The following is a 115343-nucleotide window of genomic DNA, read 5'->3' as shown; positions in this document are numbered from 1 at the left end:
GCTCTCCACCGTGCGCGAGGTAGGTCACTACTCCTGCCGCTCCATGACCGGCAACTGCTCGGCGCTGCAGACCCTGGCCGATGAGCCGGGCTATGTGCAGATCCACCCGAGCGATGCCAAAAAGCTCGGGGTGAAGGATCAGGCGCTGGTCTGGATCTCGTCGCGCCGTGGCAAGGTGATCACCCGGGCCAACTACAACGACCGGGTCAACGCCGGGGTGGTCTACATGACCTACCAGTGGTGGATCGGAGCCTGCAACGAGCTCACCATCGAGCACGTCGATCCCGTCTCCCACACGCCGGAGTACAAGTACTGCGCGGTTAAGATCGAGCGCATCGACAATCAGCCTGAGGCGGAAGTGTACGTCCAGACTGAATACAGCGCGCTCAAGGCGAAATTGCGCAGCGCAGCCAAAGGCTGACCCGCCCTAAAAAAGGACGTTCTGCACAAATAAGGGAACCCGACTCGGATTTATCGAGTCGGGCACCCTTTTATTACCCAAAAACAGGGGATAAATGATGCAACATGAAATTGGTCGCTTATTCGGACTTTTCTATATTGGCACCTATCTGGCGGCGATATTGCTGGGAATAGGTTGCTATATTTGGCGCGACGAGATGATATTTCTGCTGGGCTTTGGCTTTTTCGGCTGTTTTATGGCGGCACGGCTCGCCATGAGCAGCGTATTTTCTGCCTTGAGTATTTCCAGTGCCTGGCTGATCGGGTTTATCTCCACCACCTTGATCAACGGCCTGCTGCTGGGGGCGATCACCCTGCTGATCTATCTCACGCACCAGAGCGTCACCGCCGAGCTTGCCGACAACGCCAGCTGGCTGCTGATGGCCTTCCAGAGCCTGTCAGCCCTCTTTATCTTCGGTGGCCTGAAGTGCTGCCACAGCCGGATCATCACTTCGTAAATTGCCGATGGATGGGCAGCAAACGCCATCTCGAAACCCGCAGCCAGTGAAGCAGGCAGCGAAGAGGAGAGGCAGATCTGACAGTTGACGGCGGCCCACTTTTCGGGCGCCTTAATTGAGATCAAGAACTGATGAAATAACCGGTTAAATATGGCCATCAGATATATTAAATCGGATTGTAATGAAATTTGAGCTCATCTATGATGAGTCGCCATTCCAATATATCCCCCGATAACGATGTTACTTTTTGTTGTCGTTCGTTAATAACAACTCTGGAATTGCAACATGCGACAATTTTCGTCACCGCTTTTCTTATTGGCAGCCGCTTTTACGGGCTGCGGCTATTTATTTTGGTGACGAGTGCTTGTCGTGATGCGATGGCATGGACAGCCTGACTGGTGACTAAATCGATATAACGTGAGGCCGCAATGCTAAATGTGAGTGCCATCCCCCTGGACGAGATCTCTCCCATCTGGGACGACGGTTTCCTCCTGCTCTCCAAATCCCTCCTGTCGGCCGTGACGCTCGATGATTTTATCCACAAACTCAACAAGATAGATGCCAGCTTCGGCGGCGTAACCCGGGTCAACCTGATCCTCAACATGGGTGCGGACGAGGAGGCCATCTTCTACTTCATGGGACATTCCGGCCCAAAGCATCTGGTCTGCCCCAAGGCAGAGCTGCACCTCTCCCCCCGTCCTACCAAAGAGACCCCGGAACAGGCCATCATTCTCGCTGCCGCCCGCTTTGAGAATCGCTGCCCGGCTCTGGATCGCGAAGGGGTCTACGGGGGGCTGCGCTCCTACTGCCAGCTCCCCATCACAACCGCCCGCAGCCACCTGGGTGGGGTCGAGTTTATCAACACCCAGCTCGACAGCTTCACCATGGAGACACTCGCCAAGCTGACCCAGCTGGCGGCCATTATCGCCATTGCGCTGGAGAACGTGCTCGACAAGGAGCGCACTCTGGAGCAGGCCAACTCCCTGCGCCTTGAGCGCGACAGCTGCAAAATTCTGGTGGATGTGACCAACGCGGTGATCAAACTGGTGCGCATCGCCGAACTGCCCAAGAGCCTGTTTGCCATCCTGCACCACCACTTCGGCATCAGCAGCTTGTGTCTGGCCGAATACAACGCCACCTCCGACAGCTTCAAGAGCTATCTGGTCAATCAGCACCAGAGCGAGCAGCCGGGCATCATCGATCACTCCTGTTTTGAAAAGAAGTGCCTGCAGGGGGCCCTTGGCCATAGCGAGCCGTTTTTTGTCTATCGCGAGCACGGTCACGGCTGCAGCAATCGCTGCCGCTTTACCTCCCAGATCCTGCCCCCCGAGGCTGACAGCTCCTGCATTTTGCCGCTGCGCTATCGGGGCAACCTGCTGGGGGTGTTGATCCTCTCGCACCCCAACGCCGACTTTTTTGCCGATATCGATATCTCCTTGCTGGAGCAGGTGGCGGCGCGTACGGCCATTGCCATGAACAACGTGCAGGCCCAGCAGGAGATCTCCAACACCAACGGCGCCAAAGAGAAGACCATTCGCATCAACGAGCCGCAGATGCAGGGGGAGTTCCCCCACATCATCTACCAGAGCGCGGTGATGGAGAGCGTGCTGGAGAAGGTGCGGCTGGTGGCCGAGAGCGACAGTACCGTGCTGATCCTCGGCGAGACCGGCACCGGCAAGGAGCTGATCGCCCAGGCCATTCACGCCCTGAGTGCCCGCCACGACCACGAGATGGTAAAGGTGAACTGCGCCGCCATTCCAACCGGCCTTATCGAGAGCGATCTCTTTGGCCACGAGAAGGGGGCCTTTACCGGCGCCCTGACCCAGCGGATCGGCCGCTTCGAGCGGGCCCACAAGGGCACCCTGTTCCTCGATGAAGTGGGGGATATGCCGCTGGACTTGCAGCCCAAACTCTTGCGGGTATTGCAGGAGCACGAGCTGGAGCGGGTGGGCAACAGCAACCCCATCGCAGTGGATGTGCGGCTGGTGGCCGCCACCAACTGCGATCTGCTCTCCATGGTCAAGAACAAGCGCTTTCGAAGCGATCTCTACTACCGCCTGAACGTCTTTCCCATCGAGCTGCCGCCGCTGCGGGAGCGGCGCGAGGATATTCCGCTCTTGGTCAATTTCTTTATCAAGAAGATTGCGAAGCGGATGCGCCGCACCATCACCTCGATCCCCGCCGATGCCATGAAAATGCTGGTGTCACTCCCCTGGTACGGCAATATCCGCGAGCTGGAGAACGTTATCGAGCGCGCCGTGGTAATGACCCGCGGCCATGTGCTCAACCTCTCGCCCGATGAGCTGATGCCCCTCAAGGGCTACCACAAGATTGAGACCCTGGTCTATGACGAGCCCGCCACGCCGCTCTTTGCCGAGGAGGGGCCGATTGATGAGCGTGAGGCGATCATCGCTGCCCTGCGTGACTGCAACGGCATCGTCGCAGGTGAACGGGGGGCGGCCAACCGCCTTGGCATGAAGCGCACCACCTTGCTATCCAAAATGAAGCGGCTCGGCATTTCGGCCAGAGATCCCGAGATCATTGACGGGGTCGCACCATGAGAGAGCTACTTGAGCTTGAGGCGCGTGACGAGCTTAGCGAGCAGAGAGAACAGAACGAACTGGCCCGCTGCGCTATCCATCGCGAGGTGGTGCACTACCGCGCCGATGCACTGACCTGCGACAGCGAAATGGCGCTCCCCTCCGAGACGCCGGTGGCGCTGGTCTACAACGGCATCGCCCACAGCGTGATGATGTGTTCGGCCTCCGATCTGGAGGATTTTGCCATCGGCTTTTCGCTATCCGAGGGGATCATCGACAGCCTGCTCGATATCCACGACATCGAGCAGATTGACGGCTGTCAGGGGATTGAGCTGCATATCACCCTGGCCAATCGCTGCGTCCATCGCCTCAAAGAGAAGCGGCGCACGCTGGCGGGCCGTACCGGTTGCGGCATCTGCGGCAGCGAGAGTCTGGAGCAGGTGATCCGCACCCAGCCAAGCTTGCCCGATAGTCAGCGCCTGGCGGTGGGCCATATCGACAAGGTATTGACCGCGCTGCGCCCGCTCCAGCTGCTGGGCCAGCGCACCGGCGCCACCCATGCGGCTGTGCATCTGGATGGTGAGGGCAATATTCTCGCCATCCGCGAGGATGTGGGGCGCCATATTGCGCTGGACAAGCTGGTGGGCCATCTGTGCCGCACGGGTCGGCGGGATGGCGCCATTCTGGTGACCAGCCGCGCCAGCTTCGAGATGGTGCAAAAGTGCGCCAGCGCCGGGGTGGAGATCCTGCTCGCCATCTCCGCCGCCACCGAGCTTGCGGTCGAGCGGGCCGAGCAGACCGGGCTCACCCTGGTGGGCTTTTGCCGCCCCGGGCGAGCCGAGATCTACAGCGGCTGTCAGCGTATCCTGCTCAAGTAATGGCAAGGCCGCAAACCCGCTAAACGGCTCATAAAAACAGGCAATAAAAAAGGGCGGGGAGTGTGACTCCCCGCCCTTGTTGTATCTGCTGCTGTGGCGGATTAGCGCGCCAGCAGAATGCGCAGCATGCGACGCAGCGGTTCGGCGGCGCCCCACAGCAGCTGGTCACCCACGGTAAAGGCGGCCAGATACTCCGGGCCCATATTGAGTTTACGCAGACGCCCGACCGGAATGCTGAGGGTGCCGGTGACGGCCGCCGGAGTCAACTCGCGGGCGGTGATATCGCGATCGTTGGGGATCACTTTCACCCAGTCGTTGTGGGCAGCCAGCAGCGCTTCGATCTCCGCCAGCGGCACATCTTTCTTCAGCTTGATGGTGAACGCCTGGCTGTGGCAGCGCAGGGCGCCGATCCGCACGCACAAACCATCCACCGGAATCACAGCGTTTTCGATACCCAAAATCTTGTTGGTCTCGGCCTGACCCTTCCACTCTTCGCGGCTCTGGCCGTTGTCGAGCTTGGTGTCGATCCAGGGGATAAGGCCACCGGCCAGCGGCACGCCGAAGTTGTCCACCGGCAGGGTGCCGGAGCGGGTTTTTTCGGTGATCTTGCGCTCGATGTCAAGGATGGCGGAGGCAGGATCGGCGAGCTCATCGGCCACTTCATCACGCAGCATCCCCATCTGGGTGACCAGTTCGCGCATATGGCGGGCACCGCCACCGGAGGCGGCCTGATAGGTGGCGACACTGACCCACTCCACCAGATCGGCCTTGAACAGGCCGCCGAGGGCCAGCAGCATCAGGCTGACGGTGCAGTTGCCGCCGACGAAGGTCTTGATGCCATCGTTCAGCGCCTGTTCAATCACGTCGCCGTTGACCGGATCCAGAATGATGACGGCGTCTTTCTCCATCCGCAGGGAGGAGGCGGCGTCAATCCAGTAACCCTGCCAGCCGGCGGCTTTCAGGCGTGGATAGACATCCTTGGTGTAGTCGCCGCCTTGCGCGGTGATGATGATATCCTGCTTGGCCAGCGCCTCGATATCAAAAGCGTCCTGCAGGGTGCCGGCACCGACGCCGAAGTGGGGAGCGGCCTCACCGGCCTGGGAGGTGGTGAAGAATGTGGGTTGAATATGGGCGAAATCCTGCTCTTCCTGCATCCGGCTCATCAGAACCGATCCCACCATGCCACGCCAACCGACCAAACCTACTTTTTTCATATTGTCCTACCCTGGATTGCTGCTAAAGAAACTCGCGGTGACACCCGTAACCCCTTGTCTGGCGACGCCTGTTTACAAGCGGTTTACAGGCCATTTAAAAAATATGCGCTGCGAAAAATGCGTCTATCCACATTACGGATTGTGACGGCTTGCGCAAGTCGAATTGCGCAATATTCTGTACCGTTTGCTGCATTAACCGGCAGCCAGAGCACCGCTCAGGCAGACGGGGAGGGAGAAGGTCAACATCAGACGAAAAGGCCACCGTTTATGGCGGTGGCCTGTCAATAATACGGATGAGGGCGTCCTCTGCTGCTGTCTGGGGGCGCAGTTGTCGAGTGAAACAGCCTGACCTGTTATGCGCTTAGCCGTAACGGGCGAGGGTCAACCCCTCATCGCTGATGGCGGGCTCGCTGCCGCTGATGAGATCGCACAACAGCTGACCCGAACCGGCCGCCATGGTCCAGCCCAGGGTGCCGTGGCCGGTATTGAGCCAGAGACCGGGAATGGGGCTCGGCCCCACCAGTGGGGTGCCGTCCGGCGTCATGGGGCGTAGGCCGGTCCAGAATTCAGCCTTGCTGATATCGCCCCCTTCGGGAAAGAGATCGCCCACCACCATCGCCAGAGTGTCGTGGCGTCTGGGGTTGAGAGCGAGGTTGTAGCCCGACAGCTCCGCCATGCCGCCGACCCGGATCCGCTCGTCAAAACGGGTGATGGCCACCTTGTAGGTTTCGTCGAGCACGGTGCTGCGCGGGGCGGCCTCGGCGTTGATCATCGGCAGGGTGAGGGAGTAGCCCTTGACCGGATAGACCGGCAGCTCCAGCCCGAGCGGGCGCAGCAGCGGCCGCAAAAAGCCGGTGGCATAGCTGCCAAGCGCACAGACGATGGCATCGGCGCGATAGCGCTGCTCGCCCGCCCGCACCGCCACGGCGCGGCCGCGGGCTTGCTCAATCTCGTCGATGTCGCAGTTGAAGACGAACTTGACCCCGAGCTTCTCGGCTTCAAGGGCAAGGGCCTTGGTGAAGCGGAAGCAGTCGCCGGTCTCGTCGCCGGGCAGACGCAAGCCGCCAACGATTTTGCCGCGTACCCGCGCCAGCGCAGGCTCTGCCGCTTCGCAGCCGCTGGCATCCAGCGACTGGTAGGGGACGCCATACTCCTCCAGCACCTCGATATCGCGCTGACTGGCATCGAGCTGGGATTGGCTGCGAAACAGCTGCAGGGTGCCGAGCTGGCGCCCTTCGTAATCGATGTTCAGCTCGTCGCGCAGCAGCTTCATGCAGTCGCGGCTGTATTCGGCCAGACGCACCATGCGCCCCTTGTTGGTGGCATAGGCGGTCGGGGTGCAGTTGGCGAGCATTCTGAGCATCCAGCGAAGCTGGAAGGGGTCGGCGGTGGGGCGCACGGTGAAGGGGGCATGCTTTTGCAGCATCCACTTGGCGGCCTTGAGGGGAATGCCGGGGGCCGCCCAGGGGGCTGCATAGCCCGGGGATATCTGCCCGGCGTTGGCATGGCTGGTTTCAAGGGCGACGCCCCCTTGTCGCTCGAGCAAGGTCACCTTGTGGCCCGCTTTGGCCAGATACCAGGCGCTGGTTACCCCTATCACGCCGCCACCGAGAACCACTATCTCCATATCGTCTTTCCTTGACTGATCTCCTGATGTGGCCACCACCATAATCAGCCGCCACAGGATATTCAACCGCTCTGCGCAGGATTGGGATCTCCGTCTGCTTGCCTGTCACAGGCTGGTGTTTGGTGCGATGACGCGCCTGATTGCCAGCGTAAATTGCTGCGCTGTTGTCAGGGGCAGTGTCAGGGGGGATGGCCCGCTTACAACTGCTCCAGCTTGATCAGGTAGAGCTCCGCCGTTGCCAGAATGGCCTGCTGCTGCGCTGCCGGTTGGCCATCCCAGTTGGCATAGGGGAGGGCGAGGCGGGGATTGCCGCCCAGTTTGTCCCGGTTGCGCCAGAGAAAGTGCCAGTAGAGGTTGTTGAAGGGGCAGCTCCCGTCGCCGTGGCGGGCTTTCACCTGATAGTGGCACCCCTTGCAGTAGTGGCCCATCCGCTCGAGATAGGCGCCGCTGCTGGCGTAGGGCTTGCTGCCCATCAGGCCGCCATCGGCAAACTGGCTCATGCCGCGGGTGTTGGGCAGCTCCACCCACTCGATGGCATCCACATAGATACCGAGATACCAGTCATCCACCTCGTCAGGATCGATCCCCGCCAGCAGGGCAAAGTTGCCGGTCACCATCAGCCGCTGGATATGGTGGGCGTAACCGTGCTCAAGAGACTGGCGAATGGCGTGGCGCACGCAGGCCATGTCTGTTTCTCCATTCCAGAAGAAACCCGGCAGCGGCCGGTTGGCCTCGAGAAAATTGGCCTGCTGGTAGTCGGGCATCTTCTCCCAGTAAAGGGCACGGACAAACTCGCGCCAGCCGAGGATCTGGCGGATAAAACCCTCCACCTGCGCCAACGTGATGGTTGCCTGATTGGCCTGCCAGTGGGTCTCGGCGGCGCGGATCACCTCAAGCGGATGAAGCATCTTGCTGTTGAGGGAAAAGGACAGACGGCTGTGAAACAGACTCCAGCCCCGCTCGCTCAGGGCATCCTGATAGCGGCCAAAGTGGGGCAGGCAGTGGGTGAGAAAATGGGCGAGCAGCTCACGACTCTGGCGCCTTGTGATGGGCCACGGCAGTTGGCTGGCATCTGCCTCGCCGATGGTGCTGACCCCGTGGCGGGTCAGCATGGCATCAATCTCGCTCACCTCATTGGCAAAGGTGAGGGGTTCCGGGATCGGCTGACGCTCCGGCAGCTTGGCGCGATTCTCGTCATCAAAGTTCCAGCGCCCGCCAAGGGGTTGGCCGCGCTCATCGAGCAGCACTTGGTATTGCTTTCGCAGGGCGCGGTAGAAGAACTCCATCCGGCTGTGGGGGTAGCGCTGCCAGCCATCGCGGGGGGTGAGAAAATGCTCGCTCTCCACCTCGGTGCCAGGGATGACAAGACCCGCCGCCCAGCTTTTCAACTGGCTGGCGAGGCGCCACTCGTCCGGGCTCTGCCAGGCAAACCTGCTGGCCTGATGTGCTTCGAGCTGAGCCTCCAGCAAGCTGGGCAAATCGGGCCAGCGGGCGCTCTCATCCAGGGGCAGGTAACAGACGCGGTGGCCCGCTTGGGTGAGGGCTGCTGCGAAGGCGCGCATGGCGGCAAAGAAGGCCAGCACCTTCTGGCGATGGTGGCGGCAGTAGTCGGTCTCCTGGCGCAGCTCCGCCATCAGATAACAGACAGCTGGATCCGGCGTGCGAAACCAGCTGTGACCGGCATTCAGCTGATCGCCGAGCACGAGGCGCAGCTCCATCAGACTGGCTCCCCGTTATGTGGATGGCTGCTATGACGAGCGTAGCGACAGCGCTCACTGCAGTAGCGCACTGCTTCCCAAATTTTTGCCCACTTGCGCCGCCAACTGAAGGGGCGCTGGCAGACGGGGCAGATCTTCTCGGGGAGATGGGGTTTGCGATGCATGATGGCTTCCGGCCCTGGCTGATGGGGGATGTGGCGTGTAGGTAGGGAGAATAACGAACCGGGGGCGCGGGCGGATCAACCTCACTGCCGGTTTGCCGCGCAGACGCCCACTTTGTGAGCGGGCGCACAGCCCGTCGGTGCACCCCTTGTTTGCAAATTAACCAGCCGTTAACGTGGCGAGGTTGCCTGTTGGCAGCATCCATCAATGGATCTTGTTGGCCACCGACTGTCTACAACCGATATGGAGGGGAGTGATGCCAATCATGACAGCTACGCCCCAGGCAGCTTGCCTGCTCGCCCACTGGTATACCCGGGATCCCATTCTCACCTTCGACTTTCCTCACCGCTGATTGGCGGCACCCGCCGTTTGAATTTGTCAGCCGGACGACCCTGATCGCCCCGGCCTCTTTACCAATCCCGATTTCAAACACACTGGCCCCGCGCCGGTGAGGAGTCTTTTATGCGTCGTATACCCGAGCCGTTTCGTATCAAGATGGTCGAGCCCATCAAACAGACCACTGGCGCCGAGCGCCGCACCGCCCTCGAGGCCGCTGGCTGGAACCCCTTCCTGCTGCTGGCCGAAGATGTCTATATCGATCTGCTGACCGACAGCGGCACCGGTGCCATGTCCGACCGCCAGTGGGCCGGCATCATGATGGGGGATGAGGCCTATGCGGGCAGCCGCAACTTCGTCGAGCTGGAGCGCGCGGTGCGCGACATTTTTGGCTACCAGCATGTGATGCCCACTCACCAGGGGCGCGGGGCGGAGCAGATCCTCTTCCCCGAGCTGGTCAAGCGCTGCAAGGGCAAGGCACCGGTCTTTATCTCCAACTACCACTTCGACACCACCAAGGCCCATGTGGAGTTGGCTGGCGCGCGGGCCATCAACCTGCTCATCCCGAAGGCCCTCGACACCACGGCCCCTTATGCCTGGAAGGGGGATTTTGATCTTCCTCGCCTGACCGATACCATCGAGACCCTGGGGTCCGACAACGTGGCCGGTATCATCATCACGGTCACCTGCAACAGCGCCGGTGGTCAGCCGGTATCCATGGCCAATATGGAGGCGGTTTCCGAACTGGCCCGTCGCCACCATATTCCGCTGGTGATCGACGCCGCCCGCTTTGCCGAGAACGCCTGGTTTATCAAGGAACGGGATCCGGCCTATGCCAAGCACAGTATCAAGGAGATAGTGCGCCAGATGTTCGCACTGGGGGACATCTTCACCATGTCGGCCAAGAAGGATGGGCTGGTCAATATCGGCGGACTCTGCTGCTTCAAGGAAGATCTCGACCTGTTTCGCGCGGTGCAGGTGCGCTGCGTGGCGATGGAGGGATTCGTCACCTATGGCGGCCTCGCCGGGCGGGATATGGCGGCGCTCGCCATCGGCCTGCGCGAGGGGATGGATGAGGAGTATCTCACCTATCGCATCAGTCAGGTGGCCTATCTCGGCGAGCGGCTGGCCGAGGCGGGGATCCCGATCCAGACCCCCACCGGCGGTCATGCGATCTTTGTGGATGCCAAGAAGCTGCTGCCCCATATTCCGGCCGAGCAGTTTCCGGCCCATGCGCTCGCCTGCGAGCTCTATCTGGAGGGGGGCGTGCGCGGGGTGGAGATTGGCTCCCTGCTGCTGGGGCGCGATCCCGCCACCGGCAAGCAGGAGGCGGCGGATTTTGAGCTGTTGCGTCTCACCATTCCGCGCCGGGTCTACACCCGGGATCACATGGACTATGTGGCCGACTGCCTGATCGCGGTGAAAGCGCGGGCCAGCGACATTCGCGGGCTCACCTTCGACTACGAGCCGCCGCTGCTGCGCCACTTCACTGCGCGGCTGAAACCGGTCTGATCAGCAACCGGTCAGACGGGGTGATCAACCGCGCCAAACCGTGCAGATCACTAGCCGCCCCCGGTTAAACGGCCAAGTAAAAAAGCCCCCGCACCAAGGTGCGGGGGCTTTCGTTTATCGACGCAAGCCGGGTCAGACCGCCTGATACTCCAGCTCGACGGAGCCCAGTGCCTTGAGGGTGGACTGGGCGGAGTCACGCTGGCTGATCTGGCCGTTTTTGTTCTCCAGCAGCACGGCGCGGCGGATGGTGGCGAGATCTTCGCCATTAAGCACTGCATGGGCGCAGGCCATCTGCATCGGCGGCAGGCTGGGGTTGAAGGCGGCGTTCTCGGCGTAGCGGCCAGAGAAGATGCGGCCATCGGCAAACTGCAGCGCCACCGCGGCATAGCCCTGGCTGTAGGGGGCGTAGCTTTGACGGGCGGCGGCCAGCGCGGCCTGCCACAGCGGGTCTTCGCTTTGAAGCTGAAGCTCGGCGTGATCCTGCGGGCTCATCAGCGCATCCGTGATGTCGAGGTCCGCCGGGCCAAACGAGTGGGGCAGGAAGGATTGCAGGGCGCTCAGGTCATCGGGCAGAGAGACTTTCAGGATCTTGGCGGTGCTCAGCTCGTTCATGAACTGACGGCAGTGACCGCAAGGGGTGTAGTTGACGGTGATTTCGCTGATCCCGGTCTCGCCACCCAGCCAGGCGTTGGAGATAGCGGACTGCTCGGCGTGAACCGAGTGGAACAGACCTTGCCCAGCAAACTCCATGTTGGCACCGAAGTACCAGGTGCCGCTAAGGCCACAGGCGATGGCACCGACGTAAAACTTGGAGATGGGTGCCACCGAGCAGGCAGCGGCCAGCGGCAACAGGGCGAGGCGCAGGGCGCGATCATCGAGACCTGTGGCGGCTTTCAGGGTGGCGACTTGCTCCGGCGTGAAGCGGGCGTTGAAGTCGGCACTATCCAGCATGGGCTGCACGGCTGCTTTGAGCGGTGCAGAGAGAGTATCGAATGGCTTGGCAAAACGGGGATGCATAGTGTGTCCTCAAAGGCCAATTGGGCGGCCATTGTAGGGAGCAAGCTCGGGTAAATGTGTGAGCAGGCTCACGCCCTGATGGGCAAACGGAGGGGGATGGTAATGGAAACGTTTGTCTTGTGCAAATTGTGCGGCAGGTCGCACCCCGAGAGGCCAGCAGGCCCCTCGGAATGGTCAACAGGTGGTCAATGGGGTGATCAGATCAGCCAGTGATAGATGGCAAACAGCAGCGGCGCGACGGCAGCGGTGAGGATCCCGCACACCACCATGGCGAGCGAGGCAAAGGCGCCCTGGGTGATCCCCTTCTCGGCGGAGGTGGCGGTGCCGATGGCGTGGGCACAGGCCCCCATCGCGAGCCCTTGCGCTTCCGGATCGGTCACTTTGAGCAATCTGAGCAGCGGGTAGCCGATCAGGGCACCGATAATCCCCACCACCACCACCACGGCGGCCGCGATGGCGGGAATGCCGCCGATGGACTGGCTGACGCTCATGGCGAGCGGGGTGGTGATGGATTTGGTGGCCAATGAGGCGAGCAGCGCCGGATCTGTGCCCATAAAATGACCGATCAGCAGGGTTGTGCACACCGAGATCAAGACGGAGGCGAGGGTACAGATTAGGATGGGCTTGAGTTTGGCCTGGATCTGGCGCGCCTGTTGATAGAGCGGCAGCGCCAGCGCCACTACGGCGGGTTCCAGCAGCATGGTAATGGGGCTGCTGCCGCGCTCGTACTGCTCAAGGGGCAGATCAAACCAGAGCAGCAGGCCGATGATCACCGCGGTCGGCACCAGCACAGGGTTGATGATGGGCCAGGGCAGGCGGCGATAGAGGGCGCGGGTGGCGAAATAGAGCGCCAGGGTCAGAGGGATCGCTAGCCAGAAGATCATTTGTTCATCCTCTGGTAGAGCCGACCGACGGTGGCGAGGATCAGCACGATCCCGAGCACGATGCAGAGCATGATGACGCCGAAGGATTGGCGCAGGGGCTCTAGCCAGGCCACCAGTCCGACTGCAACCGGCACGAACAAAACGCCCATGTGGCGCAGCAGCAAGCCTGCCCCCAGCTCGACCCAATGCAGCTTGATCAGTTGCAGGGAGAGCAGCACAAACAGCAACAGCATGCCGATGATGCTGCCGGGAAAGGCGAAAGGCAGGATGGCTGCCACGGATTTGCCTGCCAGCAGGCAGGCGACGATGACCATAAAGTCACGAAAGTACAGCAAGGCGCGTTGCGCGATCACGTGAACCTCATCGACTGGGAAGAAAAATCGCAGTTTACCAGAGAGGCCGGGTCGCGGCATTAAAACAATAACAACTGAAATCAGTTCGTTTGAAGCTGATTTGTATGCAGATTATCTGTTGAACATCGTCTGATAGAACCCTTTTCGAACTACAAGGAGTAGTGATGACATCCCTCTTGTCCCGAGTTCGCCAGCTGGCGAACGATAATGCGTTGCCACCCCATCTGCTGCAAACCCGTCAGTGGGAAGGGCCTTTGTGCCGGGTGCGACTCGACAACACCGGTTCTGATGCCACCCCTGTTGAGCGCTGGGTGCTGTTTGACGGCAAGCTTGGCCTGCCGGTGGAGAGCGCCATCTATGGCGAAGGATTCCAGATGCTGGCCCAGACCATGGGTAGCTGGCAATCACCGCAACATGTCGGCCGTTGTCCCGATGCCAGCGTTTATCGCATCACTGATGACAATGACTATCACACCATTCACAACCTGTTGCTGGTGGAGCATGGCAAGGGGTGGCTGCTGCTCGCCTTTGCCAGCTGCCACCGTTTTGGCGGGGAGTTTCGTCTCTATCCCGATGGCCGCTTGCAGATCCTGATGAACTGCGAAGGGCGAACACTCGCGGTCGGTGAGTACTGGCAGAGCGAGGCGCTGATCTGCCTCGAAGGGGCGGAGCGCGAGGATCTGCTGGCTGAGCTGGCACGGCTGATCGAGGTCGAGCATGGCTCGCTGATCGGCAAGGTGAGTGAGCGCCCGAGCGGCTGGTGCTCCTGGTATCACTACTACGCCGAGGTGAGCGCTGCCGATATTCGCGAGAACCTGCAGGTGCGTGCCGAGCGTTTCCCGGCCCTGCGTTATGTGCAGATCGACGACGGCTATCAGGCCAAAATGGGCGACTGGCTCACCCCGTCGGCCAAGTTCGAGCAAGGTGTTGCTTCATTGGCTGCGGAGATCAAACAGGCTGGCTGCGAGCCCGCTCTCTGGCTCGCCCCTTTTATTGCCGAACCCGGTTCACAGGTGTTTCAGGATCACCCCGACTGGTTTGTGAAGGGGGATGACGGTCTGCCGTTGCCCTCCGAGCGGGTCACCTATGGCGGCTGGCGCTGCACCCCCTGGTATGTGCTGGACGGCACCCACCCCGAGGTGCAAGCGCACCTTGAGCAGGTGTTTCGTACCCTGCGCGAGCAGTGGGGCATCCACTACTTCAAGCTCGATGCCAACTTCTGGGGCGCCATCCACGGTGGCCGTTTCCACGATCCGGCCGCCACCCGGGTTGAGGCCTATCGGCGCGGCATGGCGGCCATTCTGCGTGGTGCTGGTGAAGGCGCTTTCCTGCTCGGTTGCAATGCCCCCATCTGGCCAAGCCTTGGGCTGGTGCACGGCATGCGGGTGAGTGACGATGTGGAGCGCAATGGCCACCGCTATCGCCAGATCGCCCGTGAAGCCTTCTGCCGCGCCTGGCAGAACGACAAACTCTGGGCCCTCGACCCCGACTGCATCTGTCTGCGGGATCTGCCGACCCAGCAGGCCAGCAAGGCTGAATACAGCTTCCATCTGGCAGCGCTGGTGGCGAGCGGCGGCATGATGCTGGCCGGTGATCGACTGCAGGATCTCGATGAGGAGCAGGCGGTGCAACTGCGCAAGCTGCTGGGTCTTTGTGCTGCTCGTGCACCCTCTGCCCGTTTCGAGTCGATGGACTTTGCCTGCGGCGAAGTAAGCCTGCCCGAGGGTGGTACTCTGCTCTGCCTGTTCAACTGGGAGGGGCAACCACAGGAGTTTCTGCTGCCGGAAGGGGGAACCGATTTTTGGCAGGGGCAGGCAGTCGGCACAACCGTGACCCTGCAAGGGGGCGAGGGGCGGGTGATCCACTACACCTGATCACAGCCTCACCATAAACAATTCAGGCTCCATCATGGAGCCTGAATTGTTTCAATTAGCGGTTATCAGTCACGTTTTTCAGTAACGCCACTCAAAACCAACGGCGTATTTGGCAGAGCCATAGCCCGGGATATCACTGCCGGAGGCGATCGCCTTGAGGGTTAGCAACGGGGTGATGGGCACCCCCAGACCAAAACCGATGGCCAGCTGATCATTGGGGTTCCCCATCAGATCGACCCGCATCACCCGATAAAGGGACATATCCTCGCTCAGGTGCATATAGGCTTGCGAAGCGCGGTTATAGACCTGACCAAACACCTCCAGCTGGAAACCTGACTGGGCGCTGATGGCCAGCGGTACCCCGACAAACTTGTAGAGATGCGAGCCGTTGAAGTAGCTGTTGGTGATCAGGGGCGTGAAATCAGTCTGCTGATAAAGGGAATTGAAGTTCTGTTCTACGATGCGATAGGTCTGCTCTGGCAGGCGAGCAAGATAGTCCGGCACATCGAACCGGTATGCGGCGTTGGCTGCCAGCGGCAGCAGGGCCAGTAATCCGAGCAGTGCGTGGTGACGAGGCATCAGCAAATGGCTTCCGTTCGGCCAAAAAGATCTCTTGCTTGGGAGACATCCGCTCAGGATGTTGCAAGATATTGGTTTTTGGGGAAATCCCCTTCGTCATTATGACCTGAAGAAGGGGACGGGCGGGAAGGATTTATTGTGAAACTACTCACAACTCATAAATCTTCCAGATAGTGGTAGAGACTCTTAAGAATCGCAAAGTTCCGTTCGTTACTCTGGTTCTGCTCGGCCAGCGCCTCGAGACGGGGCACGTAGTCCGGCAGACGGCGGCTGAAGTAGTCGCTGCAGTGCAGGCGCCAGCGTTTCTGCTCCGCTTCGCTCAAGGTGTGCGGCCAGTTGCGGGCGCGGTAGCGAAACAGCATCTCCGGCAGCCGGGCGTCGGTAAAGGCGAACTCCCGCTCACCCAGCAGATCCGCGGGGGTGGCACGCACCAGATCCATGGTGGACTTGTCGCCATGGCCAAAGAATCCGGCGTAGAGCTGGGTATCGGGGTCGCTCTCATTGTTGCCGGCGAACTCCTGATTGAACACCTCCACCAGTTTTTCCCGTACCTCGGGGTGGGCGCGCAGCAGATCCAGGCTCTTGCGGCACTGCTCCCGATCGATGCCGAGCTCGTCGGCGCGCTCCGCGGTCAGGGTGGCGGCCGGCGCCAGTACCGGGCACTTGTTGATGTGTACCAGTTTGACCGGAATGCCCGCCAGATCCCCCAGCTCCTCTTTCTTGGTGTAGAGGCGCTCGCGGATCTCCTCGCTCGTGAGCTCGATAAGCGGGGTGGGGTCGCGGGTCAGGTCCACCATGATCACCGCGTTCTGGTTGGTGGGGTGCCAGGCAAGTGGCGAGACCCAGCTTGCACAACCCTGCCAGGGGGAGAACATGCCGGAGACGTGCACCAGCGGCTTCATGGTCACCACGTCAATCAGCGCCTTCACCTTGTTTTTGTTACGCAGATCAAAGAGATAACCAAACAGCTTGGGTTGGGCTTTTTTCACCAGCTTGGCCATCTCGATGGTGGCCAGCACGTCCGAGAGTGCATCGTGAGCATTGGCGTGGGCGACGCCGTTGGCGACCGTCAGCTTCTCCAGCCGGAAACTCGGCTTGCCTTCATCGTCAAAGGCCCACTCTATCCCCTCCGGACGCAGGGCATAGCAGGCCCGCAGCATGTCGAGAATATCCCAGCGGGAGTTGCCATTCTGCCAACTGTAGGCATAGGGATCATAGAAGTTGCGATAGAGGGTGTAGCGGGTCACTTCATCATCGAAGCGGATGCTGTTGTAGCCCAGCACACAGGTATTCGGCGTGGCGAATTGCTCGTGGATCTGGCGAATGAAATCCGCCTCGCACAGCCCATCCTTCATCGCCTTTTGTGGCGTGATACCGGTAATGAGGCACGCCTCCGGATCTGGCAGGTAATCTGCCGGAGGCTTGCAATAGATGACCAGCGGCTCGCCAATGAGGTTGAAATCCGCATCGGTACGAATACCGGCAAACTGCGACGGCCTGTCCTTGGCGGGGCTGATGCCGAAGGTTTCGTAGTCGTGGAAATAGAATGTTGGCTCGTTGCCCGCGTGTGCTGTTTTGCTCATGTTGCTCGAGATGAGGTATCCGATGACGGCGGCTAGCGCCTGGGTGGGCGGTGCCAGGCACCACAATTGTGTGCATGGTAAACCATAGCGCAGGCAGAACGAAGGGCGAGCCGTGCAGGTGGCGGTTTATTGGGCGGTTGCTCCCGATATCTTATGCACTTCTGTCTGGCTCACCGGGACTATACGACCAATTTATCTCGTAGGATGCGATGATTTTTTATGACATCAAAATGTTAGCCTGGTCCCATATCCGCTGGTTATAAGGGGTATAACCAGCGTGTGACAGCGGGAGCCTTTAGACTGCAAGCCTCAAAACAGCAATTTTGCAGGTGGTGCAGTTATGGTGATTACTCAGGGTCCACAGTTCAACGGCAAGGCATCCAAGCGGATGCATGTGATGGCCAAACCTATCGGGGCCGTGTGTAACATCGACTGTACCTACTGCTACTACCTCAGCAAGCAGGATCTGCTGGAATACAAGAAGGGGTGTTCGCGCCAGATGGACGAGCAGACCCTTGAGACCTATATCCGTCAATATATCGAGGGGCAGAATACCCCCGAGATCATCTTCTCCTGGCAGGGGGGCGAGCCGACGTTGCTCGGGCTCGACTATTTTCGCAAAGTGGTCGAGTTGCAGCGCAAATACCAGCCGCAAGGGGTGGTGATTGCCAACGACCTGCAGACCAACGGAATCCTGCTCAACGATGAGTGGTGTGAATTTCTGGCCGCCAACAACTTTCTCATCGGTCTGAGCATCGATGGCCCCGAGCTGCTGCACAACGCCTATCGGGTCAACCGAGCCGGGCGCGGTACCTTCAATCAGGTGATGACGGCGGTGGCGCTGTTGCACAAATACAAGGTGAAGTTTGCCACCCTGACTTGCGTGAACAACCTCACCAGCAAGAATGCGCTGGAGGTTTATCGCTTCCTGCGTGATGAGGTGAAGTCGCCCCAGATGCAGTTTATCCCCATCGTCGAGCAGAAGAGTTTTCGCACCACCGCGCCCCAGACCTGGCAACCGCAGGAGCAACTCAAGCAGGGGGACAAGCGCCTCAATCCCTGGCACAAGAATTCGGTGGTTGAGCCCTGGTGCGTCTCGGCCGAGGGGTGGGGGGATTTTCTCATCACTATTTTCGATGAGTGGGTGCAGCGGGATCTGGGGCGGGTCTTCGTGCAATATTTCGAGGCGAGTGTCGAGACCTGGATGGGACGCAAGAACCCCCTCTGTACCTTGGGGGAGATCTGCGGCAAGGGGCTGGCGATGGAGCCCAACGGCGATGTGTTTGCCTGTGACCACTATGTCTATCCCAAGTACAAGATCGGCAATATCCACCATCAGCCACTCAGTGAGCTGGCGTATTCGCCCGACCAGCAAGCGTTCGGCTTTGCCAAATCGCGCAGCCTGACCCGCCAATGCCAACAGTGTGACTACCAGTTTGCCTGCTATGGGGAGTGCCCGAAGAACCGCTTTATTCGCACCCACGAAGGGGAGGCAGGTCTGAATTACCTCTGTGCCGGTTGGTACAAGTTTTTCAGCCATATCGATCAGTCGATGGCCTATATCCTGCGCCGTGCCGGTTATCCGGTGGCCCATGGCAAGTATCGTGATGCGGTGATGAATAACGGCGTCATGACACATGGTCAGAGGAAATAAGCGATGCAGAGCATGTTGAGCCGCTGCGAGTTCCGTCACACCCGCTCCGGCACCATGGGCGCCTTGTGGCTAGCCCTTGGCATGACCCTGTCTGCCCCAGCACTGGCGGTAGCCACCACCGATGCGCCGGTCATCGCCTCAGCAAATGGGGCACCCACCGCATCCGTGGCGGCCAGTGCCCCCTCAGCCGCCCAGATCCAGCAGTGGGCCTACAGTGCGCAGGATATCTCCCTGCCAGCGGTGGAGCGGGCCGATGCCCTGCGCCAGCTGGCGGCTTATCCGAACCAGAACAGTCTGGTGGCGGTGGCCAGAAGCCTGCGTGATGAGCACGCATTGGTGCGCGAAGCGGCGGTGATTGCCGCCGATCCCTATCAGTTTGCGCACCGCTGGCGACTGCTCTCACCGCTGCTGGCTGACAGCAGTGCCGAGGTTCGCCGCGCCGCTACCCTCAATCTGGCTCGCGATTATGGCGCCATGAATGAGGGGCAACTGAGCGCCATTGGCCAGCCGCTGGCGGAGGTGAGCGAGTATCTTGCTCGGCAGCAGGACCCTGCGCAGCAGCTGTTGCAGGCAGATCTCTATCGCTGGACCCGGCAGTGGGACAAGGCGCAGGCAAGCTACGAACAACTGCTGGCCAATCAGCCCGATAATCCCCTGATCTGGCTTGGTCTCTCTGACAACTTGCGGGCCCAGCAACGTGATGCCGAGGCGCAGGCCTTGCTCAACAAGGGGATTATTGTGCTGCCGCAGAATGCCAACCTCCATTACGCCAAGGCGCTGACCCAGGTGCGCCTCGATCAGAAGAGCGAAGCGGCAGTCACCATGGCACGGGCGGCGGAGCTCGCTGGCAATAACAGCTACTTCTGGTATCTCAACGGGGTGCTGCAAGAGCCGCTGGATCTCGAGAAAGCCATCGGCTCGTTCGAGCTTGCCTACCGGATCTCCGGCGCGCCGGAGCAGCTCTATGCGGTGTGCGATATCTACCTTCGCCACGATCACCCCAAGAGCGACGCCTGCATGAGTGAACTTGGCAAGATAGCGCCCCCCGAGGTGCTGGCCGAGCTCAATAGCAAGCGCGCGAGCAAGACGAGCACGCCGCCGGTTTCCGCTGGCCAGTGATGGCTGCCACTTCTCTTACTGCACAGGTCAGGTTATGACGATCATACCGTTCAAATGCGCAATTCCGTTGCTGGCGACCACCCTGCTGGTGGCCGGCTGCACCCTCTCGGTCAAACAGGGCAACCAGCCGCTCCATCCGCTGCGACAGAAGATTGAAGCGGACATGGTGCTGGTGGAAGGGGGCCGTTTTGAGATGGGCTCCAACGACCCTGCCGCCAAAGCGAGCGAAGGGCCGCAGCATGCGGTCTCGCTCAACAGCTTCTACATGGCAAAATTCGAGGTGACCCAGGCTCTGTTCGAGGCGGTGATGGGCCCCTCCATCAGCTATTTCCAGGCACCGGATGTACCGGTCAACAACCTCAGCTGGCAACAAGCCAATCTGTTTGTGACAAGGCTCAATGAGTTGACCGGCGCTCACTACCGCCTGCCCACCGAAGCTGAATGGGAGTATGCAGCCAAGGGGGGCAAGCTGAGTAAAGGCTATCGTTACAGCGGCTCCGATCAGATTGACGAAGTGGCCTGGTACAGCGGCAACGCCAAGAATCGCGCCTATCCGGTGGGGCTGAAAAAGCCCAACGAGCTGGGGCTATACGACATGACCGGCAATGTGGGGGAGTTTGTGACTGATGCCTATGAAGAGACCTTCTATCGCCACAGTCCTCAAGAGAACCCGAACAATGCTCAGGAGAGCAAGAGCCACCTCGCCCATAAGTCGGTGCGAGGCGGCAGCTACGCCTATGAGGCTGAATTGTCTGAAAATTTCCGGCGTGATTTTGCCAGCCAGTCGGTGATGATGGCTGACATGGGATTGCGACTGGTGCGTGATGCCCGTTAGGGCTGATCGATGGAGGTGGTTAGCCCCAGCTCGCTGACCACTTCGAACAACTGCTGGCGCAGCCAGCGGTGGCCCGCCTCGGTGGTCCGGCTGGGGTGCCAGATGGCCGACAGGCTGAATACTGATTCCTCGAAGGGGAAGGGGAGTACCCGTACATCATACATGCCGGCAAAAGTATTTATGATGGAGGTGGGCAAAACCCCGATGATCTCGCTGCACGCAATGATGGGCAGCATCTCCATGGCGGTCGGCACCCGTACCACGATATTGCGGTTGGCCATTTGCGGCAGGTGCTCGGCGGTGATCATGCTGCCTCTGACCTGCCACTGGGCCAATGCCACATGCTCCTCGGTAAAATAGGCCTCCACCGTCAAGTTGCTGCCCAGTCGCGGGTGGTTGCTGGCACATACCACCTTCACCTGCTCCCCATAGAGCACCTCGCTCTTGAGCATGCTGCGCCCGCTCTGGGTCATGTCGATGATGAGATCATAACGCTGCATCCGCAGGTCACTCTCCATATCCTCGGTAAAGAGGGGATGCACCTCGAGCGAAATACCCGGAGCGTGTGCCCGGATCTTGCACAGCAGCGCCGGAACCAGTTGGGCGCTGACCAGTCTGACACAGGCGATGGAGAAGACTCGCTGGGAAGTGCGTGGATTGAAGGTGCGCGAGGTCGAGAGGGTCGAGCTGAAGTTTTTCAGCGCGGCCGCCATCGCCGGATAGATGTCGATGGCAAACGAGGTGGGCTCCATCCCCACGACCTTGCGATTAAACAGAGGATCGCCGTAGATCTCCCGCAGTCGCTTGAGGGCCTTGCTGACGGCGGGTTGGCTGATTTCCATGCGTGTCGCCGCCCGGGAGAGGCTGCGCTCTTCATAGATGGCGACAAAGATCGGGATCAGGTTCAGCTCGGTACTTCGGATGTCTAACAAGAGGAGCCTCGTTACATGTTCGTGGAAAAATCACACTGCCTTGGCACTGCCGGGTAGCCGGAGGGGAGAACCTGCCACGCCAGTCAGGTGGCGTGGCAGCCAGCGGGTATCCCACTTTGGCAGTGTAATGAAGTGGGCAAAGTGGGACAACCAGTGCAGGGCTGGTTGCTGCGTGGCGCACTTTATTTATCTGTTTGCGTTGCTGGATGACTGATCCGCTGAGGTCGGTTTGCCAGTCAGAGGGGGCAATTCCGGCAGGGCCGCTTGCCAGCCGATAATGTGGCCCAACCGTGAACGGATGTTGCCTAGACTGGCGCCCTGTTGCCTTTGCAGGCGCACCAGCAGGCGCCAGCCCATCCTGAGCGCATCAGCCCGATCAAGGGGATCTTGCTGGAATACAACCTGTTGTTGCTGCCAAGCCGGATCGGAACTGACACGGCTAAGTTCCAGCCAACCCCTCTTGGCCCGCAGATAGCGATAGGCCAGTACCCGCACCGCCCCCCACTGCCTGCTCCAGATGGCGGCCCCATATTGCCAGCCGAGCGGGCGAGGGTGGTGACGGTAGTAACGGGCTATAGCCAGGAGCGCCAGCACCAGCAGGGCTACACCACCGGCTACTCCAAGCAACCGATGCCAGTAGGCCGCCAGCCAGGAGGCGGGAGTGTGGCGCACTTGCAGGGTCTGCCCAGGGAGTGTCAGGGTCTGCAGCTGGCCAGTCTGGCTGTTCCACCAGGCAAGCTCCAGCGCGGGCAGGGTCAACTCACCCCCGCGCTGCACGATATAGGTAGTCTGATCTTCCCGTGTCGAGAGGTACTCCCCCCGATCCTGGGTATCGTTCAGTTGGGCTTGCGCCGGATAGGCCTGTACCCGCCCATCGCTTGCAAGCGGAGTGATCAGCGGCGGGATCAGCACCGAGAGGGTATCCTGCCCGCTGGCGGTTACGGTGCGGGTGATAGCATCCCCCACCCGCAGCTCGCCATCAGCATGGTCATCCGCAGAGCGCTGCCAACGCTGGCTCAGGGTGAGATTGCTGGCGCTCAGCCAACGCCCGCCGACCGTCAGGGCAGGGTCGGGCAGAGCGGCGGCAAAACGCTGAGGGTGGGTGGTGAGGGTGATCTGCCGGGAGCCCCCTTCAGGGCGCGCCGCGGTGGCCCGTACCGCGATGGCGGGGATCTCGAACTGGCCGGATTGCTGGGGATAGAGCGTCAGCTCCCAGCGCTGATGCGACCAGGTCTCGCCATCGCGGCGCTGGGTGAAGTTGGTCGCCAGCTCGCTGCGCTGCTTGACCATGACCCCCGGCAGCTCGAACTGTCCGATGCGGGTACCCGCGGTAAACCAGCGGTTGGTGGCCAGCTCCAGATAGAGGGTGATCTGTTGGTTGACGGCATAGGGGCGCTTCTCCTCCCCCTGATCTTTCAGCCAGCTCTTGAGGGTCACCTGAGTGGCGTCAGTCGCATCAGCAGCCTCTGCCTCGACCGTGAGCAGCACGGCCCCGAGCAGGGTAGCAGTCACCATATATCTGCACAGCCAGTGGCAGAGTTTATTGTGCCGGTTGCACATGGGTAGGCTCCTTGTGGGTGGCAGAACGAGTACGGGCGGTTGTGCCCGTTTGCTGTGCGTGTAGCTGGAGGCGGAATTTGGCTTGCAGGAAGTCACCGGGATCAGACTCCACCCGGCGCAGCCACTTTTCGGCCTGCGCCGGATTGGCCAGGATCTGATCTGCGGTCAGGGTTTCGCGCGCCATCAGGGATGAAACCACGGTCTCTTCCGCCCCGTCGGCACTACGTGGCTCTTCATCGGGCAGTTCGCTGGAGTGATCAGGTCCATCCGGCGTGCCGGTCTGGCTCTGACTGGCGCGGTTGATCTCGTCAACAATCCCGCTCATCACCTGATAGTTGTGGGCGGCTGATTGACGCACGCTCGGGTCGCTGGCCTCGTCAGCCAGTTTCCGGAACAGCTGGCGGGCGGCCAGATACTCACGTTGTCTGGCGAGGGCATTGCCGGCATAGAGCAGAGCCTGTTCTGAGTCGGCTTGCAGGAATGCTGACTGGGCCAGCGCAAACTCGGCGCCATAGTAGTAGGCCACCCCCTTGTAGAAGGGATCTTCATAGTGTTTAGCCGCCTCCAGATAGTCACCTTGCTGGAAGTACCACTGCCCCTGCTGATCCGGAGTGAGCCAGAGGTTTAACCACTGCTGTTTCAGCTCCTTTGCCCAGTGATTGATCGCAGGCTCTGTCGGCTCTGCGGGCGCCAGCGAGAAGGTGGTGGCCTGCGCAGGCGTCGTCTGTAACAGGGAGAGACCGATGGCTGCCACCAGACCCCACTGCACCAACCAGCCTTTGCGAAACCAGAGCAGCAGCAGGGCGACGACCGGAAAGAGCAGGTAGTAACCCATGTCCCGCCAGGGCATCAGGGAGTCGTTGTGGATCAAAAAGTTGCGTTCAATCCCCCGGTTGATGCGCTCTACGTCGCCATTATCCACCGTCATGGTGAGCAGGGTGCCATCGCTGTCACTGGCCAGTCGCCGTAGTGAGGCAAGCTCCAGCGGGCGTTTGCCACTCAGGGCCGGGTCGCCAGCGGCCAGGATCAGCAGCTGACGGGATTGACCACGGAAATAGTCAGCCAAGGGGGCGATGGCGGAGGGGCTGATGCCATCACTCACCAGCAAAACGGTGTTGCCTGTCTCATCGGCCAGAAGCTCGGTGAGCAGCGGGATCACCTGTTCGGTGCGCTTGCCCGCTTTAGGCATGATCTCGGGACGGATGGCGGCGAGGATAGGGTCATAGACGGCATTGTCACGGGTCAGCGGCATGGCGGTGTGGGCCGAGCCGGCAAAGACCACCAGCCCGTTGCGCCCGCCATCGCGGGTCGCCAGCAGATCGCTGATCTTCTGCTTGGCCCGCGTCAACCGGTTGGGGGCGATATCCGTTTCCAGCATGGAGTCGCTGTTATCGAGCAGGATCAGCAGGGCGCCCTGATCTTCGCCAAAGGGGGAGGGTTCACGGCTCCAGGTCGGCCCTGCGCAGATCAGGATGGCGAGTCCCATCAGCAGCCCCAGCACCTTGAGGGGCAGGTTCTTTTTCCAGCCGGTGTCCCCCAGCGTCAACGCCTCGCGCAGATGGGGCGGCAGCCGCTGTTGCCAGCTGTTTGCTTCATCCATGCGCCAGCGCAGCAGCAGGATGGCGACAAGGGGGAGCAAGGCCAGCAGCCACCAGGGGCGCAGAAAGTGGGCATTCAGCCAGAGCTGTTGCCAGTAGAGAGGATCCATCATGGCGTGTCTCCTGAGAGAGCAGTGCGCAGGCGGTAGCGCCTGAGGGTCAACAGGGAAAAGAGGGTGAGATAGAGGACGACGCTGACGGCGATGAGGTAATGGTGCAGGCTTTCGCGAGTCTGAAAGCGGGTGCTTTCGTAGCGTTGTGGCTCCAGTTCACCGATCACCTGATAGGCGCGCGTCAGCTGCGCCTCATCAAGAGCCTGAAACAACTGGCCGCCGGTCAGGGTCGCCAACTGTTGCAGGGTATCGAGATCGAGAGCCTGTTCGCCGACGGTGGCCGGATCCCCCATGGCGATAGTATGCAGCCGCACGCCGTTGACCGCGGCTACCCGGGCAGCATCCCGCGGGCTGACAAAACTGCCGGTGTCGTTGCCATCGGTAAGGATGATGGCGACTTTCTCCCGCTTGGCGCTGTTCTGGTCTAGTTGCCCGTGGCGATCACTGTTGTTGAATACTTTGATTGCCAGACCGATGGCATCCCCCAGATGGGTGCTCTGGCCTGCCATGGCGACATCGGTCTCCTGCAGCAGGGTTTGCCAGGTGTCGAGATCGGCGGTAAACGGCGCCTGGAGAAAGGCGGCATCCCCAAACAGGATGAGTCCGAGTCGATCTCCTTCGCGCGTTGCAGCAAATTGTTTAAGCACCTCTTTGGCGGCGTCGAGCCGACTGAGGGACTTGCCGGGGTCGGGGGAGAAGTCGGTCTCGGCCATGGAGCCGGAGAGATCCAGCACTATCATCACATCCCGCCCGAACCGCTCGCGCACCTGAGGCGGGCCATAGATGGTGGGCTTGGCCAGCGCCAGCACCGCTAACAGCCAAACGGTGATCAGGGCGATCCGCTGCCACCAGCTGGCAGTCAGCTGGGTTGCCCCCTCACGCGGCGGTTCATCCAGCAGATCGATCAGCAGATCGAAGAAGGGCACCTTGATGGCACTCTGCCGGGTGCGATAGGCCGGAATAAGGCGAAACACCAGCAACGGCAGGGGCAGCAACCAGAAACAGTGGGGGTGGGCAAACTCGAGACCTGCATCAAGCATGATGGGCCTCCGTCGCCAACGAGGCTGTTTGTATTGGAGTCTGGTGGTGGGCAAGCCAGTCGTTGCAGAGGGAAACGAGGCAGAGCTGATCACTGACGCTTAACACCACCTGATCACAGACCAGCGATACCAGCCAGCGCTCCCCCAGTTCGGTCGCGAAACGGGGCTGCCTATCAGCCATGGCATTGTCGAGGGTCTGCAGCAACGCCATGCCAAACAGCTTGCCGTGCCGGGGATCTAGGTGGGTCAACACCTGCTTGATCAGGTGAAACAGTGCCAGATTGGCCCCGGCATCAGACCAGTTGATCGTGCGCAGGGCCGCCTGCGCTTCACGGCGGTAACGCTGTTGCCACCAGCGCTGTGCCCGGTGATAGAGCCAGAGCAGCGCCAGCGCCCCCAGGCTCAGCGCCAGCAGCAGCCAGCCTGCGGTTTGCGGTTGCCAGCTGATGGTGGGTGGTACGGTCACGTCCTGCAATTCGCGCAGCATATAGGTGCCGGGCAGCTTGTGGTTCATCAGTGATCTCCTCTCAATGCGGTAATGAGGCGGGCGAGGTGGTGGCCACCGGTGTCGAGGGTAATAAGCGGCAATCCCTTGAGGGCCATCAGTCGCAGCAGTTGATCTTTTTTCAATTGCTGCTGGCGGGCTAGCCCCTGATCCAGCACAGGGAGCTGGTGGGGAGCAATATTGAGCTGGTAATGGCCATCGCCGACCACCCAGCTGGCGTCAGCGGCTGTGGTCGACAGAGTCGACTCGAGGGGATCGGCGATGTGCAGTGCCAGTACATCGTTGTGCTGCTGCAAGTAACTGAGGCGGGTCAGGTCGGCCTCGGTGACGCCAGCCCAGTCGCTAAGAAAGATCAGGGTGGTATTTTTCAACTTGAGGCGGCCCAGCATCGCCAGCAGGGGGGCCAGACCGGTCGCCTCGCTGTCGCGGCTGGTGGCCGAGAGAGCATGATTGGCGGCACAGAGCTGGCGCAGCCCTGCCAACCAGTGGCCACGGGAGCGCTGGCCGCGCAGCCACGCCACGCCATCGCAGTGCAAAATGGCGAGCCCGACCCGATCGCTCTCTTTGAGTACTTGCCAGCCGAGCAGGGCGGCGACTTCGGCGGCCACCACCGACTTCATCACCTCCACCGAGGAGAAGAACATGCAACTGCGCTGATCAACGCAGAGGATCACGTGACGATCTTTCTCTTCGCTGTAGCTACGGACATGGGGGCGGCCGGTGCGCAGGGTCACTTTCCAGTCCAGGGTGCGAATATCATCCCCTTGCTGATAGTGGCGCAGCTCTTCAAAGTTGAGCCCACGGCCGCGAAAGCGTGACGGGTGGCGGCCGCACAGCAGGTTGCCGCTGTTTAGTCGGGGCAGTAGTGAAAACTGGCCGACCAGCCCCTGAAGCCGGACCAGTGTCAGGTAGTCGCAGTGGATGCGGTTGTCGCCACTGGGCGATTGCCCGCACTGTGTCAGCCTGTCATGGGATAAGGAGCGAGGTGTCATGGTATCGCTTACCCGATGACGACGTGATCGAGCAGAGTCATCACCACCTGCTGGTGATCCACCCCATCTGCCAGCGCGTCATAGCTGAGGGTAAAGCGGTGGCCAAGCACGCTGGGCACCATGGCGCGCACATCGTCGGGTAGCACGTGGTTGCGCCCTTGCAGCCAGGCATAGGCGCGGGCGCACTTGTCCAGGGCAATGGATGCGCGGGGGCTGGCGCCGACCGCAATCCACTGTGGCAGCCCGGTGGCCGGGTAGCGATCGGGGTGTCGGGTCGCCATGACCAGCGCAATGATGTAGTGCTCCACCAGCGGTGAGACCGTCATGGCCGAGAGCTCTGATCTGGCCTGCAAGATGAGCTCAGGGGAGAGGGGGGAGAACCCCTCGTTCTGCTGGCGGGTACCGCGCTCTTCGGCCCGCACCAGCCGAATGATGGCAAGCTCTGCCTCATCATCGGGGTAGGCGACCGAGACCTTGAGGGCAAAACGATCCATCTGGGCTTCTGGCAGCGGGTAGGTACCCTCCTGCTCGATGGGGTTCTGGGTGGCCAGCACCATAAAGAGCTCGGGCAAGCGATGGCTCTTGTCACCGACGGTAACGGTGCCTTCTGCCATCGCCTCCAGCAGCGCCGCTTGTACCTTGGCGGGGGCGCGGTTCACTTCATCGGCCAGTACGATGCTGTTGAAGATGGGGCCTGGCTGGAAACGCAACTGGTGGGCTCCGTCACGCTCCTGATACATCTCGGTGCCGGTCACATCCGAGGGGAGCAGATCGGGGGTGAACTGAATGCGGCCGAAGCTGGTATTGAGGGCTTCTGCCAGTGCCTTGACCGAGCGGGTCTTGGCGGTGCCGGGCAAACCTTCAAGGAGCACGTGGCTATTGGTCAGCAGGCCGATGACCAGGGCGCGGATCACATGGGACTGGCCGACCACACTGTGACCAACCTGTTCGATGAGTTGCGAGATCTGTTGTTGCAAGGGGTTCATAGGGTTTTCCACAGGGTACATTTAACGAGACAGAGATAGGGCTAGGAGGGGGCCAACGGGTTTTCAATTTCCAGCCGGCACGGGGCGAGCCGGCTGGAAATTGAAAACGCCCACCAGAGAGTGATGGGCGTTGGAGTCACCGCCTTACTTGATGGTGGCGACTTTTTGTTTGAGTGCGTCCAGCTCTGCCAGTTTGCCCTTGAGCATCAGGCTCTGGGAGCTAATGCTGGCAGGGTTCATCTGGAAGCTCTGCTGCATCGGGTAGTTGGGAAGAGTGTCGAAGAACTCTTTCAGGATCCCCTGTGCAGGTACGAACAGCCACATGTTGTCTGCCATCCAGCGCAGATACATGCCTGACTCATGCGGTGCCTTCTCGAACGGATCTGCGCGCAGGTTGATGATCTGCGGCCAGTTTGGAGTCACACGCGCCGCGTCGGTGATGTTGCCCTCCATGGTGGCAAAGTTCAGTTTGAAGTCATTCCAGCGCACGGCGTTAAGTTCGCCGTTTGAGGAGAAGTAGAGCATGGAGTTGCGTGGGGAGGTGCCGGCTTTTCCGGCGAGGTACGGCATGAAGTTGTAACCGTCCAGTTTCACCCGCCACTGTTTGCCGTTGGCCTTGTAGCCCTTGGCCAGCTTCTCTTTCACATCCGGTACACCGGCAGCGGCCAACAGCGTCGGCATCCAGTCCTGATGGGCCATCATGGCGTTGACCTTGGTGCCTGGCTTGATCACGCCCGGCCAGCGAACCAGTTGCGGAACCCGCATCCCGCCTTCCCATGTGGTGCCTTTTTCACCGTAGAAGGGGGTGGTGCCGCCATCCGGCCAGCTGACGGTCTCGGCACCGTTGTCAGTGGTGTAGATCACGATGGTGTTGTCGGCGACCCCCAGCTCGTCCAGTTTGTCGAGCAGGATCCCCACCTGATCATCGTGTTCCAGCATGCCATCGGCATAGATGCTGACGCCGGATTTACCCTGATACTTCTCTTGCAGACGGGTCCAGACATGCATGCGGGTGGCGTTGTGCCAGATGAAGAAGGGCTTCTTGGCCTTGACTGCTTTCTCCATGAACGCCAGCGAGGACTCGAGGAACTCTTCGTCAGCATGCTCCATGCGCTTGCGGGTCATGGGGCCGGTATCTTCAATCTTGCCGTCGGCAGAAGATTTGATGACGCCGCGTGGGCCGAACTTCTTCTTGAACTCCGGATCTTTCGGGTAGTAGTAGGTTTCCGGTTCCTCTTCCGCGTTCAGGTGATAGAGGTTGCCGAAGAACTCGTCGAAACCGTGCTTGGTCGGCAGGTGCTGGTTCTGATCGCCCAAATGGTTTTTGCCGAACTGAGCCGTCATGTAACCTTGCTCTTTGAGCAGATCACCGATGGTGGGGGCCCAATCCGGAATGCCGTGAGTGGATCCAGGCATGCCGATGGTCAGCAGACCGGTACGGAATGGCTCTTCACCGGTAATGAAGGCGGCGCGGCCGGCGGTGCAGGATTGCTGACCGTAGTGATCGGTAAAGAGGGCCCCTTCATTGGCGATCCTGTCCAGGTTCGGGGTCTGGTAGCCCATCATCCCCTGGTTGTAGGCACTGATGTTCCAGTAGCCGATGTCATCGCCCATGATGGCAAGAATATTGGGCTTGGCGGCTGCTGTGGCACTACCAGCGGTGGCCATTAAGGCAAGGCTCATGGCTATTTTGTTTATTTGAATGGCCATTATTGGCTCCACTCCTAATCTGATGTGAATTGGTACACAAAATGGGCGATGAAAGCAGCGTGTGTTTAACGCGGTGGAAATATCATCCCGTGCAGGCTGTTGGAGAGGATGGAATACCCGGATGGGCATATTCCCCTTTATCGCTGTCGTTATGACCTGCAAAGAGTGATATGACCTGAATAGCCCGTGTTAACCGCAGCTTGGAAATCAGCTTTCAACAGTTTCACTCTATAAATCCCGTTTATCCTTGTCGCCTTATAGCGAATATAACCGCTGGTTATCCGATATTTTTTCACCAACCCTTTGGTCGCAAGCTATCGGGTGGGCTTGCGCGAGCATGGGAAGCTGTATCCAGAAGGCGGAGGTGTCTACCGCTATCGATGGCGATAAGGCGAATAAATGGGTGATGGAGTTCACAATTCGGCTAATCAATTTAGGGGATGAGAGCTGTTATGAGCGTTGTGGTGTGCCTTTATTCAAAATTCTTACTGGCAAACCGAGCACTCTTTAATTCTGATTAAGTCATAATTAAGTAAAGCTGGGGTGTTGATTGTTTCGCTCAGATAGGAGTTTTTAAAACTGCTCACAATCTCATCGCGAGATTTAAAAAGTCTGCTCTCATATTTTTGAACGTATACATATGACTTGAATGGGTGTGGCCAAATAAATCCAGCTGTGATCTTTGTCTTTTCAAGGTGCGCAGGTTCATAAATGCCTATAAAAACAAGGTAAAAGGCTCAGCTATTGACTAAGTTGATAGAAGGCGAAGCATAAAACAGCGCCATTTTGATACGACAACATCGCATGGGACCCGGATCATGGACAGAGCGCAGGGCGCAGCCCCCTTTTCGTTGCAAGTGGATCTAAGGCAGGTGGTGTATGCCTTGTCAGCCTCGCTGGATCTGGTGGGCATTGGCGATGTGGCCCACGGTAAACGGGTCGGGATTATGGCTGCCGAGTGTAGCCGGGAGCTGGGGATGAGTGAGGCCGAGCGCTGTCTGCTGTTCGAGCTGGGGGTGCTGCATGATATCGGTGTCTCCTCGACCATCACCCATCACCATCTGGTCAGCGAGTTCGATTGGGAGTCCTCCCAGCGCCACTGCGAGGTGGGATATCAGCTGCTCAAGGATTTCCGTTTGCTGGCCCCGCTGGCCCTGCCTATCCGTTATCACCATACCCACTGGCACCTGTTGCGCGAGATGGCCGATGTGGACCCCAATGTAGCCCGTCAGGCCAACCTTATCTTTCTGGTGGATCGCTGCGATGCGTTGGCGGCGCCCTACTATGGTGATGGTTCATTGTTGATGCATACCAACGAGATCCGCGCACGCCTGCAGGATTTCCGTGACGAGTTCTTTGCCCCCGAGCTGGTGGATGCTTTCCTCAAGGCGTCTCGCTCTGAGGCATTCTGGCTGCAGCTGGAAGCGCGCTCCATCAATGATTACATGCTGGAGATGCTGCAGGTGCGGGAGCCTTGCCTGACCTTCAACGGGGAGCTAAAAGCGCTGGCGCAGATCTTCTCCGGCATTGTCGACGCCAAAAGCCCATTCACGATGACGCATTCACTCGGTGTGAGCAGGTTGTCTCGGGCATTGGCCGAGCAGATGGGAGTCAGTGCCATCCATTGCGACATGCTGGAGATCGCCGGTTTGCTGCATGATCTGGGCAAGCTCAGGGTGCCGGACGAGATCCTCGACAAGCCTGCCAGCCTGACGAAAGAGGAGCGGGCAATCATCAATACCCACAGCTTCGAGACTTACCAGATCCTGCGTCATATCGAAGGGTTTGAGGAGATTGCCTGTTGGGCGGCCTATCACCATGAGGAGCCTGACGGGGAGGGCTATCCGTTCCACCTGCCGGCATCCGCCATGGCGCTCGAAGCGCGGATCCTGCGGGTCGCTGATATTTTTCAGGCAATGGTGCAGGACAGACCTTATCGCCGCGGTCTGCCGGCTCGTGACGCATTGACCTTTATGCAGCAACTGGCGGATCAGGGGCGGGTCGATCCCGCTGTGGTGGCGGTGCTGGCCGATCACCTGCCGCAGATGATGATGGCAGCCATTCCGGATCGCGAGCCGGATCATGCCACCAATTGAGGGAGAGGCTGGCCGCTGACTCATACTGCCGCGAGCCAGCTATGCTTGGAACAAGCCGAGCATGGTGCCGGTACCGGCGCACAAGACGCCAGCTTGATGGACTACCGTAGGGGAGCAGATATGGAATCGCTAAAAGCCAAGGATTATATGCAGAGCAGACCCATCACCTTCACTGCCGACATGATGGTGCAAGCTGTGGTCGAGAAATTTCTGAACAGTCATCAGCTCGGTGGCCCGGTGGTGGATGGGCAGGGCCATCTGATTGGCTGGATCTCCGAGCAGGATTGCATCGCAGTGCTGCTTAAGGAGGCCTATCACTGCGAACAGGTGGCGCAGGTCAAGGATGTGATGCGCAAGGAGGTGTTGTCGGTGGGACCCGATACCAGCATTTTGAGCCTGGCGGAGATGATGATGGGGCAAAAACCGAAGATCTATCCGGTAGTGGAGGAGGGACGTCTGCTCGGTGTCATCAATCGTCACAACGTCATGCAGGCCATTCACGCCCAGCTCACTACCTGTTTTGTCCATCACACCCACGGTTAACCCTGTTTTCCTCTCTCCCAAGGCAAGCTTCGGCTTGCCTTGGCTATTTCATATGCTGCGATTTATTCATGTTATGCCATCTTACAATGATTGTTTTGTCATGTTTGAGGAGCGGCCAATCTCTCTGTCTTCCCCTAGATAACGCTACGTTAAGGCTTGCACCGTTCCCGCTCGCTCTTTAGGATCGCTCCCAGCTTATCGATATGGCCCCTCTGGGCACCTAATTTAAGGAATTCGCACCTTGTCTCTCTCTATCGAGGCGCTGCGCCGCCGTCTCTCTGCCTGCATGAACCTCGACGCCCGCCGCCTTTCCAGCCGTCTGCACGGGGTCAAGAAGCTGCCTGAAGGCAAACAGGCCGCCGTGCTGGAGACCATCGCCTCTGATTTGGCCGCCGCCGAAGTGCGCTATCAAACCCGTCTGGCCGGAGTGCCCAAGGTCACCTATCCGGACAACCTGCCGGTCAGCCAGAAGCAGGCTGAGATCGCCAAGGCCATTCAAGAGCATCAAGTGGTGATCATCGCCGGGGAAACCGGCTCGGGTAAAACCACCCAGATCCCCAAGATCTGTCTGGCGCTCGGGCGTGGGGTCAAGGGCTTCATCGGCCACACCCAGCCGCGCCGTCTGGCGGCCCGTACCGTGGCGGCCCGTATTGCCGAGGAGATAGAGTCCGAACTCGGCCACTACGTGGGTTACAAGGTGCGCTTTACCGATCAGGTGAGCGAGCAGACCCACATCAAGCTGATGACCGACGGTATCCTGCTGGCCGAGATCCAGAACGACCGGATGCTCACCCAGTACGACACCATCATCATCGATGAGGCCCACGAGCGCAGCCTCAATATCGACTTCATTCTGGGTTACCTCAAGCAACTGCTGCCACGGCGCCCGGACCTCAAGGTGATCATCACCTCGGCCACCATCGACCCGCAACGTTTCTCCCGCCATTTCAACAAGGCGCCGGTGATTGAGGTCTCCGGCCGCACTTATCCGGTGGAGGTGCGCTACCGTCCGCTATTTATTGATAAAAAAAGCAGTGACAAGAGCGAAGGTCTTGAAGAGCGCGACGAGCTGCAGGGGATCTTCGATGCGGTGGAAGAGCTGGCCCGCGAGGGGCTCGGGGACATCCTTATCTTCATGAACGGCGAGCGGGAGATCCGCGATACCGCCGATGCCCTGCGCAAACTCAACCTGCGCGATACCGAGGTGCTGCCGCTCTATGCTCGCCTCTCCAACGCCGAGCAGAACAAGGTGTTCCAGCAACACGCCGGACGGCGCATCGTGCTCGCTACCAACGTGGCGGAGACCTCGCTGACGGTGCCAGGCATTCGCTACGTCATCGACCCGGGTACGGCCCGCATCAGCCGCTACTCCTGGCGTACCAAGGTGCAGCGCCTACCCATCGAGCCGGTCTCCCAGGCCAGCGCCAACCAGCGCAAAGGGCGTTGCGGTCGGGTGGCGGACGGCATTTGTATCCGCCTCTACTCGGAGGAGGATTTCAATAGCCGTCCCGCCTTTACCGACCCCGAGATCCTGCGTACCAACCTGGCCTCCGTCATCCTGCAGATGCTGGCGCTCGGCCTTGGCAATATGGAGGCTTTCCCCTTCGTCGAGCCACCAGAGTCGCGCCATATCAAGGATGGCCTGACCCTGCTCAAAGAGCTGGAGGCGGTGCGCGAGCTGCCCGCCACCGGCGAGCGCGAAGCCAAGTTGCAGCTGACCGAGACCGGTCGCCAGCTCTCGCGCATCCCCCTTGATCCGCGTTTGGCGAAGATGGTGATCAGCGCGGCGCAGACTGGCTGTCTGAGCGAGGTGATGGTGATCACCGCGGCCCTCAGCATTCAGGATCCCCGCGAGCGGCCCATGGAGAAGAAGCAGGCCGCCGACGAGCAGCACAGGCGCTTTGAGGACAAGGATTCCGATTTCCTTGCCTTCGTCAATCTGTGGAACTACCTGAAAGAGCAGCAGGATGCCCTTGGCAGCAATCCATTCCGCCGCATGTGCCAGAAGGAGTTTCTCTCCTACCTGCGGGTGCGTGAATGGCAGGACATTCACTTCCAGCTGCGCCAGACGGTCAAGGAGCTTGGTTTTAAAGCCAACCATGAACCTGCAGATTTCAAGACGGTGCACTGCGCGCTGCTGGCAGGCCTCTTGAGCCATATCGGCAACAAGGATCTGGAAAAACCGGAGTTTCTCGGCGCCCGCAACGGCCGTTTCCACCTGTTCCCGGCCTCGGGTCTGTTCAAGAAGCCGCCCAAGTGGGTGATGGCCGCAGAATTGGTGGAGACCTCGCGTCTCTACGCCCGCATCAACGCCAAGATTGAACCCGAGTGGGTAGAGCCGCTGGCGGGTCATCTCATCAAGCTGCACCACAGCGACCCACATTGGTCGAAGAAAAACGGCGCTGTAATGGCCAAGGAGAAGGTGACCCTTTATGGCCTGACGCTGGTCAACGAGCGCACCATCAACTTCAGCCGTATCGATCCGACGCTGTGCCGCGAGCTCTTTATCCGCCGCGCCTTGGTGGAGGGGGATTTCGAGACCCGTCACCGCTTCTTCAGCGATAACCGCAAGCTCCTGGCCGAGGTGGAGGCGCTGGAGCACAAATCCCGTCGGCGCGACATCCTGGTGGATGACGAGGACCTGTTCCGCTTCTACGATGCTCGTTTGCCGGAGGAGGTGATCTCCGCCCGTCACTTCGACAAGTGGTGGAAAGAGGCGCAAAAGCGGGATCCCGAGCTGCTCAACTTCGAAAAAGAGATGCTGATGAAGGGAGATGCGGCCCACATCAGCGATCTCGACTACCCCAACTTCTGGCAGCAGGGGCGCCTTAAGCTCAAGTTGACTTATCAGTTCGAGCCGGGGGAGGCCGCCGATGGCGTGACCCTGCATATCCCGCTGCCGCTCCTGAATCAGGTGGAGGTGAAGGGGTTCGAGTGGCTGATCCCCGGGCTGCGCCATGAGCTGTTGGTGGCCCTTATCAAGTCGATGCCCAAGCCGATGCGCAAGAACTTTGTGCCGGCGCCGAACTATGCCGATGCGCTGCTTGCCAGCATCAACCCCGAGCAGGGGCCGCTGTTGGACGAAATGGAGCGTCAGCTGCGCCGGATGACCGGCGTCACCGTGCCCCGAGAATCCTGGGATTGGAATGCGGTACCCGATCACCTGAAACTCACCTTCCGGGTGGTGGACGACAAGCACAAGAAGGTAGCGGAAGGGAAAGATCTGGAGGCATTGAAAGAGTCCCTGCGTGGCAAGGTGCAGGAGACCCTGTCACAAGTGGCGGACGATGACATCGAGCAGTCTGGCCTCACCCTGTGGAGCTTTGGCGAGTTGCCGCAGGAGTACAGCCAGAAGCGTGGCGGCTTCGAGGTGAAGGCCTATCCGGCGTTGGTAGACGAGAAAGATTCGGTCGCCATTCAGCTGGTGGAGAGCCCGGTGGTGCAGCAGCAGCTGATGTGGGCGGGCCAGCGTCGACTGGTGCTGCTCAACGTGCCATCTCCCATCAAGTATCTGCAGGAGAAGCTGCCCAACAAGGCCAAGCTCGGGCTCTATTTCAACCCGTTTGGCAAGGTGGCGGAGCTGATTGATGACTGTATCGCCTGTGGCTGCGACAAGCTGATCGAACAGCATGGCGGACTGGCTTGGGACGAGGCCGGTTTCGAGGCGCTCAAGGAGTTTGTCCGCGCCGAGCTCAACGATGCGGTGGTGGAGGTGGCCAAGCAGGTGGAGGCCGTACTGACGCTGTCCCATGAGATCAAGAAGCGGCTCAAGGGGAAGATGCAGCTCGACACCGCTTTTGCCATGTCGGATATCCAGCAGCAGCTCGGCAACCTTATTCACAAAGGTTTTGTCACCGAGACCGGCTGGCAGCGGTTGCCTGATTTGCTGCGCTATCTGCGCGCCATCGAGCGGCGCCTGGAGAAGCTCGCCATCGATCCCAACCGGGATCGGGTCTACATGCTCAAGGTGCACAGCGTGGAGTCGGAGTACAAGGCGCTGCTGGCCAAGATCCCCAAATCCCAGCTTATTCCCACCGAGGTGGCCAATATCCGCTGGATGATTGAGGAGCTGCGGGTGTCGTTCTTTGCCCAGAATCTGGGGACCCCTTATCCGGTCTCAGATAAACGGGTGCTTAACGCCATCGCTCAGTGCTAAGCTGCTATCTAACTGTTTTAACAGCATGATAGCGGGTGCAGAGAAGGGGTTGCCGGTCAGGTAGCCCTTTCAAACCGCAAATCAGGGAGGCAAGGATGCTGGGGATCTGGTTGAGTGTGGCGCAGGTGGTGATCAGCGGTTATCAACCCATCGCGGAACAAACCTGGGTGCAGTTGAACCCGGAATATTACCCGCTGGCGCGCACGCCGCCTGCGATGTTTGTGGCCTGGCGTGGCAATCAGTTTCCGCCGCTGGCCCAAAAGCAAAAGCAGGGTCGCTGGCAGATCCTCTTTCCAGCCAGGTTGGTGCCCCCCTTCGATCTGTTCGAGGGGGAGGCGCAGCTCTCCAAAACCTATCTGGCAAGGCTGCGGCGCATCGACGAGATGGCTTACGGGGTTGTCCCCGGGCAGGCTGTTGCGGCTGGTGCAATCGTGCAGCAGGGGAGTGGGTCCCCTGCTTATCACGCGCAACCTGTCGCGCCCTTTATTGCCGAGTTCCGCACACCCCAAGACGCGTTCGGTGGTGTTGATATGCCCAGCGACCCCGACGAGAGCGAACCTCTGCTCGCTCAGCTGGGGGTGACCTTTCGCACAGCGGGGATGAGTGGTGCCCAAGGATATGAGGGAGTAGCGAGCGCCGATATGGCGCTCGCCAGCCACACGGCTAGCTTATCCGCAGGCAGTGACGCCATGCTTACCCTCTCGGCTCCTGCGGCCGGCGGTCCACAAACCGTGTGTCATCAGGTCGCCGCAGGGGAGACCCTGTGGCGTATAGCGAATCAGTTATCCAGCGCCCGGGGAGCAGATACCTACAGCTATTTGCTGGCGCTGGTGGCAGAGAACCAGCAGCGGCTTGGCAAGAGCATTCGAGTCAGAACGGGGGAGGGTCTCTACTGCCCGCGCGACGAGACCCTGGCGCGGTTTGATGCCCTGAGCCCGGCCCAGCGTCAGCAGCAATTCGCCCGGTTGGAGCAGGGGCGCTAAATGCAGAGTCGGTACCTTGTATCCGAATTTGGCCCGTGGTAGTATTCGCGCTCGTTTTGCGAGGTGCTGACCGGTCGCAGTTAGCACCATAAATTCATCCAAAAGAGATACATACTATGTCTTTCGTATTCCAAGCTGAAGTCCGTTCTGACCTGGGGAAAGGTGCGAGCCGCCGCCTGCGTCAAGCTGACCAAGTTCCTGCCATCGTTTACGGTGCAGGCAAAGAAGCCCTGTCCATCACTGTTGACCACAAGAAAATGATCCTGGCTCAAGAGAAGCCGGAATTCTATGAGTCTGTACTGACTCTGGTTATCAACGGTGAAGAAGTTAACGTAAAAGTGAAAGCTATCCAGCGTCACCCGGTACGTTACAAGCTGATCCACCTGGACTTCGTTCGCGTTTAATAGCGAACAGTCAGGTTGAAGAAAAGCCACTCTCAGGAGTGGCTTTTTGCTATCTGGCATCTTGTGAGCAGGCTGAAGGGACTTACCTGATAAGCCAGCAAGGCGGTTATCCCAGCTGGCTAAGGGCTTGTTGGCAACGCTGCTCGGCGGCATCCAGCTCCAGCAGCACCATCCTGATATCTTCCATCTGCTGTTGCAGTGTCGCCCGTTTCTCCTCAACCAGTCCCAGCATGGTCTGTAACTGGGTGCGGCTGCTCTTGTCGGCATCATAGAGATCAAACAGCTCGCGGATCTCAGCGAGGCTGAACCCGAGCCGCTTGCCGCGCAGGGTGAGCTTGAGGCGAACCCGATCCTGCTTGCTGTAAATGCGGGTTTGTCCCTCTCGGGCGGGATTGAGCAACCCCTGATCCTCGTAGAAACGGATACTGCGCGTCGTAATATCAAATTCCCGGGCCAGCTCACTGATGCTGAAGCGCCGTCCTTCATCCTTGTTGTTCATACAGACTTCTTGGCGAACTAAATCCTGTCTGCACCTTACCTAAACGTAAACTGCGCTGCAACTCTTGTTCCATCGCGTCAGAACCCCTATGTTATGGCCATGTAACAAACAGAGGCAGGCAAATGGATATTGCAATTGTGGCGGCAAAACGGACTCCGATGGGGGCGTTTCAGGGGGCATTGGCAGAGGTGACTGCGCCTGAGTTGGGCGCCTGTGCCATCGAGGCGGCACTGCAGCAAAGCGGGCTTGTTCCCGAGCAGGTCGATGAAGTGTTTATGGGCAATGTGCTGGCGGCGGGCGTGGGGCAAGCGCCAGCCCGGCAGGCGTTGTTGAAAGCAGGGTTGCCAGATAGTGTGCCTGCTACCACGGTCAACAAGGTGTGCGGATCCGGCATGAAAGCAGTGATGCTGGCGGCGGATACCATCCGCCTTGGTGACAACAGGGTGGTGGCCGCGGGGGGGATGGAGAGCATGAGCCGTGCCCCCTATCTGCTGGATAATGCCCGCAGCGGCTTTCGGATGGGGCATCAAAAGGTGTTGGACCACCTATTCCTCGATGGTTTGCAAGATGCCTATGATGGCCAGCTGATGGGGGTACATGCCCAGCGCAGCGCCGATCAGGCCGGTTTGACCCGCAGTGCCATGGATGAGTTTGCTCTTGCGTCGTTGCAGCGTGCGCGCGATGCGCAGCAAGCCGGCGCGTTTGCATCCGAGCTGACAAGCGTCTATCGCGGTGAGCGCTTGTTGCTGGCTGAAGACGAACAACCCGGCAAGGGCAGACCGGAGAAGATCCCTACCCTGAAGCCTGCCTTTGGCAAGGAGGGCACCATTACGGCAGCAAATTCGAGCTCTATCTCGGACGGTGCGGCGGCGCTGATATTGATGGATGGCGCCACGGCGCAAGCCTGGCAGGTACCAGTGCTGGCACGGATCGTCGGTTATCAGAGCCATGCAGCATTGCCTGCCGAGTTTACCTCTGCGCCCATTGGCGCCATTTCACGCTTGCTGGTGCGTCTTGCATGGTCGGTGGAAGAGGTGGATCTCTTTGAGATCAACGAGGCCTTCGCCATGGTCACCATGCTGGCCATGAGCGGGGTCGGCATCCCTCATCACAAGGTCAATGTGCATGGTGGGGCCTGTGCACTCGGTCATCCGTTGGGGGCGAGTGGCGCGCGTATTCTGGTGACGCTGATCGCCGCGCTGCGGCAACGGGGCCTGCGGCGAGGCGTAGCCGCGCTCTGTATCGGGGGCGGGGAGGCGACCGCTATCGCGGTCGAGGTGAATGACGAGACGAATTAATTGGTGGCTTCCATCGCCAGCAGTTGTTCCGTGACCCAGGTGGTGGCGGCCAGATAGAGGTGACTCACCTTATCCTCGCTCAGCCCCAGGCGGGCTGTTCTGGCCGTTACCCGTGACCAGTTGGCGCTCTCGTAATCTTCACAAAACGCGAGGTAGAAACCGAGATTGCCTTTTCGCTCCAGCAGCGCCAGCCGAATATCGTCGATAAGAGGGATAGTGCCGAGCAGCTTGTCCATCGGCTGCTCCATCAGTACATCCAGCAGGGAGAAGAGACCAGTGATAAAGGCCTGTTGTGCCTGCTGGCTCGGGGCGTGGGCGTGGGCCAGCAGTTCACAGAATCGGGCTCGGATCATCGACATCTGGTAGAGCTCGGCGCTCTTGCCCTTGCCGGCGCTGGTCGCGGCTACCAGCGAGACAAAGCGCTTTAGCTGGGTGTTGCCCAGATAGATGGCAGCCTGGCGAAATGACGAAATAGGGTTGGTGTGACCTTTGAGATGGTTGACATAGCGCAACAGCTTGAGGGAGAGGGAGATATCCTGACCGAGCAGCTGCTCAATCTTGTTGATATCAGGCTCTGCCTCGTTGACCACGTTGAGCAACTGCATCACCACGACTTGCGCCGGCTCCATGGTGGCTTGCTTGACCATCTCGGGTCGACTGAAGAAAAAACCCTGGAACAGCTGGATCCCCAGCTGTTTGACCCGCTCGAACTCCGCCTTGTCCTCTACTTTTTCTGCCAGATAGGTGAGCCCTAGCGTCTGATGCCGCTGGATAAACACTTTGATCTGCATCAGGGGGGTGGCACGAAGATCAAACTTGATGATGTGGATAAAGGGGAGGAAGCGCTCCCAATCCGGTGACATGGTGAAGTCATCGAGTGCCAGTTGATATCCCAGCTTGTGCAGCTGTTTCACCTTTTCCAGCAGGGCATCATCCGGTGGGGAATCTTCCAGGATCTCAATCACCACTTTTTCGGGCGGTAGGCACTCTGCCAATCCCTCCAGCAGCAGTGAGTGGGGAAAATTGATAAAGCAGGGGCGGCCTCCCAACAGCTGATCGATATTTTGTTGGAGGAACTGTTCGACCACCAGGCGTGACGTCGCCTGCTGGGAGGAGATACTCGGGAAGACATTATTCAGACTATCGCGAAAGAGCAGCTCATAGGCATGAGTTTTGAGGTCTCTGTCGAGGATCGGCTGTCTTGCTACGTAGGAATACATGCCTTGCTCCAGTAAAGGTACTGGGTTGATTTTATGGTGTTGCAGAACACTATGCCAGTGTTCACCTTATTGAGTAAGGCAATAATTGGCATAGCGTTTTTTGCAGGGAAGGAATTTAGAAGAGATAGCTCAATTGTGCACCAGCCAGCCAGGCATCCCCTTCAGAAGTGCCGTCAAAATTGGACTGGTAGTGGGCCGGAACGCCGTTGGGCAGGCGAACAGATTGCGTGAAGGATTCATGTACCCCCACTTTTTTGCCATCGATCAGGGTGACGCCCACATCGACCGAGAGCGCCTTGCTGTACTGATATCCCACTCCCAGGCTGTACCAGATGCGATCCGAGTCGGGGATGGAAATGGTGCGATTAGCCGCAGGGACCGGGCTCTCATCGTAGGCAATGCCGGAGCGCAGTTGCCACTTGGGCGCCACTTGATAGGTCATGCCGAGCGCATAGCGCCAGCTGTCTTGCCAGTTTTCATCCTTGATGTGCATCGGCCCCTGATGATCCAGACTGGCATCCAGACCGACAAACTTGCTCCAGTTAGTCCAGTTGACGCTGCCATGGAGCGCGAGCTTGTCTGTGAGCTGCTGGAGGAGGGCAAGTTCGGCGGTGGCAGGCAGTGGCAGCACCAGATTGCCGGTATCTTTGAACGTCTGTCCCTGGTCATCTACCCCGACGGCATCCCCCTTGAGCTTGAGATCGACCCCGTTGCGATAGGTGAGACCCACGCGGGTCCGCTCACTTGGAGTGAGCAGCACACCGATATTCCAGCCAAGCTCGTTACCAGTGCCTTCGAGATGCTTGGCGATCTTGTCTTGGTGGGGGAAAGTGCCACCTACTTCCCCCTCGCCACGAATAAGGGAAAGTCCCATGCCTGCGGAGAAGAAGGGGGTGAACTGATAGGCCAGGGCCGTGCCGAGTTCGACCGTCTTGATATCGGACACATTGCCAAAGTGGCCGGCGCTGTACCCTTTTGGCATCTCGATCCCGAGCCCGTATTGGGAGGAGAGGGAGAGCCCCAGGCTGAGCAGTTCATTCAGAGGGGTGACGAGATAAAGGTTGGGCACCCAGGCATCGCCCGCTACGTCGCTGGCGTCGGCGGACTTGTTGCCGATGGGCAGGCTACCCACTGGGGTCACGAACTTATCGCTCACACGCCCTTCGATATCGACCTGGGGGCGAATATAGATGAAGCCGCCGGAGAAGGCGGTCTCTTTGAAGCGGGTAATGGCACCCGGGTTGCGGCCCAATACGGAGGCGTTGTCGGCAATGGCGGCTTCACCGGCAAATGCGCGGCCGAGGCCGGTGGCAGATTGCTCGGCTAGCTGGAATCCGGCGGCATGGGTTTGACCCGCGAGCACCAACAGGGCGATGGCGGACGGTTTGATGATGGGATGCATGGCAAAATCCTTGCTGTTACCCGAAGGTTCAATCGGTCATATGAATGGAGACAGGATTTTATATGGTATGACCAGTAAGGCAACGGTAATGGCCAGTATCTGGATAAAACAAGATTAAATGCTGGGATGATGCACTCTAATAGCTTGATTAAAAAAGAAAAATAAACACATGTGTGCTACATGTGTGCGCTGAAATGGCTATTTCGGACAAAAAAAGAGCGCCTGACGGCGCTCTTTCAATTTTATCAATAATCAGAACTTCATGTTGAACTGGGCAGAAGCCAGGAAGGCGTTGCCGTGGGAAGTACCTTGCCAGCGGTTCAAACTGTCATGGTTTGGCAGGCCTTCATTGACATCGACTTCTTTGCCGTCCAGATAGGCCATACCAAAGTCAACGCTCATATCGGTATTGATATGGTAGGTAGCACCGGCGCTGTACCAAATACGGTCTGAGTCCGGAATACTCAAACTACGGTATTCAGCTTCAATCGGGGTGTTGTCATAGGCAAAGCCCAGACGAGCTTCCCAAGCTGGATTGATATACCAGGTACCGCCGATGGAGTAGCGAGTGGAGTCTTTAAATTTCTCGGGTTTATTGAGACATACGCCTGGTTGGCCTGGGGTATTACAGCCTGAGCTGGTCGCCTTTAATTCTTGGAACGCACTCCAGTCAGTCCAGTTGACGGAGTAGTGAACGGCGAATTGCTGATTCAAACGGTGATAACCGGCAAACTCGGCCTGAGCAGGGAGATCCAGTTTCAGATTGCCATCAACAGTGCGGTTCCCTGAAGTGAGCCCTTTGAAATCACCATCAAAGCTCATATCGACCTGTGAACGGTAGGTCAGAGCAAAGCGATGGTTCTCATTGACTTCGTACAGAGTGCCAACGTTCCAGCCAAAGCCCCAAGTGTCCCCCTTAAGATGAGCGACATTGGTATCTTTGGGCAAAGCTGTGCCAGTGTAACCCGCAAAACGGTTAAGTTCTGCGGCACCGTAAACGGCGTTGATACCAGCACCGACACTGAAGTGTTCGTTGACACGATAGGCAATGTTCGGGTTGATATTGAAGGTCATCAACTCGGTATTACCTGCGCCAGCACCGGCAGGGAAGGTTTCTGAGTATTCGGTGGAGAGGCCGTAGTTGGAGAAGAGGCCAATACCCCAAGCCCACTGGTCATTCAGCGGCTGAATAAAGTAAGCAGCAGGAACAAAGGCTGCCGGAGCAATGCCTGACTCGCTTGCATCGGTTAATTTGGCAAGTTTGTTCCCGTTTGCATCAACCCGATTTATTGCACCATCCACATCCACATCCGGTTTGATGTAGGTGCCGGAGACAGAAACTGCCATCTTGTCGAAGGTGGTCATGGCAGCCGGGTTACGGGCCAGAACGGAGGCGTTGTCGGCGATAGCCGCTTCACCGGCATAGGCGCGACCCAGACCGGAGGCCGAGTGCTCGTTCAACTGGAATGCCGCGGCATAGACTTGACCGGTGGCCAGCGCGATGGTGGCGGCAATCAGGCTCTTTTTGAAAATTGTTGTCGTCATGGTGTTCTCTCTTGTAGGCAGATTTTTTTGCCGATATTGGCTGCACGTTCAATGCAAACCTCGACAAAATCCGTTTTTATTTCAGCTTCTTCCCAATCAATTCTGGCGTGATTCTATGGATCTGGTAGGAGGTAAGAAATCAGACCAGTGACAGCAGAATACATAAAAGTGATCGATGTGTTAATCATTTGTTTTAACTTGCTGTTTAATTCATCATTTTGAGGGTGTAAAGGTGGATTATTGACCTGGATTGCCGATCTCCGTCACAAAAATAATTTTGTCAATTTTTCGAAATCTTGAGGCAAATGAGTGACAAAGGGGAGTAATCAGGGGGGGAACAGGCAGCGGCTCGTGACCGCCGCCTGCTATTGAGGATGGATCTGAGGTTGTTAACCGGCGATGTTAAATGTCCCACTGCAGACGTGACTGCAGGGCGTTGGCAACGGGGGCAAGTGGCTCTTTCATCTCGCCAATCAGTACCATATTGGCGCCTTTGAGCTGGACTATCTCCCCTTTGAGGGTGCCATCTTCAAAGGTGGCCTGTTGCAGGGTTAATGGAACATGTTTGGGCACTAAAAAGAGGGTGACAGGCCCCATCTTTCCCTGGATCACCATGTGCAAGGCAGGTCCCTGATAAAACGAGCAGTGATTGACATAGGTCACCTTGAGCCCATCCATCCCGCTTAAGGTGGCGCCATACTTCTCCATCTTGGCATTGATGTTATGCAGATTGACCTGCTCATCGACACCTTCAATAAAGGGTTCTTCGCCATAGACATGAGCCATCGCCACCTGTGCGAGGGAGAGGGCCGCAGGAGCCGTTTCTGGCAGCGTGATCCAGCGGGTGCTCATTCCCAGCAGGAAGGCGACCGATGCAGCCAGGGCGATCTGGCGCCAGGATGTTGATGTCCGGATCTTGACCTGCGCCGTGCCAAGGGGGCGGGATGGTGGCATCTCATCTTGCGCGTCACTGTCTTGCAGCATGGCTTGCCTGAGCAGGATCCGCTCGGCCAGTCCGGCGGGGACCTCAACTTGCATGGCGTGCTTGAGAGTTCTGTCGAACTGCTTCATCTCGTCGAGGTAGTGCCGATTGGCCTGGCTTGCGTCAGCGGCTTTGAGAAAATCCGGCAGTTTATCGTTGGGCTGGATCATGGCGTTGCGGCGAAATTCGAGTTCATCCATGTCCGTGTCCTCTTGCTTGGTTCTTCTGCTCCATCGCCTCCTTGATCTGGTTGCGGGCGCGAAACAGTCGTGTCATGACGGTGTTCTTGTTGAGGCCGAGCATCTCGGCAATCTCCTCACCACTGAATCCTCCCACGACTTGCAGCAGCAGTGGCTCCTGGTACTCCTCGGGCAACCGGGCGATGTGACGGTGCAACCACTCGTTCTCCATCTCCTGTTCACTGTGCAGCGCATCGTGCTGGGGTTGAGGGTGATCGTCGAGATCCACCAGCTCCAGCTGTTTGCGTTCAAAGCGGCGGGCGTTCTCCCGTCTGAGGATGGTGATCAGCCACCCTTTGGCCGCCTTGTCATCCTGCAGGGTGTCGATCGCCTTCCAGGCACGAAGGAAGGTCTCTTGCACCAGATCTTCCGCCACGTTGGGATCCCGGGTCAGCCAGTAGGCATACCGGTAGAGATCGCCATGCAGCGCATGAACCAGTGCTTCAAATTTGGTTTGTTTGTCAGCCATGGGATCATAGACCGGCGAAGTGGCCGGATCATTTCCACCAATATGCTGCTGAGCACGTTTTTTTCTAAAAAACAGCAGTGCCATAGGGCAATCCTTGTCAGGGGGCGTGGCGGCGGGAGCGGGAACTTCCGTGCGCCAGCAGGTAAATCATATGCGCAATACCGGCCATTTCATCAGCCCTGAGGGTACGCGCCAGAGCGCGCCACTCGATGGGCAGGCAAGAAGAGGGCCGTGCAAAACAGGCTCGCTCGAGTGCGGCGAGCGTGTTGCCGAGCCGATTATGCCCAGCGTCGGGCAACTGGCCTAATTGATAATAGGAGACCTGCCAGCGCAAGGTCGCCCATCGGATCAGTGCCTTGCGACTGGCATCCGGCTGGTGTTGGGCAAGGGCACGTTGCAGTTGATAGAAGGCGCGCCAGCGGGGCCAGTGGCGCCATAGCGCACGCAGCGTTATGGCCAGCACGACCCACCAAAGGCTCTCTCGCAGTGCCATCTGCGATGTCAGCTGATCAGGTTGCCGATTTGTCGTTGCCTGAAACGTCAGCGTGATGGCAGGCAGGCTGGCCTGCTCAATCCGGCCACTTTGGGTATTAAACCAGGGCAGATCAATGGGGGGCAGCTGATAGTCGCCGCTCTGCTCCGCAACCAGAGTCTGGCGCCACTGTCGCTCAAACAGCAGCTTGCCATCACGGTAACGCTCCTGCTGTTGCTCGCCATCGGGATGTGCCTGTATGCCGCCAGGCAGTTGATGGGCCATCAGGGGGGCAAGCTGTATCTGGCCGCTGTCACCATTTTCCATGGTCAGGGTGAGGATCCGGATCAGCGGTTCACCCACTTCCCCCTTGGAGGCCGGTTCAAGCCGCTGCCTCAGGGTCAGCCGGGTGGCCACCGGCGTGGCGGGGGCTTTGTCGATCCTCACCTCGAGCGGTGCCGCACGGGCCGAGAGTTTTTGCGGCTTGCTCCCTTGCTGCGTGAGCTGCCCTTGCAAGCGGGGTGAGTCGAGGAGCCATAGCCCAGGCGCTTTTGCCTGAACGAGCCAGCTGCGGGTGAGCCGGCCGGGCAGACCTGCCTGAGCGGGTGCGATCCACTCGTCGCTACCGAGGCGACGGATAGTGAAGTGGGCAGAGCTGAGCTCGCTCAGCGCCGGGTTTTGCATACTGGTGGGCAGCCACAGTGTCAGCCGGTAGATCACCGGCTGGCCGGGATAGAGCGGGCCCTGATGATCAAGGCTGGCCTGCATCTCGAGGGGCGAGGTGGCTGCGGGTTGCGGTAGTGCCGCTGTTTTCACCTCTCTCAATGGCAGGGTGAGCGAGGGGGTGAACTCATTTCCCAGCTTGAGCGGGGCAATCACCACCTCGGTATTTGCGGTTGAATTGCTCTGGTGCAGCGGGATCTGCCAGCGAGTCAGTTGTTGTACCGGGGTCGTGACCCGGCTCATGGTCACTCTGCCCACCGCAAACTGGCGCAGTAGGGGGGTGATCTCCAGTTCGCTGCTCTGGCGCTCGCCATCCGCTTCGATGATCAGCAGCCAATCGCTGGGATCGGCCCCCGGCAGCAGCTCTGCCCGGGGGGGCAAGGCCCAGCAAAGTGGACTCGCGAGTGCGACCAACAGCCCCCATCCTGCCCGCGTCACCAGGGCTCCTCCACCTTGATCAGGTCCTGGCGTAGTGCCTCTTTGCGCAGTCGCTGCTCCAGCAGCAACACCGGGGGAGAGGGGGGCAGGGGCATTGCCGTCGCCTGCTGAGCTGCCGATGGTTCGGGCTGCTTGCTGCTGTTGCTATCGGGTGCAGCGGCCGCACCGCCTTGCAACAGAGAGAGGTTATAGAGCGCATCTTCATGGCCGGGTTCAAGCGCCAGAGCGGCCAGATAGGCCTCTTTGGCGGCCGCAAACTCCCCCAGTTGCAGCAGGGCATTGCCGCGGTTGTAGTGGGCGGTGGCGCTCGTCGCTTCCTGATAGGCTGCGATGGCTTGCCGGTAGGCACCAGCCCGATACCAGGCGTTGCCGCGCCAGACTGGATCGTTGAAGGTGCGGGCAGCCCGCTGAAAATCCCCCTCTTGATAAGCCTGCATCGCTTGTAGATCTCCCTTCTCTGCTGCTTGCAGATCTTGCGGCGCAAGCAGCTGAATTCCCACCATCAGCGCCATCATCAACCGGGCGCCGACTCTGGCCAGCAAGGCCAGTGGTAACAAGGGGATCAGCAGCCAGGGGCCAAGATCCAGTGGTGCCGGGGTGAGGGCCGAGGTGGTGGTGGGCAGCGGTGCAAAGTGAGGGACATCGCTATCAAGCCATTGCAGCTCACCGCCGAGGCGATTGGCCAGTGCGGCAATGGCCTGACTATCGGGGGCGGGCAACTGCGCGGGCATGCGGGTGGCAAACCCCAACTCATTGGCCGGAATGGCGGGCATGGGGGCCGGTTGACCGCTGCTGGCAAGCAGAATATCGAGGCGTGCCGACTGGGTGTCGCGGCAAAGAAGGCGTTGCTGACAGGGCCACAGGGCGGCGATTTGGGTCATCTGATTCTGGGTGAGGTCGTCGGTGATCAGCAGCAGACGGGCTTGTTCTCCAGGGGCCAGCTGCTTCATGGCAAGTTCCACCGCCCGTGCCGGGTTACTGCCCTGCAACGGCATGATATCGGGGCGCAAGTCGGGCAGTAGCAGCGAAAGGGCCTGATGATCCCGGGTTGGCGGCATGGCGAGGTAGGCGTCGCCTGCGTAGAGGATCAGCGCAATGCGCTCGCCCTTTGCGCGGCTCAGCAGCTGCTGTAATTGCCATCTGACCCGGGTCGCCCGATCCGGTTTGAGATCGGTGGCGGTCATCGAGCGTGACAAGTCCAGTAGCCAGATATCGAGCGGTGCTGCAGGCTGCTGTTGCAGCTCACCGCGCAGTGCCGGTCCACTCAGGGCCAAAATCACGGGCAGGGTTGCCAGCCAGAGCCAGGGGCGCTGAGGACGGGATGCTGGCAGCAGATAAGCCTGCATCGCTGGTGCGAGCAGCGGGGGCCGGCGACGACGTTGCCACCCTTGCCAGAGCCAGGGGATGAGTGCGATCAGCCACAGGGGGCGGAGCAAGATCAGCTCCATCTGCGTGCACCTCGTGTCAGCCAGCTACGCACCATGCGAAACTCCAGCCTGCCGTGTCCTGACGGCAGAAGCAACAAGCCACAAAGCAGTGCCAACGGCCAGGGGTAGAGCTCGATCACCGGCTGGTACTGGGCAATCGGCATGGGGGCAGGTTCAAGGGCATTGAGAGTCGCGTTGATGGCATCGAGATCGCTTTGGGTTCGCGCCCTGAAATAGCGCCCCTGTCCTGTTTTTGCCAGCTCTTTCAGGAGCGGCTCGTCCAGTTCGCTGCTGGGATCGGCCTGACCGCTGCCTGCCTCATCATAGGGTTGGATAAAGGTATCGGGATCGGCCCCGACCCCCAGCGTGTAGATCCGTATTCCCTGCGCTGCGGCGAGTTTGGCCTCCTGCAGCGGGTCGGCATTGCCTGCGGTATTGCGGCCATCAGTGACCAGCAGCAGGGCGGTGGGGCGACCAGGATCCCCATGCTGACGTGCCAGCTGGATCGCCTCGCCAAGGGCGGTGGTTCGGCCGACCAGATCAAAATCGAGCTCGTCGCTCAAGGTCAACAGCGCCGGGATCTCCTGAGTGAGGGGAGAGAGCAGATAGGCGTGATCGGCAAAGACGATGAGGCCCACCCTGTCTCCGGCACGTTTGGCGATCAGCGCCTTGATCTGCTGGCGAACCGCCGTCAGCCGTGCTTGCTGCTCGCCGTTATCGAGCATATCAGGGGTGCGCATACTGTCTGACAAATCCACTGCCAGCAGCAGATCCCGACTCCCTTCATATTGGATCACCGGTTCCCCCCACCACTGGGGGCGGCAGAGGGCGAGGATAAGGGCGCACCACAGCAGCATGGCGCGCCAGAGCGGCAATCCGGCGTGGGGGCGCAGCAGCGCAAACCCGGGGTGAGCCAGATAGCCGCGGCGCAGGGGCGGCAAGCCGAAGCGCACCAGCAAGGGGAGCACCAGCGCCAGCGCAAACCAGGGCCAGGCCAGGATCATGGATGCCTCCGTGCGTCTTTACGCCCCGAGCGGGGAGAGCGTTGCAAGAAGAGGGTCTGACCCCAGCGGCGATAATGTTGCCGAAGTTGTTCGCACTGCTCGCTGCTCGGATTCTGGCTGCCATAGAGCCAACTGCTCCAGTGAGACGAGAACTGGCTAAAATCGCTGCCACAGTGACGATCAACGAAGGCGAGCCACGCCTCTCCCTGAAGCTGGCGCGCCTCGGGCCAGCATTGCAATGCTTCATGACGCAGGGCCTCCTGTATGCGTGCCACCAGCAGTGCCGGATCTCCCTCCAGCTGACGACACCAGCGGCGGTAACGTATCACCCTGCGGGCAATCAGGACGATCAGCAACAGCAATAACGCTGTGATCAATAGCCACAATAGCGCCAGCACTCTGGGATCAAGACTCTGTTCAATCAGATCCGGCCCCGGGTGAATGTCGCGCATCAGGGCGGCCAGCGGCAGAGTGATGGCGTCGGAGGTTGGACTGGCGCTGTCGAGTTCGGCGGGGGAGATCATCCCTGATGACATAACCCCTCCTGCCACTGTTGTTGCAGCGTCTGGCCGTTATCGAGCAGGTAGAGGCGCTGCACCAGCGGCAGCAACTGCTGCTTGCCATGGGCCAGCTGCTGTTCGGCAGCTTGCTGGTAGCGGCGGGAGAAACCGGCATGGCATCCATCCAGCCAGCCCTGATAGTGTTGCCCTGGCCGATCAATAGCCACCGGCAGTTGGCCATCAGGGGCAATGGCTGCCTCGAGGGGGTCGCGGATCTGCCAATAGTGAATATCATGGCGCCGGGAGAGCAGCTGCAATTGCTGACAGAGCACAGACTCGCAGGGTCTGTGATCGGTGATGATCGTCAGCTTGGCACCGTGAGGCAGCTTCAGGCCGGACAAAGTGTCGGCCAGAGAGTGAGACAGCGCCCGGCGGGCCAGCCCTTGCTGATAGTGATGGCAGAGGGATTCGAGCAGGGGGAGCACGCTGCCGCGCTGGCTCTGGTGATGGGGTATAAGCCCGTGGCAGATCAGGGTGTTGTGCTGCTTCTCCCCTTGCCAGATCAGGGCTGCTGCCAGCTCGCACCCCAGACGCGCCTTGAGCTGCAGCGTGGAGCCGAAATACATGGCAGGAGAGAGATCGAGCAGCAGCCAGTGCGCCTGATCCAGCTCCTCGCTATAGAGGCGGGTATAGGGTCGACCGAGGCGTGCGGTCACGCGCCAGTCGATATGGCGTACCTCGTCACCAGCCTGATAGGCGCGCAGCTCGCGAAACGTGAGTCCGGGAGCTCGGCCAGGTTTGCCGCGTTCGCTGCTGCTTCTGCTTGCGTGAGGTGGCTTCTTGGCCTTGGCCCAGAGCCGGATATTGAGCAACCGTGGCAGCGACAGGGCGATATCGGGATGGAGGTCCGGCGTTAGGGACATGGCACCTGATCCAGCAGTTGGGCGATCAGGATATCGTTATCCAGATTGTCGGCCAGTGCCTGATAGCTGGGAATAAGGCGGTGGCGCAACACCGGATAGGCTTGCAGCTGGATATCTTCCGGCAGCACATAATCTCGTCCGGCAAGCCAGGCTCGGGCGCGGGCGGAGCGAGCCAGCCCCAGCGTAGCCCGAGGGCTGGCCCCCACGGCAATCAATGGCTCAAGGGCAGGGCAAAGACCGCTGCCAGGGCGGGTGGCGCAGACCAGCTCCACCAGATAGTGCTCCAGTCTGCTTTGCATGTTCACCGCCAGCACTTCGTTGCGGGCACGTTGCAAGGTGGTCTGGCTCAGGGTCACCGGCGCCGCGCCGAGCTGTTCGCCGCTGGCGTTGAGCTGCAAGATGGCGAGCTCCATGGTGGGGCTCGGGTAGTCCACCATCAACTTGAGCAGAAAGCGGTCTAGCTGGGCCTCCGGCAGGGGATAGGTTCCTTCCTGCTCGATAGGATTCTGGGTGGCGGCGACCATAAAGAGAGGCGGTAGTCGCCAGCTCTTTTTGCCCACAGTGATCTGGTGTTCAGCCATGGCTTCCAGCAGTGCAGATTGTACCTTGGCCGGCGCCCGGTTGATCTCGTCTGCCAGCACCAGATGATTGAACAGGGGGCCGGGTTGGAATACAAAACTGGCATCCTGCGGGTGAAACACCTCGCTGCCGGTGAGATCGGCGGGAAGCAGGTCGGGGGTGAACTGGATACGGGCAAAGCGTCCCTCGACGGCGCCAGCGAGCGCCTTGACGGCGCGGGTTTTGGCAAGACCGGGTGCCCCTTCGATTAACACATGTCCTTCACATAAGAGGGCAATCAGGAGCCCTTCTATTAGCTCCTCCTGCCCCAGGATCTGACTGCCAAGATAGTCCCTAAGTGCTCTGAACTCGGCCGCTGCCATGCGATAAACCCGTTGTTTTTATGGAAGTTGATCTTTTTATACTCCAGTTGCTTCCCAAGGGCGAGCAAAGGGGGCTTACCGTGCTTAATTTAGTTTCAATCAGCTGTATGAAACTTGTGATTGGATTGTTAAGATGTGGCGCAATGAGGTCAGACCTCTGCCTTTTAAACCAAGGAGCCAGGATGAAACAGCCATTGAAACTGACGACTCGCCAGGGCGAACGGATTGCCGTCGTGGCGGGGCTGCGTACCCCCTTTGCCAAGCAGGCCACCGCCTTTCATGGCGTGCCTGCAGTCGATCTCGGCAAACTGGTGGTGAGCGAGATGCTCGCCCGTACCGATCTCGATCCCAAGCTTATCGACCAGCTGGTGTTTGGCCAGGTGGTTCAGATGCCGGAAGCCCCCAACATTGCTCGCGAGATCGTGCTCGGTACCGGCATGAGCGTCAATACCGATGCCTATAGCGTCTCTCGCGCCTGCGCCACCAGTTTTCAGGCGGTGGCCAACGTCACCGAATCCATCATGGCCGGTACCGTAGACATCGCCATCGCCGGCGGTGCTGATTCCTCCTCCGTGCTGCCTATCGGGGTGAGCAAGAAGCTGGCCCGCGCCCTGGTGGATCTCAACAAGGCGCGCAATCTGCAGCAGCGCTTCAATATTCTGCGGACATTGAGGATCAAGGATCTGCTGCCGGTGCCGCCCGCTGTGGCGGAATACTCTACTGGCCTCTCCATGGGGCAGACCGCTGAGCAGATGGCCAAGAGCCACCAGATCAGCCGCGAGGCGCAAGATGCGCTGGCTCACCGCTCCCACACTCTGGCCGCGCAGGCTTGGGCCGATGGCAAGCTCAGCGGCGAGGTGTTTACCGCCCATGTACCGCCCTACAAGTCACCGCTGGAGCGGGACAACAATATCCGTGAAAGCTCGGATTTGGCGAGCTACGCCAAGCTCAAGCCGGTGTTTGACCGGGTTCATGGCACAGTGACGGCGGCCAACGCAACTCCGCTGACCGATGGCGCCGCCGCCGTGCTGCTGATGCGGGAAGGTCGGGCGAAAGAGCTGGGACTCGAGCCGCTTGGCTATATCCGCAGCTTCGCCTTTTCGGCCATCGATGTGTGGCAGGACATGCTGATGGGCCCCTCCTATGCCACGCCGCTGGCGCTGGACAGAGCTGGTATCACGCTCAGCGATCTGACCCTGATCGACATGCACGAAGCCTTTGCCGCCCAGACTCTGGCCAACCTCAATATGTTTGCCAGCCACGAGTTTGCCCGTGACAAGCTGGGCCGCGATCAGGCCATCGGCGAGGTGGACATGGAGAAGTTCAACGTCCTCGGCGGTTCGCTGGCCTATGGCCACCCCTTTGCCGCGACCGGTGCGCGGATGATCACCCAGACTCTGCACGAGCTGCGTCGTCGCGGCGGGGGATTGGGACTCAACACCGCCTGTGCGGCGGGTGGATTGGGCGTGGCTATGGTGTTGGAGGTTGAATAATGAGCGCTAAGACTTTTTCCCTGGATGTTCGCCATGATGGCATTGGCATTCTCACCATGGATGTGCCGGGCGAGAGCATGAATACCCTGAAAGCCGCCTTTGTGGAGGAGATCCGCACCGTGCTGGCCGAGGTGAAACGCAACAAGGATTTGATCGGTCTGGTGATCACCTCCGGCAAGAAGGATTCCTTCATCGCCGGAGCCGACATCACCATGCTGGCCGCCTGCGCCAGTGCCAAGGATGCCGAGACCCTGTCGCGAGAAGGGCAGGTTATCTTTGCCGAGATCGAGTCAATGACCATCCCGGTGATCGCCGCTATTCACGGCCCTTGCCTCGGCGGCGGGTTGGAGCTGGCGCTGGCCTGTCATGGTCGGGTGGTGACCGATCACGGTAAAACCGTGCTGGGTCTACCCGAGGTGCAACTTGGCTTGCTGCCGGGCTCCGGTGGTACCCAGCGCCTGCCGCGCCTCATCGGGGTGGCTAAGGCGCTCGACCTGATGCTGACCGGCAAGCAGGTGCGCGCCAGACAGGCCAAAAAATTGGGGCTGGTGGACGATGTGGTACCGCCTTCGATACTGCTGGATGCCGCCATCAAGTTGGCCAAGAAGGGCAAGCCTCGCCACGAGTTGAAGCGGGATCTGCAGGGCAAGCTGCTGGAGACCAACAAGCTTGGCCGCAAGGTGCTGTTCGATCAGGCACGTAAAGGGGTGATGAGCAAGACGCGTGGTAACTACCCTGCGCCGGAGCGGATCCTGGACGTGGTGCGCATCGGTGTGGAGGAGGGGATGCAGGCTGGCCTCGCCGCCGAGTCCCGCCACTTCGGCGAGCTGGTGATGACAGCCGAGTCTGCTGCCCTGCGTTCTATCTTCTTTGCCACCACGGAAATGAAGAAAGAGGTCACCTATCAGGGAGCCGAGCCGCGCAAGGTGGGCCACGCGGCCGTGCTGGGTGGTGGTCTGATGGGGGGCGGCATCGCATTCGTCACCGCCACCAAGGCGGGCGTACCGGTGCGGATCAAGGATGTGGCAAGCGCCGGGATCGGCAATGCCATGCGCTACAGCTACGACATTCTGGCCAAGAAGCTCAAACGCCGTCATATCTTGCGCAGTGAACTTGAGAAGCAGATGAGCTTGCTGACCGGTACTCTGGACTACTCCGGTTTCCACCGGGTCGATATGGTGGTGGAGGCGGTGTTTGAAGATCTCGCGCTCAAACACCAGATGGTGAAGGACGTGGAGCGTGAGTGCGGTGAACACACAGTGTTTGCCTCCAACACCTCTTCCTTGCCCATTAACCAGATTGCGGCAGAGGCGGCGCATCCGGAGCGAGTCGTGGGGCTGCACTACTTCAGCCCGGTGGACAAGATGCCGCTGGCGGAGATTATCCCCCACGCTGGCACCAGTGCCGAGACGGTCGCCACCACCCTGGCTTTTGCCCGCGCCCAGGGCAAAACGCCCATCGTGGTGAAGGACGAGGCCGGTTTCTACGTCAACCGCATCCTGGCGCCCTACATGAACGAAGCGGCGCGACTGGTGCTGGAAGGGGAGCCGGTGGAGGTGCTGGATAGCGCACTGCTGGACTTTGGTTTCCCGGTTGGCCCCATCACCTTGCTCGATGAGGTGGGGATCGATGTGGGCGCCAAGATCTCCCCCATTCTCGAGAAAGAGCTGGGCGGCGAGCAGTTCCAGGCGCCCAAGGCGTTCGACAAGCTGCTGCAAAACGATCGCAAGGGGCGCAAGAACGGCAAGGGCTTCTACCTCTATGGCAAGGCAGCCAAAGGTAAGAAGAAGGTGGATGAGAGCGTCTACGATGTGCTGGGAATCAAGCCGGTGGCCAAGCTTGCTAGGCAGGATATTGCCGAGCGTTGTGTGCTGCTGATGCTCAATGAAGCGGCCATGACCCTTGACAGTGGTGTGGTTGCATCGGCCCGTGACGGCGATATCGGTGCCATTTTCGGTATCGGTTTCCCGCCCTTCCTCGGTGGCCCGTTCCGCTATATGGACAAGCTCGGTATCGACCATCTGGTTGGCCGTCTGGAGTATTACCAGAAGCGCCATGGTGATCGGTTCGCCCCTTGCGCCCGCCTCAAGGCGATGGCCGCGGAGCAGCAAACCTTCTACTGATAACCGCTGCAGATTGATCGCAAGCCAGAGAGGCCCGCACACCATGTGGGCCTCTTTCTATGTTGTGGTTTGTTCGGGTTGTACGGCTTGGGCAGAGCTCATGCTGGCAGAAGCAACCGATTAAAAAACGGCCCACCGAAGTGGGCCGTCGAGATATCACGTCACGGGTCAGATCCCCGGTTTGCGCTCCGGGCAACGACCTATGATATCGGGTGGCAGCTCGCCGTTATCCTGCTCCAGCACCACGTCGAATCCCCACAGTTGATGGAGGTGTTTGAGCACCTCATGGCGAGAGTCGCCAAGGGGGATGCGGTTGTGGGGCACATAGCGCAGGGTGAGGGAGCGATCCCCCTTCACGGCGACGTTGTATACCTGAATATTGGGCTCCAGATTGCTGAGGTTGTACTGGGCCGACAGGGTATTGCGCACCTGACGGTACCCCTCGTCATTGTGGATAGCGGAGACCTTCAGATAGTTCTTCAGATCATCGTCATCAATGGCGAACAACTTCATATCCCGCATCACTTTGGGACTGAGGAACTGGCTGATAAAGCTCTCGTCCTTGAAGTTCTGCATGGCAAAGTGGAGGGTTTCGACCCAGTTGCTGCCGGCATAGTCGGGGAACCAGTATCTATCTTCCTCGGTCGGGTTCTCGCAGATGCGGCGCAGGTCGGTAAACATGGCAAACCCCAGCGCATAGGGGTTGATCCCCGAGTAGTAGCGGCTGTTGTAAGCCGGTTGATAGACCACGTTAGTGTGGCTGTGCAGCACCTCCATCATGAAGCGATCGCTCAGCTTGCCCTCGTCATAGAGGTGATTGAGGATGGTGTAGTGCCAGAAGGTGGCCCACCCCTCGTTCATCACCTGAGTCTGCTTTTGCGGATAGAAATACTGGCTTATCTTGCGCACTATGCGCACCACTTCCCGCTGCCAGGGCTCCAGCAAGGGGGCATTCTTCTCGATAAAGTAGAGAATGTTCTCCTGGGGTTCGGCGGGGTAGCGCCTGTCCTCCACACCCGCGGCTTTATGCTGCTTGGGCAGGGTACGCCACAGCTCGTTGACCTGAGTCTGAAGATAATCTTCCCGCGCCTTCTGACGCCGCTTCTCCTCTGCCATCGAGATCTTCTGGGGACGCTTGTAGCGATCGACCCCGAAGTTCATCAGGGCATGGCAGGAGTCGAGCAGCTGCTCCACCGCCTCGATGCCATGTTTCTCTTCACACTGGGTGATGTAGTTCTTGGCGAACAGCAGGTAGTCGATGATGGAGGAGGCATCGGTCCAGGCCTTGAACAGGTAGTTGTTCTTGAAGAAGGAGTTGTGGCCGTAGCAGGCGTGTGCCATCACCAGCGCCTGCATCGGCATAGTGTTCTCCTCCATCAGGTAGGCGATGCAGGGATCGGAGTTGATGACGATCTCGTAGGCCAGCCCCATCTGGCCGCGCTTGTAGTTGCGCTCGGTATGGATAAAGCGCTTGCCGAACGACCAGTGTTGATAGCCGATGGGCATGCCGACGCTGGAGTAGGCATCCATCATCTGTTCGGCGGTGATCACCTCGATCTGGTTGGGGTAGGTGTCCAGCTTGTAGAAACGGGCGACCCGGGCGATCTCCTGGTGATAGGTCTCCAGCAGATCGAAGTTCCAGTCTGGTCCGTCATCCAGTGGCGCTACACGTTTTTCTGTTTCGATCATGTGACCTCCTCACGCCGCTTGTTTCTTGAACAGCTCGCGGAACACCGGATAGATATCCTCGACCTTGCGAATGTGCTCCATCGCAAAGTGGGGGAACTGGCTGGCTACCGACTCATATTCGTGCCACAGGGTCTGGTGAGCACGGGTGGTGATCTCGATGTAGGAGTAGTACCGCACCCTTGGCATGATGTCCCGCGCCAGAATTTCACGGCACTGCGGTGAGTCATCAGCCCAGTTGTCACCATCCGATGCCTGCGCCGCATAGATGTTCCACTGGTTGGCGGGGTAACGCTCATTGATGATGTCATTCATCATCTTGAGGGCGCTGGATACGATGGTGCCGCCTGTCTCCTGGGAGTAGAAGAACTCGTGCTCGTCCACCTCCTTGGCCTGGGTATGGTGGCGGATATAGACCACCTCGACGTTCTTGTAGGTCCGGCTCAGGAACAGATAGAGCAGGATATAGAAACGCTTGGCCATCTCCTTGGTGGCCTGATCCATGGAGCCCGAGACGTCCATCAGACAGAACATCACCGCCTGGCTGGAGGGGACGGGCCGTTTGACGAAGTTGTTGAACTTGAGATCGAAGGTGTCAATAAACGGCACCGCATCGATCCGTCGTTTCAGCTCCCTGATCTCCTTCTCGAGCAGGGCTATTTCGGCAAAGTGCTCGTTGGGATCGGTGGCTAGCAGAGCCAGCCGATCTTCCAGTTCATGCAATTGGCGTTTCTTGCCCGCTTGCAGCGCCATGCGCCGCGCCAGCGAATTTTGCAGGGAACGCACCACGTTGATGTTGGCGGGCACCCCGTTGGAGGTGTAGCCCGCCCGATAGGTTTTCACCTCCATCAGCTGATTGAGCTGGGTTTTCTGCAGCCTGGGCAGCTCCAGGTCTTCAAACAACAGATCGAGATACTCATCCTTGGAGATCTGGAACACGAAATCATCGGCCCCTTCACCCTGATTGGATGCCTGTCCCTCGCCGGAACCCTGTCCGCCGCCCCCTCCTTTGGGGCGGTCAATCTTGTCGCCGGAGACGAACTGATCATTGCCGGGATGCACCATCTCCCGTTTACCGCCGTGCCCCTGATGAAAATGGGGCTCGCCGATATCCTTGGTCGGGATGCTGATGCTCTCACCCTTGTCTACGTCCTGAATGCTGCGCTTGGAGACAGCATCCGAGACCGCTTGTTTTATCTGCTTCTTGTAGCGGCGGATGAAGCGCTGCCGATTGACAGCGCTTTTGTTTTTGCCGTTGAGCCTGCGGTCGATAAAATGCGCCATAACTCCCCCTTGAACAGTCAGGGTCAGGATGACTTGCGTACCCTGAGATACCATTCGGAGAGCAGTCGCACCTGTTTACGGGTGTAGCCTTTCTCCATCATCCGTTCGACAAAGTTATCGTGCTTCTTCTGCTCCTCGGCCGAGGTTTTGCTGTTGAAGGAGATAACCGGCAGCAGCTCTTCCGTGTTGGAGAACATCTTCTTCTCGATCACGGTGCGCAGCTTCTCGTAACTGGTCCAGTTGGGGTTACGGCCTGCATTGTTGGCCCGGGCACGCAGCACGAAGTTGACGATTTCGTTACGGAAATCTTTCGGGTTGCTGATCCCGGCGGGTTTTTCAATTTTCTCCAGCTCGCTGTTGAGAGACGCTCTGTCAAACAGCTGGCCGGTTTCGGGGTCACGGTACTCCTGATCCTGGATCCAGAAGTCGGCGTAGGTGACGTAGCGATCGAAGATGTTCTGACCGTACTCGGAGTAGGACTCGAGATAGGCGGTCTGGATCTCCTTGCCGATGAACTCCACATAGCGCGGGGTCAGATAGCCCTTGATGAACTCAAGGTAGCGATCGTGCAGCTCTTGCGGGAACTGTTCGCGCTCGATCTGCTGCTCCAGCACATAGAAGAGGTGCACCGGGTTGGCGGCCACTTCCGCGTGGTCGAAGTTGAAGACGCGGGAGAGGATCTTGAACGCAAAGCGGGTAGAGAGACCATTCATCCCTTCGTCCACACCGGCGTAGTCGCGATACTCCTGATAGCTCTTCGCCTTCGGATCGGTGTCCTTCAGACTTTCGCCATCATAGACCCGCATCTTGGAGTAGATGCTGGAGTTTTCCGGCTCTTTCAGCCGTGACAACACAGAGAACTGGCCCAGCAGCTCGAGGGTGCCCGGGGCGCATTTGGCCTCGGTCAATTCGCTGTTGATCAGCAGTTTCTCGTAGATCTTCACCTCTTCGGAGACGCGCAGGCAGTAAGGCACCTTGACGATGTAGACCCGGTCGAGGAAGGCCTCGTTGTTCTTGTTGTTGCGGAACTGCTGCCACTCGGATTCGTTGGAGTGAGCGAGCAAGATGCCGTCAAAGGGGAGGGCGGAGAGCCCTTCGGTACCGTTGTAGTTACCCTCCTGGGTTGCTGTCAGCAGCGGGTGCAGCACCTTGATGGGGGCCTTGAACATCTCGACAAACTCCATCACCCCCTGGTTCGCTTTACACAGCGCACCTGAGTAGGAGTAGGCATCGGCGTCATCCTGGGCGAAGTGCTCCAGCATGCGGATGTCGACCTTGCCGACCAGTGAGGAGATATCCTGGTTGTTGTCATCGCCCGGTTCCGTTTTGGCGATGGCAATCTGATCGAGGATGGAGGGGTTGACCTTCTCCACCTTGAACTTGGTGATGTCGCCGCCAAACTCGTGAAGGCGTTTTGCCACCCAGGGGGACATGATGGGGCGCAGGTAGCGGCGCGGGATGCCGTACTCTTTTTCCAGGATCTCCCCATCCTCTTCGATGTCGAACAGGCAGAAGGGGTGATCGTTGACCGGTGAGCCCTTGATGCGATAGATGGGTACCTTCTGCATCAGGGATTTGAGTTTCTCTGCCAGCGAGGATTTACCGCCGCCAACGGGGCCCAGCAGATAGAGGATTTGTTTCTTCTCTTCCAACCCTTGGGCGGAGTGTTTGAGGTAGGAGACGATCTGTTCGATGGCCTCTTCCATCCCGTAGAAATCCTTGAAGGCGGGATAGCGTGCCACGACGCGGTTGGAGAAGAGTCGGCTCAGTCTGGGGTTGGCTGAGGTGTCTACCATCTCCGGCTCACCGATGGCGGTCAGCAGACGTTCGGCTGCGGAGGCGTAGCAGGCTTTGTCCTGCTTACACATATCCAGGAACTCCTGGATGGTATATTCCTCTTCTCTCGCTTTTTCATATCGCTGTTGGTAATGCTCGAATATGCCCATAACTTTGCCCTCGTTATAGTCGCTTACCCTGAAAAAAGTGGATGACTGCTTTTGTGTTGTGCGCTTTTAAAGCCTAGTCAACAGACTCCAGTAATCCATCACGGTTGATAGGTTAAATTCAGAAGAAACCTGCCCGATCCTTTTGCGGGGAGGGTCAGTCAACAACACCGCTATGTTACTGACTGTTAAATTATTTTTGCCACGATAGTGAGGTAAATGTCAAAGACATAAAAAATAAATGTTTATGGGAAAGAGGGAACTTATTGCGAAAAGATTAAGGGGTTTGACGAAAGGCAATGGGGCTGCGGGTTGGCGGGGTTATGGATGAGAATGTCATTACGTGAACGTCAACGTAAATCACTTCGTTTGGAGTTTTGGCTCTAATTTTTACATTGACGCTACATTTTGAGTGCCCTAGATTGGCGATGTGTGAGCAGCAAGACGCTTTAGCAAGAGAGTTGACTGTTGCCTCACCAAGCTCTGTTTAAGCACGTTTCCGTTGGCTTGACCCTCGCAACCGCGAGGGTCTTCTTTTTCTGTGTCTGTAAACGCTTGTTTCTGCTGGTGGCTATTGACGCCGCCAGCACTCATCTAGCAAGGGTAGGCTTGTTGCACTGCCGCCAGGACGCGGGCAAACGGGTGCGCGGCCAACTGGCCTGCACCCGCCAGCGATTTGGCCTTGACCCGGCTGGTCAGCGGTGTGGTGATGCCGCACAGGAAACGGGTCAGAACACGAGCATCCCCCGAACCTGTCTTGGCAATCAGCGGATCGCACCAGGCGCGGATCCCCGCCTCGTTTGGCATGGTCAGTGAGGGTAGGGGAGGAAGATGTGCCACCTCGCCGCGACAAACCGAACAGTGGCCACAATGAACCGGCGCCACCTCATCGGCAAAATAGCGGGCGAGGCGGTGGCTCAGGCACTCACTTGAGGTGAAAAAGTCGAGCATGGCTTGCAGTCTGGCCAGCTCGCTCTGCTCTTTTTGCAGGAACAGGGCATGCAGGGCATTTGCTTCCTGCTCGTTGTCCCATTCCTGACGGGTGATCCGGTAGACCTCGGTCATCTGTTTGCTTTCAAGCTCGATCCAGCCTTGCTGCTGCAGGTAGTCGAGCGCCGCAATGGCCCGCTGCCGCTCCCCCTGATAGCCTTGCCAGAGGGCGTCAAAGTCCATGGTGCACCAACTGCGGGCTTGCGGGGCGCAGGCGAACAGTTGCTCCAGAAACTGGCGACGATCCGGATTGAAGCGACTCACTATCTCGCCTTTATCCAGCACAAACTTGAAGCGGTAGTCAGCGTAGTAGCTGTAGGCCGGGGTGATGATGCCTGCCATCTCCAGATAGACCAGCAGGGTTTTAAGGGGCAACTGGCGGATATTGGTGTCGTTGGAGAGGCGCAGCAGGGTGAATTCCCACTCGCTCCCGCTCTGTTTGATGAGGGCAAGGAGCTGGAGGATGGCACTCAAATCTGGCGTATCGCCGTAGACGAAGTTCTCCAGCACCGGCAGCTGGCTCTGGTTGGCCAGCACGATACAGTGCGATGGCTGGCCATCCCGTCCGGCGCGGCCAATTTCCTGGCTGTAGTTCTCGATGGATTTGGGCAGATCGTAGTGAATGACTCGCCGGATATCCGCTTTGTCGATACCCATACCAAAGGCGATGGTAGCGACGATGCAAGCCACCTTGCCCGCCATGAAGTCGTGCTGGATCTGGCTGCGCAGCGCCGAGTCGAGTCCGGCATGATAGGCGCGGGCGTTGATCCCTTCTCTAACGAGTTGTTCGGCGCAGGCTTCGGCGGTGTGTTGCAAGGTGACGTAGACGATGGTGGGGGCCGCCGGATCGTTGGCCAACTCCTGCGCGAGCCAGCCATCCCGCGCGTCGGGCGCCAGGGGAATGACCGCCAGATCAAGATTGGGGCGGTAGAAACCGGTGACCACGACCCCCTCCGGCGCGATGCCGAATTTGGTCTGCATATCCTGAATAACCGCCGGTGTGGCGGTGGCGGTGAGCAGCAACACCTGCGGGATCTTCAGGTCATGGCGATAGCTCGGCAGCTTGAGGTAGTCGGGGCGAAAGTTGTGGCCCCACTCCGAGATACAGTGCGCCTCATCGACGACCAGCAGCGAGAGCGGCACTTGCTGGATAAAACGGCGAAAACGCTCGTTCTTGAGTCGCTCTACCGAAATCATCAGGATCTTGAGCTGTCCATCCAGCGCCTGCTGCATCACTCGTCGGCTCTCCTCCGGGCTCTGGCTAGAGTCGAGGGTAGCGGCGCTTATTCCCTTGCTTTTAAGGAAGGCGAGTTGATCGTGCATCAGCGCCAGCAGCGGCGAGATCACCAGGGTCAGGTGAGGCAGGGCGAGGGCCGGCAGTTGATAACAGAAGGACTTGCCGGAGCCGGTGGGAAAGATGGCTGCGGCACTCTGACCTGCCAGCACCCGGCTGATCACCGCCTCCTGACCTGGCCTGAGTGCGGAGAAACCAAAATATTGGTTGAGCAGGGATGTGATCATGGCAAGGCTCCGCGGCAAATGGGGGATGATAGCACAGCGACACCGGTCACGGGTGACACAGGAATGGTCGTGAGGGTAAGGGCAGAGAGTGTCGATAAAACGTACAAAAATGGGTGGTTGCGCTGTAGTTAAGGTTTTGTTGCGGTTTTTTGTGATGGAAACGGGATATTTTTTGGTGAGTCTCTGGAAAAAAAAGATGGTGAATGGGATATTCCGTCATGCAATCCGGTGACTGGCGGATCGGCCCGACAGAAGGCTGGCCACAGACACCACATCCGGGCGACAGGGGTCTCCCGATGAGTGGTTGCAGACAGGACTCATGATTCATGCACTACGGTGCTTAGGGACTTTTTTGATGACACAACAACACCCCCTCCTTCGGCTGGTCAATAGCACCAGTCTGGTCAGCCAGATCCTGGTTGGTCTGGTATTCGGTATCTTGCTGGCACTGTTTGCCCCCGAGTGGGCGAAAACGGCAGGTCTGCTCGGCAGTCTGTTCGTTGGTGCACTGAAAGCGGTAGCTCCGCTGCTGGTATTCGTACTGGTGATGGCGGCCATCATTGGTCACAAGCAGGGTCAGAAGACCAATATTCGCCCGCTGCTGGCGCTCTACCTGTTTGGTACCTTCTCTGCGGCCGTGGTCGCGGTGATTGCCAGCTTCCTGTTCCCCTCCAACCTCCATCTGGTGGCCAATACTGCCGAGATCACCCCGCCAGGCGGGATCACCGAGGTGCTGCAGACCCTGCTGTTCAACGTGGTGACAAACCCGGTCAAGGCGCTGATGGATGCCAACTATATCGGGATCCTGGCGTGGGCCATCGGTCTGGGTATCGCCATGCGCCATGCCAACGAGAGCACCAAGGCGCTCATTACTGACCTGTCTCACGGTGTCTCCGCCATCGTGAAAGCGGTGATCCGCTGTGCCCCGCTCGGGATCCTGGGTCTGGTTGCCTCCACGCTGGCAGAGACCGGCTTTGACGCCCTGTTTGGCTATGCCCAACTGCTGGTGGTGCTGATCGGCTGCATGCTGTTTATCGCCTTTGTGGTCAACCCGTTGATCGTCTTCTGGAAGATCAAGCGCAACCCCTATCCGCTGGTGCTGACTTGCCTCAAAGAGAGCGGCGTGACCGCCTTCTTTACCCGCAGCTCTGCCGCCAACATTCCGGTCAACATGGCGCTGTGTGAAAAACTGCGCCTGCCCAAAGATACCTACGCGGTCTCCATCCCGCTGGGTGCCACCATCAACATGGCTGGTGCGGCCATCACCATCACTGTGCTCGCCATGGCGGCGGTACATACCCTGGGGATGGAAGTGGACATGGCAACGGCCGTGCTGCTCTCTGTGGTAGCCACCATCAGTGCCTGTGGCGCGTCCGGTGTCGCCGGTGGCTCTTTGCTGCTGATCCCGCTGGCGTGCAGCCTGTTTGGTATCAGCAACGACATCGCCATGCAGGTAGTAGCCGTTGGCTTTATCATCGGCGTGCTGCAGGATTCTGCCGAGACAGCGCTGAACAGCTCCACCGACGTGCTGTTCACCGCCGCAGCGTGCATGGCCGAAGATGAAACCTTGCTGGATGTGGCTCCGGTACCGAGCCGCGAAGCCTGATCTCGCAACGGTCAGTTTCGCAACACACTTGCGCCCTCTTCGGAGGGCGCTTTTTATTGCCGGATTTGCTCTCTTTTCCTCTGAGCAATCTCATTGGCTGATGTGCCAGACATTCTGTCGCCCTTGTCCAGGGCGCAGCCTTATCTTTATCCCTTCGAGTTGTGCTTCCTCCTTCTGTTGTGCGCTACACATTTTTGTCTGTTCTGCTAACAGCCGATTGCTATGGCTTACCCCAGATCTTCAGTACAATCACAGCATCACAGAAAAACGAAGATGGCTGGCTGCGGCAGATGAACCCAACCCGTCCTATCAGACACGCCATCATGGTTTGGTGAGGAGGAGTAAACGTGTTGGCAGATATTGATCTGCGGGCCTGCCATGGCGCTGGTGAGCATGCAGATATCCAACAAAGGGAGTAATAAGGAGAGAGCAGGGGAATCGCGGAGGCACAGATTGCAGAGATAAAAAAGCCAGCCGAGTGTTCGGCTGGCTTTTTGCTATCAGTGGCAGGTGGGGGATTAACCGACCAGCTGATAGAGGATGGCAGAGATGGCGATCATGCCCATGGTTGCAACGAATACGTTGCTGATATGACCCTGATATTTCGCCATGGCCGGTACGCGCTTGATAGCGTACATCGGCATGATGAACAGGATGGTAGCGATGATCGGGCCGCCCAAGGATTCAATCATGCCCAGAATGGAGGGGTTGGCAATGGCAGTGCCCCACAGGGTCAGGATGAAGAAGGCGATGATGAACATCTCGACTTTTTTGGCGTTCGGCTCTTTGCCGGACTTGCGCATGTTCTGCACGATCATCCCTTTCAGACCTTCACGGGCACCCAGATAGTGGCCGAAGAAGGAGGAGACGATGGCCACGAACGCAACCAGCGGACCGAAGTAGGAGATGATGGGGCTGGCATGCTGGTTGGCCAGATAGGAGAGCACGGCGATGTTCTGGGCCTTGGCTTCTGCCAGCTGGGCCGGTGTCAGGCTCATGACGCAGGAGAAGACGAAGAACATCACGAAGCCCAGCAGCACCATGGCGGTACGCTTGAGGATGGCATCGGCTTTCTCGACAGCCTGATCACCGTGGTCGCGGCGCTGAGCCAGGGAGAAGCTGGAGATGGCCGGGCTGTGGTTGAAGGAGAAAACCAGTACCGGGATGGTCAGCCACAGGGTAGTGGCGAAATCCTTGGCAGAGGGCACTTGCTCCAGCGCGGCCCCGGTCCAGTCCGGAATGAGGTACAAAGAGATACCGGCCAGAATGGCGATCAGCGGATAAACCAGCAGCTCGGTCACTTTCAGCATCAGCTTCTCACCGGCCAGCATCACTGACATCATGCCCATGATCAGCACGATGGAGAGGATCCAGCGCGGCGGGGCACTCATCTGCAGCTGGTTGACCATGAAGCTTTCCACGGTGTTGGTGATGCCCACGCCGTAGATCAGCACGATGGGGTAGATGGCGAAGAAGTAGAGCAGGGTGATTAATTTACCGGCACCCACGCCAAAGTGCTCTTCCACCACTTCGGTGATGTCTGCATTTGGCTTTTTGGAGGAAAGGACGAAGCGGGCCAGACCACGGTGGGCCAGATAGGTCATGGGACCTACCAGCAGCGCCATGACGACCAGCGGCCAGAAACCGCCCATACCCGCGTTGATCGGCAGGAACAGGATCCCCGCGCCAACCGCGGTCCCGAACAGACTGATGACCCAGGTAGAGTCGCGTTTTTCCCAACGAGTGGTTTGAGTAGAGCGGATCCCTTGCTCTGTTGACGCCGCAACTCCCTGCGTGCCAGTGACTGTGTTTGACATCTATCTCACCCCGAATGTGTGGTTCTTATTAAGTCGGCGCAAGGATACGGTTTTTCTAATCAAAAATGTTGATCAAATTCATCTTTACGGCACGAAAAACCGCACTTTCTTATGGAAATGTGATCAAAACAAGAAAAATTCAATTATTGTTTATCAATTGGCACGTTATTTTAGTGTTAATGATTAAATCTCGCTCAGCCAAATGTAGGTAAATTGTTATTTTGCGAGATGCAGGGCTAGCTGGTTGATCATGCTGGCGGTAGCCCCCCAGATAAAGTGCTGTTGCCAGGGGATCCAGTAGATGGTGTGTGCTTTCCCCCCTCTGGAAAGGGTCAGGGGGATGTGGTTGCGCCGATCCAGCAGATGGGCCAGCGGCACTTCGAAGGCGTGATCCACCTCATCCGGACTCAGGATGAGGGGATAGTCGCCATCGAGCAGCCCCAGCACCGGCAGTACTTCGAATCGTGACACCGTATTGAGCGGGTTGAGGGTGCCGATCACTTCAATCAGCCGTGCCGGAATGCCGAGCTCCTCTTCAGTCTCCCGCAGCGCCGTGGCAATCAGGTTCTCGTCACCGGGATCCTGTCGCCCGCCGGGGAAGCTGATCTGCCCCCCATGATGACGCAGCCGGGGGCTGCGCTGGGTCAATAACACGCTGAGCCCCTCATCGCGCATCACCACCGGGATCAACACCGCCGCCGGACTGAGCCCGCCAATGGCGAGGCGATGGGCCGGGGCGGGTCGCTGCAACTGGAAGCGGGTCAGCAGTTCGTGGCGATCCATGGCGGGGAGCTCTCCTGTGCGTTGGCCTGACTGTGGGGAGGGTTACAGCGCCGACAGCGGCGGCAGGATGCGGGCAACCTTGTCATAGGTCTCCTGATATTCGCTGTCGGCATCGGAGTCGGCGATGATGCCCCCACCGGCCCAGCAGTGCAGGCGACCCGCTTCGGCGATCAGGGTACGAATGCAGATGCTGGTATCCATCCGACCATGCTGGCTGAGATAGCCGATGCTGCCGCAATAGGCGTTGCGGCGCTGGGGCTCCAGCTCTTCGATGATCTCCATGGCGCGGATCTTGGGGGCGCCGGTGATGGAGCCACCCGGGAAGCAGGCCCGCAGCAGATCGACTCCTTGCCAGCGTGCATCCAGCTCACCGTGGATGGTGGAGACCAGATGATGTACCGCCGGAAACGACTCCACCGCAAAGAGATGAGGCACGCTGACCGAGCCCGGCCGGCTGACCCGACCGATGTCGTTGCGCAGCAGATCAACGATCATCAGATTCTCTGATCTGTCCTTGTCGGCCTGCGCCAGCTCCCGCGCGACTTGCCGATCGGTGGCCGGATCAGGGTGGCGAGGGCGAGTGCCTTTGATGGGTTTGGTTTCGATATGACGGCCATCGAGCAGCAGGAACCGCTCGGGAGAGAGGCTCAGCAGCGCGCTCTCCGGCAGGCGGATAAAGGCAGAGAAGGGGGCCTTGTTGGCTGTTGCCAGCAGGCAATAGGCCTGCCACTCATCCCCCTGATAGGGGGCGCTGAAACGCTGGGTCAGGTTGATCTGGTAGCAATCCCCTGCGGCGAGATATTCCTGAATACGGGCAAACTTCTCGCCATACTCGGCGCGGCTCATATTGCTCTGCCACGACCCCTGCAAGGCAAAAGCAGGGGCAGGTTTGGCCTGCTGCTGTTCAAGCCAGGCCAGCCGGTTGGCAAGGCCCGATTTATCCCCCCAGTGCACCAGTTGCCAGTCGCCGGTCGCCACATTGCGCAGCAGTGCCCAGTCGTAGATGCCCACCGCCATGTCTGGCACCGCGATATCGGCGGCGGCCTGCACCGGCAGTCGCTCGAAGCGACGGCCGAGATCATAGCCAAACAGGCCTAGGGCGCCGCCAATAAAGGGCAGGTGAGTGGCGCACAGTTCCAGCTCCCCCAGCAACTGTTGCTGGGTATGGGCCAGCAGGGCGAGGGGATCTTCGCTGTGTTCGCTGATATTCACCCCGACACGCAGAGTGGTCACCTCGCCGCGGGTTTCGAGGGTCGCCAGCGGATCGGCAGTGATGATATCAAAGCCGTTATCGGCACCGAGTGGTCCCGCCGACTCCAGCAACATGGCCCACGGCTGATGTTGCAGGCGGGCAAAAAGCTGATGGAGTTCAGCACTATGGTCTAGATGATGGATATGAAGTGTTGGCGTCATTTTATGTTACACAGGCAACAGTTTGGTTCCCGAACCCTAGTCGGTGCTGGTGGGCAAGCGTATCATAGGTGTCGGTGACTTAAGAAAAAACTGCCGTGTCGTTCGTTTTTTGCTGGTTGATAGTTTTTAGCCAGCACGTCAGCACGGCCCATCATATGGAAGCCCTTGCCCTGCTCCGTGGCAGAGACAAGGACCAGTGAGGATGATATGAGCATTATAAAAAAACAGGATTTCATCGATTCTATCGCAGATGCCCTCCAGTACATCTCCTATTACCACCCGTTGGATTTTGTTCAGGCTGCCAAAGCGGCGTATGACCGTGAGGCCAACCCGGCCGCCAAAGATGCGCTGGCCCAGATCCTGATCAACTCCCGCATGTCCGCCGAAGGTCATCGTCCGCTCTGCCAGGACACCGGCATCGTGACCTGTTTCGTCAAGATTGGCATGCAAGTCCAGTGGGACAGCGACATGACAGTGCAGGAGATGGTGGACGAAGGGACCCGTCGTGCCTACACCAATCCTGACAACCCGCTGCGCGCCTCCGTGCTGGCCGATCCGGCCGGCAGTCGCAAGAATACCAAAGATAACGCCCCTGCCGTGGTCCATATCGACATGATCCCCGGCAACAAGGTGGAAGTGAGCATCGCGGCCAAAGGCGGCGGCTCCGAGAACAAATCCAAGATGGTGATGCTCAACCCCTCTGACGATATCGTCGAGTGGGTGCTGAAAACCGTGCCGACCATGGGCGCAGGCTGGTGCCCGCCCGGCATGCTGGGCATCGGCATCGGCGGTACCGCCGAGAAAGCGGCGGTGCTGGCCAAAGAGGCCCTGATGGAGCACATCGACATTCAGGAGCTGATCGCCCGTGGCCCGCAAACCACCGAAGAGAAGCTGCGGGTCGAGCTCTACGACAAGGTCAACAAGCTGGGGATCGGTGCCCAAGGTCTGGGTGGTCTGACTACCGTGCTGGATGTGAAGGTGAAATCTGCGCCGACTCATGCCGCCTCCAAGCCGGTGGTGATGATCCCCAACTGCGCCGCGACCCGCCACGTTCACTTCGAGCTGGATGGTTCAGGGCCCGCCGAGCTGACCCCGCCGAAACTGAGCGACTGGCCGGAGATCACCCGTGAAGCGGGTGGCAATGTGCGCCGCGTCAACGTAGATGGCATCACCAAGGCCGAACTGGCCAGCTGGAAGAGCGGTGATACCGTGCTGCTCTCCGGCAAGATCCTCACCGGTCGTGACGCAGCCCACAAGCGTATCGCCGACATGCTGAAAAATGGCGAAGGGCTGCCAGAAGGGGTCGATTTCACCAACCGCTTCATCTATTACGTTGGCCCGGTCGATGCGGTGCGTGACGAAGTAGTTGGCCCGGCTGGCCCCACCACCTCCACCCGGATGGACAAGTTCACCGACATGATGCTGGGTGAAACCGGCCTGATCGGCATGATCGGCAAGTCCGAACGTGGCCCGAAAACCGTCGAGAGCATCAAGCAGCACAAGGCTGTCTATCTGATGGCGGTGGGCGGCGCAGCCTATCTGGTGGCCAAGGCTATCAAGAAGGCGCGCGTGGTGGCCTTTGCCGATCTCGGCATGGAAGCGATCTACGAGTTTGAAGTGGAAGATATGCCGGTGACCGTAGCGGTCGACTCCGAAGGCAACAATATCCACGAAACCGGTCCGGCCTACTGGTCTGCCAAGATTGCCGAGCTGGATGGCAAGCTCTCCTCCTGAGTGACCGTTTCCGCTGCCGGTTAACGGTATCGGCCCTGTAAAGAAGGCGCGTCCATCCGGATGCGCCTTTTTGCTTTGGCTGGCCTGTTATGGGCTCAGGTTGGCCGTTTGCGGCAAGCAGGTATAAAAAAAGGATGGCGTGACGCCATCCTTTTTCGTTGTGCTTGTGCTCTGGTAGTAGACAGCAGAGCAATCGCCCTTGGCTTTAGGCCTTTTTCAGGTAGGCCGCAACCAGTACGATCTGCACGCCGTTGACCTTGCCTTCGATATGGAGCGGGTTGTTGGTCAGACGGATGCCCTTGACCAGGGTGCCGCGCTTGGCGGTGAAACCGGCGCCTTTCACGTCCAGATCCTTGATCAGGGTAACGGAGTCGCCCTCTTGCAGCACGGCGCCGTTGGAGTCAACGGTCGGTACGCTGTCGTCATCTTCGTCAGCAATACCAGCTTCAGCCCAAGCCTTGGCTTCGTCTTCCATGTACATCATGTCCAGCAGATCCTGAGCCCATACTTCACCCTTGCCGGAGAGTGCTTTGAGCTGGCGCCATGCCATCACCTGCACCGCAGGCACCTGGCTCCACATGCTGTCACTCAGGCAACGCCAGTGGTTCACCACCAGGGTATCCGGTTGTTCCAACTGACCACGGCAGGTGTCACAGATAGCAACGCTGTGATCATCGTCGCTGGCGGGGGAGTGAGGCACCACGAAGGCGGTCAGCGCCTGCTCGGCGCTGCACAGTTCACACTTGGCGCCCGCGCGCGCTTGAAGAATGGCGTTGATGGTCATGTTGTTGGTCCCATAGCTAGTGGTAAAGCGACCCGCGTTGGGCGGGGCGCGTGAAAGAGGGGGCGGAATATAGCATAAAACCCCGCACTTTGTCAGGTCTGCCCAGGCTCACAAGGTTGGCTGTGCTGTTGCGCGGCGCTGATCGTTTGGTATTGAGAGTGCAATTTGAAGCGGGATCGCTAGAATGAGCCTCCTTTTTGACTGCAAGGCAGGGGCATTCGTGCTGGCTCAACGTTTTCAACAACTGGATCGACTGCTCACCCGCTACCAACGCTGGTGGCAATATCAGCCATATCATCATCTGACCATGGCCTTTGCTGATGAGGCGCCCGGGCTGGCGGCGTTGCTCAATGGGCTGACCCTTGCCCAGTTGGCGGAGCTCGATGCGGATATGGATGCACTCAGCAGTCTGCTTGTCCCCTGGATTGCCGAGGGAGCCGAGCTGCAGCAACTCAGCCAGCTTGCCCCGTTTACCCCGGAGCCCATCACCTGCAGCAAGGAGATGGCGCTGCATATGCCGGGGCGCAAGCAGGCCCAGATCGAGTCGTTCACCGCATGTTTGCCGGCCCATCAGGGCCCCTATCTGGAGTGGTGTGCCGGCAAAGGGCATCTTGGGCGACTTGTATCGCTCCATCGACAGGCTCCGATCCTCAGTCTGGAGCTGCAAGGGCAGCTTTGTGACGAAGGTCGGCTGCTGGCCGAGCGGGATGGCGCCAATATGACCTTTACCTGCGCCGATGCCTTTGCCCCCGAATCGGCGGCGCTGATCGCCCCCGAACATCACGCTATGGCACTCCATGCCTGCGGCGAGCTGCACACCCATCTGCTGGAGCGGGTGGCCGAGCGCAGTGCCAGCGGCGTGACCATCTCTCCCTGTTGTTACCACCTGATCCGTACCAGCCACTATCGCCCGCTGTCAGCCGCGGCCAGCGCCAGCGAGCTGGTGTTGAGCAAGGCGGATCTCAAGTTGCCGCTACAGGAGACGGTCACTGGCGGTGCGCGGATCGCCCGCCTACGCGAGCAGGAAGTGGTGTGGCGGCTCGGTTTTGACTGCCTGCAGCGTCAGGTGCGCGGTGTGGATGAGTATCTGCCGGTGCCCAATATGCAAAAGAGCCTGCTGACCGGCACCTTCGAGGCATTCTGCGTTTGGGCTGCTGAACGCAAAGGAATTGTGCTGCCCGCCGGGCTGGACTACCCCGCCTGGTTGGAACACGGGGAGCGCCGCTTTGGTGATGTCGTCCGCATGGAGCTGGTACGTCATTTATTTCGCCGTCCCCTCGAGATCTGGCTGGCGCTGGATCGCGCGCTCTTTTTGCAAGAGCAGGGCTATCGGGTCGAGGTGGGGGAGTTCTGTGCCAAACCCATGACCCCGCGCAATATCCTGATCCGTGCCGTGCGTGCCTGACATCCGGCGATTTCGAGCATTTCTCTTGAACATTGATGATGGCTGACAGGTTGAGCCTGTCAGCCATTTTTTTTCATCACGAACAATGACCGTATGGCAGGTCACCTGGCCGTCTCAATTGTTCTAAAAATGGGCGACAGATCACACTCTGGCGTTTTCATTTGGGTTCAATTTCTTTGTTTCAGCTGCACTGAATATCACAAGGTGAAATGGCTCACAAATTCTGCTTATTTCTTAATTCTCATCGTGAATTTAGTTGTTGAAACACCTACTCTTGGAACGCATTAATTCAAACAAGGACGATAAACATGTTCAAACCCAAGCGTTGTGCCTGGCTGATCGCTGCCGCCTGCGCATTGCCAAGCTATGCCGCAATGAGTGCAGCCATGAATATTCAACCCGATCCGCAAAATGCGGGAGGATATGTGATTGCGGCCCCGGATCTGGCCGCCATGGAAAAAGCCAAGACGGCTAATCCAATGTATGCAATATGGGCCAAGGCATTGGCGACCCGGTCCAATAAAATCGTTGATGCCATTGAACCGGGTTTGGCAAGCAATCCTGACAACGTAAAACGGGTTGAACGGGTATTTCCCCAATCTGAATGGGAATATTTAACCCAGATGGCAGCGCCGGAATATACTTATGTCCGCTTCTTGCGAGCCATCGGTAAATTCCCTGCGTTCTGTGGTGAGTATACTGACGGGCGTGATTCTGATGCGATCTGTAAAAAATCCATCGTGACCGCCTTTGCCCACTTCTCTCAGGAGACCGGTGGCCATATTGCCAAGGAGAACGTCTCCGATAACCCGCTGGGGCTGGAGGAGTGGCAACAGGCGCTGGTGCATGTGCGGGAGATGGGCTGGTCAGAGGGACAGACCGGCTATACCACAGGCTGCGGCCAGAACGACTGGCAGAACAAGAAGTGGCCCTGCAGCACGGGTCAGGGGTACTTCGGCCGCGGCGCCAAGCAGCTTTCTTACCACTTCAACTACGGTGCCTTCTCCGAGGCGATGTTTGATGGCGATGCCTCCGTGCTGCTCAACAACCCGGGTCTGGTGGCGGACTCCTGGCTTAACCTCGCTTCTGCCATCTGGTTTTTCCTCACCCCGCAGGCCCCGAAACCGGCCATGCTGCACGTGATTGATCGTACCTGGGTACCCTCCAAACGGGAAGCTGACGCCGGTATCGGCTATGGCTTCGGTACCACCATCAACGTCATCAACGGCGGCATCGAGTGTGGCGAGCAGAACAAGGACAAGGGGCAGCCGGTCAATCGCATCCGCTACTGGGAAGGGCTGGCCAACCACTACCAGATCCCGATAAAGGCGGATGAGAAGAACACCTGCTGGCAGCAGACTCCCTATGGCAGCCTCAATCTTAACGGCGCTACCGACGTGCTCTACACCAACTGGGATGGCAACTGGAAATACTATCCGGATCGCCCGGGCGGTTACTCCTTCGAGTGCGAGCTGGTGGGCTTTCAGACCGCCTATTCTGCGCTGGTGCCGGGTGATTACGAGAAGTGCGTGACCAACTTCTACGGCTCCCACGCCAACTGGCCGAAAGTGCGGGTTGTGGACAAACTGACTCCACCACCGGTCGATCCGAGCGAACCTCCCATCGGTGGCAACCCGGCCTGGGAAGCGACCAAGGTCTACACCGCGGGCAGCAAGGTGAGCTACAAGGGAGCCGTCTATCAGGCCAAATGGTGGACGCAAGGGGATGATCCCGCCAAAGGTGGCCCCTGGGCGTTGGTGACGACCCAATAAAGAGACAGTCCATCCATTGATTGATAAGGAGAGGGGGCTTGGCCCCCTTTTTATATATTTTTATGGTATGAGATAATATGTGGCAGCGATTGAAAAAAGATCCATCAATCTGGAGGGGGAACTATATTTCCCAGCCAACTTTTCTTTCCAGATTAAAGTGACGTAAACGGTCCATATCAAACTTTATTGATGGCTGGGCTTAGTAATATTCAAAAAACGTTGTGTGATGTTTTGCTAAACGATGGGTTAGAAGAGTGCACCCATGACGCCATCTTTGTCTTATTTATGATGAGGGTGTTTATTCTTCCCATCTATCAATTGATAGTATCACCTTGGCGACATTTATTTCACAGAGAGAAAAATGAACATATTGGATGTAAAAGTCATGTGTATCTATTTGTTTACGGATGAGTGTGCGTAGTTCAGCAGATTATTTTCACTGGGAGCGAGGTAATCTTGCTCGATTTAAAATAATTGTTGAGGTGCGCAGATGAATGGGGATTGTCGTCTCGTTATCCGAATGGGAAGTCGCATGCGGTTTAATCACTAAGCAGATAGCAGGAAAGAGGAGTGCACCATGGAACTGGTGGTGATCCGCCATGGCGAGACGCAGGCCAATGCGGAAGGGCGTTATCAGGGCGCGCTGGATATCGGGCTCAATGACGATGGTATGCGTCAGATATCCCGGCTGGCTGAGAAGGTGGCTGTGGCACAGCCGCCGTTCGATCGGCTGCTGGCGTCCCCGCTGCTGCGAACAAGGGAGAGCGCTGCCATCTTGTCTCGTCAGCTGGGATTGGCTGTGGAGCTTGTGCCTGCCTTTCGTGAGCGGGATGTCGGCCTGTTTGAAGGGCTGACGCAGGTAGAGGCAAGAACACGCTATCCCGAACTGTGGGCGCGCAATATCACCCGGCGCTGGGCTGAAGCTCCTCCCGGTGGTGAAACCATTGATGAGGTGATTGCCCGGGTCTCACAGGGACTCACGGAACTTGCTTCGAGCATGCAAGGGGAGCGGATACTACTGGTGGCGCACGGCGTGGTCGCCAAGGTGATCCGCGCCGTAATGATTGCCGGATTTGATGACTTCTTTGAGTGGCAATTGCCCAACGGCGGCATGCTGTCAGTGAGGCTCTCTCTGGCTGATGGTGGCCCACTGCGCTTTAGCCGTCCCCTTGATGGTGGTGATTGAAACGTGCACCAAAAGCAGAACGAAAAAATCAGCGCTACCGAAAAGAGTAGCGCTGTCTTTTGTATTCGTTGCGGTTGGTTATCTCTGCAGGCAAAGGTTAGCAGTGTCACCAGAGGGCAGGGGCGTGCGCCATCAGGTCGGCTCCGGTTCCTCTTTGCGGCAGCAGTTGCGCCCCTGTTTCTTGGCCAAATAGAGGGCGGTGTCGGCTCGTCTAACCATCCTCTCTACAGTGTCATGGCTGCCCTTGCTGGCGCTGATCCCGATACTGATGGTGAGGGAGATTTCAAGAGCCCCGTCCAGTGCATGGTGCTGGGATTCGATGGCTAGCCTGATCCGCTCGGCGCTGGCCCAGGCGAGCTCGAGGGAGGTTTCCGGCAGCAGCACGATAAACTCTTCGCCACCCCAGCGACCCAGCATGTCCACCTCCCGCAGCTGTTTGCTGATCCGTTTCACCAGACTCAGGATCGCCAAATCCCCCTGCTGATGGCCAAAGGTATCGTTGACTTCCTTGAAGTGGTCGATATCGATCAGCAGCAGGCTCATGGTATGGCCAAAACGCTGGCAGCGTTGCATCTCGGCGTTGACCAGCTCGTTGAAGCGGCGCCGGTTGGCAATGCCTGTCAGGGGATCCGTGGTGGCGGCGACCTTCAACTCCTCCACCAGTCGGGCTCGCTCCGAGATATCCCGCAAGATGGCGGTCATCTCGGTGGTCGGGCCCAGATTGATCTTGGCGATGGTCACCTCCAGCGGAAATTCGCTGCCGTCGCGGCGCAGACCCATCACCGAGGCGCGGGCATGCATCGGGCGCGAATTGATGGGGGAGCTGCTGAAGGCTTTGAAATAGGTTTCGTGATTGGCGCGAAAACGCTGGGGAAGCAGGGTTTCCAGCCGCTTGCCGAGATAGCTTTCGTCGATCCCGAACATCTCGCAGGCGGCGGTATTGATAAGCTCGATGCGTGATTCGCTGCTGACACTGATGATGCCGTCATAGGCGGAGTTGACCACTGCTTCGAAGCGACGGCGACTGGTGGTGAGCGCCTCTTCCAGCTGCTTTTTGGCAGTGATATCGATGGCGGTCACGATGATCCGGTTGATCCGTGCCTGCTCGGGGATGATTGGGGAGAGAATAAAGCGCCACCAACTGGTACGCGAGAGGCTGTCGATAGGCAGCTCGCTCTCGAGCCCTGTCTGCATGCGCACACATTCGTGCATTGGCGGCTCGATGGTATTGGTGATGTAGCGGGGAAACATCTCGCTCAACTGTTTGCCAATGCTGCCAAGGACATCCAGCTCGAACGCCTTGGCAAAGGTATCGTTGGCAGAGACCAGCACAAAGTGATCATCCTTGTCGAGGCTGAACACCGCCACGGCAGCGCCGATGGCGTCGAGAGATGACTTTATGTCGGCATGGGAACCCTGTGTAAACATGCGACCTCCACGGCGAATAACATATTGATATTCAGTATAGTGTGGTCGTTTGGCTAACTACTCTTCGATATCCAGCAACACCAGAATGGCGCTGTCGCCGCCCCATTCGCGGGGGGCCTGATGGAAGGCGCGCACATTGGGGTGCTGGGCCAGCCAGCTGGGAATGCGCTGCTTGAGAATATGTTTGCCGATGCCGTGCATCACCGAGGCGACGTGAATGTTTTCTTTTTGGCAGAGGGTGAGCAGGGCCGCCAGCTCCTGTTTTGCCTGCTGCTGGTTCATGCCGTGCAGATCGAGATAGATCTCCGGCGGATAAATGCCCCGCTTGAGCTTTTTCAGCTCAAATTTTGACACATCTTCCCGCACGTAACGGGTCGGCCCATCATCGTCGAGATGGGGCTGATACTCATCGCTGAAATAGTGGTCAACCCCAAGCTTTTCGCGGGTTTCGCGCAATTCGCGTTTCTGCTTGACCGGGCGTAACTCGGCCCTTATGGTATCTTGCTTGATTTTCCGGGTACCTTTTATCGCATCGCGGAACAGCAGGGTTTCCTCGTCTGTCGGTGAGGGCGTTTTTTTCATCAGATGCTCATGTATTAGGTATGCGTCTTGCCCGCAACGTAAACGGGGCTCGGGCCGGATATTACTCGACTTGGAGGTGGATTTGGACAAGATATTTATCGATGAGGTGGTTGCCGAGATGCACACCATCCAGGACATGTTGCGTTGGGCCATGAGTCGTTTCAACGACGCCGGGATTTTTTACGGTCATGGAACCGACAACGCCTGGGATGAAGCTGTGCAGCTGGTACTGCCCGCGTTACATCTGCCACCGGATGTAGACCCGGCCATGCGCCACTCCCGTCTCACCAGCAGCGAGCGTCACCGTATCGCCGAGCTGATTATCCGCCGGGTACAGGAGCGGGTACCGGCCGCCTATCTGACCAACAAGGCCTGGTATGCCGGTTGGGAGTTCTACGTGGACGAGCGGGTGCTCATTCCCCGTTCCCCCATTGCGGAGATGGTGGCCAACCGTTTCGCGCCCTTCCTCAAACATGAACCGACCCGGATCATGGACTTGTGCACCGGCTCAGGTTGCATCGCCATCATCATGGCCCACGAGTTCCCTGAAGCGGAAGTGGATGCCATCGACATCAGCATCGATGCGCTGAACGTGGCCGAGCGCAATATCAACGATCACGGGCTGGAGCAGCAGGTCATTCCGATCCGCTCCGATCTGTTCCGCGATCTGCCGGCGGGCGACAAGTACGATCTCATCGTCTCCAACCCGCCCTATGTGGACTCCGAAGATATGTCGGATCTGCCAGACGAGTTCCGTCACGAGCCCGAGCTGGCGCTGGCGTCCGGCTCCGATGGTCTCAAGCTGACCAAGCGTCTGCTGGCTCATGCGGCAGATTTCCTCAAGGATAACGGCGTGCTGGTGGTGGAGGTGGGCAACAGCATGATCCATCTGGAAGCCCAGTTCCCCGAGATCCCCTTTACCTGGGTCGAATTCGAAAACGGCGGTCACGGCGTCTTTGTGATGACCCGTGACGAGCTGGTGCAGTATCAGGATCATTTCGCCATCTACAAGAACTAAGCAGGAGCGCGCATGGCAGGGAACAGTTTTGGTCAACTCTTTCGGGTCACCACCTTTGGCGAGAGCCACGGCCTGGCGCTGGGCGCCGTGGTCGATGGTTGCCCGCCGGGGCTGGAGATCTGCGAGGCGGATCTGCAGGGAGACTTGGATCGGCGCAAGCCGGGCACTTCCCGCTACACCACGCCGCGCCGTGAGCCGGACGAGGTGAAGATCCTCTCCGGGGTGTTCGAGGGCAAGACCACCGGCACCTCCATCGGGCTGCTCATCGAGAATACCGATCAGCGCTCCAAGGATTACTCCGACATCAAGGATCTGTTCCGGCCGGGTCACGCTGACTACACCTACCACCAGAAGTATGGTCAGCGGGACTATCGCGGCGGTGGTCGCTCCTCGGCACGCGAGACCGCGATGCGGGTAGCGGCGGGGGCGATCGCCAAGAAGTACCTGAAACAGGTGCATGGCATCGAGATCACCGGTTTTCTCTCCCAGCTCGGCCCCATCAAGGCTGAGGCGTTTGACGCGGCGCAGATTGAGCAGAATCCCTTCTTCTTCCCCGATGCGGGCAAGCTGGAAGAGCTCGATCAATATATGCGTGACCTGAAAAAAGAGGGCAACAGTATTGGTGCCAAGGTGCAGGTCATTGCCAGCAATGTGCCGGTGGGCTTAGGTGAGCCGGTGTTTGATCGTCTCGACGCCGACATTGCCCACGCCATGATGGGCATCAATGCGGTGAAAGGGGTGGAGATCGGTGACGGCTTTGCGGTAGTGGAGCAAAAAGGTTCCGAGCATCGCGACGAGATGACCCCGGCGGGCTTTGCCAGCAACCATGCGGGCGGCATTCTGGGTGGGATCTCGTCAGGTCAGGATATCGTGGTAAGCATGGCGCTCAAACCGACTTCCAGTATCACTGTGCCGGGCAAGACCATCAATACCGAAGGCGAGGCAATCGAGATGATCACCAAGGGTCGTCACGATCCTTGTGTCGGCATTCGCGCCGTGCCCATCGCCGAAGCCATGCTGGCGCTGGTGTTGATGGATCATCTGCTGCGCCATCGCGCCCAGAACCAGGGGGTGTTGACCCATACCCCACAGCTACGCTGATCGCAGTTGCTGCGCATCGACTGATCGCTCCCTGTTTGGGGATCAAGTTCGACAATACCAAAAAGGCGACCTTCGGGGCGCCTTTGCAATTTCAGGTGGTGGCTTATCCCGTCAATGCTTGCGGAGAGTGCGGGTCAGCAGATCCGCGGCGCCCGGATCGGCATTGAGGCGACACCTGGGGGGCGAGAACTTGTTGTGGGGTTTGGGCAAGGCATGAATGGCCTCGTTGACTTTGAGGATCTGTTCTTCGCTCACGCTGTTTTTGGCAAACATCAGGCTGACCGGCTGGTGGTGTAGCAACAGCTGGCAGCTGATAAACTCTTCGGCCCCCAGCTGGGCCAGCCGGTAGCGGGCATATTGCCACTCCATGATGATGCCATCGAGGCGGCGAGCCAGCAGCAGATCGATCATCCGCTCATCGGCGTTGTATTCGGTCGCCATTTTAAGCGCCGGGCAGCTATCCATCTGATGCATGGGGCGGGTGCCGCGCAACTTGCCTATCTTGAGCCCTTTCTCGTTGCACAACGCGGGCAGATTATCGAGCTGTGCCCAGCGATCCTGATGGCCGGGGATAGGGTCATTGCTCAGCAGCACATAGGCACTCTGGCGGTAGGGGGTCGAGAAGCGGGCATAGCTCTGGCGCTCCGGCAGAGGGAGGGCGGCCATCGCCACATCCAGCTGATCGTGTTCTACCAGATGCAGTGCCCGCGCCCAGGGAAGCTCGCGAAACTTGGGGGCAAAGCCCGCCTGGGTGAGGATCTGGCGGGTCAGGCTGACATCCAGCCCATCCAGCTCACCCCGGTTGTTGATTTGGCTGAAGGGGGGCCAGTGACTCCAGGCCACGGTCAGGGTCTGACTGGCATGCAGGGCAGGGCTTAGCAGCAGAAGCAGCAGGCCAATCCTTGCCTTCCAGCTGCCGCGGGGACGATATGGCGTGGTCATAGCTAAACCTCGTTATTGTGTTCTTCTATCCCGTGCTTTTGCCCCGCGAGTCAGGCCTGCGAGGGCAGATATTGTGTTGCCAGTTAATAGTGTGGTGCGTGCTACATCAATCAACGGGATTATTCGGGGGGCAGGAGGGGGATTTTCTGTTCGTGCTGGGAGGAGCATCACATTTTTCTCGTTTATCCCGGGCAACTCCGTTAGACTGCGCCTCTATTCTTTCCCCTTTGCTCTGCTCCCCGGGGAAATCGTTGTTTTCTCAATAGGCCCAGATCTTGTGAGATGGCATCGGCTCAGCAGAGGAGCCCCACCACAAATCCCCGGCGCCCCTATCTCTAGCAGGTAATTATGAGTTTTACTTCCCTCGGTCTGGCCGAACCCTTGTTGCGTGCCGTTGCCGAACAAGGCTACGACACCCCGTCTCCCATTCAGCAGCAAGCGATCCCCGCCGTTCTGGCTGGTCGCGATCTGATGGCGGCGGCCCAAACAGGGACCGGCAAGACCGCAGGCTTTACCCTGCCGATGCTGCAACGTCTGATGGAGAGCAAGCGCAAGGTTTCTCCGAACCGCATTCGTGCGCTGGTGCTGACCCCGACTCGCGAGCTGGCCGCCCAGGTGGGCGAGAGCGTACGTAACTACGGCAAACACCTGCCGATGCGCAGCCATGTTGTCTTCGGCGGCGTCAGCATCAATCCGCAGATGATGGCGACTCGCCGTGGTCTGGACGTGCTGGTGGCCTGTCCCGGCCGCCTGATGGATCTCTATAACCAGAACGCCGTCAAGTTCGACGAGGTGGAGATCCTGGTACTGGACGAAGCGGATCGCATGCTCGACATGGGTTTTATCCGCGACATCCGCCGCATCCTGGCCCTGATGCCGAAGAAGCGCCAGAACCTGCTCTTCTCCGCCACCTTCGCCGACGAGATCCGCGAACTGGCCACCGGTCTGCTGGATAACCCGGCGGTGATCGAAGTGGCCCCGCGCAACAGCACCGCCGAGCGTATCGAGCAGCTGGTGCACCCGTGCGACAAGGCCAACAAGATCGCGCTGCTGAGTCATCTGGTCACCAGCAACAACTGGCAGCAGGTACTGGTGTTCACCCGTACCAAGCACATGGCCAACCGTGTTGCCGAGACCCTCGACAAGAACGGCGTCAGCGCAGCCGCCATCCACGGCAACAAGAGCCAGGGTGCCCGTACTCGCGCACTGGCCGGTTTCAAGGATGGTAGCGTCAAGGTGCTGGTGGCGACCGACATCGCCGCCCGTGGTCTGGACATCGACAAGCTGCCGCAAGTGGTCAACTTCGAGTTGCCCAACGTGGCGGAAGATTACGTGCACCGTATCGGTCGTACCGGCCGTGCCGGTGCTGCCGGTCACGCCATCTCGCTGGTGGCTGCCGATGAAGGCAAGCTTATCAAGGCTATCGAGCGTCTGACCAAGCAGAACATTCCGTGCGAGCAGGTGGCCGGTTTCGAAGCCTCCCGCGAGACCCTGGACAATATCGCCCGTGGTATCGGCGCGCCGCTGCGCAAAGAGCCCCGCGATCCGAGCGAGCAGCGCCGTGCGCCGCGTCCGCAAGGTCAGGGCCAGCGTCAAGGTGCCGGTCGTTCCGCCTCCAATGGCAATGCGGGTGGTGCACGTACCGGTAACGGTGGCAAGCCCAAGCCGCAAGGTGGTCAGCGTCCGGCTGATGGCGCTGGCAAACCGGCTCAGGCCCGTCGTCCACGTCGCTCTACCCACAACCAGTAAGCGGCTCGGGAGCTTGACTCCCCAGCTATGCGGTTGACTGAAAAGCCCTGCCAATCTGGCAGGGCTTTTTGTTTTTTCAGCCATGCAATCGGCACTGTGTGGTGCTGCGAGAGCAGCGCTAGATGGCGGAGAGGTACTGCTTTTGCATCGCCAGCCAGCGGCCGTTATTGATAAACGCCAGCTGTACCTTGAGCAGGGCTGCAATTTCCGCCCGGTGCTTTTTATCGAGATAGAGAAAGACCTGCTCTTTGGTGATCTTCTGCCAGGGGGACGCCAGTGCGGGTTGAGAGGCGGGGCGCATTTTGATGAGCCAGTCCACTTTGCCTCGATGCAGTTGGGCAAGCCCTTGCTTCTCATCGTTCAACCAGATGACCTGATAGTTGCCGAGGAAGCGCTCGCACCACTGGATGCCACGCAGGCAGCCAATCACGGTACCCTTGGCAGGGGGCCAGCTCGGGTTATCCCTTGGCTGACCATAAATCGCCGCCTCCGAGATGGGGGCACCGATCTGCAGCAAGTGGGGATAGGTCTGATCAAAGCCCTTGATCCGGGCCATATCGCCATCGACGCATGGTCTGCCTCAATCAACTTTTCGCAGCGGGCATAAGTGCAGGGGATCAACTGAAAGTCGATGCCGGCTCGGCCAAACCAGTCATGAATAAAAGGGCGCAATATCGCAGTGTGTTCGACTGCTGCCGCCAGCTTCAGCGGGGTTGCGTGGGCAACGGGAGTCAGCCCGACAAGCAGTAACCAGCCAATCCACTTCATATCGCACTCCTGAATCGGGCTTATTTAAGCAGCACTGTTGCGACTATCTGTGCAGTGAAGAATAGCCGATTGGGATGGCTGCCAGACCGCTTCGCCAGTTATTCGTGACGGCCGGGTCAGGGGAGCAGCGCCATGATCAGGATATGGGTCGCGCTCACCAGGATCACTGTGAAGGTCAGCCCCATTCCCGCCACCCGATAACGGAAGTTCTCCGGCGTGCGGCTCATGCCAAATGCATGGCAGAGGCGGCCAAGCAGCAAGGCGCTCCCCAGCAGATGGATAAGCCAGGGGGTATGGCTGCCGGTTTCGACGAAATAGATCAGCAGCAGGGCGAGGGGGACATACTCGGCAAAGTTGGCGTGTACCCGCATGGCCCGCAGCATGGCGGGGTCATCCCCATGCCCCAGCGCCACCTTGCGGCTATGGCGGGTGCGAATGGTTCGAATGCTCAGCAACACAAACAGCAGGGCGAGCAGGGCCGCGTAAACAGGCAGTATGGTCATGGTATCTGGCTCCTTGTGTGATGATATCGAGTAGCTGGTGTTGAGACGCGATATTGCTCGGCATCTCAATGGCTTGCCTTGAGGGTAGCAGCAAACTGCTTTAGCACGACCGTCATCTATTCACTTGCCATCTGCCAAGCGCAGGCGCAAAACAAACAGCCCTGCCGAGGTGGCAGGGCTGTATTTTGACCGTGTTGATGGTGGGCTGCGCCCCGTCATTACCCCTCGTAAGGGAGGGAGGAGTGGTGTAGCACGATGCGCACCTTGCCATCATCCCCCTTCTTGAAACCCCAGGTCTTGTCGACTGTAGTTTCCTTGTTGTCGCGATCCACCAGATGCACCTTGCCCATGGTCAGCGCCATGTCGCCGTTGATATAGACGGCGGCATTGTCATAGCGATAGCTCTGCCAGTTTTTCAGGGCAAAGCCGCTATCGGCCGGATAGGCGCTGTTGTTGCCGACAAAGTAGGCCAGCGCCCCCTCGCGGTTGGTGCGAAAGGTCTGCTCGCCACCGGCAAGGGTCGGCTTGAACAGCACCGGCCCCTGCTGGTAGCCATAAGCGCTGTCGAGCACCGACTCGGCAGTCGCCTTGGCGCGCTCAATCCCACCGACGCGATAGTCATCGCTGATCTTGATAAGCGCCGCGCCCCAACCATCCTGCGCGGCCTTGATCTCCGCCTCGGTAATATTGTTGTTGGCGATTTCGGCGGCACTAAGTGCGCCGCTGGCGGCAAGCAGGACGAGGGCAAGGGTGCTCTTCTTGAGGTGCAACATCATTGTTTTAAGACTCCTGATAGCGATAAACGAGCGGGCAGTGTTGCGAAGGGGCATGAACGGTTTTTGAACTGATTATTCAGGGTTGGGTAGTAAAAAGGTCGGTATATAGCTGAAGGTTTGGGTGTTTGTTTGGTAAGGGTCGCACTCTTAATTAATGGCGGATGCCTGTATCCAACTTGATTTCTTTTCCAACAAAAAGCCCCGTCAAGTTAATTGGCGGGGCTTGGCTATTTGGGGCATTCAGTATCTGGGATTACAGCGCTGGCAGCATTCCAAGGCTGACGCTGATCTGGACGCCAACAATCAGTATGCCCATGGCGGCGGCTACTCCCAGCGCCACTACGCCACCCGGGGCACGGTAGTGGTGGGCAGGCGCCTGTTTGCGGCTCTTCCATACCAGCGCCACCGGCAGCAGTACCGCGAGGATCGCCAGCGCGATGGCGGCGTAGCCGAGGGCCATGATAAAGCCCTGCGGGAAGTAGAGGGCAAACAGCAATGGCGGCACAAAGGTGATAAGGCCAGTCTGGGTGCGGCCCTGCCAGTTGTCCTTGCGGCGGGTCACCTTGGCCATAAAGTCGAACAGCCCCAGCGTTACCCCGAGGAAGGAGGTGGCGAGCGCCAGATCGGCAAACAGGTGCATCTCCTGATTAAACGCAGGCCAGCTCACCAGCTTGCCGACGTTGGCCAGCAGGCTATCGAGCGCCCCGCCGGTTTGCAGCAGGGCTTGCTGGCCGAGCAGACCTAGGATCGCCACCTGCCACAGCACGTAGAGGATCAGCGGCAGGGCTGAGCCCCAGACAAAGACTCGGCGCAACTGCTTGGGGCAGTCACCAAGGTAGAGCATCACGCTTGGAATGGAGCCGTGAAAGCCGAATGAGGTGAAGATCACCGGCAGGCCCGCCAGTAACAGGCCCTGACCCAGCGGCATCGAGAGCAGATGCTGTCCTTCGGTGCGGGGCAGCAGCAACGCCAGCACCACCACCATGATCACCAGTTTGACAGTGAACATCAGCCGGTTGAGGTAATCCACCGAGCGGGTGCCGACACAGACCATGCCGCCAAACAGCAGGGTAAAGGCCCAGGCGGCCTGCTCCTGGCTGAGGGTCATGCCCGCATCGGCCAGCGCCTGTGCCAGCAGGCTGCTGCCGCCGCTGATGTAGGCGGAGGCCAGCGAGTAGAACAGCATCAGGATACAGAAGGAGGCGATGCGCTTGCCCCAGGGGCCGAGCAGATGATCCGCCAGCTGGTGCAGGTACCACTTGCCGGTGTTGAGGCTTGCCTCTACTTGCAGCATGGCGGTGAAGGCCATCAGGGCCCAGAGGCCGACCATCAACATCAGGGTGGCGGGGCCGCCGAGGGACGAGGAGGCCAGCGGCAGGGCCAGCATGCCGGCACCTATGGTGGTGCCGGCAATCAACAGGGTACAACCCAGGGTTTTGGTATTCATGTTATCCATCCGAACGTAGCGGTGTCAGTGCAAACAGGCGACGCCAGCAGTGACGTCAACAAGAGGGGGCTAATTGGCGTTATCAGAAGGTGCCTCCGGTGATAGGGCCGGAGGCTAGCAATATCGGAACGGGAACATCTGTACCTAAAACCTGTCAGTTGTAAAAGATGGTTGCCAAGTTAGCGGATCAAAATAGCGGAAACAACCCCTTTTATACGGATCTTGTGCTGGCTTGTGGCAATAAGTGGAAATAAATGATGACAGCGGTAGCTAATTGAAGAAAAAAGCACCAAAAAATGACTGGCAGGGGCTCATTGATACAGGTCAGCCAAGTGGTTGCTGCACGGATGGGGGAGTGCCTTGTCGTGGCGTTGGCGTTTAGTTGTGGGGTGAAGGAGTGTGGAGGCCAGTTGTTTAGTCGGCCAGACGGTAGAGAAAGCAAAGCGGGCGGGTAGGGTTGTGGGGGAAAACAATAAGGCTGCCGATGCTGGCAGCCTTATTGTCATCTGTTCGCTTTACCCACCCATTGACAGCAAATCGGGTCTGCAGCGGTCAGGTTAGCGACGGCGCTTGAGGGTGCGGCTCACATAGTGCAGCCCGCTCTGGTAGTCGCCGTTCACCGCCTTGAGCGCTAGCTCCAGCGCCTGACTCGCCAGCGCGTCGTGCTGCTGGGGCAGGGAGTTGATGCCAAAGGGGAGGAAGTCGAGCAGCCGATCGTCCCCGAAGGTAGCCATGGCGAGCTGGCTCATATCGATCTCTTGCTCCAACAGGTAGTCGAGTACCCCCTCCATCAGGATATAGGAGGTAGTGATTAGCGCTTCGGGCAGTTGACCCAGCTGCTGGTGCAGATCTTTGATCAGGCGATACCCCTCAAGGCGAGAGAAGTGATCCCCCTCGCACAGGTGGCGAGCCGCGCTGTGACTGGCGACCGCCTGCTCGAAACCGGCTTTGCGCTCCTGACTGATCGTGAGTGCCGGCAGCGCGGTGATCAAGGCGATATGGCGCAGAGTCGGGGTGAGCAGGGAGCTGGTGAGATCAAAGCTCGCCTTCTCGTTTTCACTGGCGACGGTGACAAACTTGTCGGCGGCCATCGCCCGGTCGATGGCGAGGATCTGGCTGCCTTGCGCCTGCAATTTACCGTAGAAGGGGTCGTCCGGCGGCAGGCAACTGGCCACCAGCAGGGCGTCCACATGGCGGCTCACCAGCATCTGGGCCAGCTCTTTTTCTGTGGCGGGCTCATCTTCCGAGCAGACGATGAGCAGCTGATATCCCTGTGCCCGGGCCCCCTGTTCCAGCCGTTTGGCCAGTTTGGCGTAACTGGCGTTCTCAAGGTCGGGCAGGATAAAGCCGAGGGTCTTGGTTTGGCCGCCGCGCAGGGAGGCGGCGCGGCTGTCCGGCTGATAGTTATGGGCGGTGACAACGGCCATCACCTTGTCGCGGGTGGCCTGACTGATGCGGTATTGATCGGCCTTGCCATTGATCACATAGCTTGCCGTGGTGCGCGAGACACCGGCGAGGGCGGCGATTTCATCCAGTTTCATCATATTGGCTCTGTTTGAGTTGCAAGGCCCACGGTCACTGCCGGGTGAGGGCACCGAAAAGTGTGCGCGGGATCATATCATTGAAAAGCACTCTTTGTGGGTACTTGATCAATTCGCTGAAACGATTCAGTCTGAGTGTAAGTGAAACGATTCAGCCTGTCAGCAACGAAGAGACCCAGTGGCCTGAAAATCAGGCTCCGATCACAGTCAACCGTGTTCGGGTCTATTGTCAGCTGGCGAGTTACCCTAATGTTCAATTGTGACGTACCGGCGCGGCCGGAACCTGATGGAGAGTCTCTATGTTGAAGTTGGCGCGAGAGCAGATCTTGCTGGGACAGTCGGTGGCAACCAAGTCGGACGCCATTGCCCTGCTGGCAGGCAAACTGACCGAAGCCGGTCTGGTGGAAGCGGGCTATGTGGATGGGATGCTGGCTCGGGAAGCGCAGCATGCCACCTATCTTGGCAGCGGCATCGCCATTCCCCACGGCACCACCGATACCCGTCATCTGGTGAAGAGCACCGGCGTCATGGTGGCCCAGTTCCCCAATGGTATCGAGTGGGATGAGGGGCAGATCGCCTATGTCGCCATCGGCATCGCCGCCAAGTCAGACGAGCATCTGGGCATTTTGCGCCAGCTCACCCATGTGCTGGGTGACGAGCAGGCGGCAGCCCAGCTCAAAGAGGCCACCGATGCCGACACTATCATCAACATCCTGACTGGCTCCACTGCCGCCAAAGAGGTGCAATACCTGACCCTGGCTGACTTCCCGGCCGATGATCGCGACCAACTGCTGCTGGGAGCAGCCGCCCGCGCCAAATCGGCGGGCTGGGGCGATGCCGCCATGGTGAGCGCCCTGCTGGCAAGCGATCCCGCCTATCTGGGCGAGGGCGTCTGGCTGGCCCGGGCGCAAGCGGCCCAGACTGGCTGGGTGCTGGCAACGCCCAGCAGCGAACTTCGCGCAGGGGATCTGCCGGTCAGCGCCATGCTACTGCTGTGCGCCGCAGATAGCGGCCATCTGCCGCAACTGGAGAATCTGGCAATGCTGGCGGCCGCTGGTCAGCTGGCAATGCTGGCGGGTGGCGAAGGGCTTGCCATGTTGCAGGCAGGGCCAGCGAGCGGTCTTAGTGAAACCTTCACCATCATCAACCCTCACGGCCTGCACGCCCGTCCGGGCGCCATGCTGGTCAAGGTGGCCAAAGAGTTTGAATCAGATATCCGGGTTGCCAATCTGGATGGTAGCGGCGAGGCAGTCTCCGCCAAGAGCCTGATGAAGGTGATCGGCCTTGGGGTCAAGTGCGGTCACCGTCTGGCATTTCGCGCCGAAGGTGCAGATGCCGAAGCGGCTCTCAAGGGGATCGGTGAGGCCATTGCCGCTGGTCTCGGCGAGGGGGCGCATTGATGAAGATTGTCACCATTACCCTCAACCCCGCCCTTGATCTCACCACCCGTCTTGAGGCGATGAGCCTTGGCGAGGTCAATCTGGTGAGCGAGGCCAACCTGCGCGCGGCAGGCAAGGGGATCAACGTTGCCATGGTGCTCAAGGATCTGGGCCGCGACGTGGGCGTCACCGGTTGGCTGGGCGCTGACAATGAACAGAGTTTTGTCTCCCTGTTTGCCGAGCGCGCGCTGGATGATCACTTTGTCCGTGTCGCGGGCAGCACCCGCATCAACGTCAAGATCTCCGAGCTATCCGGTCGGGTCACCGATCTTAATCTGCCGGGGCTCACCATCCAGCAAGGGGAAGTGAGCGCGCTGGAGCAGGCCATCGACGAGTTGGCTCCGCATGCAGAGTGGTTCGTGCTGGCGGGCAGCCTGCCCAAAGGGGTGGCCCCCGATTACTGTGCCCATCTGATCCGCCTGCTCAAGGCCAAGGGCAAGCAGGTGATCTTCGATTGCAGCGGCGCGGCCTTAAGCGAAGGGATCAAGGCGGCGCCGACTCTGGTCAAACCCAATCTGGAGGAGCTGAGCCAGTGGGCGGATCGCCCCATCAAGACCCTGAGCGAGCAGGCCGAGTGTGCCCGCGCGCTGCAGGCAAGCGGCATCCCCCACGTGGTGATCTCCAACGGCGCCGATGGCCTGATCTGGTTTGCCCCGGATGCCGTTTGGCAAGCCATTCCGCCGCGGATGCAGGTGGTCAGTACCGTGGGTGCTGGCGATTCTCTGGTGGCAGGTCTCGCCCATGGTCTGAGCCTTGGCTGGGCGCCGGAGCAGACCCTGCGGCTGGCTACCGCCGTCTCGGCTCTGGCGGTCAGTCAGGTGGCGGTCGGTTTTAACGATATAAATGTGCTCAACCCCTTACTTGAACAGGTGCGCGTACAGCCTCTGGATGAGCTGGCACCGGTTCAATGCCATACCCCCTCAATGGAAAACTCAGGAGATGCCCAATGAAAGCAATTCTGGTTACGGCTTGCCCGGCGGGCATAGCCACCAGCTTTCTCGCTGCCAAACGGATAGAACAGCAGGCCAAACTGGCTGGCTGGGAGCTCACCCTCGATGTCGGCTCTAGCGTGCAACCCCGCCAGGTGCCGAGCAAGGAGCAGATTGCCGCCGCCGACCTGGTGCTGGTTGTTGCCAGTGCTCCGGTGGATCTTGCGGTCTATGATGGCAAGCGGGTCTATCAGGGGAGCATGGATCTTGCCCTGCAGGATCCGGCCGCCTTGCTGGAAGCCGCCACCAGCGGTGCCAGCCTCTATCGCCATCAAGCCGTGCCTGCTGCTGCCAAACCCGCCGCCGCTGGCAAGCGCATCGTGGCGGTGACTGCGTGCCCGACCGGGGTGGCCCACACCTTTATGTCGGCAGAAGCGCTGGAGACCATGGCCAAACAGCTGGGTTATCAGATCCGCGTTGAGACCCAAGGCTCGGTCGGTGCCCAGAATGCCCTGACCGCCGAGGAGATTGCCGCTGCCGATCTGGTATTCCTCGCCACCGATATCGAGGTGGACATGGCCCGTTTCGATGGCAAGCCGGTCTATCGCACCAGCACTGGCGCGGCGCTCAAGAAAACCCGTGCCGAGCTGGACAAGGCGTGGAACGAGGCGACACTCTATCGCCACAGCGGTGCCAGCCTGCCCAAGAAAGAGGAAAAAGCCGGCCCCTACAAGCACCTGTTGACCGGTGTATCCTTCATGCTGCCCATGGTGGTGGCGGGCGGCCTTATTATCGCGCTCTCGTTTGTGTTCGGTATCGAAGCGTTCAAGGTGGAAGGCACTCTGGCCGCCGCTCTGATGAAGATCGGTGGTGGCTCCGCCTTTGCCCTGATGATCCCGGTGCTGGCCGGCTACATTGCCTACTCCATCGCTGACCGCCCGGGTCTCGCCCCCGGCATGATCGGCGGTATGCTGGCAAGCTCGCTGGGCGCCGGTTTCCTTGGCGGCATCGTGGCCGGTTTCCTGGCTGGTTATAGCGCCAAGTACCTGAGCGACAAGGTACGCCTGCCGACCACCCTGGAAGCGCTCAAGCCGATCCTGATCATTCCGCTCTTTGCCAGCCTCTTTACCGGTCTGGTGATGATCTACGTCGTCGGTGGTCCGGTGGCTGGCATCATGAATGCCATGACAGAGTTCCTCAACAACATGGGCTCTGCCAACGCCGTGCTGCTGGGTGTCATCATCGGGGCCATGATGTGCTTCGACATGGGCGGCCCGGTCAACAAGGCGGCTTACGCCTTCGGGGTAGGCCTGCTGGCTTCCAAAACCTATGCCCCGATGGCTGCGGTGATGGCCGCCGGCATGGTGCCGGCACTGGGGATGGGGATCGCCACCTTCCTGGCCCGTACCAAGTTCATCAAGGCGGAGCAGGAAGCGGGCAAAGCCTCCTTCGTGCTGGGCCTGTGCTTTATCTCCGAGGGGGCCATACCGTTTGCCGCCAAGGATCCGATGCGCGTTATCCCAGCCTGTATGGTTGGCGGCGCCCTGACCGGTGCGCTCTCCATGCTGTTCGGCTGTGAGCTGATGGCACCCCACGGTGGTCTGTTTGTGCTCTTTATCCCGCACGCTATCAGCAACGTCATGATGTATATCGTGGCGATTGCAGCAGGGTCACTGCTGACCGGTGTCTCCTACGCCATGCTCAAGCGCAGTGAAGAGCAGGCCAAGCTGGCAACAGCCTGATAGTCATTCCACTTTCAAAGCAAGCAGTTCAACGCCGCCCGGTTGCAAAGCCGGGCGGCGTTTTTATATGCCCTTTTAAACAGAATCGTTGAGCAACGGTTACTGAAGTCTCGCGTATCAGGGCCAGCGTCAGGCTCAGTTTCAACACTTAATTGTGTGGGGAAGGGCCCTAACCAATATCTCGTGCATTGATTGTGTTGCCGCCAGGATAGGGGAGCTGGCTAGTTCCCGGAAAGCAAATCTATATCAACCGACTGTGACCTATATGTGCATCTGTGTAGATGCGACCTGAGTTGATCATCAGTTAAACAAGACCTGAGGCAGGTTTGCTTTATGTCGAACCTCCCCATTTCTGCGAAAGGAGGATTCAGGTTTCGGTACAACCGAATGCCTTGGTTGGCAAGTATGCATTGAACCAGAGGGTTCCATATCAAATGGATCTTGAACCCAACACCAGCCCATTGCAGACCGTCGTCTACACAACTATTTATATGCCAACAAACAAGATTTTAAACAAACAAAATCAGTTGGCCTCATACTGAACATAGGCGCTGAAAAACTGGCCTCTCTGTTACGTGAAAAAGTAAACATGAGTAAAGCAGTGTTCAATGATGAAGAGAGATAACAGACAAAGCTGCTTTGCAGAGCATGGGTATTAATGTGTCTGTGAGTGCACAGGGGAAAAGAGAAATAAAAAAGCCACACCGGTTGGTGTGGCTTTTGTTTAGGGGGTCAACCCGGGTTGCTTAGGGGCGACCGGCCGGGCAGGTGGCCACGTTGACGGCGGCAGTGCTACCACCATGACGACCTGATGTGCTCACCTCGTTGCGTACCAGCGGCGGGTAGTTAACCGGCTCACGGGCAGGCAGGGCAGGGGCTTCGGCAGGGGTTGCCATCGGGGCGGATGCTTTGCGAGCACGAGCCAGCAGGCCAGCACCGTGAGCAACCTGTTTGGTCACGACCGGAGTCTCTTCCACCACAACCGCAGCGACAGGTGCCGAGGCTTCGACAACAGCAACTGGCATTTCGACTGCAGCCGGTACAGCTTCTACGACAGGGGGGCTGACAGCAGGGGCTTCTTCAACAACCGGAGCGGTTTCAACCACGGTAGCGGCAGCCTCGTCGACAGCCGGAGCGGCGACAACGGCAACAACGGCAACAACCGGGCTAGCGATCACATCGGCTTGAGTTGCTTCGACCTGGGTAGCAGCCTGCTCGGCAGCTTCTTCAGCAACGGCTTCGACAACCACATGCTCGGTCAGTGCAGCAGAAGCTTGCAGGGCAGCTGCGACGGCTTCAGCGCTCGGGATGGTAACAACAGGCACTACCGGCTCTTCAACCTGCGCTTTGGCAATATCTGCCTGAGCTGCGGTGGTCAGAGTGGTGGTATCTTGCTGTTCTTCGTCACGCTGGCTGCGGGCATCTTCGTTGATGCGCTTGCGGCGCTGACCTTCGATACGCTGGCTGCGCGGAGTGCGGCGTGAACGACGCTGGCCTTCACTCTGCTCTTCCTGCTCGTTACCCACGGTGGCATCGATCACTTCAGCTTGCGCTGGTACTTCGTCAACCGGCAGGGCAGGGGTGTCAGCAGCGGCGACATCGACGCGGATCTGCTTGCGCAGTTGGCGACGTTCGCGGCGCTCGGCCACTTTCTGCTCTTTCTCCTGACGTGGCTGGGCGGCAGTTGCATCAACGGCGTCTACCGCTTCAACAATGACTTCGGCGCGCGGCTCACGGGGCGCACGAGGTTCACGGGCCGGACGTGGTGCACGTTCCTGGCGCGGTTCGCGAGGCTCGCGCTCCTGACGGGGTTCACGTTCCATGCGCTGTTCGCTGCGCACTTCGCCACGAGCTTCACGCTCCTGACGAGGCTCGCGCTCTTTGCGGGGACGGCGATTGCGGTTTTCACCGGCTTCGCGGTTGCCACCTTCACGCTTCTCGCCAGCTTCCGCATTGTTGCGGTTGCCACGATTGTCGTCACGACGAGGACGCTGACCACGGCCACGACCTTCTTCGCGCTGATGACGCTGACCTTCATCCTTGCGTGCTTCACGAGCTGCTGGTTTCTCGGCGGGCGCTTTCACGTCGGCAGGGGCTGCATCGCTGCTGAACAGGCCGGTAATGCCTTTGATCAGCTTGCTGAAGAAGCCGGCTTCGGCAGGGGCCGCAGCAACGGGAGCCGCCGGCTGTTGCGGTGCAACAGGGGCCGGTTGTGCCGGTTGGGCAAAGCCTTGCAGCAGCGGTTGTTCACGCTCGATCACCTGAGCTTGCTTCGGCTGGTAGACCGGCTTGGCAATCTCGGTTTTCAGCTCATAGCTGGCCGCTTCCGGGATCTCGTTCTGACGAATGCGAGTCACTTCGTAGTGCGGGGTTTCCAGATGCTGGTTCGGAATGATGTAAACACGCACATCATTGCGCTGCTCCAGACTGGCGATGGCGGCACGCTTCTCGTTAAGCAGATACGCGGCAACATCCACCGGCACCTGGCCGTGAACCTGCTCGGTGTTGTCCTTCATGGCCTCTTCTTCGATGAGACGCAGGATGGACAGGGCGAGGGATTCGTTGTCACGGATCACGCCTTGACCCTGGCAACGGGGGCAGATATGGCTGCTGGACTCGTTGAGGGAGGGGCGCAGACGCTGGCGAGACATCTCCAGCAGACCGAAACGGGAGATCCGGCCCAGCTGGATGCGGGCACGATCCTGATGCACCGCTTCACGCAGACGGTTTTCCACTTCGCGCTGATGGCGAACCGGCGTCATGTCGATGAAGTCGATAACGATCAGACCCCCTAAGTCGCGCAGACGCAATTGACGGGCAATTTCGTCGGCCGCTTCCAGGTTGGTTTGCAGCGCCGTCTCTTCGATATCGCCGCCCTTGGTGGCGCGGGAGGAGTTGATATCGATGGAGGTCAGTGCTTCGGTCGGATCGATAACGATGCTGCCGCCTGAGGGGAGACGCACTTCACGCTGGAAGGCTGATTCAATCTGGCTCTCAATCTGGAAGTGGTTGAACAGGGCAACTTCACCCTTGTACAGCTTCACGCGGTTGAGGAAATCGGGACGTACCAGCTCGATATGGGCCTTGGCGCGTTCGAAAATCACCGGATTGTCGATCAGGATCTCGCCCACATCGCGACGCAGATAGTCACGGATGGCACGCACGATGACGTTGCTTTCCTGGTGGATCAGCACCGGTGCCGCGCGCTCCTGGGAGGCCTTGTGGATGGAGTCCCAGTGGTTGAGCAGAACGTTCAGATCCCACTCCAGCTCTTCCGGAGACTTGCCCACACCGGCGGTACGCACGATCAGGCCCATGCCTTCCGGCACGGTCAATCCGCTCAGGGCTTCTTTCAGTTCAGTCCGCTCATCACCCTCGATGCGGCGGGAGATACCACCGGCACGGGGGTTGTTGGGCATCAGAACCAGGTAGCTACCTGCCAGGCTGATAAAGGTTGTGAGGGCTGCACCCTTGGTGCCACGCTCTTCCTTGTCGATCTGGACGATAACTTCCTGACCTTCGCGGACCACTTCTTTGATGTTGGGACGACCCTGATAGGAGTAACCGGAGGGGAAGTAATTGCGGGCGATCTCCTTCAACGGCAGGAAACCGTGGCGCTCGGCGCCGTAGTCGACAAAAGCAGCCTCAAGGCTGGGTTCTACGCGGGTGATCTTACCCTTGTAAATGTTCGCTTTCTTCTGCTCGTGTCCCGGACTTTCAATATCCAAATCGTAGAGCTGTTGTCCGTCAACCAGCGCTACGCGCAACTCCTCTTCTTGAGTTGCGTTGATAAGCATTCTTTTCATTGAGTTCTCATTATTGTGTCATTTTGATTTCCTCCATCTGGGTCCTGCCAGCGCCGGCCTCGGGTCTTCAGCATACTGGGGCAACCTCCCGGTTGGGGTATGCATGAGGCGCAAACTAAGGGCGTTCTGGTCATCACTTCTCGAGAAGGAATGAATAAGGATGCCGAAATGGAGACAAATAAACGGTGATGTTTGTGTTCTCCATGCGTTGTACCTCGCACCCGGGAACCGTCATGTTCTTGTATACACGGTGTTTCGGGATTGGGTGGCATACTTTTTGGCCACTTAGTACAAGGCTTGAACACAATGACAAAACCTTGTTTATTATCCCATTTAAACCTCTTTTATAGCAAGGCGCCATTTTTCAACAAACCATGCAGCCAAGGGGCGCTGGCAGTGTTAAAATCCGCGCCATGACACAGATACAACAACAAGTGCAGCTGCTCACCATCGAAGCTGAGCATGACGGGCAGCGCATCGACAATTTTCTAAAGACTCAGCTAAAGGGCGTCCCCAAGAGCCTGATCTATCGCATCCTTCGTAAAGGCGAAGTGCGAGTAAACAAAAAGCGCATCAAACCGGAGTACAAACTCTGCGCAGGTGATGAGGTGCGGGTGCCCCCCGTGCGCGTTGCCGAGAAGAATGAGCTGCCTTCAGCCAACCTCGGGGTTATCCAGCGTCTGGAGAGCCAGATCCTGTTCGAAGACGATGCCATGATCGTGCTGAACAAGCCCTCCGGCATGGCCGTACACGGTGGCAGCGGCTTGAGTTTTGGCGTTATTGAGGGGCTGCGTGCACTGCGGCCGGAAGCCCGTTTCCTCGAATTGGTTCATCGACTGGATCGCGACACCTCTGGTGTATTGCTTGTTGCCAAAAAACGCAGCGCCCTGCGCAGCTTGCATGAGCAGTTGCGCGTTAAGACCATGCGCAAGCAGTATCTGGCGCTGGTGCGTGGCAAGTGGCAGGCTCACGTCAAGGTGGTCAATGCGCCGCTACGCAAGAACGATCTGCAATCCGGTGAACGGGTAGTGCGGGTCAGCGCCGATGGCAAGCCCTCCGAAACCCGGTTCCGCATCGTGCGTCAGTTTGCCGAAGCGACCCTGGTCGAGTGCAGCCCCATTACTGGCCGTACCCACCAGATCCGCGTGCATACCCTGCATGCCGGTCATCCGATAGCCTGTGACGATAAGTACGGTGAAGCGGCGTTTGACGAGAAAATGCGCAGCCAAGGGCTAAAACGGCTCTTTTTGCATGCCTGGAAGCTCAGCTTCACCCATCCGGCCGATGGTCGCGAGATGCAGGTAGAAGCGCCGCTGGCACCTGAACTCGACAACTTCCTCAACGGCTTGCCACGCTGATGCAGGATATCCGGCTCGCCATTTTCGATTGGGACGGCACCCTGATGGATTCGGTGGGCCGGATTGTTGCCTGTGTGCAAGGAGCTGCTAGAGATTGTGAGCTGGCGGTACCTGCACCAGCCCAGATCCGGCAGATCATCGGATTGAGCCTTGATGTCGCCATGCCCCGTCTGTTCCCTTTAAGTAGTGGCAGTGGCAGTGGCAGTGGCAGTGGCAGTGCCTTTGATGAGCGCCAGATTGCCGCACTCATCGATCGCTATCGTCATCACTATCTGCACGATGCGACCCCCAGCCCGTTGTTTTCCGGGGCAGGGGAGTTGCTGCATGATTGGCGGTCACGAGGGCTGCAACTGGCCGTCGCGACCGGCAAATCACGCCGTGGGCTGGATCGGGTATTGGATGAGACCGGACTGCGCCCGTTGTTTGTGACCAGCCGAGGGGCTGATGAGGCTCGCTCCAAGCCTGATCCGCTGATGCTTGAGCTGATCCTGGACGAGCTGGGGCTGTCACCCCGGCAGGCCGTCATGATCGGCGACTCTGTTCACGATATGGCAATGGCCGAGGCGATCGCCATGCCGCGTATTGGTGTCACCTGGGGGGTGGATAGCCGCGATGCCCTCAGTCGTCACGAACCTGTAGCGGTGGTGGACTCCATGACGGCTCTTCGCGGGCTGTTGTAGACGCTTCTCTTTAAGAGAGCTCAATCTGATTGATAACAGAAGCCCGGTCTATTGATCGGGCTTTTTATATCCTCGATCTAGCTTATCTATTCGTCCGCAATCAGGGCAGGGCAATACCTTGGCGCTCCAGCAGTTCGATCAGGCCGATCAGTGGCAGACCGATCAAGGCGTTAGGATCGCGCCCCTCCAGCCCCTTGAACAGCACGATGCCCATCCCTTCGCATTTGAAGCTGCCCGCACAATCGAGGGGCAGTTCAGCCTCAACATAGCGGCGAATGGCGGCTTCATCGAGGTTGCGAAAATGGACAGTGAAGGGTTCCACCAGTTGATGAGCCTCATTGGTTGCGGCATTCACTACGCACAGGCCTGTGTAGAAGGTGACACTGCGCCCCTGGGCCGCCATCAGCTGGGCGATGGCATTGTCGATGGTGCCCGGTTTGCCGAGGATGTGACCATCGCAGACACACACCTGATCAGAGCCGATAATCAAGCCGTGATCACGTTGCCCGGCGATGGCATCAGCCTTGGCATGGGCCAGCCTAGCCACCAGCGCCTCGGCGGATTCGCCAGCCACTGGTCGCTCATCCACATCGGGGGCGGCACATTCAAAGGGGAGTCCGAGCTTCTCCAGCAAGGCTTTGCGATAGCGAGAAGTTGAGGCGAGGATCAGATTCTGTGGCATAATCGAGTTACCGATGAAAGCAGGTACCGGCATTCTAGGGACTTGTGACGTTAAAATCATCGGCGGTAAGGACTTTTTCCTTTGACTATCAGTTGTTGGACCTATATTATTCGCGCCCTATGCAAAAGGTGAAGTTGCCCGTTAAGGTTGATCCAGTCCGTAGTGCCTTGAAGCTGCTCGATTACATCGGGATAGTGGAAAAGTCGCAGATGCCCAGGCTGGAGGAATCAACCGCTGGCTTGCAGAGTGATATCGATGTATCACTGCACTTTGGCAAAGATGTCCAGAAGTTGACCGTTATGAAAGGCACTGCCCATGCCAAGGTTGATCTGGTTTGCCAACGTTGCGGAGAGACATTCGAACACCTCTGTGAAGCTGAATTTATCTACACTCCGCTGTTCGAAAGAACAAACGAGGAAGAACTGCCGGAAGCTTATGAGCCCATTGAGTTGGACGAAAACGGCGAGATAGATCTTCATCAAATCCTGGAGGATGAACTCATCCTCTCGTTGCCTCAAGTCGCAATGCATTCTCTGGATGCATGCCCGAGAGGAAACATGGAGATGACCTGGGGTGAAATCGAACCTGCTGATGAGCGGCCGAATCCCTTTGCAGTTCTTGAAGAGCTTAAACGTAAGTGAATTTAGGAGTTAGCCTACAATGGCCGTACAACAGAACCGTAAAACCCGTGCCAAGCGTGGCATGCGTCGTTCCCACGATGCGCTGACCACCTCTGCCCTGACTGTTGATCAGACCAGTGGCGAAATTCATCGTCGTCACCACGTGACTGCCGATGGTTTCTACCGCGGTAAAAAGGTAATCGCTTAAGGATTGCCTTTGTCTACGCAAACTGTCGCGCTAGACATCATGGGGGGAGATATTGGCCCCTCGGAAACAGTGCCTGCCGCCGTGCAGGCACTGTCTCTTTTACCCCAGCTAAAACTGATCCTGGTCGGTGACCAACATCAGACCTACTCTCTGCTGCAGCAACATGGCTTGCTGAATCATCCCCGCGTTCGTTTCGTACATGCATCCCAGGTGGTTGGCATGGGCGATAAACCGATCGTGGCGTTGCGTACCCTTAAAGACTCCTCCATGCGGGTGGTACTCAATCTGGTGAAAGCCGGTGAGGCCGATGCCTGCGTCAGTGCCGGCAATACCGGTGCGCTGATGGCGATGGCCAAGTGCGTGCTCAAATCCCTGCCCGGGGTCGATCGGCCGGCACTTATCAAGGCGCTGCCGACATTGAGCGGCAAACGCACCGTGATGCTGGATCTCGGCGCCAATGTCAGTTGCGATGCCGATACCTTGCTGCAGTTTGCGGTGATGGGCTCCGTCGTGGCCGAAAAGGTAGAAGGCATTGCATCCCCCCGTGTTGCCTTGCTCAACATCGGCGAGGAGGAGATCAAGGGCAACGATCTGGTGCGCCACAGCGCCGAATTGTTGCGTCAGTGCCACGCGCTCAATTATGTCGGGTTCGTCGAAGGGGATCGCATCTTCAGCGGCGACAGCGACGTGATCGTCTGCGACGGTTTTGTCGGTAATGTCGCCCTCAAGACTGCAGAAGGGGTGGTGCGGATGATGGCCCAGCTGGCCGGATATCCCCGCAAGAAACGCATTTTTCTTGGCCGGATCGCCGAATTTATGTTCAAACGGCGTTTTTCTTACCTGAACCCCGACCAGTATAACGGGGCAAGTCTGTTAGGATTGCGCGGCATTGTGGTAAAAAGTCATGGGCGGGCCGAACGGCGCGCTCTGTGTAATGCGATCCTGCTGGCCGCACAAGAGGCCAAACATCAACTTCCACTGCAAATAGCAGATCGCCTTGAAGCTGTCTTCTCTGACAGGGATCTATAAGAACTCTATGCATAGCAAAATTCTGGGTACTGGCAGCTACCTGCCGAGTTCAGTGCGTACCAACGCCGATCTCGAGCAGATGGTTGAGACCAGTGATGAGTGGATCGTGGAACGCACCGGTATCCGTGAGCGCCGTATTGCCGGGGCTGACGAAACCGTTGCCACCCTCTCTTACCAGGCCGCCCTGCGCGCCCTGGATGCAGCCGGCTTGACCGCTGCCGATCTCGATATGATAGTGCTGGCCACTACCAGTGCTGAAAATGCCTTCCCGGCTGCCGCCTGCGAGCTGCAGGGGCTGCTCGGCGTTCCGGGCATTCCTGCCTTTGACGTGGCTGCTGCTTGCGCAGGCTTCACCTACGCACTCTCCATTGCCGATCAGTTCGTCAAATCCGGCGCCGCCCGCCATGTGCTGGTCGTCGGGGCCGATGTACTCTCCCGCATGTGCGATCCGCAAGATCGCGGCACCATCATCCTGTTTGGTGACGGGGCAGGGGCTGTGATTGTCGGTGCCAGCGAGACGCCGGGTATCCTCTCTACCCATCTTCATGCCGATGGCCGTTATGGCGAGCTGCTCAAACTGCCGCACCCTCGTCGCGGCATGCCGGGTGCCGAGCTCGAAGCCTACATGTATATGAAGGGCAACGATGTCTTCAAGGTCGCTGTCACCCGTCTGAGCGAGATCGTCACCGAAACCTTGGCCGCTGCTGGCATCGAGCCGAGCGAGCTGGACTGGCTGGTGCCGCATCAAGCCAACTTCCGCATCATCAGCGCCACAGCCAAGAAGTTGGGTATGAGCCTCGATAAAGTGGTGCTGACCCTCGACAAGCACGGCAACACTTCTGCTGCGTCCGTCCCTGTCGCCTTCGATGAAGGGGTGCGGGATGGCCGGATCAAACCGGGTCAGCTGGTACTGCTGGAAGCCTTTGGTGGCGGTTTCGCCTGGGGCTCGGCGCTGGTTCGCCTCTGATCTTCGGCGGGATGGTGTCTCCATCATTCCGTCACCGATTTCATTTTTGTCTTATCTAAAAGGAATCAATGATGACCCAATTTGCCATTGCCTTCCCGGGACAAGGTTCCCAGTCCGTTGGCATGCTGGCCGAGCTGGCCGAACAACATGCCGTGATCAAGGAGACCTTCGCCGAGGCGAGCCAGGTGCTGGGTTATGACCTGTTTGCCCTAGTGATGGATGGTCCGGTTGAAGATCTGAACAAAACCTGGCGCACCCAGCCTGCGCTGCTGACGGCCTCTGTCGCCCTGTGGCGCCTGTGGCAACAGCAGGGTGGGGCAACGCCTGCCATGATGGCGGGTCACAGCCTGGGTGAGTACTCCGCGCTGGTTTGCAGCGGCGCACTCGATTTTGCCGATGCGGTCAAACTGGTCGAGCTGCGTGGTCTGGCCATGCAGGAAGCGGTACCGGAAGGCACCGGCGCCATGGCGGCCATCATCGGTCTGGATAACGAATCCATCGCCGCCAACTGCGAAAAAGCGGCACAAGGGCAGGTGGTCTCTCCGGTCAACTTCAACTCCCCAGGCCAAGTGGTTATCGCCGGTCACAAAGAGGCCGTTGAGCGCGCCAACGTGCTGATGAAAGAGTCGGGCGCCAAGCGTGCGCTGCCGCTGCCGGTCTCCGTGCCGTCTCACTGTGCGCTGATGAAACCTGCCGCAGAAAAACTGGCAGCTGCGCTGGACGGGATCGAGATCAAGGTTCCAACCATCGCGGTCATCAATAATGTCGACGTATCCTGTGAACAGGATCCGGCCGCCATCAAGCAAGCACTGGTACGTCAACTGTTCAGCCCGGTTCGTTGGACCGAGACTGTCGAGCGGATGGCCAATGAGGGGATTACCCTCGAGATCGAGATGGGACCGGGCAAAGTGTTGACCGGGCTCGCCAAGCGCATCGACAAGCGGGTGGAAGGTATTCACGCCAACGATGCCGCCTCTTTCGAGCAGGCGCTCGCCCAGATCAAGTAAACAGGAGCAAGTGATGAGTTTTACCGATAAGGTTGTGTTGGTGACCGGTGCCAGTCGTGGCATCGGCCGTGCGATTGCCGAAACATTCGTGGCCCGTGGCGCGAAAGTGGTCGGTACGGCGACCAGCGAGAGCGGTGCCGAGGCGATCAGCGCCTATCTGGGCGACAATGGTTGCGGCATGGCACTGAACGTGACCAGCCAGGAATCCATCGAAGCCGTCTTCGCCGCCATCAAGGCGCGCTTTGGCGACATCGACATCCTGATCAACAACGCGGGGATCACCCGTGACAACCTGTTGATGCGGATGAAAGATGACGAGTGGAACGAGATCATCGATACCAATCTGACCTCGCTTTACCGTCTGAGCAAACCGGTGTTGCGTGCCATGATGAAGAAACGTCACGGTCGCATCATCAGCATTGGCTCCGTGGTGGGAACCATGGGCAATGCCGGTCAGGTCAACTATGCTGCCGCCAAGGCCGGTCTGGTTGGTTTTACCAAATCGTTGGCGCGGGAAGTGGCATCCCGTGGTATCACAGTGAACGCGGTTGCTCCCGGTTTCATCGAAACCGACATGACCCGTGCCCTGAATGACGATCAACGTGCCGGCATCATGAGTCAGGTGCCTGCCGCCCGTTTGGGTGATCCAAAAGAAATTGCCGCAGCTGTGGTATTCTTGGCCTCTGATGAAGCAGCCTATATCACCGGCGAAACCCTGCATGTTAATGGCGGGATGTACATGGTGTAATCAATTTGTCGTAAGATCTGTTCAAATTTGCGATAGTACGCCGAAGTTTGGCACATTTCGTGGTTTGACCAGCGGCAAGCTACTTGCAAACTCACGTCAATTGAATAAACTACCCCAACCAGACGCAAATAGCGTATTTTTAAAGGAAAATTCAGGTCATGAGCAACATCGAAGAACGCGTAAAGAAAATCATCATCGAACAACTGGGTGTTAAAGAGGAAGACGTTAAGAACGCTGCCTCCTTCGTCGACGACCTGGGCGCTGACTCTTTGGATACCGTTGAACTGGTAATGGCGCTGGAAGAAGAATTCGATACCGAAATTCCTGATGAAGAAGCCGAGAAGATCACCACTGTTCAAGCGGCTATCGACTACATCACCGCTAATCAGGAATAAGTTCCTGTTCTGAAAGAAGCGGCCCAAGGGCCGCTTCTTTTGTATTTGTTCCTTTTCAAAACACCTCTCGGAGACTACCTCAGTGTCAAAACGCAGAGTCGTGGTGACCGGCTTGGGGATGCTTTCCCCGGTGGGTAACACTGCCGAATCCAGCTGGCAAGCACTGCTCAACGGGCAGAGCGGCATTTCCCTTATCGAACACTTTGATGCCAGCGAGTTTGCAACCCGCTTCGCAGGTCTGGTGAAGGATTTCGATCCCGAGCAGTACGGTATCAACCGTAAAGACGCTCGCAAGATGGATCTCTTCATTCAATACGGCATCGCGGCCGGTATGCAGGCGCTGGATGATTCCGGCCTGACCATCAATGAAGAGAATGCCGAACGTGTCGGCGTGGCGATTGGCTCCGGTATCGGCGGTCTGGGTCTGATTGAACAGAACCACGAAAGCTTGGTCAACGGCGGCCCGCGCAAGATCAGTCCCTTCTTCGTTCCGTCCACCATCATCAATATGGTGTCCGGTCATCTCTCCATCATGAAAGGTCTGCAAGGGCCGAACATCGCCGTGACCACCGCCTGTACCACGGGTACCCATGCCATCGGCATGGCTGGCCGGATGATCGCTTACGGTGATGCCGACGTGATGGTCGCCGGCGGTGCCGAGAAAGCCTCCACCGCGATGGGGATGGGTGGCTTCGCTGCCGCCAAGGCACTCTCCAACCGCAACGACGAGCCGCAAAAAGCGAGCCGTCCGTGGGATAAAGATCGCGATGGTTTCGTGCTGGGTGACGGTGCCGGTGTACTGGTGCTGGAAGAGTACGAACACGCCAAGGCCCGTGGCGCCAAGATCTACGCCGAGCTGGTCGGTTTTGGCATGAGCGGTGACGCGTACCACATGACTGCGCCTCCTGCTGATGGCAACGGTGGCGCTCGCGCCATGAAAAATGCCATCAAGGATGCCGGCATTGCCCCCGAGCAGATTGGTTATATCAACGCGCACGGCACCTCCACACCGCTGGGTGATGTGGCCGAGCTGCGTGGCATGAAGTCGGTGTTTGGTGAGCACGCCAAATCTCTGATGGTCAGCTCCACCAAGTCCATGACCGGTCACCTGTTGGGCGCCGCCGGTGCCATCGAGGCGATCATCACTGTGTTGGCCCTGCGTGATCAGGTGGCTCCGCCCACCATCAACCTGGACAACCCGGATGATGAGTGCGATCTGGATCTGGTACCCCATGTGGCCAAACCAGGCAGCTTTGAATACGCCCTCTCCAACTCGTTTGGTTTTGGCGGCACCAATGGCTCACTGATCTTCAAACGCGTATAATTTGCCGCAGGGCAAAGACACAGGCCCGATACTGCCGGTATCGGGCCTTTTTTATCGGAGGGATCCCTTTGCTTATCAATGGTATGAAGCTTGATACGATCTCGGCCCATGATCGGGGGCTGGCCTATGGTGACGGTCATTTCACCACCATGGCGGTCAGGGAGGGTCGCGTGTTGCAGTGGCCTGCCCATCTGGCACGGTTGCAGCTGGCCAACAACCGGCTGGGATTGGTTGAACCGGACTGGGATCTCTTGACCCAGGAGGTTGAAGAGATGGTGGCCGAGCAGCCACAATGCGTGGCCAAGGTGATCCTGACCCGCGGCGAGGGGGGGCGGGGCTATGACGGTAGCGGATGTCAGCACACAACCCGGATTGTCACTCTGGCGCCGTTTCCCACTCACTATGGCCAGTTGCAACAGGAGGGGATCGAGATGGTGGTGTGCCGCCAGCGGATCGGCGATGCCCCCATGCTGGCCGGGCTTAAAACCTTGAATCGTCTGGAGCAGGTATTGCTGAAAAGCGAACTTGTCAGCCGAAATGCAGTCGAAGGGATAGTACTTAACAGTCGCGGTTTTCTCATTGAAGGGGTCAGTGCCAATCTGTTTTGGCGTCGGGGCAAGACGGTGTTTACGCCCGATCTCGCCCGCGGTGGTGTCGATGGCATCATGCGCCGCCAGGTGATGGCGATGCTGAAACAGATGAGTATTGAGTTGCGTGTGGTAGAGGCTCCGCTGGAGTCACTATGGCAGGCGGAAGAGGTGTGGCTCACCAATACCCTGATGGGGGTCGTGCCGGTCAATGGCATCGAGGATATTCACTATCCCCCAGCGGTATTGAGTCGCCGTTTACAGGAGCGTTTGGTCATTGAAGTTTAATCGGCTTTACACCCTGCTCGCGGGGGCGGCACTGACGGTTGCCGCTGCCGGGGGCTATGTACATTACAAATGGCAACAGGTAGAAACACTCACCAACAAGGGGCCGACCCGGCTCTTTACGGTGGAGAAGGGCGCCCATGCGGCGCGCCTCATCGCCGAACTGGGGGAGGGGGAAGCCAGCCCCTGGGCGGTGCGGCTCTGGCTGCGCAGCCATCCCGAACTGGTGGCCATCAAATCGGGCACCTATGAAATCAAGGAAGGGGCCCCTCTCAAGGAGACCCTCTCTCTGTTCGCATCGGGCAAGGAGTTTCACTTCAGCCTCACCTTCGTCGAAGGTTCCCGTTTCGAGGATTGGCAGAAGCAGCTCTCCAGCGCCCCATACCTTGAGCGATTGACTGTTGAGCAATCCGAAGCCGACTTGGCACAGGAGCTCGGCATCGAGAATGGCAAGCTGGAGGGGTGGTTCCTGCCGGAAACGTACGCTTATACCACCCATGCCAGCGATCTCTCGATCCTGCGTCGCGCCCATCAGGATATGGAGACTTTCCTGCAGCAGAGCTGGGAGAAACGTCAGGCCAACCTGCCTTACAAAACGCCCTATGAGGCGTTGATCATGGCTTCCATCATCGAGAAAGAGACCGGCCAGCCGGACGAGCGGGCGCAGATCGCCTCGGTGTTTGTCAATCGACTGCGTCTGGGCATGAAGTTGCAAACCGATCCCACCGTTATTTACGGGGTGAAAGATCGCTACGATGGCAATATTCGCCGCAGCGATCTGACCGATAAGAATCCCTACAACACCTATGTGATCGACGGTCTGCCGCCCACGCCTATCGCCATGCCGGGCAAGGCCTCCATCGAAGCTGCGCTTAACCCCAAATCGACCGACTATCTCTATTTTGTCGCCAAGGGGGGCGGTGCCCACTATTTCTCCAAGACCCTCGATGAACACAATCGGGCGGTTCGCGAATACATATTGAAGAAACCCTAATGTCTAAATTTATTGTGATCGAAGGATTGGAAGGGGCAGGGAAGAGCTCGGCCGTGCGTTATGTGACCGACTATCTGCAGCGCCACGGCATCAACCGGATCGAGTGCACCCGCGAGCCGGGTGGTACACCGCTGGCCGAGCGGATGCGGGCCATCGTCAAAGAGGTGCACGACGAGCGCCTCACCATCGAGGCGGAACTGCTGCTGATGTACGCCTCCCGGGTACAACTGGTGGAGACCCGCATCAAGCCGGCACTGGCCAACGGTGTCTGGGTGGTGGGAGATCGCCACGATCTCTCCTCCCAGGCCTATCAGGGTGGCGGCCGTGGTATCGATGCACAGCTTATCGGAGCCATCAAGCAGGCAGTGCTCGGCAACTTCAAGCCGGATCTCACCCTCTATCTCGATATCGATCCCACCCTTGGCTTGCAGCGCGCTCGCCATCGCGGCGAGCTGGATCGGATCGAGCTGGAGCAGCTCAGCTTTTTCGAACGGACCCGCAGCCGTTATCTCGATCTCGCCGCCAAGGATGATTCCATTGTGGTGATCGATGCGGCGCGAACGCCGGAACAGGTCAAAGCTGCCATCGAGCGTGCATTGGATCACTATCTGTCGAACGAGCCGCTATGTATCCCTGGCTGATCCCCGACTGGCATGCCCTGAGCCAGACGGCCCAGTCCGGTCGTCTCGGCCACGCCTGGTTGTTGCTGGGCGATCCCGGTCTTGGCAAGGAGCAACTGGCCGAGCGGCTGGCGCGTTTACACCTTTGCCAGCAACCGGATCGCGGAGAGCCGTGCGGTCAGTGCCACTCCTGCCAGCTGTTAGACAAGGGCAACCACCCGGATCTCGGCACCATAACTCGCGACAGCAAGACCATCGGGGTCGAGGCCATTCGCGAGATCTGCACCCGGCTGCAGGGCTCTGCCCAGCTCGGCCGTGGCAAGGTGGTGATCATTCCTGATGCGGAGCGGATGACCGAATCGGCGGCCAACGCACTGCTGAAAACCCTGGAAGAGCCGGCCGGCGACAGCTTGCTGTTGCTGATCACCTCCCAGGTTTCCCGGTTGCTTCCCACCATTCTCAGTCGCTGTCACAAACATGTCTGTCAGTTGCCTGCAGAAGGGGAGACAGTACGCTGGTTGGCCGAGCAGGGTCATCAGGCCACTCTGGCTCAGGTGCGGATCTGTCAGGGTGCCCCGCTGCGGGTACTCGACTATATCGAGCAGCAACAGGACGGTACTCGCCGCGAATTGCTGGAGCAGTTTGTCGCCCTGAGTCAAAGTCCGGTCAAGGCGACGGCACTGTGCAGCCAGCTGGGTCAGGAGATGCAGGTCAGGTTGCACTGGTTGCAGCTCTTCTTGTGCGATGCCCTGAAAACCCAGGCCGGATGTGGTCACCATCAACTGGCAATGCCGGATCTGGCTATTTTGAGTCAACGGTTGGCGGAGCAGCATTCCAGCGAAAAACTGCTGGAGGCAGAACAAGATCTGGTTGCCCTGAAAGCGGCATGTCAGCCGGGTCAGCTCTCCAATCCCACCATCCATCTGATGAACTGGCTCAGTCGCTGGTTATAAGTACTGACAAGCAGAAAGGTTTTATATGTTACTCGTTGATTCCCACTGTCATCTCGATCGCCTCAGCTATGGCAGCAAGCAGACCAGCATGGCTGATGTACTGGCCAAGGCCGCGAAACTGGACGTGGGATATTTTCTCTGTGTCAGTGTGACTCAGGCACAGTTCCCGACCATGCTCGAGGCGATCGCGCCCTATCCCCAGGTGTTTGCCTCTTGCGGGGTACACCCGCTCAATCAGGAACCCGGGGTCGATGCCGAGTTGCTGCTCAAGCAAGCTGCCGATCCACGTGTGGTGGCCATCGGTGAGACCGGTCTCGATTACTTTTACTCGCCCGAGAACAAGGAAGTTCAGCAAGCCTCTTTCCGCGAACATATCCAGGTTGCTCGCGCGCTGAACAAGCCGCTGATCATCCATACCCGCGATGCTCAACAAGATACCTTGCAGATCATGCGTGAAGAGGGCGCGGATCAGGTTGGCGGTGTGCTGCACTGTTTCACCGAGTCTCTCGAGATGGCGCAAGCCGCAATGGCGATGGGGTTCTATATCTCAATCTCCGGGATCGCCACCTTCAAAAATGCGTCTGCCCTGCAAAAGGTGGTCAAGGCTCTGCCCCTCGACAGATTGCTGGTCGAGACCGACTCGCCCTATCTTGCACCCGTGCCGCATCGGGGGAGGGAGAACGAGCCCGCCTTTGTACGAGACGTTGCCCAGTTTATTGCCGACCTGCGCCAGATGCCGCTTGCTGAATTGGCAGAAGCGACCAGCCGAAATTTCTTTGAACTGTTCAAACTGGCGAAAAAATAACACAGAAGCCCCGTTGCTCGGGGCTTTTTATATGTCAAATACCAAGCTGATTACCCACCTGAATATCAACTTCACGCACGTTATCTCTCACGCATCCATCTAAAACTGGGTCGAATAATACTCCTATATTTCGTTCGTTCACCGTGGCCAAAGGGTATAAAAACATCAGGCTATAAGTATCGATAATATTCATTATCGATACTTGATGTATGTGGAAGATCCTGTAAGATCCTAACAAACTTCTTATTAATCATAGTGTTCTGTGGCATATCCATCCTTATCAAATCCGGCTAATCAGTCACTGCAGACTGTTTTCGATGCGCAGCTAAATAGTCGGGCACGCCACTTTTTACGCAGTGCAAAAGCGGATTCCACCCTCAATGCCTATCAGGCGGATACCCGTATTTTTGTCTTCTGGTGCCAATTGCACGGGCTGGATCCACTACAAACTACCCATCACGACATCATGAACTTTCTCGCTGATCAGGCCGATGGCGTATTGGCCGACTGGGTATGGCTGGATAAAGAGGAGGGGAAGGGGGAGCTGCGTAACGGTGAACCTCGTAAACCGGCAACCTTGGTGAGACGGCTTGCTGGGATCCGCTATGCCTTCAAGCAGAAAGGGATTCACCCCATGCCCACCGAACATCCCGAAATCAAGGAGATGATGCGCGGTATTGTCAGGTTGGGGGATAACCGCAAGCGCAAAACCGGTGCCCTGACGCTACAGCCATTGACCCAGGTGCTTGATGGCATCGACACCCATGATCTGGCGGGCATGCGTGATCACACCCTGCTGCTCTTGATGTTCAGTGGCGCTTTGCGCCGCTCGGAAGCGGCCAGAATTGAGGTGAGAGATCTAGATTTTGTGGGGCAGGGGATCCGCCTTCGCCTCAAACCGAGCAAGCATCAGCTGCATGAAACCGAGATTGCCCTGATCCCGGGCAAGCAATATTGTCCTGTGTCGGCACTGCAAAACTGGCTGAGCAAAAGCCGGATCAGCGAGGGGCCGCTATTTCGGCGCATGAACCGCTGGGGCCAACTGATGGCCGAGCCACTCGGCCCCCAGGGCATCAATCTGATGATCAAGCGGCGAACCGGCCAAACCATTGACGATCTCTACGTCAGTGGCCATAGCCTGCGCCGTGGATTTATCACCTCGGCGGTAACTGCCGGCAAGCCGATGAACAAGATCATTGAGGTGACGCGCCACAAGGATATGCGAACCCTGCAGGAGTATTTCGATGACGCCCACAAATTCTCCGATCATGCCCTTGATGGCTTGCTCTGATATAACTGCGCCACTGAATTATTTATGTTAAATGATATCCTGTTGATCTAATGATATATTTGTCGCGCAGCCAGCAGCCCAAAGGGGAAGGGCATCTTCCAATGGATAATGGCATGTGATGAGAGATAACAAATCCGGAAATGGAACATCGCAAGGACATATGAGCCAAGAAATGACAGGGCGTGAAGAGCAAGAGGCGGGGCCCCAAAACAATGCCGAGCGGCAGCGCCAACATGTAAAACGCAAGCAGGAGACCCATACTCGACTGCAATGCTGGATCAGCAATCGCCACGCCGAGCGATTGGCCGCTCTGGGTATCCATCTCGAAGACAGTCAGGCATCACTCATCGAGCAGGCGATCGATCTGCTCTACCAACATGAGCTGGGTAGAGAACCTCCGTTTGCAAACAGAGTCGCCACACAGGTCGAAGAGACCGTTGAATAGACACAAGATGAAGTAACAGCGATACGTGAAGAGATAAAAAAAGCCAGGTACGAATTCCTTGTACCTGGCATAGGGGAATTGGCTCCTTGCAGAGCCGTGCGCTAACTGGTGTTCGGATTGCCTTAAGCTTAGACAAGGCTCAAGGCTTTTCAAGATCCGAAGAAAAGTTCAACCAGAGTGTGGGTATTTCAGACTCGTTCAAGTGCTTATGCACCGAACAACCCACTACGCATTGAACAGATTGTTGTCACGCACCAGCTCGCGGGGGAGGGCATTCTTGACCCGATTCCCCACCCATTTCCCCATGCCCAGGGTATGCCCCTGATAGCGGACGATAACCTCGCCAGTGCCAGCATCCTGCTCTGGCCAGACATCCCGCCCCATCATGAATTCCCGCGCATTGGCGCTATCCAGCTCGATTACGCCCTTGCTCGCTTTATCGCCATAGGCCAGTGCCCACTCATGAGTGAGGCGATAACCTTTCTTGAAGGTTTCGGCCAACTTGATGCCGATGCGATCGAAACGCAACTTGCCCTGCACCTGATCAAACAGCAGGGGGAAGAGCCAGATCTCGTCATTGCGGCCAAACAGCTGACCCTGCGGTGCCACCCCAAAGTTGGCTTCGATCTCGCGCAGCATGGGTTCCGCCTCTTTGGCAGGAAGCGGCGCAAAAGGGAATTTACCCAGCTTGCCCGGCTTGAACATGGTGTTGGGCACCGAGTGATGCTTGCGCAATCTGGCGACGAAAAAGCCTTCACTGTCGAAGATCTGGGGCCAAACGTGCAGGTATCCTTCGGATGTACAGGCCTGCTCTGCATGGGGGAACAGGTCTGCCAACGAATCAAAACTCAAGGCATCGCCAAACTTGTCCAGCAGGGATTGGCAGACCGCCTGATTCTCCTGCTCACTCAAGGTACAGGTGGAGTAGACCAGCACACCACCCGGTTTCAAGGCATGGAAGGCGCTCTCCAGCAACCCTTGTTGCACCGTCGCAATCTCGTCGATGCTCTCGATGCTCCAGTTGCGCAATGCATCTTCATCCTTGCGCACCGTACCTTCACCGGAGCAGGGGGCATCGAGCAGGATGGCATCGAAGGTCTCCGGCAGCCACTGGCCAAATACCTTGGCATCAAAATGGGTCATGCCCACATTGGTCACGCCGCAGCGCTGGATATTGGCGCTAAGCACTTTCAACCGGCTGCTGGAAAATTCGTTGGCAACCAGCATTCCCTGATTGTTCATCAAGGCGGCTATCTGGGTGGTCTTGGAGCCGGGGGCCGCCGCCGCATCCAGCAACATGCCATCCGCTTTGATCTTGTCGCTGGCAAAGAGTGCCGTCACCGGCAGCATGGAGCTCGCTTCCTGAATGTAGAAGAGCCCGCTCAAGTGCTCGGCGGTGTTGCCAAGTGGGACGGTTTCATCGCTGCGGGCCAGCCAGAAGCCGGTGTCACACCAAGGGACAGGGTCAAGCTGCCAACCCAGTGGCTCCATCAGGGCGACGAAATCTGAGACGGCGATCTTCAAGGTATTGACCCGAATGCTGCGGCGCAGCGGACGTCGACAACTGGCCACAAACTCATCCATCGATAGATGGGCCGGCATGATGGCCGCAATGTGGCGTAAAAAGTAATCGGGAAGGAAGGTGTTGTCGTGCACTGTGCCGTCTCGTTGACCGAAAAAGAGGGGCGATATCCTACCACAAGGCTAAGAATATTCTGAATCTGAACCCTATCAACAGGCACCGGAATATAAAAAAGCCCGGCACTATGCCGGGCTTGGATGAGATACAAAGGGAAGAGATCAGGGCTGGATACGTGGACTCCACTCCAGCCACTCTTTCTCGGCCTTGCCATAGAGCGCATAGCTGTGGCCCGCTTTGACGGTTGGACCCATCTCTATCTCCGGCGTATTGAAAGCAATGCCGCCGGCCAGCAGGCTCTGCACCGTCTCCACTTCGATAGTGCCGCCAGTCAGCCCGATCTCCGCCTTGACCCCGGAGACATTCCAGAAACGGGAGTTGGCCCGCACCAGATGGGCATACTCCTGATCCACGTTGACATCGATCACCACCTCGCTGCCATCCCGAGCCAGCGCCACCTTGGTGACACTACCCACCACCATTTTGCGAAACAGCAGCGGGCTGCCGACGCTCAAGCCATTGACGGAGGGGCTCTTGAGGGTCAGGGCCAGACCCACCGGGCCGACCTGACTCAAGGGGAAGCGATCTTTGCCAGCGCCTTTACCGGGTTGTGCTTCTACAAACGCCCCCTTGATCAGGGTATCGAGGTGAGCGACACCGCCCAGCCCCAGCTTGGCCTGCACCAGAGTAAAGCGGGCGCCGGACTGCAGGAAACGCTCGGCGTAGTGGCCATCGAGTTCGGCCTTGAAGATCACCTGACCCAGAGACGGCTCCAGCTCGATCTCTTCAATTTTGCCGATATCGACACCGCGATAGCGGATCGGGCTGCCAATCCCGAGCCCCGGGTTACTCTCTGCCACCAGTGACAGTTGGCGCACCTTGGCCTTGGCTTGCTCCCTGGAATCGAACAGTTGATGGCTGCTGCGGCCATTGGCCAACCGATCGAACTCGATGGCGCCACGCAGCAGGGTACCGAGGTTGCCCACCTTGACCTGCACACCATCGACCCGCACCTTGGTGTCGATGGCCGGTTTTTTCCAGAATTGGGGTTGCTGGGCGAGGAGGGGAGCATAGACCCCATCAATCTCGAGTTCGATCTCGACCCCCTCTTTGGCGGCGCGTAGCTGTTTGACCTTGCCCGCTTCCAGCCCCAGATAGAGCACAGGCGAGCCAATGCCAATGCCATCGGCCTGATCTGCTTTGAGCAACCAGCGCTGGGGCTTGGCATCACGGGTGCCGAGCAGTGCCAGCTCCTGACTCGGGTAGAGACGGTTAATCCGCTCGCCACTGCTGGCTTGTACCAGCTTGATCCCGCCCCCCAGCCAGGCACTGGCCGGACTGGTTTCTACTTTGATGCCACTCAGATCGGCATCGATCTGCAACGGGGCGGCGCGATAGAAGCGGGCACGGTTGAGCAGATGGCCGTAGCTCGGTGCCATCACCAGCTCAATGCTGGCATTGCCGCGCGCATCCAGGGTGAGCTGGCTGATACGGCCCACCTGCAATCCCTTGTACCAGACAGGGGCATCCTGATTGAGCCCCGCCAGATCATCAGCCTGCAGCGTCACCTTGGTGCCGATCTGGGGGGCTCGATCGGTCAGGGTCATCTTCTGTACCGGTTTGCCCGCCACATAGTCGAGGCGAATGGCCGGGCCTGAGAGCAGGCGATCTGCATGCTGCACGCCGGTCGCGGAGAGGGAGACGCTCTCCCACACCAGTTGACTCTTGTCGGTAATGCGGTAAGCCTGCTCCGGGTTGATCAGCGCCGTCACCACCCGGCCTTTGTCGGTGAGACGAATAGGGTCGATACGACCGATCTCGATCCCCTCATAGAGGATGGGCATCCCCTCCTTGACCGGGAGATCGCCAACCGCAATGTCGATACGCTCGCCACGCGCCGCTTCCGCCAGCCCTTTATAGAGGACGAAGGTCTGTCCCTTCTCCGGCTCCGGTGAATCTTTGGGCGAGTCAAAGGCAATGCCGCCGCTCAGGATGGAGGTAAGGCTGCCAGCCTCCACGCTCACCCCGGCCAGACTGAAGGAGCCCTTGATGCCGCTGATGTTCCAGAAGCGAGTATCAACTTTGACCAGATGCTCGAAACGCGGCTCGATCACCAGATCCAGAATGACGTTCTGATTGTCCTGACCCAGGCGGGTATTGATGACGCTGCCCACCTCGATACCGCGGAAATAGAGCTTGGCGCCAATCCCCACAGAGCCCAGCGAATCGGCGGTCAGGTGCAGCATGCGACCCTGAGCCTGATAGCCGGGAGGAGGGCCCTCAAGGGCATCGAAGGTCTCCTCCAGCGGATTGCTTTCACGCCCCGGTTGCAGGTTGATGTAATTGCCGGAGACCAGAGTATCGAGGCCGGAGATCTCGGTCAGCGATGCCTTGGGGCTCACCAGCCAGAAGTCGGAGCCTTTGCGGATCAACGGCCGGGCACGGCTGTCAATCTTGGCCATCACCGCAATCTTGCGGCCATCTTCAGCCAGCTCCAGCTCTTGCACCACGCCGATGGCCACCCCCTGATAACGTACCTGGGTTTTGCCCGGCAAAATGCCGTTGCCCTGGGCGAAGTTGATCTGGATAAGCTGGCCACGGCTCAATACCTGCTGATAGAGAAAGCCACCTGCCAGCAGCAGGGCTATCAGGGGTAACAGCCAGACCGGTGATAACCAGCGACGCTTTTCAATGACGGGTTCAGCCCCGATCATAGTGACTCCTTATTGGCTGGATTAAACAGCACATCAGACAAAAACAGAGAAATCATTAACGAGCCGCCTTGTCCCACAGTAAGCGGGTATCGAGCATGCGGGCCGACATCATGGTCAGCACCACCACACCGGCAAAGGCGGTGGCCCCCGGGCCTGCGCGGACACTCAGCAGAACACCC

Annotated in this window: 96 protein-coding genes (2 of these 96 cut by a window edge); 45 read left to right on the top strand and 51 right to left on the bottom strand. The window is 58.8% G+C overall.

Annotation, left to right across the window (positions count from 1 at the left end; translation table 11 throughout):
• The 4 genes from fdhF to fdhD all read left to right on the top strand — a co-directional run.
• Window positions 1-421: the 3' portion of a formate dehydrogenase subunit alpha gene (fdhF, locus tag OKC31_RS10275; RefSeq protein ID WP_080771385.1), read on the top strand. 1724 nt of this gene lie to the left of the window's left edge; 421 of the gene's 2145 nt are visible here — the last part of the coding sequence; its start codon lies beyond the left edge, outside the window; its stop codon occupies window positions 419-421.
• 196 nt (window positions 422-617) lie between these two features.
• Window positions 618-917, top strand: coding sequence for a hypothetical protein (locus tag OKC31_RS10270; protein WP_270656915.1), 300 nt, complete (start codon window positions 618-620; stop codon window positions 915-917).
• Between the two features lie 428 nt (window positions 918-1345).
• A complete protein-coding gene (locus tag OKC31_RS10265) occupies window positions 1346-3478 on the top strand; it encodes a sigma 54-interacting transcriptional regulator (protein WP_005360246.1) in 2133 nt (710 codons plus the stop codon).
• The gene (gene fdhD / locus OKC31_RS10260; RefSeq protein ID WP_270656914.1) at window positions 3475-4335 is read left to right on the top strand and encodes a formate dehydrogenase accessory sulfurtransferase FdhD; all 861 of its coding nucleotides are present in this window, start codon (window positions 3475-3477) and stop codon (window positions 4333-4335) included. The genes OKC31_RS10265 and fdhD overlap by 4 nt, the downstream gene beginning before the upstream one ends.
• Before the next feature lie 101 nt (window positions 4336-4436).
• On the opposite strand, the gene asd is transcribed toward fdhD, so the two are convergent.
• The 4 genes from asd to OKC31_RS10240 form a co-directional block, all read right to left on the bottom strand.
• Entirely contained in the window at window positions 4437-5549 is a 1113-nt protein-coding gene (gene asd, locus OKC31_RS10255) for an aspartate-semialdehyde dehydrogenase (protein ID WP_270656912.1), read from the bottom strand.
• Between the two features lie 361 nt (window positions 5550-5910).
• Window positions 5911-7218 carry a D-amino acid dehydrogenase gene (locus OKC31_RS10250; RefSeq protein WP_324255549.1) on the bottom strand — a complete coding sequence of 436 codons (1308 nt, stop codon included), beginning with the start codon at window positions 7216-7218 and terminating at the stop codon, window positions 5911-5913.
• A 155-nt stretch (window positions 7219-7373) separates the two neighbouring features.
• Window positions 7374-8894 carry a cryptochrome/photolyase family protein gene (locus OKC31_RS10245; RefSeq protein ID WP_270656911.1) on the bottom strand — a complete coding sequence of 507 codons (1521 nt, stop codon included), beginning with the start codon at window positions 8892-8894 and terminating at the stop codon, window positions 7374-7376.
• Window positions 8894-9058 (bottom strand): DUF2256 domain-containing protein, encoded by a 165-nt coding sequence (locus OKC31_RS10240; RefSeq protein ID WP_270656910.1) that lies wholly within the window; start codon window positions 9056-9058, stop codon window positions 8894-8896. The genes OKC31_RS10245 and OKC31_RS10240 overlap by 1 nt, the downstream gene beginning before the upstream one ends.
• A 460-nt stretch (window positions 9059-9518) precedes the next feature.
• Between OKC31_RS10240 and OKC31_RS10235 the strand changes: the two genes are divergently transcribed.
• Entirely contained in the window at window positions 9519-10904 is a 1386-nt protein-coding gene (locus tag OKC31_RS10235; protein ID WP_270656909.1) for a tryptophanase, read from the top strand.
• A 132-nt stretch (window positions 10905-11036) separates the two neighbouring features.
• Here OKC31_RS10235 and cdd read toward each other — a convergent pair whose 3' ends face one another.
• The 3 genes from cdd to OKC31_RS10220 all read right to left on the bottom strand — a co-directional run bounded on the left by cdd (window position 11037) and on the right by OKC31_RS10220 (window position 13158).
• Complete coding sequence (cdd, locus tag OKC31_RS10230) at window positions 11037-11921, bottom strand: cytidine deaminase (protein ID WP_115522309.1); 885 nt, start codon at window positions 11919-11921, stop codon at window positions 11037-11039.
• Between the two features lie 197 nt (window positions 11922-12118).
• A complete protein-coding gene (locus OKC31_RS10225; RefSeq protein WP_270656907.1) occupies window positions 12119-12805 on the bottom strand; it encodes an LrgB family protein in 687 nt (228 codons plus the stop codon).
• Window positions 12802-13158: a CidA/LrgA family protein gene (locus tag OKC31_RS10220; RefSeq protein ID WP_005333279.1), complete on the bottom strand. Its 357-nt coding sequence runs from the start codon at window positions 13156-13158 to the stop codon at window positions 12802-12804. The genes OKC31_RS10225 and OKC31_RS10220 overlap by 4 nt, the downstream gene beginning before the upstream one ends.
• Window positions 13159-13322: 164 nt before the next feature.
• On the opposite strand from OKC31_RS10220, the gene OKC31_RS10215 reads away from it, so the two are divergent.
• The gene (locus OKC31_RS10215) at window positions 13323-15032 is read left to right on the top strand and encodes a glycoside hydrolase family 36 protein (RefSeq protein WP_270656906.1); all 1710 of its coding nucleotides are present in this window, start codon (window positions 13323-13325) and stop codon (window positions 15030-15032) included.
• A gap of 78 nt (window positions 15033-15110) precedes the next feature.
• Here OKC31_RS10215 and OKC31_RS10210 read toward each other — a convergent pair whose 3' ends face one another.
• A complete protein-coding gene (locus OKC31_RS10210) occupies window positions 15111-15611 on the bottom strand; it encodes a hypothetical protein (RefSeq protein WP_005333277.1) in 501 nt (166 codons plus the stop codon).
• Between the two features lie 155 nt (window positions 15612-15766).
• Complete coding sequence (gene sbcB / locus OKC31_RS10205; RefSeq protein ID WP_270656905.1) at window positions 15767-17194, bottom strand: exodeoxyribonuclease I; 1428 nt, start codon at window positions 17192-17194, stop codon at window positions 15767-15769.
• A 340-nt stretch (window positions 17195-17534) separates the two neighbouring features.
• On the opposite strand from sbcB, the gene OKC31_RS10200 reads away from it, so the two are divergent.
• Genes OKC31_RS10200 through OKC31_RS10190 form a run of 3 tightly spaced genes read left to right on the top strand, consistent with a single transcriptional unit; the run spans window position 17535 to window position 20802 of the window.
• Window positions 17535-18848: an anaerobic sulfatase maturase gene (locus OKC31_RS10200; protein WP_270656902.1), complete on the top strand. Its 1314-nt coding sequence runs from the start codon at window positions 17535-17537 to the stop codon at window positions 18846-18848.
• 3 nt (window positions 18849-18851) lie between these two features.
• The gene (locus OKC31_RS10195; protein ID WP_270656900.1) at window positions 18852-19967 is read left to right on the top strand and encodes a tetratricopeptide repeat protein; all 1116 of its coding nucleotides are present in this window, start codon (window positions 18852-18854) and stop codon (window positions 19965-19967) included.
• 34 nt (window positions 19968-20001) lie between these two features.
• Window positions 20002-20802, top strand: coding sequence for a formylglycine-generating enzyme family protein (locus OKC31_RS10190; protein WP_270656897.1), 801 nt, complete (start codon window positions 20002-20004; stop codon window positions 20800-20802).
• Here the strand turns inward: OKC31_RS10190 and OKC31_RS10185 are convergent.
• The 8 genes from OKC31_RS10185 to OKC31_RS10150 all read right to left on the bottom strand — a co-directional run bounded on the left by OKC31_RS10185 (window position 20799) and on the right by OKC31_RS10150 (window position 30211).
• On the bottom strand, window positions 20799-21734 hold the full coding sequence (locus OKC31_RS10185; RefSeq protein ID WP_064337883.1) for a LysR family transcriptional regulator: 936 nt from the start codon (window positions 21732-21734) through the stop codon (window positions 20799-20801). The two genes, OKC31_RS10190 and OKC31_RS10185, sit on opposite strands and share 4 nt — an antisense overlap.
• Before the next feature lie 186 nt (window positions 21735-21920).
• Window positions 21921-23249 (bottom strand): BatD family protein, encoded by a 1329-nt coding sequence (locus OKC31_RS10180; RefSeq protein ID WP_270656895.1) that lies wholly within the window; start codon window positions 23247-23249, stop codon window positions 21921-21923.
• A 25-nt stretch (window positions 23250-23274) separates the two neighbouring features.
• The gene (locus OKC31_RS10175; protein ID WP_270656893.1) at window positions 23275-25005 is read right to left on the bottom strand and encodes a VWA domain-containing protein; all 1731 of its coding nucleotides are present in this window, start codon (window positions 25003-25005) and stop codon (window positions 23275-23277) included.
• On the bottom strand, window positions 25002-26045 hold the full coding sequence (locus tag OKC31_RS10170) for a vWA domain-containing protein (protein WP_270656891.1): 1044 nt from the start codon (window positions 26043-26045) through the stop codon (window positions 25002-25004). The genes OKC31_RS10175 and OKC31_RS10170 overlap by 4 nt, the downstream gene beginning before the upstream one ends.
• Window positions 26038-26559, bottom strand: coding sequence for a DUF4381 domain-containing protein (locus OKC31_RS10165; protein WP_270656889.1), 522 nt, complete (start codon window positions 26557-26559; stop codon window positions 26038-26040). Before OKC31_RS10165 ends, OKC31_RS10170 begins: the two co-directional genes overlap by 8 nt.
• Complete coding sequence (locus OKC31_RS10160; protein ID WP_270656888.1) at window positions 26559-27542, bottom strand: DUF58 domain-containing protein; 984 nt, start codon at window positions 27540-27542, stop codon at window positions 26559-26561. Before OKC31_RS10160 ends, OKC31_RS10165 begins: the two co-directional genes overlap by 1 nt.
• Before the next feature lie 8 nt (window positions 27543-27550).
• On the bottom strand, window positions 27551-28528 hold the full coding sequence (locus tag OKC31_RS10155) for an AAA family ATPase (protein WP_270656887.1): 978 nt from the start codon (window positions 28526-28528) through the stop codon (window positions 27551-27553).
• Window positions 28529-28672: 144 nt separating this feature from the next.
• Entirely contained in the window at window positions 28673-30211 is a 1539-nt protein-coding gene (locus tag OKC31_RS10150) for an arylsulfatase (protein WP_236325997.1), read from the bottom strand.
• A gap of 845 nt (window positions 30212-31056) precedes the next feature.
• Between OKC31_RS10150 and OKC31_RS10145 the strand changes: the two genes are divergently transcribed.
• From OKC31_RS10145 to rplY, 5 genes are all read left to right on the top strand, one after another.
• A complete protein-coding gene (locus OKC31_RS10145; protein WP_213389537.1) occupies window positions 31057-32334 on the top strand; it encodes an HD-GYP domain-containing protein in 1278 nt (425 codons plus the stop codon).
• Between the two features lie 120 nt (window positions 32335-32454).
• On the top strand, window positions 32455-32877 hold the full coding sequence (locus OKC31_RS10140; RefSeq protein WP_270656885.1) for a CBS domain-containing protein: 423 nt from the start codon (window positions 32455-32457) through the stop codon (window positions 32875-32877).
• A gap of 241 nt (window positions 32878-33118) precedes the next feature.
• The gene (gene hrpA / locus OKC31_RS10135) at window positions 33119-37033 is read left to right on the top strand and encodes an ATP-dependent RNA helicase HrpA (RefSeq protein ID WP_270656883.1); all 3915 of its coding nucleotides are present in this window, start codon (window positions 33119-33121) and stop codon (window positions 37031-37033) included.
• Between the two features lie 95 nt (window positions 37034-37128).
• Window positions 37129-38016: a hypothetical protein gene (locus tag OKC31_RS10130; RefSeq protein WP_270656880.1), complete on the top strand. Its 888-nt coding sequence runs from the start codon at window positions 37129-37131 to the stop codon at window positions 38014-38016.
• A gap of 116 nt (window positions 38017-38132) precedes the next feature.
• Window positions 38133-38420 carry a 50S ribosomal protein L25 gene (gene rplY, locus OKC31_RS10125; protein ID WP_005333252.1) on the top strand — a complete coding sequence of 96 codons (288 nt, stop codon included), beginning with the start codon at window positions 38133-38135 and terminating at the stop codon, window positions 38418-38420.
• Window positions 38421-38526: 106 nt separating this feature from the next.
• On the opposite strand, the gene OKC31_RS10120 is transcribed toward rplY, so the two are convergent.
• Window positions 38527-38919: a MerR family transcriptional regulator gene (locus tag OKC31_RS10120; protein ID WP_270656878.1), complete on the bottom strand. Its 393-nt coding sequence runs from the start codon at window positions 38917-38919 to the stop codon at window positions 38527-38529.
• A gap of 122 nt (window positions 38920-39041) precedes the next feature.
• Here OKC31_RS10120 and OKC31_RS10115 point away from each other — a divergent pair, with 122 nt between their 5' ends.
• Window positions 39042-40217, top strand: coding sequence for a thiolase family protein (locus OKC31_RS10115; protein ID WP_270656877.1), 1176 nt, complete (start codon window positions 39042-39044; stop codon window positions 40215-40217).
• Here OKC31_RS10115 and OKC31_RS10110 read toward each other — a convergent pair.
• The 11 genes from OKC31_RS10110 to OKC31_RS10060 form a co-directional block, all read right to left on the bottom strand.
• The gene (locus OKC31_RS10110) at window positions 40214-41437 is read right to left on the bottom strand and encodes an EAL and HDOD domain-containing protein (protein WP_005333249.1); all 1224 of its coding nucleotides are present in this window, start codon (window positions 41435-41437) and stop codon (window positions 40214-40216) included. The two genes, OKC31_RS10115 and OKC31_RS10110, sit on opposite strands and share 4 nt — an antisense overlap.
• A gap of 115 nt (window positions 41438-41552) precedes the next feature.
• A complete protein-coding gene (locus OKC31_RS10105; protein ID WP_270656876.1) occupies window positions 41553-42839 on the bottom strand; it encodes an outer membrane protein transport protein in 1287 nt (428 codons plus the stop codon).
• Window positions 42840-43091: 252 nt separating this feature from the next.
• Window positions 43092-44384: an outer membrane protein transport protein gene (locus OKC31_RS10100; protein ID WP_270656874.1), complete on the bottom strand. Its 1293-nt coding sequence runs from the start codon at window positions 44382-44384 to the stop codon at window positions 43092-43094.
• Between the two features lie 402 nt (window positions 44385-44786).
• The gene (locus OKC31_RS10095) at window positions 44787-45566 is read right to left on the bottom strand and encodes a DUF3379 domain-containing protein (protein ID WP_270656873.1); all 780 of its coding nucleotides are present in this window, start codon (window positions 45564-45566) and stop codon (window positions 44787-44789) included.
• Window positions 45559-46158, bottom strand: a complete 600-nt coding sequence (locus tag OKC31_RS10090) for a sigma-70 family RNA polymerase sigma factor (protein WP_270656872.1) — start codon at window positions 46156-46158, stop codon at window positions 45559-45561. The genes OKC31_RS10095 and OKC31_RS10090 overlap by 8 nt, the downstream gene beginning before the upstream one ends.
• Window positions 46159-46171: 13 nt before the next feature.
• A complete protein-coding gene (locus tag OKC31_RS10085) occupies window positions 46172-47683 on the bottom strand; it encodes a hypothetical protein (RefSeq protein ID WP_270656871.1) in 1512 nt (503 codons plus the stop codon).
• Between the two features lie 20 nt (window positions 47684-47703).
• Complete coding sequence (locus tag OKC31_RS10080) at window positions 47704-49155, bottom strand: VWA domain-containing protein (protein ID WP_270656869.1); 1452 nt, start codon at window positions 49153-49155, stop codon at window positions 47704-47706.
• Window positions 49146-50138 carry a VWA domain-containing protein gene (locus OKC31_RS10075; protein ID WP_270656868.1) on the bottom strand — a complete coding sequence of 331 codons (993 nt, stop codon included), beginning with the start codon at window positions 50136-50138 and terminating at the stop codon, window positions 49146-49148. Before OKC31_RS10075 ends, OKC31_RS10080 begins: the two co-directional genes overlap by 10 nt.
• Entirely contained in the window at window positions 50135-50674 is a 540-nt protein-coding gene (locus OKC31_RS10070) for a DUF4381 domain-containing protein (protein ID WP_270656867.1), read from the bottom strand. The genes OKC31_RS10075 and OKC31_RS10070 overlap by 4 nt, the downstream gene beginning before the upstream one ends.
• Entirely contained in the window at window positions 50659-51561 is a 903-nt protein-coding gene (locus OKC31_RS10065; protein ID WP_270656866.1) for a DUF58 domain-containing protein, read from the bottom strand. The genes OKC31_RS10070 and OKC31_RS10065 overlap by 16 nt, the downstream gene beginning before the upstream one ends.
• Entirely contained in the window at window positions 51552-52502 is a 951-nt protein-coding gene (locus OKC31_RS10060) for an AAA family ATPase (protein WP_270656864.1), read from the bottom strand. Before OKC31_RS10060 ends, OKC31_RS10065 begins: the two co-directional genes overlap by 10 nt.
• A gap of 182 nt (window positions 52503-52684) precedes the next feature.
• On the opposite strand from OKC31_RS10060, the gene fadI reads away from it, so the two are divergent.
• Window positions 52685-53995, top strand: a complete 1311-nt coding sequence (gene fadI / locus OKC31_RS10055) for an acetyl-CoA C-acyltransferase FadI (protein ID WP_270656862.1) — start codon at window positions 52685-52687, stop codon at window positions 53993-53995.
• Window positions 53995-56118 carry a fatty acid oxidation complex subunit alpha FadJ gene (gene fadJ, locus OKC31_RS10050; RefSeq protein ID WP_270656861.1) on the top strand — a complete coding sequence of 708 codons (2124 nt, stop codon included), beginning with the start codon at window positions 53995-53997 and terminating at the stop codon, window positions 56116-56118. The genes fadI and fadJ overlap by 1 nt, the downstream gene beginning before the upstream one ends.
• A 168-nt stretch (window positions 56119-56286) precedes the next feature.
• Here fadJ and OKC31_RS10045 read toward each other — a convergent pair whose 3' ends face one another.
• The 4 genes from OKC31_RS10045 to OKC31_RS10030 form a co-directional block, all read right to left on the bottom strand.
• A complete protein-coding gene (locus tag OKC31_RS10045) occupies window positions 56287-57807 on the bottom strand; it encodes a SpoVR family protein (RefSeq protein WP_019445117.1) in 1521 nt (506 codons plus the stop codon).
• A gap of 9 nt (window positions 57808-57816) precedes the next feature.
• Window positions 57817-59088: a YeaH/YhbH family protein gene (locus tag OKC31_RS10040; RefSeq protein WP_005360363.1), complete on the bottom strand. Its 1272-nt coding sequence runs from the start codon at window positions 59086-59088 to the stop codon at window positions 57817-57819.
• Window positions 59089-59111: 23 nt separating this feature from the next.
• Window positions 59112-61034, bottom strand: a complete 1923-nt coding sequence (locus OKC31_RS10035; RefSeq protein ID WP_005333223.1) for a PrkA family serine protein kinase — start codon at window positions 61032-61034, stop codon at window positions 59112-59114.
• 591 nt (window positions 61035-61625) lie between these two features.
• Window positions 61626-63542 carry a RecQ family ATP-dependent DNA helicase gene (locus OKC31_RS10030; protein WP_270656860.1) on the bottom strand — a complete coding sequence of 639 codons (1917 nt, stop codon included), beginning with the start codon at window positions 63540-63542 and terminating at the stop codon, window positions 61626-61628.
• A 355-nt stretch (window positions 63543-63897) separates the two neighbouring features.
• Between OKC31_RS10030 and sstT the strand changes: the two genes are divergently transcribed.
• Window positions 63898-65148, top strand: a complete 1251-nt coding sequence (sstT, locus tag OKC31_RS10025; RefSeq protein WP_139473892.1) for a serine/threonine transporter SstT — start codon at window positions 63898-63900, stop codon at window positions 65146-65148.
• Between the two features lie 518 nt (window positions 65149-65666).
• Here sstT and OKC31_RS10020 read toward each other — a convergent pair.
• The 3 genes from OKC31_RS10020 to pabB form a co-directional block, all read right to left on the bottom strand.
• A complete protein-coding gene (locus OKC31_RS10020) occupies window positions 65667-66965 on the bottom strand; it encodes a serine/threonine transporter (RefSeq protein ID WP_106843342.1) in 1299 nt (432 codons plus the stop codon).
• Between the two features lie 216 nt (window positions 66966-67181).
• Complete coding sequence (locus OKC31_RS10015; RefSeq protein ID WP_270656857.1) at window positions 67182-67748, bottom strand: CoA pyrophosphatase; 567 nt, start codon at window positions 67746-67748, stop codon at window positions 67182-67184.
• A 42-nt stretch (window positions 67749-67790) separates the two neighbouring features.
• The gene (gene pabB / locus OKC31_RS10010) at window positions 67791-69074 is read right to left on the bottom strand and encodes an aminodeoxychorismate synthase component I (protein ID WP_270656958.1); all 1284 of its coding nucleotides are present in this window, start codon (window positions 69072-69074) and stop codon (window positions 67791-67793) included.
• A 294-nt stretch (window positions 69075-69368) separates the two neighbouring features.
• Between pabB and OKC31_RS10005 the strand changes: the two genes are divergently transcribed.
• On the top strand, window positions 69369-70895 hold the full coding sequence (locus tag OKC31_RS10005) for a fumarate hydratase (RefSeq protein ID WP_005351759.1): 1527 nt from the start codon (window positions 69369-69371) through the stop codon (window positions 70893-70895).
• A 205-nt stretch (window positions 70896-71100) separates the two neighbouring features.
• Here the strand turns inward: OKC31_RS10005 and OKC31_RS10000 are convergent, their stop codons facing one another.
• On the bottom strand, window positions 71101-71679 hold the full coding sequence (locus tag OKC31_RS10000; RefSeq protein ID WP_005333203.1) for a PhnA domain-containing protein: 579 nt from the start codon (window positions 71677-71679) through the stop codon (window positions 71101-71103).
• Between the two features lie 184 nt (window positions 71680-71863).
• Between OKC31_RS10000 and OKC31_RS09995 the strand changes: the two genes are divergently transcribed.
• The 3 genes from OKC31_RS09995 to OKC31_RS09985 all read left to right on the top strand — a co-directional run bounded on the left by OKC31_RS09995 (window position 71864) and on the right by OKC31_RS09985 (window position 76042).
• Entirely contained in the window at window positions 71864-73084 is a 1221-nt protein-coding gene (locus OKC31_RS09995) for a methyltransferase (protein ID WP_270656856.1), read from the top strand.
• Between the two features lie 308 nt (window positions 73085-73392).
• Complete coding sequence (locus OKC31_RS09990) at window positions 73393-74856, top strand: chitinase (RefSeq protein ID WP_270656854.1); 1464 nt, start codon at window positions 73393-73395, stop codon at window positions 74854-74856.
• Window positions 74857-75433: 577 nt separating this feature from the next.
• The gene (locus tag OKC31_RS09985) at window positions 75434-76042 is read left to right on the top strand and encodes a histidine phosphatase family protein (RefSeq protein ID WP_270656853.1); all 609 of its coding nucleotides are present in this window, start codon (window positions 75434-75436) and stop codon (window positions 76040-76042) included.
• A gap of 132 nt (window positions 76043-76174) precedes the next feature.
• Here OKC31_RS09985 and OKC31_RS09980 read toward each other — a convergent pair whose 3' ends face one another.
• Together OKC31_RS09980 and smrB are read right to left on the bottom strand one after the other, a co-directional pair.
• Window positions 76175-77470 (bottom strand): sensor domain-containing diguanylate cyclase, encoded by a 1296-nt coding sequence (locus OKC31_RS09980; RefSeq protein WP_270656852.1) that lies wholly within the window; start codon window positions 77468-77470, stop codon window positions 76175-76177.
• A 57-nt stretch (window positions 77471-77527) separates the two neighbouring features.
• Window positions 77528-78052 carry an endonuclease SmrB gene (gene smrB / locus OKC31_RS09975; RefSeq protein WP_005333198.1) on the bottom strand — a complete coding sequence of 175 codons (525 nt, stop codon included), beginning with the start codon at window positions 78050-78052 and terminating at the stop codon, window positions 77528-77530.
• Between the two features lie 82 nt (window positions 78053-78134).
• On the opposite strand from smrB, the gene prmB reads away from it, so the two are divergent.
• Both prmB and aroC read left to right on the top strand, forming a co-directional pair.
• On the top strand, window positions 78135-79070 hold the full coding sequence (gene prmB / locus OKC31_RS09970; protein WP_005360393.1) for a 50S ribosomal protein L3 N(5)-glutamine methyltransferase: 936 nt from the start codon (window positions 78135-78137) through the stop codon (window positions 79068-79070).
• 12 nt (window positions 79071-79082) lie between these two features.
• Window positions 79083-80171: a chorismate synthase gene (gene aroC, locus OKC31_RS09965; RefSeq protein ID WP_047440279.1), complete on the top strand. Its 1089-nt coding sequence runs from the start codon at window positions 79083-79085 to the stop codon at window positions 80169-80171.
• A 111-nt stretch (window positions 80172-80282) separates the two neighbouring features.
• On the opposite strand, the gene OKC31_RS09960 is transcribed toward aroC, so the two are convergent.
• Window positions 80283-81113, bottom strand: a complete 831-nt coding sequence (locus OKC31_RS09960) for a substrate-binding periplasmic protein (RefSeq protein ID WP_270656851.1) — start codon at window positions 81111-81113, stop codon at window positions 80283-80285.
• A 348-nt stretch (window positions 81114-81461) separates the two neighbouring features.
• On the opposite strand from OKC31_RS09960, the gene OKC31_RS09955 reads away from it, so the two are divergent.
• Complete coding sequence (locus OKC31_RS09955; protein ID WP_005333194.1) at window positions 81462-82862, top strand: DEAD/DEAH box helicase; 1401 nt, start codon at window positions 81462-81464, stop codon at window positions 82860-82862.
• A gap of 118 nt (window positions 82863-82980) precedes the next feature.
• Here OKC31_RS09955 and OKC31_RS09950 read toward each other — a convergent pair whose 3' ends face one another.
• The 5 genes from OKC31_RS09950 to cra all read right to left on the bottom strand — a co-directional run bounded on the left by OKC31_RS09950 (window position 82981) and on the right by cra (window position 87900).
• Window positions 82981-83418, bottom strand: coding sequence for a hypothetical protein (locus OKC31_RS09950; RefSeq protein ID WP_270656850.1), 438 nt, complete (start codon window positions 83416-83418; stop codon window positions 82981-82983).
• A gap of 328 nt (window positions 83419-83746) precedes the next feature.
• Entirely contained in the window at window positions 83747-84133 is a 387-nt protein-coding gene (locus tag OKC31_RS09945) for an MAPEG family protein (RefSeq protein ID WP_270656848.1), read from the bottom strand.
• A gap of 218 nt (window positions 84134-84351) precedes the next feature.
• On the bottom strand, window positions 84352-84909 hold the full coding sequence (locus tag OKC31_RS09940) for a hypothetical protein (RefSeq protein ID WP_270656847.1): 558 nt from the start codon (window positions 84907-84909) through the stop codon (window positions 84352-84354).
• A 253-nt stretch (window positions 84910-85162) separates the two neighbouring features.
• On the bottom strand, window positions 85163-86356 hold the full coding sequence (locus OKC31_RS09935) for an aromatic amino acid transport family protein (RefSeq protein WP_270656846.1): 1194 nt from the start codon (window positions 86354-86356) through the stop codon (window positions 85163-85165).
• Between the two features lie 557 nt (window positions 86357-86913).
• A complete protein-coding gene (cra, locus tag OKC31_RS09930) occupies window positions 86914-87900 on the bottom strand; it encodes a catabolite repressor/activator (RefSeq protein ID WP_021230150.1) in 987 nt (328 codons plus the stop codon).
• A 296-nt stretch (window positions 87901-88196) separates the two neighbouring features.
• Here cra and fruB point away from each other — a divergent pair, with 296 nt between their 5' ends.
• The 3 genes from fruB to fruA are packed head-to-tail and all read left to right on the top strand — an operon-like array spanning window position 88197 to window position 92007.
• Window positions 88197-89297 (top strand): fused PTS fructose transporter subunit IIA/HPr protein, encoded by a 1101-nt coding sequence (gene fruB / locus OKC31_RS09925; RefSeq protein WP_270656845.1) that lies wholly within the window; start codon window positions 88197-88199, stop codon window positions 89295-89297.
• Complete coding sequence (gene pfkB, locus OKC31_RS09920) at window positions 89297-90286, top strand: 1-phosphofructokinase (RefSeq protein WP_270656843.1); 990 nt, start codon at window positions 89297-89299, stop codon at window positions 90284-90286. Before fruB ends, pfkB begins: the two co-directional genes overlap by 1 nt.
• The gene (gene fruA / locus OKC31_RS09915) at window positions 90283-92007 is read left to right on the top strand and encodes a PTS fructose transporter subunit IIBC (RefSeq protein WP_270656841.1); all 1725 of its coding nucleotides are present in this window, start codon (window positions 90283-90285) and stop codon (window positions 92005-92007) included. Before pfkB ends, fruA begins: the two co-directional genes overlap by 4 nt.
• 746 nt (window positions 92008-92753) lie before the next feature.
• Here the strand turns inward: fruA and rne are convergent.
• Window positions 92754-95813, bottom strand: a complete 3060-nt coding sequence (gene rne / locus OKC31_RS09910; protein WP_270656839.1) for a ribonuclease E — start codon at window positions 95811-95813, stop codon at window positions 92754-92756.
• Between the two features lie 413 nt (window positions 95814-96226).
• Between rne and rluC the strand changes: the two genes are divergently transcribed.
• Both rluC and OKC31_RS09900 read left to right on the top strand, forming a co-directional pair.
• Entirely contained in the window at window positions 96227-97171 is a 945-nt protein-coding gene (rluC, locus tag OKC31_RS09905) for a 23S rRNA pseudouridine(955/2504/2580) synthase RluC (protein WP_005351815.1), read from the top strand.
• Window positions 97171-97851 carry an HAD family hydrolase gene (locus tag OKC31_RS09900; RefSeq protein WP_270656838.1) on the top strand — a complete coding sequence of 227 codons (681 nt, stop codon included), beginning with the start codon at window positions 97171-97173 and terminating at the stop codon, window positions 97849-97851. The genes rluC and OKC31_RS09900 overlap by 1 nt, the downstream gene beginning before the upstream one ends.
• Window positions 97852-97951: 100 nt before the next feature.
• Here the strand turns inward: OKC31_RS09900 and OKC31_RS09895 are convergent, their stop codons facing one another.
• A complete protein-coding gene (locus OKC31_RS09895) occupies window positions 97952-98533 on the bottom strand; it encodes a Maf family protein (RefSeq protein ID WP_247822815.1) in 582 nt (193 codons plus the stop codon).
• A gap of 119 nt (window positions 98534-98652) precedes the next feature.
• Between OKC31_RS09895 and yceD the strand changes: the two genes are divergently transcribed.
• From yceD to OKC31_RS09830, 13 genes are all read left to right on the top strand, one after another.
• Window positions 98653-99174, top strand: a complete 522-nt coding sequence (gene yceD, locus OKC31_RS09890) for a 23S rRNA accumulation protein YceD (protein WP_013723766.1) — start codon at window positions 98653-98655, stop codon at window positions 99172-99174.
• A gap of 19 nt (window positions 99175-99193) precedes the next feature.
• Window positions 99194-99361, top strand: a complete 168-nt coding sequence (gene rpmF, locus OKC31_RS09885) for a 50S ribosomal protein L32 (RefSeq protein ID WP_270656836.1) — start codon at window positions 99194-99196, stop codon at window positions 99359-99361.
• A gap of 9 nt (window positions 99362-99370) precedes the next feature.
• Complete coding sequence (plsX, locus tag OKC31_RS09880) at window positions 99371-100390, top strand: phosphate acyltransferase PlsX (RefSeq protein WP_270656835.1); 1020 nt, start codon at window positions 99371-99373, stop codon at window positions 100388-100390.
• A 7-nt stretch (window positions 100391-100397) separates the two neighbouring features.
• Complete coding sequence (locus OKC31_RS09875) at window positions 100398-101357, top strand: beta-ketoacyl-ACP synthase III (RefSeq protein ID WP_040065495.1); 960 nt, start codon at window positions 100398-100400, stop codon at window positions 101355-101357.
• Between the two features lie 71 nt (window positions 101358-101428).
• Window positions 101429-102364, top strand: coding sequence for an ACP S-malonyltransferase (fabD, locus tag OKC31_RS09870; protein WP_160881740.1), 936 nt, complete (start codon window positions 101429-101431; stop codon window positions 102362-102364).
• A 13-nt stretch (window positions 102365-102377) separates the two neighbouring features.
• Complete coding sequence (fabG, locus tag OKC31_RS09865; protein WP_005351850.1) at window positions 102378-103112, top strand: 3-oxoacyl-ACP reductase FabG; 735 nt, start codon at window positions 102378-102380, stop codon at window positions 103110-103112.
• A 158-nt stretch (window positions 103113-103270) separates the two neighbouring features.
• A complete protein-coding gene (gene acpP / locus OKC31_RS09860) occupies window positions 103271-103507 on the top strand; it encodes an acyl carrier protein (RefSeq protein ID WP_005300909.1) in 237 nt (78 codons plus the stop codon).
• Between the two features lie 82 nt (window positions 103508-103589).
• A complete protein-coding gene (gene fabF / locus OKC31_RS09855; RefSeq protein WP_005360452.1) occupies window positions 103590-104831 on the top strand; it encodes a beta-ketoacyl-ACP synthase II in 1242 nt (413 codons plus the stop codon).
• A gap of 68 nt (window positions 104832-104899) precedes the next feature.
• Complete coding sequence (gene pabC / locus OKC31_RS09850) at window positions 104900-105706, top strand: aminodeoxychorismate lyase (protein ID WP_247822814.1); 807 nt, start codon at window positions 104900-104902, stop codon at window positions 105704-105706.
• Entirely contained in the window at window positions 105696-106697 is a 1002-nt protein-coding gene (gene mltG / locus OKC31_RS09845; protein ID WP_042083043.1) for an endolytic transglycosylase MltG, read from the top strand. Before pabC ends, mltG begins: the two co-directional genes overlap by 11 nt.
• Window positions 106697-107338: a dTMP kinase gene (tmk, locus tag OKC31_RS09840; RefSeq protein ID WP_247822813.1), complete on the top strand. Its 642-nt coding sequence runs from the start codon at window positions 106697-106699 to the stop codon at window positions 107336-107338. The genes mltG and tmk overlap by 1 nt, the downstream gene beginning before the upstream one ends.
• Window positions 107323-108270 (top strand): DNA polymerase III subunit delta', encoded by a 948-nt coding sequence (holB, locus tag OKC31_RS09835; protein WP_247822812.1) that lies wholly within the window; start codon window positions 107323-107325, stop codon window positions 108268-108270. Before tmk ends, holB begins: the two co-directional genes overlap by 16 nt.
• A gap of 25 nt (window positions 108271-108295) precedes the next feature.
• A complete protein-coding gene (locus OKC31_RS09830) occupies window positions 108296-109075 on the top strand; it encodes a TatD family hydrolase (protein WP_247822811.1) in 780 nt (259 codons plus the stop codon).
• 34 nt (window positions 109076-109109) lie between these two features.
• On the opposite strand, the gene OKC31_RS09825 is transcribed toward OKC31_RS09830, so the two are convergent.
• A complete protein-coding gene (locus OKC31_RS09825) occupies window positions 109110-109268 on the bottom strand; it encodes a hypothetical protein (RefSeq protein WP_247822810.1) in 159 nt (52 codons plus the stop codon).
• 69 nt (window positions 109269-109337) lie between these two features.
• Here OKC31_RS09825 and OKC31_RS09820 point away from each other — a divergent pair, with 69 nt between their 5' ends.
• Together OKC31_RS09820 and OKC31_RS09815 are read left to right on the top strand one after the other, a co-directional pair.
• Window positions 109338-110366 carry a tyrosine-type recombinase/integrase gene (locus OKC31_RS09820; RefSeq protein WP_247822809.1) on the top strand — a complete coding sequence of 343 codons (1029 nt, stop codon included), beginning with the start codon at window positions 109338-109340 and terminating at the stop codon, window positions 110364-110366.
• 172 nt (window positions 110367-110538) lie between these two features.
• A complete protein-coding gene (locus OKC31_RS09815) occupies window positions 110539-110811 on the top strand; it encodes a RepB family protein (RefSeq protein WP_201938244.1) in 273 nt (90 codons plus the stop codon).
• A 225-nt stretch (window positions 110812-111036) separates the two neighbouring features.
• Here OKC31_RS09815 and rsmF read toward each other — a convergent pair whose 3' ends face one another.
• The 3 genes from rsmF to OKC31_RS09800 form a co-directional block, all read right to left on the bottom strand.
• Complete coding sequence (gene rsmF, locus OKC31_RS09810; protein WP_270656833.1) at window positions 111037-112467, bottom strand: 16S rRNA (cytosine(1407)-C(5))-methyltransferase RsmF; 1431 nt, start codon at window positions 112465-112467, stop codon at window positions 111037-111039.
• A 144-nt stretch (window positions 112468-112611) separates the two neighbouring features.
• A complete protein-coding gene (locus OKC31_RS09805; protein ID WP_270656832.1) occupies window positions 112612-115164 on the bottom strand; it encodes an MlaD family protein in 2553 nt (850 codons plus the stop codon).
• Between the two features lie 55 nt (window positions 115165-115219).
• Window positions 115220-115343 carry the 3' end of a paraquat-inducible protein A gene (locus tag OKC31_RS09800; protein ID WP_270656831.1) on the bottom strand. The gene runs 479 nt beyond the window's last position, so 124 of the gene's 603 nt are visible here — the last part of the coding sequence; its start codon lies beyond the right edge, outside the window; it ends in the stop codon at window positions 115220-115222.

It is taken from the genome of Aeromonas sp. Y293-4 (genome assembly GCF_027705905.1).
Taxonomy (GTDB): Bacteria; Pseudomonadota; Gammaproteobacteria; order Enterobacterales; family Aeromonadaceae; genus Aeromonas; species Aeromonas veronii.
Note: the sequence above shows the minus strand (reverse complement) of the source record. Positions and strands in the feature narration are given on the sequence as shown.

Bases quoted from the DNA above. Each gene is read 5' to 3' on its own strand.
- OKC31_RS10270 (WP_270656915.1), top strand. From the start codon at position 618: ATGATATTTCTGCTGGGCTTTGGCTTTTTCGGCTGTTTTATGGCGGCA.
- OKC31_RS10265 (WP_005360246.1), top strand. From the start codon at position 1,346: ATGCTAAATGTGAGTGCCATCCCCCTGGACGAGATCTCTCCCATCTGG.
- fdhD (WP_270656914.1), top strand. From the start codon at position 3,475: ATGAGAGAGCTACTTGAGCTTGAGGCGCGTGACGAGCTTAGCGAGCAG.
- asd (WP_270656912.1), bottom strand. From the start codon at position 5,549: ATGAAAAAAGTAGGTTTGGTCGGTTGGCGTGGCATGGTGGGATCGGTT.
- OKC31_RS10250 (WP_324255549.1), bottom strand. From the start codon at position 7,218: ATGGTGGTGGCCACATCAGGAGATCAGTCAAGGAAAGACGATATGGAG.
- OKC31_RS10245 (WP_270656911.1), bottom strand. From the start codon at position 8,894: ATGGAGCTGCGCCTCGTGCTCGGCGATCAGCTGAATGCCGGTCACAGC.
- OKC31_RS10240 (WP_270656910.1), bottom strand. From the start codon at position 9,058: ATGCATCGCAAACCCCATCTCCCCGAGAAGATCTGCCCCGTCTGCCAG.
- OKC31_RS10235 (WP_270656909.1), top strand. From the start codon at position 9,519: ATGCGTCGTATACCCGAGCCGTTTCGTATCAAGATGGTCGAGCCCATC.
- cdd (WP_115522309.1), bottom strand. From the start codon at position 11,921: ATGCATCCCCGTTTTGCCAAGCCATTCGATACTCTCTCTGCACCGCTC.
- OKC31_RS10225 (WP_270656907.1), bottom strand. From the start codon at position 12,805: ATGATCTTCTGGCTAGCGATCCCTCTGACCCTGGCGCTCTATTTCGCC.
- OKC31_RS10215 (WP_270656906.1), top strand. From the start codon at position 13,323: ATGACATCCCTCTTGTCCCGAGTTCGCCAGCTGGCGAACGATAATGCG.
- OKC31_RS10210 (WP_005333277.1), bottom strand. From the start codon at position 15,611: ATGCCTCGTCACCACGCACTGCTCGGATTACTGGCCCTGCTGCCGCTG.
- sbcB (WP_270656905.1), bottom strand. From the start codon at position 17,194: ATGAGCAAAACAGCACACGCGGGCAACGAGCCAACATTCTATTTCCAC.
- OKC31_RS10200 (WP_270656902.1), top strand. From the start codon at position 17,535: ATGGTGATTACTCAGGGTCCACAGTTCAACGGCAAGGCATCCAAGCGG.
- OKC31_RS10195 (WP_270656900.1), top strand. From the start codon at position 18,852: ATGCAGAGCATGTTGAGCCGCTGCGAGTTCCGTCACACCCGCTCCGGC.
- OKC31_RS10190 (WP_270656897.1), top strand. From the start codon at position 20,002: ATGACGATCATACCGTTCAAATGCGCAATTCCGTTGCTGGCGACCACC.
- OKC31_RS10180 (WP_270656895.1), bottom strand. From the start codon at position 23,249: ATGGTGACTGCTACCCTGCTCGGGGCCGTGCTGCTCACGGTCGAGGCA.
- OKC31_RS10175 (WP_270656893.1), bottom strand. From the start codon at position 25,005: ATGATGGATCCTCTCTACTGGCAACAGCTCTGGCTGAATGCCCACTTT.
- OKC31_RS10170 (WP_270656891.1), bottom strand. From the start codon at position 26,045: ATGCTTGATGCAGGTCTCGAGTTTGCCCACCCCCACTGTTTCTGGTTG.
- OKC31_RS10165 (WP_270656889.1), bottom strand. From the start codon at position 26,559: ATGAACCACAAGCTGCCCGGCACCTATATGCTGCGCGAATTGCAGGAC.
- OKC31_RS10160 (WP_270656888.1), bottom strand. From the start codon at position 27,542: ATGACACCTCGCTCCTTATCCCATGACAGGCTGACACAGTGCGGGCAA.
- OKC31_RS10155 (WP_270656887.1), bottom strand. From the start codon at position 28,528: ATGAACCCCTTGCAACAACAGATCTCGCAACTCATCGAACAGGTTGGT.
- OKC31_RS10150 (WP_236325997.1), bottom strand. From the start codon at position 30,211: ATGAGCCTTGCCTTAATGGCCACCGCTGGTAGTGCCACAGCAGCCGCC.
- OKC31_RS10145 (WP_213389537.1), top strand. From the start codon at position 31,057: ATGGACAGAGCGCAGGGCGCAGCCCCCTTTTCGTTGCAAGTGGATCTA.
- OKC31_RS10140 (WP_270656885.1), top strand. From the start codon at position 32,455: ATGGAATCGCTAAAAGCCAAGGATTATATGCAGAGCAGACCCATCACC.
- OKC31_RS10130 (WP_270656880.1), top strand. From the start codon at position 37,129: ATGCTGGGGATCTGGTTGAGTGTGGCGCAGGTGGTGATCAGCGGTTAT.
- rplY (WP_005333252.1), top strand. From the start codon at position 38,133: ATGTCTTTCGTATTCCAAGCTGAAGTCCGTTCTGACCTGGGGAAAGGT.
- OKC31_RS10120 (WP_270656878.1), bottom strand. From the start codon at position 38,919: ATGAACAACAAGGATGAAGGACGGCGCTTCAGCATCAGTGAGCTGGCC.
- OKC31_RS10115 (WP_270656877.1), top strand. From the start codon at position 39,042: ATGGATATTGCAATTGTGGCGGCAAAACGGACTCCGATGGGGGCGTTT.
- OKC31_RS10110 (WP_005333249.1), bottom strand. From the start codon at position 41,437: ATGTATTCCTACGTAGCAAGACAGCCGATCCTCGACAGAGACCTCAAA.
- OKC31_RS10105 (WP_270656876.1), bottom strand. From the start codon at position 42,839: ATGCATCCCATCATCAAACCGTCCGCCATCGCCCTGTTGGTGCTCGCG.
- OKC31_RS10100 (WP_270656874.1), bottom strand. From the start codon at position 44,384: ATGACGACAACAATTTTCAAAAAGAGCCTGATTGCCGCCACCATCGCG.
- OKC31_RS10095 (WP_270656873.1), bottom strand. From the start codon at position 45,566: ATGGATGAACTCGAATTTCGCCGCAACGCCATGATCCAGCCCAACGAT.
- OKC31_RS10090 (WP_270656872.1), bottom strand. From the start codon at position 46,158: ATGGCACTGCTGTTTTTTAGAAAAAAACGTGCTCAGCAGCATATTGGT.
- OKC31_RS10080 (WP_270656869.1), bottom strand. From the start codon at position 49,155: ATGGAGCTGATCTTGCTCCGCCCCCTGTGGCTGATCGCACTCATCCCC.
- OKC31_RS10075 (WP_270656868.1), bottom strand. From the start codon at position 50,138: ATGATCCTGGCCTGGCCCTGGTTTGCGCTGGCGCTGGTGCTCCCCTTG.
- OKC31_RS10070 (WP_270656867.1), bottom strand. From the start codon at position 50,674: ATGTCATCAGGGATGATCTCCCCCGCCGAACTCGACAGCGCCAGTCCA.
- OKC31_RS10065 (WP_270656866.1), bottom strand. From the start codon at position 51,561: ATGTCCCTAACGCCGGACCTCCATCCCGATATCGCCCTGTCGCTGCCA.
- OKC31_RS10060 (WP_270656864.1), bottom strand. From the start codon at position 52,502: ATGGCAGCGGCCGAGTTCAGAGCACTTAGGGACTATCTTGGCAGTCAG.
- fadI (WP_270656862.1), top strand. From the start codon at position 52,685: ATGAAACAGCCATTGAAACTGACGACTCGCCAGGGCGAACGGATTGCC.
- fadJ (WP_270656861.1), top strand. From the start codon at position 53,995: ATGAGCGCTAAGACTTTTTCCCTGGATGTTCGCCATGATGGCATTGGC.
- OKC31_RS10045 (WP_019445117.1), bottom strand. From the start codon at position 57,807: ATGATCGAAACAGAAAAACGTGTAGCGCCACTGGATGACGGACCAGAC.
- OKC31_RS10040 (WP_005360363.1), bottom strand. From the start codon at position 59,088: ATGGCGCATTTTATCGACCGCAGGCTCAACGGCAAAAACAAAAGCGCT.
- OKC31_RS10035 (WP_005333223.1), bottom strand. From the start codon at position 61,034: ATGGGCATATTCGAGCATTACCAACAGCGATATGAAAAAGCGAGAGAA.
- OKC31_RS10030 (WP_270656860.1), bottom strand. From the start codon at position 63,542: ATGATCACATCCCTGCTCAACCAATATTTTGGTTTCTCCGCACTCAGG.
- sstT (WP_139473892.1), top strand. From the start codon at position 63,898: ATGACACAACAACACCCCCTCCTTCGGCTGGTCAATAGCACCAGTCTG.
- OKC31_RS10020 (WP_106843342.1), bottom strand. From the start codon at position 66,965: ATGTCAAACACAGTCACTGGCACGCAGGGAGTTGCGGCGTCAACAGAG.
- OKC31_RS10015 (WP_270656857.1), bottom strand. From the start codon at position 67,748: ATGGATCGCCACGAACTGCTGACCCGCTTCCAGTTGCAGCGACCCGCC.
- pabB (WP_270656958.1), bottom strand. From the start codon at position 69,074: ATGTTGCTGGAGTCGGCGGGACCACTCGGTGCCGATAACGGCTTTGAT.
- OKC31_RS10005 (WP_005351759.1), top strand. From the start codon at position 69,369: ATGAGCATTATAAAAAAACAGGATTTCATCGATTCTATCGCAGATGCC.
- OKC31_RS10000 (WP_005333203.1), bottom strand. From the start codon at position 71,679: ATGACCATCAACGCCATTCTTCAAGCGCGCGCGGGCGCCAAGTGTGAA.
- OKC31_RS09995 (WP_270656856.1), top strand. From the start codon at position 71,864: ATGAGCCTCCTTTTTGACTGCAAGGCAGGGGCATTCGTGCTGGCTCAA.
- OKC31_RS09990 (WP_270656854.1), top strand. From the start codon at position 73,393: ATGTTCAAACCCAAGCGTTGTGCCTGGCTGATCGCTGCCGCCTGCGCA.
- OKC31_RS09985 (WP_270656853.1), top strand. From the start codon at position 75,434: ATGGAACTGGTGGTGATCCGCCATGGCGAGACGCAGGCCAATGCGGAA.
- OKC31_RS09980 (WP_270656852.1), bottom strand. From the start codon at position 77,470: ATGTTTACACAGGGTTCCCATGCCGACATAAAGTCATCTCTCGACGCC.
- smrB (WP_005333198.1), bottom strand. From the start codon at position 78,052: ATGAAAAAAACGCCCTCACCGACAGACGAGGAAACCCTGCTGTTCCGC.
- aroC (WP_047440279.1), top strand. From the start codon at position 79,083: ATGGCAGGGAACAGTTTTGGTCAACTCTTTCGGGTCACCACCTTTGGC.
- OKC31_RS09960 (WP_270656851.1), bottom strand. From the start codon at position 81,113: ATGACCACGCCATATCGTCCCCGCGGCAGCTGGAAGGCAAGGATTGGC.
- OKC31_RS09955 (WP_005333194.1), top strand. From the start codon at position 81,462: ATGAGTTTTACTTCCCTCGGTCTGGCCGAACCCTTGTTGCGTGCCGTT.
- OKC31_RS09950 (WP_270656850.1), bottom strand. From the start codon at position 83,418: ATGGCCCGGATCAAGGGCTTTGATCAGACCTATCCCCACTTGCTGCAG.
- OKC31_RS09945 (WP_270656848.1), bottom strand. From the start codon at position 84,133: ATGACCATACTGCCTGTTTACGCGGCCCTGCTCGCCCTGCTGTTTGTG.
- OKC31_RS09940 (WP_270656847.1), bottom strand. From the start codon at position 84,909: ATGATGTTGCACCTCAAGAAGAGCACCCTTGCCCTCGTCCTGCTTGCC.
- OKC31_RS09935 (WP_270656846.1), bottom strand. From the start codon at position 86,356: ATGAATACCAAAACCCTGGGTTGTACCCTGTTGATTGCCGGCACCACC.
- cra (WP_021230150.1), bottom strand. From the start codon at position 87,900: ATGATGAAACTGGATGAAATCGCCGCCCTCGCCGGTGTCTCGCGCACC.
- fruB (WP_270656845.1), top strand. From the start codon at position 88,197: ATGTTGAAGTTGGCGCGAGAGCAGATCTTGCTGGGACAGTCGGTGGCA.
- pfkB (WP_270656843.1), top strand. From the start codon at position 89,297: ATGAAGATTGTCACCATTACCCTCAACCCCGCCCTTGATCTCACCACC.
- fruA (WP_270656841.1), top strand. From the start codon at position 90,283: ATGAAAGCAATTCTGGTTACGGCTTGCCCGGCGGGCATAGCCACCAGC.
- rne (WP_270656839.1), bottom strand. From the start codon at position 95,813: ATGAAAAGAATGCTTATCAACGCAACTCAAGAAGAGGAGTTGCGCGTA.
- rluC (WP_005351815.1), top strand. From the start codon at position 96,227: ATGACACAGATACAACAACAAGTGCAGCTGCTCACCATCGAAGCTGAG.
- OKC31_RS09900 (WP_270656838.1), top strand. From the start codon at position 97,171: ATGCAGGATATCCGGCTCGCCATTTTCGATTGGGACGGCACCCTGATG.
- OKC31_RS09895 (WP_247822815.1), bottom strand. From the start codon at position 98,533: ATGCCACAGAATCTGATCCTCGCCTCAACTTCTCGCTATCGCAAAGCC.
- yceD (WP_013723766.1), top strand. From the start codon at position 98,653: ATGCAAAAGGTGAAGTTGCCCGTTAAGGTTGATCCAGTCCGTAGTGCC.
- rpmF (WP_270656836.1), top strand. From the start codon at position 99,194: ATGGCCGTACAACAGAACCGTAAAACCCGTGCCAAGCGTGGCATGCGT.
- OKC31_RS09875 (WP_040065495.1), top strand. From the start codon at position 100,398: ATGCATAGCAAAATTCTGGGTACTGGCAGCTACCTGCCGAGTTCAGTG.
- fabD (WP_160881740.1), top strand. From the start codon at position 101,429: ATGACCCAATTTGCCATTGCCTTCCCGGGACAAGGTTCCCAGTCCGTT.
- fabG (WP_005351850.1), top strand. From the start codon at position 102,378: ATGAGTTTTACCGATAAGGTTGTGTTGGTGACCGGTGCCAGTCGTGGC.
- acpP (WP_005300909.1), top strand. From the start codon at position 103,271: ATGAGCAACATCGAAGAACGCGTAAAGAAAATCATCATCGAACAACTG.
- tmk (WP_247822813.1), top strand. From the start codon at position 106,697: ATGTCTAAATTTATTGTGATCGAAGGATTGGAAGGGGCAGGGAAGAGC.
- holB (WP_247822812.1), top strand. From the start codon at position 107,323: ATGTATCCCTGGCTGATCCCCGACTGGCATGCCCTGAGCCAGACGGCC.
- OKC31_RS09830 (WP_247822811.1), top strand. From the start codon at position 108,296: ATGTTACTCGTTGATTCCCACTGTCATCTCGATCGCCTCAGCTATGGC.
- OKC31_RS09825 (WP_247822810.1), bottom strand. From the start codon at position 109,268: ATGAATATTATCGATACTTATAGCCTGATGTTTTTATACCCTTTGGCC.
- OKC31_RS09815 (WP_201938244.1), top strand. From the start codon at position 110,539: ATGACAGGGCGTGAAGAGCAAGAGGCGGGGCCCCAAAACAATGCCGAG.
- OKC31_RS09805 (WP_270656832.1), bottom strand. From the start codon at position 115,164: ATGATCGGGGCTGAACCCGTCATTGAAAAGCGTCGCTGGTTATCACCG.